The organism is Streptomyces sp. CA-251247 (assembly GCF_050952975.1).
In the GTDB taxonomy this organism is placed as follows: domain Bacteria; phylum Actinomycetota; class Actinomycetes; order Streptomycetales; family Streptomycetaceae; genus Streptomyces; species Streptomyces achmelvichensis.
Genome location: NZ_CP191861.1, coordinates 2,723,984 through 2,839,326, shown reverse-complemented (window position 1 = coordinate 2,839,326; position 115,343 = coordinate 2,723,984). Strand labels below are relative to the sequence as shown.

Genomic DNA, 115,343 nt, shown 5'->3' with positions numbered 1-115,343 from the left:
TTCCGCCGGCGGTTCCGTCGTCCCGGCCGCCCGGCAGGATGCGCGCCAACCAGTGCGACCGTCCCGCGGCCAGCGGGCCGAGGACCGCGAGGACCAGCACATAGCCCGCGATGAACGGCGAGAGCCGCTCGTCCAGGCCCGCGGCCGCCGCCATCGTCGCCAGAATCAGCGCGAACTCTCCGCGGGCCAGCAGCGTGGTGGAGATGTTGGCGGCGGGCCCCGCACCGAAGCCGTTGATACGGGCCGCGGCCACTCCGGCCAGCACGTTCATCACCAGCGTCACGGCGACGGCGGCGAGTACCGGCCACAGCACGGCCGGAAGGTCGCCCGGGTCGATCGAGAGTCCGAAGGCGAAGAAGAAGATGGCGCCGAAGGCGTCCCGCAGCGGATGCACCAGCTTGCGGATGCGCTCGCCCGATGTCGTACTGCCGAGCATCAGACCGACCATGAACGCACCGATCGCGTCGGCGACCCCGAACCACTCCGAGACGCCGGCGACGAACACCGCCGCTCCCAGGAAGGAGATGACGAGCAGTTCGTCGTCACGGGTGTTGATCAGCCGTCCGATGACACGGGTGCCGAAGCGTGCGGCGAGCGCGAGCAGCAGCAGGAAGCCGAAGGCCTTGCCGGCGTCCATCACCGCCGCGGCCGCACTGTCGGCGCCGGACAGGATCGGCTGGAGCGCGGCGAGATAGAGGGCGAGGAAGACGTCCTCGACGACGATGATGCCGAGGATGGGCCGGGTCTCGGGATTCCCGATACGGCCGAGGTCCACCAGCACCTTGGTGACGATCGCGGACGAGGAGATGCCGAGCACTCCGGCGAGCACCAGCGCTTCCGAGGTGCCCCAGCCGAGCGCGAAGCCGAAGCCGAGCCCGGCTCCGACGTTGAGCGCGAGGTAGGTGCCGCCGGCCAGCGCCATCGTGCGGCCGCCGGCCAACAGATCGTCGAGGTGGAACTCCAGCCCCAGATAGAACAGCAGCAGCACGAGGCCGAGTGCGGAGAGCATCTCCAGATCGTGCGGGTCCGAGAGGAGCACGATGCCGGGGGTGTGAGGGCCGAGCAGGATGCCGGCCAGGATGAACAGGGGGATGGTCGGCAGTCCGATACGGCCGCCGAGGCGGGCGAGCAGGGCGGCTGCCAGAAAGGCGCCTCCCATGGCGATGAGGGTGTCCGCGTGTCCGATGGGCTCGTCCTCCGTCACGGGTCAAGGGAGAGTCAAGGAAACGTCATTAATTAGTTTACCAAATGGTTGACGTTGCAACTGTCGACTCGTCGGGGACTGTCCCGACCCTCTGAACGTGACGTCGATGCGCCGACCGACAGCGGTGTCGGTCAGGGGAGTTGGCAGCGTTGCGGACGGCGAATCACCCGGGCTGCGACGCACCCGGCGTCGTCCTCGCCGACGACGTCGCCGGAGCGCTCGACACGACGACGGCCCTCATCGCACCCGCCTTCGCCGGGGTGTTTCGGCTGACGCGACCGCCGGGCGCGGGTGATCCGCGGGCCGTAGAGTCGGGGCTATGTCGCAGCAGTACCTGACGCCGGCCGAGGTCGAGGCCATCGCACGTGAGGCCCACGAGGGCCAGAGGGACAAGGCGGGCCGCCCGTACGCGGAGCACATCGCCGCCGTCGCCGAGGGCGTACGCGCCCGGGGCGGCAGCGACGAACAGGTGGCCGCCGGCTGGCTGCACGACACCGTCGAGGACGGTGTACTCAGCCGCACATGGCTGGACGAGGCCCCGCTGCCGCAGTCGGTCAAGGACATGGTGCTCGCCCTCAGCAAGGGCGAGGACGAGCCGCTGGAGGACTACACCCGGCGCATTCTCGCCACACCGGGCGCACGTCTCGTCAAAGAGGCCGATCTCGCGCACAATGCCGACCCGGCGCGACTCGCCCTGCTCGACGAGCAGACCCGCGAGCGGCTGACGGCCAAGTACGCGAAGACACGCGCCCTGTTGGGCCTGCCGGACGGCGCTCCCTGAGCCGTCCGGCCCGCCCCGCTCAGCTCTTGCGGCCGACCTGCGCAGGCTCCCGCCGGAACGCCCACGCCATGTCCGGCTCGGTCGCCCACTTCATGGCCCGCCGCACCGGCGGCGTGCACAGCAGCGTCACCACGACGAACGCGGTCACCGTGAGCAGGATCTTGCCGCCGGGGTCGGTCAGCCACGGGTACTTCTCGAAGACGTGCCCGTAGTCGGCGCCCCTGATCAGCAGCCCGTGCAGCAGATAACCGCAGATCGTGCCGCCGCCGAGCACCGTGAACCAGGTCTTGCGGCTCGGCACCCACGCCAGGAATCCGATGGTGAGCAGCACCGCGCAGCCGAAGAAGGCGAGGGTCATCACGACCCCGGACCACCACGGAACGCCCAGTTCCTGCGCGCTGTTGGAGCGGTAGAGCCAGGTGAAGTTCATCCGGGGCGAGGCCCAGTAGGCGAAGACGGCGGCGCCGGCGAACAGCGGAATCGACAGCAGGCGCACCGTCCGCCTGCGCACCAGCTCGAAGTGCTCGGGCTTCAGCGTCAGTCCGAGCACGAAGTACGGCAGGAATTGCAGCACACGCTGGAGGTTGAGGTCCGCCCCGATGCCCGGCGTCAGCGCGGCGAGCGAGGCCACCACCAGCGCCACCGGCAGCGGATGGCGGATCACCTTCCACAGCGGGGTCGTCAGTCGCCAGATGAACAGGGCGGCCAGGAACCAGGTCAGATAGAAGGGATCGAGCAGGCTGATCCCCTGGTCCGGAGCGTCCTCGGCCCAGCGCCTGAACAGGGAGTACGCCACCTCGAAGACGACGTACGGCACGACGATGCCGGTCAGCAGCCGCTTGAGCTGGTCGGGCCGGCCGGTGAAACTCCGGGAGAAGTAGCCGGAGATGATGATGAAGGCCGGCATGTGGAACGTGTAGACGAGCATGTACAGCGACCGGGTGGTCCGGCTGCCGTCCATCACCGGTTCCCAGAAGTGCCCGAGGGCGACCAGCACGATGGCCAGATATTTGGCGTTGTCGAAGTACGCGTCTCGCCTGCTGGACTTCGGGGCAGTCTGCTCGGCGGGCGCGGAGGGGGCGGAAGTGGCCGCCTTCGGTGGGTTGGGAGCGGGCTCCGTATCCCGGACCTGGGGGAGCGGGGCCCTGCGATATCCAAGCGGAGCGTGGAACATTCGAGGCACCTTAGCCGCGCGGATCGGATTTAGTAAAACCCCCTCCGCGCTTCTCCCATTCGAATCTGAAACCGCCGCCAACCGGACGCTATGCCCCGATTGATCCCGCTTAAAGGGGGCATATCGGCACGCCTGGGCGAGAGAGTGAATTACCTCACCGTTCAAATTCGAAATTACCGTGACGAGTGTGTGTACACATCGAAACGATCGGGTCGAATTACGTCCCGCATTTCACTCGCCCGGACGACCGGCCACGCGTGCGGCATCCGTGCGTGCGTGCGGATGGCGAGATCCCGCCGTCGATGATTCGTCAGGAGGCGGCATGCATCGCCCCGTTGGTGGCACGATGTTCATGGCGGGGGTGTGCTGGGTCGTGTGCCCCCGGGCCGGCAAGGCGGACCGACCGAGGGTGTGATCAGTTGTGGCCATTTCGCTGTCTGTGGTGCTTCTGTTGGCGATCATCCTGGTGGTGCTGATCCGCGGCGGCTCGATCAAGGCCGGGCCGGCGATAGTCGCCGTGCTGTTCGGCTTCTTCCTGGCATCGACGGGCATGGCGCCGTCGATCAACAGATTCCTCAACTCGATAGCGGACACCATCAACCAGATCAACTTCTGACCTGGCGGTGATGCGCCGCTCCGTCGCGCGTGATCGCGCCGGAGGTGGTGTGCTGGTTCCGGGGGGATTCGTCGTTCCCGGAGTGATCGCTATGACTATGCGCGTTGCACAGGTCGCCTCCCCCGGCGGTCCGTTGGAGATCGCCGAGCGTGAGGTGCCGCAGCCGGGCCCCGGACACGTACGGGTGGCCGTGGAGGCCTGTGGGGTCTGCCACAGCGACGTCCTGTTCGTGAACGGCATGGTGCCCGGCCTCCGCTTCCCGGTGGTCGCCGGGCACGAGATCGCCGGCCGCATCGAGCAGGTCGGCGAGGGGACGTACAGCGGCTGGAAGGTCGGCGACCGGGTCGGGGTGGGCTGGTTCGGCGGCAGTTGCGGCCACTGCACGTCCTGCCGGCAGGGCGATTTCATCGTGTGCCAGAACCTGAAGGTGCCCGGATGGGCATACGACGGCGGCTTCGCCGACCAGGTGATCGCACCGGCCGACGCCCTCGCCCGGATCCCCGACGCCCTGGCGGCGACCGACGCGGCGCCCCTGGGCTGCGCGGGAGTGACGACCTTCAACGGCCTCCGCCGCAGTTCCGCACGGCCCGGCGACCTCGTCGCCGTCCTCGGCATCGGGGGCCTGGGCCACTTGGGAGTGAAGTACGCGGCCGCCATGGGCTTCGAGACCGTCGCCATCGCGCGCGGAGCCGAGAAGGCCGACTTCGCCACGGAGCTCGGGGCGCACCACTACATCGACAGCACGGCGGGGACGAGCGTGGCGGACGCGCTGCGGGCCCTCGGCGGCGCCAAGGTGGTTCTGGCCACCGCGGCCAATTCCGGCGCCATCACAGCGACCGTGGACGGCCTCCGCCCCCTCGGCGAGCTGGTGGTGATCGGCGCGGACTCCGAGCCTCTCGGCATCAACCCGACACAGCTGCTCATGAGCGGCAAGGTCGTCCGCGGCCACCCCTCCGGTACCTCGCAGGACGTGCAGGACACCATGGCGTTCAGTGCGCTGCACGGAATCCGCCCGATGATCGAGACCGTGCCGCTGGTGGAGGCGGACGAGGCGTACCGGAAGATGCTGTCCGGCGGGGCCCGGTTCCGGATGGTCCTCACCACCGCCACCTGACGCCCCGGGGCGCGCGGAGGGCCCGGAAACGCCTCAGGGCCAGGCGGAGGAACGAACCTCCGGCCTGGCCCTGAGCCATCGAGAGCGGGCGACGGGAATCGAACCCGCGTAGCTAGTTTGGAAGACTAGGGCTCTACCATTGAGCTACGCCCGCATGCACCGCACCGCAGGTCACGTGGGCCGCGGTACGGACAGCATCGTAGCGGGTCCGAGGCCGGTGCCGCACACCCGATTACGCGCCGGAGAATGCGGCAGCCCCACTGCCTGCGGGCATGTACCCTACGTGTCGCACCGACGGGGTGTGGCGCAGCTTGGTAGCGCGTCCGCTTTGGGAGCGGAAGGTCGTCGGTTCGAATCCGGCCACCCCGACCACCATCACCGGGCCTCCGCAAGATCGCATTGTGGGGCCCATCCTGCTTGCGGCTACTATGCAAGCTGCGTGCCCGTGTGTCTGGACCGAGTGGGACAAAAAGACCCGGGTCGATCAGCTGAGCCGCCTCCCTGTGCGGCGGAGCAGCAGAATCCCAGAATCAGCCATCAAGGAGACCGAACCGTGAAGAGCGCCGTGGAGACCCTGAACCCGACTCGGGTTCGGCTCACTGTCGAGGTGCCCTTCGAGGAGCTCAAGGACAGCCTCGACGCGGCGTACAAGAAGATCAACCAGCAGGTCACGGTCAAGGGCTTCCGAAAGGGCAAGATCCCGGCCCGGGTGATCGACCAGCGGTTCGGCCGTGGTGCTGTGCTGGAGGAGGCCGTCAACGACGCCCTCCCGAAGTTCTACACCGAGGCGGTCAACGAGGCGGAGATCAACGTTCTCGGCCAGCCCGAGGTCGACATCACGGAGCTGAAGGACGGCGAGACGCTGAACTTCACCGCCGAGGTCGACATCCGTCCCTCCATCGAGATCCCGGACTACTCCGGCATCGAGGTCACCGTCGACGCCGTCGAGGTCAGCGACGAGGACGTCGAGAAGTCGGTGGAGCAGCTCCGTGAGCGCTTCGCCTCCACCTCGCCGGTCGAGCGTGCCGCCGCCGAGGGTGACGTCCTGACGATCGACCTGGAGGCCAAGGTCGACGGAGAGGTCCTCGAGGACGGCGTCGCGAGCGGTGTCTCGTACACCGTCGGCTCCGGCGAGCTGCTCGACGGCATCGACGAGGCCGTCACCGGCCTGGAGGCCGGCGGCGAGGCCACCTTCACCTCGCAGCTCAAGGGTGGCTCCGCCGAGGGCAAGGACGCCGAGGTCACCGTCAAGGTGACCGCCGTCTCCTCCCGCGAGCTCCCCGAGCTCGACGACGACTTCGCGCAGATGGCCAGCGAGTTCGACACCCTCGACGAGCTGAAGGCCGACAGCCGCAAGCGCCTCGAGAACATGAAGCAGTACGACCAGGCCACCCAGGCCCAGGAGCGCGTCCTGGACGAGCTGCTGAAGCTGGCCGAGGTGCCGATCCCCGAGAAGCTCCTCGAGGACGAGATCAACACCCGTAAGCACAACCTCGAGCACCACCAGCTCGGTCAGATGGGCATCGACATCGGCAAGTACCTGGAGATCCAGGGCAAGACCGAGGAAGAGTTCGATGCCGAGACCAAGGAGCAGGCGGTCAAGGGCATCAAGACCCAGTTCATCCTCGACGAGCTGGTCAACAAGGAGAAGCTGAACGTCAACCAGGAGGAGCTCACCGAGCACCTCATGCGGCGTGCTGCCTCCTCCGGCATGAGCCCCGACCAGTTCGCCCAGGCCGTCGTCGAAGGCGGCCAGGTGCCGATGCTCGTCGGTGAGGTCGCCCGCGGCAAGGCGCTCGCCGTCGTCGTCGAGGCCGCCAAGGTCGTCGACACCAACGGTGAGACCGTCGACCTGGACGACGAGGACGAGACCGCGGAGACGGTCGAGGCCGCCGCCGAAGGCGACGCGGCCGAGGACCAGGCCGAGGACAAGAAGACCGAGGCCTGAGCCACACTGTGAGCCCTGTGGCGGGCCCCGGACGCACTGCGCCCGGGGCCCGTCGTCGTACGCACGTACCCCAACCACCTTGCGCTCCCAGCGAACAGTTCGGGAACCGGGATGGGTCCCGCCGACCAGCGCGTTAGGGTCCATGAGTACGAGGGCAGGGGAGTACCCGCCCCCGGTTACGAAGACGCTGAGACGGCAGGCAGCCGTCAGAGACGAGCAGGTGGATAGTGACGAATCTGATGCCTAACGCCGCCGGTGAGCCGTCTATCGGTGGTGGCCTCGGCGACCATGTCTACAACCGGCTGCTCGGCGAGCGCATCATCTTCCTCGGCCAGCAGGTCGACGACGACATCGCCAACAAGATCACGGCGCAGATGCTGCTCCTTGCCGCTGACCCGGACAAGGACATCTACCTCTACATCAACAGCCCCGGCGGTTCGGTGACGGCCGGCATGGCGGTCTACGACACCATGCAGTACATCCCGAACGACGTGGTGACCATCGGTATGGGCATGGCGGCCTCGATGGGCCAGTTCCTGCTGACCGGCGGCGCGGTCGGCAAGCGCTTCGCGCTTCCCAATACCGACATCCTCATGCACCAGGGTTCGGCCGGACTCGGCGGCACCGCCTCCGACATCAAGATCCAGGCCGAGTACCTGCTCCGCACGAAGCAGCGCATGGCGGAGATCACCGCCCACCACTCCGGCCAGACCGTCGAGGCGATCATCCGCGACGGCGACCGCGACCGCTGGTTCACGGCCGAGGAGGCCAAGGACTACGGCCTCATCGACGAGATCATCTCCGCCGCATCGGGCGTTCCGGGCGGCGGCGGCACCGGCGCCTGAGCCCGCAGCCGGACGACCCGCCCCCAGCCACCCAAGCCCGCAGTACGCCACCAGGATGGTGAACACCCATATGAGCAACTACCCCGGCGCCTCCGCCAGCGGCCTCTACACCGGCCCGCAGGTGGACAACCGCTACGTCGTCCCGCGCTTCGTCGAGCGCACGTCGCAGGGTGTGCGTGAGTACGACCCGTACGCGAAGCTGTTCGAGGAGCGCGTGATCTTCCTCGGAGTCCAGATCGACGACGCATCGGCCAATGACGTCATGGCGCAGCTGCTGTGCCTGGAGTCCATGGACCCGGACCGCGACATCTCGATCTACATCAACAGCCCCGGCGGCTCGTTCACGGCCCTCACGGCCATCTACGACACGATGCAGTTCGTGAAGCCGGACATTCAGACCGTGTGCATGGGCCAGGCGGCCTCCGCCGCGGCCGTGCTGCTCGCCGCCGGTACCCCCGGCAAGCGGATGGCCCTGCCGCACGCCCGTGTGCTGATCCACCAGCCGTCCTCGCAGACCGGCCGGGAGCAGCTCTCCGACCTGGAGATCGCGGCCAACGAGATCCTGCGCATGCGTGTGCAGCTGGAGGAGATGCTGGCCAAGCACTCCACCACGCCCATCGAGAAGGTCCGCGACGACATCGAGCGCGACAAGATCCTGACCGCCGAGGACGCCCTCGCGTACGGTCTTGTCGACCAGATCGTCTCCACCCGCAAGAGCACGGCCGCAGCGGCCGCCTGACCGGTGCGGAGCCTTTGGCGCGGTGCACGACCATGTGAACCGCGCCAAGGGGGGCCCGAACGAGGGGCCCGGCAAGGTACCGTCGGATATGAGGCACCAGGAGCCGGCTGAACCAAGCTGCTCCCAGGCGAAGGGGAAGCACCTCGTGGCACGCATCGGTGATGGCGGCGACCTGCTCAAGTGCTCGTTCTGCGGAAAGAGCCAGAAGCAGGTGAAGAAGCTCATCGCAGGGCCCGGTGTGTACATCTGCGACGAGTGCATCGACCTCTGCAACGAGATCATCGAGGAGGAACTCGCCGAGACGAGCGAGGTCCGCTGGGAAGAACTTCCCAAGCCTCGTGAGATCTACGAGTTCCTCGAGGGGTACGTCGTCGGGCAGGAGCCCGCGAAGAAGGCCCTCTCGGTGGCGGTGTACAACCACTACAAGCGCGTCCAGGCCGGCGAGAACGGCGGAGGCGCGGGCCGGGACGACGCGATCGAGCTCGCGAAGTCCAACATCCTCCTGCTGGGCCCCACGGGCTCCGGCAAGACGCTGCTGGCCCAGACGCTCGCCCGCATGCTGAACGTCCCGTTCGCCATCGCCGACGCGACGGCGCTGACGGAGGCGGGATATGTCGGCGAGGACGTCGAGAACATCCTGCTGAAGCTGATCCAGGCGGCGGACTACGACGTCAAGAAGGCCGAGACCGGGATCATCTACATCGACGAGATCGACAAGGTCGCCCGTAAGAGCGAAAACCCGTCGATCACGCGCGATGTGTCCGGTGAGGGCGTCCAGCAGGCGCTGCTGAAGATCCTGGAGGGCACGACGGCCTCGGTCCCGCCCCAGGGCGGCCGCAAGCACCCGCACCAGGAGTTCATCCAGATCGACACGACGAACGTGCTCTTCATCGTGGGCGGCGCGTTCGCCGGCCTGGAGAAGATCATCGAGTCGCGTGCGGGAGCGAAGGGCATCGGCTTCGGCGCGACGATCCGCTCGAAGCGCGAGATCGAGGCGAGCGACCAGTTCCAGGAGGTCATGCCGGAGGACCTGGTGAAGTTCGGGATGATCCCGGAGTTCATCGGCCGCCTCCCCGTCCTGACCTCGGTCCACAACCTGGACCGCGAGGCGCTGCTCCAGATCCTGGTCGAGCCGCGGAACGCGCTGGTGAAGCAGTACCAGCGTCTGTTCGAACTCGACGGCGTGGAGCTGGACTTCGACCGCCCGGCGCTGGAGGCGATCGCGGACCAGGCGATCCTGCGCGGCACGGGCGCGCGTGGCCTGCGGGCCATCATGGAAGAGGTCCTGATGTCGGTGATGTACGAGGTCCCGTCCCGCAAGGACGTGGCCCGGGTCGTCATCACGGAGGACGTGGTCCACAACAACGTGAACCCGACGCTGGTGCCGCGTGTCGTGAAGAACGAGGGGCGCCACGAGAAGTCGGCGTAACGCCTGCTTGCTCGTACGCAAAGGGGCGCCCGGCCAGTAGTTCGCTGGCCGGGCGCCCCTTTGCGTTGCTACGCGCGAGCCCGGCTGGGGGGTTGCGCGCCAGGCTCTGCGTATCGCACGTGGGCCCGGCCACAACTGGCCGTGCCCACCATCGTGTGGCGCCGGTTCCCGGCCCAAGGGAGGGCCCCGGAACCGGGTGCCCACTACAGCTTGACGCGCACTTCCTTGCGGAGCTTCGCGGTGATGCTTGCCGCATCCTCCGGCGACGAGCTCTTGCCTGCCATCAGGTCGGCCATGTTCATCGGCATCGCAAAGCCGAGGGTGCTGTGGTCGCCCCAGACGCACACGTTCATCGTGAACTCCTTGGGCCCGGCGGCGGGAGCGTCGGAGTCCTTGGGCGCCGACTTGATGGCCTGGCACTTCAGCACAGCGCCGTCGGCCTCCGCAGGGGTGTATGCCTTCGGCTCACCGACCAGCTCGGCCTGGGAGTCCTTCTCCTTCTTGGACTCTGCCTCGATGCTGGCGAACACACCGTCGACGACCTTCTCCGGGTCGTCGATCTCGCCGTAGACGCCGCCGAACTGCAACAGCTTTCCAGCCAGCGGGTTGTTGGGGTCCTTGACCTGGTAGCTGGCTTCGACCTGCTTGGCGTTCTTGACGCCGTTCTTCTCCGCGTCCTTGAGGAAGTCGTCTTCGCTCGAGCCGCCGCCGCTGTCGGACTTCTTGTACTCGCCCAGGACCGTGGCCGGCGTCGTCAGCTTGTGCGGACCGTCGTCCGCGACGTCGCTGCTGCCGCCGCCGCCCAGGAAGAAGTACGCACCGCCGGCGATCACCGCGAGCGCCACCACCGACGCCGCCACGATCAGGCCCGTCTTCTTCTTCGGGGCGCCCGGCGGGGGCGGGACCTGGCCGCCGCCGTAGGGCTGCTGGCCGTACGGGCCCGGCTGCTGAGGCTGGCCCCACTGGCCCTGCTGCTGGGGGACGCCCTGCGGCGGGGTCTGCTGCGGGTAGCCGTATCCGGGCTGCGGCTGCTGCTGCGGGTACCCGTAGCCGGGCTGCGGGGCCTGCGGCGGCTGCTGGCCGTAGGGACCCGGCTGACCATACGGTCCGGGCTGCTGAGGCTGGCCGCCGTACGGGCCCGGCTGGTTGTAGCTCATTACTGGGTTCCCCTCCAGAAACTTATGTGTTCCGAACATCCTGGCCCAAGCGCCCGCATCGCGGGGCAGCGGGGCCCACACCGTTACCGAAGATTCCCGTTTCAGTACGGCCCTGTGACACCTCTAAACTGGGCGCGTGACCGAGAACTCTCAGCAGCAGAACCCAGCGCCCATCACCGAACTGCCGACCCAGTACGCGCCGGCCGAGGTAGAGGGGAAGCTGTACGAGCGCTGGGTGGAGCGCGGTTACTTCGAGGCCGACGCGAAGAGCGACAAGCCGCCGTTCACCGTCGTCATCCCGCCGCCGAACGTCACCGGAAGCCTGCACCTGGGCCATGCCTTCGAGCACACCCTGATCGACGCCCTGACCCGCCGTAAGCGGATGCAGGGCTTCGAGACCTTGTGGCAGCCCGGCATGGACCACGCCGGCATCGCGACCCAGAACGTCGTCGAGCGCGAACTCGCCAAGGAGGGCAAGTCCCGTCACGACCTGGGCCGCGAGGAGTTCGTCGAGCGCGTCTGGCAGTGGAAGGCGGAGTCCGGCGGCCAGATCTCCGGGCAGATGCGGCGCCTCGGAGACGGTGTCGCGTGGTCGCGCGAGCGCTTCACCATGGACGAGGGCCTCTCCCAGGCCGTCCAGACCATCTTCAAGCGGCTCTACGACGACGAGCTGATCTACCGCGCCGAGCGCATCATCAACTGGTGTCCGCGCTGCCTCACCGCCATCTCGGACATCGAGGTGGAGTACCAGGACGACGAGGGTGAACTCGTCTCCATCCGTTACGGCGAGGGCGAGGCGTCGATCGTCGTCGCCACCACCCGCGCCGAGACGATGCTGGGTGACACCGGTGTCGCCGTTCACCCCGACGACGAGCGCTACAAGCACCTCGTCGGCACCGAGATCGTGCTGCCCCTCACCGGCCGCCGTATCCCGGTCGTCGCCGACGAGCACGTCGACCCCGAGTTCGGCACCGGCGCCGTCAAGGTGACGCCCGCCCACGACCCGAACGACTTCGAGATCGGCCAGCGCCACGGGCTGCCGAACCTCGCCGTCATGGACGAGCACGCCATCATCACCGCCCACGGTCCCTTCCAGGGCCTGGACCGGCTGGAGGCGCGCAGCGCCATCGTCGCCGCACTGCGCGCGGACGGCCGGATCGTCGCCGAGAAGCGTCCCTACACCCACTCCGTCGGGCACTGCTCGCGCTGCAAGACCACCATCGAGCCGCGTCTGTCGATGCAGTGGTGGGTCAAGGTCGGCCCGCTCGCCAAGGCCGCCGGTGACGCGGTCCGTGACGGCCGCGTCAAGATCCACCCGCAGGAGATGGAGAAGCGCTACTTCGACTGGGTCGACAACCTCCATGACTGGTGCATCTCCCGCCAGTTGTGGTGGGGCCACCGCATCCCGGTCTGGTACGGCCCGAACGGTGAGGTCGTCTGCGTCGGGCCCGACGAGCAGCCCCCGAGCGGCGACGGCTGGACGCAGGACACCGATGTCCTGGACACCTGGTTCTCCTCGGGTCTGTGGCCCTTCTCGACGCTCGGCTGGCCCGAGCAGACCGACAGCCTGGCGAAGTTCTACCCGAACTCCGTCCTGGTCACGGGCTACGACATCCTCTTCTTCTGGGTCGCCCGGATGATGATGTTCGGCCTGTACGCGATGGACGGCACACCGCCGTTCCACACCATCGCCCTGCACGGCATGGTCCGCGACCAGTTCGGCAAGAAGATGTCGAAGTCGTTCGGCAACGCCGTCAACCCGCTGGACTGGATGGACAGTTACGGTTCCGACGCCGTCCGCTTCACCCTGGCCCGCGGCGCCAACCCGGGTGTCGATGTCCCGATCGGCGAGGACTGGGTCCAGGCGTCCCGGAACTTCGCCAACAAGATCTGGAACGCCACCCGTTTCGCGCTGATGAACGGTGCGACGATCGAGGGCGAACTGCCGTCGGCCGAGCGCCTGTCGGCCACCGACCGGTGGATCCTGTCGCGGCTGAACAAGACCGTGGCCGAGGTCGACGCGTATTACGAGGACTACCAGTTCTCCAAGCTGTCGGACGCCCTCTACCACTTCGCGTGGGACGAGGTCTTCGACTGGTACGTCGAGCTGTCCAAGACCGTCTTCTTCGGCGGTGGTGAGGCGGCCAAGGTGTCCGGCCGGGTCCTCGGTGAGGTCCTCGACGTCATGCTGCGGCTGCTGCACCCCGTGGTTCCCTTCGTCACCGAGACGCTCTGGACCACGCTGACCGGCCGGGAGTCGATCGTCATCGCCGAGTGGCCGGCCGACAGCGGCTTCCGCGACGACGCCGCCGAGCGGGAGATCGAGAACCTCCAGCGCGTCGTCACCGAAGTCCGCCGCTTCCGTTCCGACCAGGGCCTCCAGCCCGGCCAGAAGGTCCCCGCCCGGCTCACCCTCGACGGCACCGCGCTCGCGCCGCACGAGGCCGCGATCCGGCAGCTGCTGCGGCTCCAGCCGGAGGGCGAGGCCTTCAGCGCGACGGCGACCCTGCCGGTCGCGGGGGCCACGGTCGCCCTCGACCTGTCCGGCACCATCGACGTCGCCGCCGAGCGCAAGCGGCTCGCGAAGGACCTCGCGGCGGCCGAGAAGGAGAAGGCCCAGGCGCACGGCAAGCTCGGCAACGAGGCGTTCCTGGCCAAGGCCCCGGACAACGTGGTCGACAAGATCCGTACCCGGCTCGCCAAGGCCGAGGAGGACATCGAGCGGATCACCGCGCAGCTCGATCGCCTGCCGCAGGCCTGATGTACACGGCTCCGCCCCGGACCCCGAGAACACGGGGGTCCGGGGCGGCGCTCCGTGTCGGGGCAGCGGCTCCGTAGACTGGCCCTGTGAGTGAGCAGCCCGACCCTTTCGACGAGATCGTCGACGCCGAGACCGACCGTGACCCCGACCTGGCGGTGATCGAGGCCGGCAGCCGTACCCTGCGCGCGCAGGCCGGCGTGCCCCAGGGTGATGCCGCACCTGCCCGGCCCGCGGATCCGGAGGTGGACAAGGCGCTCCGCGCGGTGGAGCAGGAGCTGGCCGGCCGCTGGGGCGAGACCAAGCTGGAGCCGTCCGTCGCCCGGATCGCCGCCCTGATGGATGTGCTGGGGGAGCCCCAGCGGGCGTATCCCTCGATCCACATCACCGGAACGAACGGCAAGACCTCCACCGCCCGCATGATCGAGGCCCTGCTCTCCGCCTTCGAGCTGCGCACCGGCCGGTACACCTCGCCGCACGTGCAGTCGATCACCGAGCGGATCAGCCTCGACGGCGCCCCGATCGAGGCCGAGCGCTTCATCGAGACGTACGAGGACATCAAGCCGTACGTCGAGATGGTCGACCAGTCGCAGGAGTTCCGGCTCTCCTTCTTCGAGGTGCTCACCGGCATGGCGTACGCCGCCTTCGCCGACGCGCCCGTGGACGTGGCGGTCGTCGAGGTCGGTATGGGCGGCAGCTGGGACGCGACGAACGTGATCGATGCCTCGGTCGCCGTGATCACCCCCATCGACCTCGACCACACCGACCGGCTCGGCTCCACCCCCGGTGAGATCGCGGCCGAGAAGGCCGGTGTCATCAAGCAGGGCGCGACCGTCATCCTGGCGCAGCAGCCCGTGGACGCAGCGCAGGTGATGCTGAAGAAGGCCGTGGAGGTCGACGCCACGGTGGCCCGCGAGGGCATGGAATTCGGTCTGGTGTCCCGGGAGGTCGCGGTCGGCGGTCAGCAGTTGACGCTGCGCGGCCTCGGCGGCGAGTACGACGAGATCTTCCTTCCGCTGTACGGGGCCCACCAGGCGCGCAACGCGGCAGTGGCACTGGCGGCGGTCGAAGCGTTCTTCGGTGTCGGCGCCGAGCAGACGGGTGGGCTGGACGCGGACACCGTCCGCAAGGCGTTCGCCGCCGTGTCCTCGCCCGGTCGGCTGGAGGTCGTGCGCCGCAGCCCGACCGTCGTCCTGGACGCCGCGCACAACCCGGCGGGAGCGCGGGCGAGCGCCGAGGCGGTCACCGAGGCCTTCGGGTTCTCCCGGCTCATCGGTGTGGTGGGCGCGAGCGGCGAGAAGGATGTGCGCGGACTGCTGGAGGCGTTCGAGCCGATCTTCGCCGAGGTCGTCGTCACCCAGAACTCCAGTCATCGGGCGATGGATGTCGACACCCTGGCGGGGGTCGCCGTGGAGATCTTCGGCGACGACCGGGTGGTGGTCGAGCCACGGCTGGACGAGGCACTGGAGGCGGCGATCACGCTCGCCGAGGAAGAAGCCGAATACGCGGGCGCGGGTGTGCTGGTGACCGGCTCGGTGATCACGGTCGGCGAAGCCCGGCTGCTGCTGAAGAGGGGCTGACCGCTGATGCGAACGCTCTGTGCGTCCACCCTCATCGGTGAATTCTTCGTCATCGGTTTCGCCGGACTGGTCGCCATGAAGTCGGACGGCCTGTCGACGGCCACCGTCTGGACGGTGTGCGGTGTCGGGATGGCGCTGTCGGTGCTGCTGTGCGGGATGATCACCCGCCCCGGCGGGGTCCAGCTCGGCTGGGCGCTGCAGATCGCGCTGATCGTGAGCGGGTTCGTGGTGCCCACGATGTTCTTCCTGGGAGCGGTGTTCGCGGGCCTGTGGTGGGCCTCCGTGCACTACGGCCGCAAGATCGACGAGGCGAAGGCGAGATGGGCGGCCCAGGACCCGGTCCCGGACTGAACCCCCGAGCCTGACGCTGAGTGATCCCGGCCCCGTTCGGCCCTGTAGCCTCTGAACACTCGCACCCTCACCTGCACTGAAGGAGCTCGATCCGTGAGCCAGCGCACGCTCGTCCTGCTCAAGCCCGACGCCGTACGCCGCGGTCTGATCGGCGAGATCATCGGCCGTATCGAGGCCAAGGCCGGCTGGACCATCAGCGCGCTGGAGCTGCGCACGCTCGAGGCGGAGATCCTGGAGCAGCACTACGGCGAGCACAAGGGCAAGCCGTTCTACGAGCCGCTGGTCGAGTTCATGGCCTCCGGTCCGGTCGTCGCGCTGGTCGTCGACGGCGAGCGGGTCATCGAGGGCATGCGCGCGCTCGCCGGTCCGACCGATCCGATTGCCGCGGCTCCGGGCTCCATCCGTGGCGACTTCGGCACGATCGTCCGGGAGAACCTGATCCACGCCTCGGACTCGGAGGAGTCCGCCATTCGGGAACTGAAGATTTTTTTCCCGGGCCTTTCCTGACCGGGCGTCAGCCGAACAGCGCTCATGACCTGGGGCGACCGAAGGAATTTCGGTCGCCCTTCGGTATATGCGAGCGCAATTCGGGAACGCATCGCTGCGACACCTCGTCACCTATAGAGAGGTGGACCACCGCGCCGTGTCCGTGCAGGCGGCACTACGATGGAAGCCTCCACGCCACAGCACCCACCTCGCCGTCCTAAAAAGCCATCAACGCTCGATTTGGGAAGGCCAGACGCATCCTCATGGGGAACAACATGTCGTTCATCGGCCGTGACATGGCTGTCGACCTCGGGACCGCCAACACGCTGGTGTACGTCAGGGGCCGGGGGATCGTCCTCAACGAGCCGTCCGTCGTCGCCATCAACACCAACACGGGCGGCATTCTCGCGGTCGGCGCCGAGGCGAAGAAGATGATCGGCCGGACACCGGGCAACATCGTTGCCGTCCGGCCGTTGAAGGACGGCGTCATCGCCGACTTCGAGATCACCGAGCGAATGCTCCGCTACTTCATCCTGAAGATCCACAAGCGCCGGTACCTCGCCCGGCCGCGTGTCGTCGTCTGTGTGCCCTCCGGCATCACGGGCGTTGAGCGCCGCGCGGTCATCGAGGCATCGACGCAGGCGGGCGCCCGTCAGGTGCACATCATCGAGGAGCCCATGGCCGCGGCCATCGGCTCCGGACTCCCGGTTCATGAAGCCACCGGCAATATGGTCGTCGACATCGGCGGCGGCACCACCGAAGTCGCCGTGATCTCGCTCGGCGGAATCGTCACAGCACAGTCCATTCGCGTCGCCGGCGACGAGCTGGACAACGCGATCATTCAGCACATCAAGAAGGAGTACTCACTCCTGCTCGGCGAACGGACCGCCGAGAACATCAAGATCACCATTGGTTCCGCGTACGACATGGACAAGGACGAGCACACCGAGATCCGCGGTCGTGACCTCGTGTCCGGTCTGCCCAAGACCGTCGTCATCTCGGCCGCCGAAGTCCGCAAGGCGATCGAGGAACCGGTCAACGCGATCGTGGACGCCGTCAAGACCACGCTCGACAAGTGCCCGCCGGAGCTGTCCGGCGACGTCATGGACCGCGGCATCGTCCTCACCGGCGGTGGCGCACTGCTGCGCGGACTGGACGAACGGCTGCGCCGCGAGACCGGTATGCCGATCCACATCGCCGAGGACCCGCTGGATTCGGTGGCTCTCGGATCCGGCAAGTGCGTCGAGGAGTTCGAGGCGCTCCAGCAGGTGCTGGACGCCCAGCCCCGCCGCTAGGTCTGTTCGGGGGCGGGGCCCCGGGGTGTCGGGCCCCGGGAAGACGATCTGCCCCCTGGGCCCACGGGCCCGGGGGATCCCCTGTTCGGGTGCCTGCCAACCCGTACGGCAGATCGTTGATATACAGACATCAACATTCCTACGAGGAAGGCACGGCCGCCGCACGTGAGGGACACACGAGAGAGCCGGCTGCTCCTGGTGCTGCTGATCGCCATCGCGTTCGCTTTGATCACGGTGGACATCCGCGGGGGCGAGGACTCACCCGTCGACGGCGCCCGGCAGGCCGCCGCCTCGGCCTTCGGGCCCGTCGAGAACGGCGTGGCCACCGCGGTCAACCCGATCGGCAACGCCATCGGAGCCGTACGGGACTCCGGGGAGCGACACGACCGCATCGCCGTGCTGGAGCGCGAGAACGCCGCGCTCAAGGCCAGACTCGGAAGCGACGACCGCAACCGCAGCCGCGCGCGCGAGCTCGACAAGATGCTCAAGACCGCGGGCGCCGGCCAGTACGGCATCAAGGGCGCGGAGGTCATCGCCATAGGAGCCGCCCAGGGCTTCTCGTGGACCGTCACCATCGACGTCGGTTCCGACGACGGCATCAAGCGCGACATGACCGTGCTGAACGGCGACGGACTCGTCGGCCGCGTCACCACCGTCGGCCCGGGCACGGCGACCGTACTGCTGGCCAACGACCCGGACTTCACCGTCGGCACCCGGATGGAGAAGACCGACGAGCTCGGCTTCGCCACCGGCCAGGGCGACCGTCCGCTCTCCGTCCAGCTGCTCAACGGCAAGTCCAAGGTGAAGAAGGGCGACCGGCTGGTCACCTTCGGCTCCCAGGCCGACAAGCCGTTCGTGCCGGGCGTCCCCGTCGGTGAGGTGGTCCGCGTCGACCCCTCCGGCGGCGACCTGACCCGCAACATCTTCGTCCGGCCCTACGTCGGCTTCAGCAAGCTCGACATCGTCGGCGTGGTCGTCGTAGCCCCGCGCTCCGACCCGCGCGACACCGTCCTGCCGCCGAAACCCGCAGCGCCCCGGCCCACGCCGACGGTCACCGTGACCGTCACGCCCAGCGCCGGCAGCGGCGAGGACTCCGGCAATGCCGACGACCAGAACGACCAGCAGTAGGAGCTGATCCGTCATGCGTTTCAACCGGATGCTTCTCTCGACGACGCTCGTCGTGGTCGCTCTCGTCATCCAGGTCTCCATCCTCGCCCGCCTCCAGCTGCCCGGTGCCGTCCCCGACCTGATGCTGCTCGTCGTCCTTGGACTCGCGCTCGTCTACGGCCACATGGCGGGTGCCTTCATCGGCTTCGGCGCGGGACTCCTCGCCGACCTCGCGCCGCCCGCCGACCACGCCGCCGGACGCTACGCGCTCGTGCTCTGCGTGATCGGCTACCTCGCCGGCCTCGCCCGCCCCGACAACGGCCGGTTCAGGTCCGCCACCGGACCGATGCTCGTCGTCGTCGCTGCCGCCGTCGGCTCGACCCTGCTGTACGCCGGCGTGGGCGCCCTCGTCGGCGACACCGCCGCCCGCCATGTGGGCCTCGGCAGCCTGCTGTTCACGGCCGCCGTCTACGACCTGCTGCTCGCGCCGTTCACCGTGCCGCTGATCATGGCGCTCGCCAGACGCGCCGACAACGATCCGCTAGAGAACAGCCAGACCAACAACGCCGGGGACGTCGCCTCCGGCTGGCTCGCCTCCGGCACCGGCCTGCGGATCGGCAGCCAGCGCGGCGGCCTGCGGCTGAAGGCCGCCAGGACCAGAGCGGCCCGCGCCGGCCGCATCAAGGGAGTCAAGCGACTGTGAACGAGGGGGCACACGCAGTATGAGCAACATTCCCGAGACCGGCCGGACCCCTCGGGTCCAGATCCGGCTCGTCGTCATCCAGGTTCTGGTCTTCTCCCTCCTCCTCACGCTCGGCGGGCGCCTCTGGTACATCCAGATCCGCAACGGCCAGGAGTACACCGACGAGGCGAAGAACAACCACGTCCAGCAGGTCGTCCAGCCCGCGGTCCGCGGCGCGATCCTCGACTCCCGCGGCGTCCCCCTCGCCGACAACGAGACCCGCCTGGTCGTCTCCGCGTCCCGCACCGAGCTGATGAAGATGAAGGACGACGGCAAGGCCGTCCTCACCCGGCTCGGCGCGGTCCTCGGCATGAAGCCGAAGGACGTCATGGACAAGGTCAGGCTCTGCGACTCCAAGACCCCGCAACCCTGCTGGAACGGCTCGCCCTACCAGCCGATCCCCGTCACCGACGAGGCCACCACCCAGCAGGCCCTCCAGATCCGTGAACGCGCAGAGGACTTCCCCGGCATCACGGCCGAGCCGACCGCCGTACGCCGCTACGCCGCGCCCGGCAAGACCAACACCGCGCAGGTCCTCGGCTATCTCTCACCCGTCACCGACGAGGAGATCGAGAAGGCCAAGGACACCGACTCGCCCTTCCTGCGCTCCGACCAGGTCGGCCGCTCCGGACTCGAGCGCACCTACGATAAGGCCCTGCGCGGCAACGCCGGCGTCACCCGCTACGAGGTCGACAACCTCGGCCGCGTCATCGGCCAGGCCGACAAGGACCTCGCCCAGCCCGGCGCCAACGTCGTCACCTCCATCGACGCCCGGGTGCAGGCCGTCGCCGAGTACGAGCTCAACTTCGCGATGAAGGAAGCCCGCAAGGAGCACGACCGCAACACCAACGAGAACTACAAGGCCGACGCGGGCGCCGTCGTGGTCATGGAGAACAAGACCGGCCGGATCATCTCGATGGCCTCCCAGCCGACCTACGACCCGAACGCCTGGGTCGGCGGCATCTCCGGCAAGGACTACGCCAGGCTCACCGGCAAGTCCTCCAACTACCCCCTGCTCAACCGCGCCATCCAGGGCCAGGCCGCACCCGGCTCGATCTTCAAGGTGATCTCCTCCACCGCCGCGGTCAACGCCGGATACGACTTCAACGGCAACTACCCCTGCCCGAGCTCGTACTCCGTCGGCGGCCAGGTCTTCAAGAACTTCGAGTCCAAGGGCTACGGCAGCATCAGCCTCGGCCGCGCCCTCGAGGTCTCCTGCGACACCGTCTACTACGGCCTCGCCCACCGCGAGTGGCAGAAGGACGGCGGCACCAAGCCCAAGAAGAAGCCCAACGACTGGTTCTACAAGACCGCCCACCAGTTCGGTCTCGGCAACGAGACCGGCATCGACCTCCCCAACGAGGTCAGCGGCCGCGTCCCCGACCGCCAGTGGAAGCAGAGCTTCTGGGAGGCGAACAAGGACGGCTGGTGCAAGCAGGGCAAGAAGAACGGCGACTACGTCGAGAAGATCGCGTTCGAGAACTGCCTCGAAGGCAACCGGATGCGCGCCGGTGACTCCGTCAACTACTCGATCGGCCAGGGAGACACCCTCGTCACCCCGATCCAGATGGCCACCATCTACGCGGCCATCGCCAACGGCGGCACCCTCTTCAACCCCACCATCGGCAAGGCGATCATCAGCGCGGACGGCAAGAGCGTCGAGCAGATCAAGCCCACGTCGCACGGCAAGCTGCCGATGAACACCAAGACCAGGAAGCAGATAGACGCCGCCCTCGCGGGAGTCACCACCCGCGGCTCCGCCGCCTGGCGATTCGGCGGCTGGCCGCAGGACAAGATCCCGATGCACGCCAAGACGGGTACGGCCGAGGTCTACGGCAAGCAGACGACCTCCTGGTTCGTCTCCTACACGAACGACTACACGATCATCATGACGATCGCCCAGGGTGGTACGGGTTCCGGAGCCTCCGGACCGGCCGTCCGCAAGATCTACGAAGCCATGTACGGACTCGACGAGAAGGGCGCCCAGGACCTCAAGAAGGCCCTCATGCCCGCCCCGCAGACCGCACTGCCGAAGATCCAGCCCGACGGCTCCATCGACGCCCCGAAGATCCAGCCGTACCAGCCGAAGAAACCCAAGGCCCCGGCCGAACAGCTGCTCGCGGGACCGCCCGCGCGGAGGGACTGAGACATGGCCGGCAATGGCTTCTCCGTCTCCGGCTACGGCCCGCAGCGCGGTGGAATGTGGACCCGTCTGTCGGCACGCGACTCCGTCGTGCGCAGACTCGACTGGCCCCTGCTGCTCTCCGCGATCGCCCTCTCCTTCGTGGGATCGCTGCTCGTATGGTCCGCGACCCGCAACCGCGAGGCGCTCAACCACGGAGACCCCTACTACTTCCTGTTCCGGCACGTCCTCAACACCGGCATCGGCCTCGCCCTGATGGTCGGCACGATCTGGCTCGGACACCGCACCCTGCGCGGAGCCGTGCCCGTGCTGTACGGGATCTCCGTCGTCCTCGTGCTGCTCGTCCTCACCCCCGTCGGCGCGACCATCAACGGCGCGCACGCCTGGATCGTGCTCGGCGGCGGCTTCTCCATCCAGCCGTCCGAGTTCGTGAAGATCACGATCATCCTCGGCATGGCGATGATGCTCGCGGCCCGCGTCGACGCGGGCGACCTCGTCCATCCGGACCACCGCACCGTCGCCAAGTCCCTCGGCCTCGCGCTCGTGCCGATGGCCATCGTGATGCTGATGCCCGACCTCGGCTCGGTGATGGTGATGGCCGTCATCGTGCTCGGCGTCCTGCTCGCCTCCGGAGCCTCCAACCGCTGGATCCTCGGGATCATCGGCACCGGCGTCATCGGCGCCGTCGCCGTCGCGGCCCTCGGCGTCCTCGACGAGTACCAGATCAACCGCTTCGCGGCGTTCGCCAACCCCGAACTCGACCCCGCCGGAGTCGGCTACAACACCAACCAGGCGCGGATCGCCATCGGATCCGGCGGGCTGAGCGGAACCGGCCTGTTCAAGGGCTCCCAGACCACCGGCCAGTTCGTCCCCGAGCAGCAGACCGACTTCGTCTTCACCGTCGCCGGCGAAGAACTCGGCTTCCTCGGCGCCGGACTGATCCTGCTGCTCCTCGGCGTGGTGCTCTGGCGCGCCTGCCGGATCGCCCGAGAGACCACCGAGCTCTACGGCACCATCGTCGCCGCCGGCATCATCGCCTGGTTCGCCTTCCAGTCCTTCGAGAACGTCGGCATGACCCTCGGCATCATGCCGGTCGCCGGTCTGCCCCTGCCGTTCGTCTCCTACGGAGGCTCGTCGATGTTCGCCGTCTGGGTCGCCGTCGGGCTGCTCCAGTCCATCCGCGTGCAACGGCCGATAACTGCGTAGTGCCTGCCTGCGCGGGTCAGGCGAACCCAATGATGGGTAAGTTCGATTCATGGTGGACACCAAGCGAGAGATCGAGCGTAAGTACGAGGCCGCCCCCGACACCAAGCTGCCCGACCTCACCAAGGTCGGCTCAGTCGCCGGAACACTCGAACAGGGCGTCACCGAGCTCGACGCCGTCTACTACGACACCGCCGACCTGCGGCTCTCCGCAGCCTCCATCACCCTGCGCCGCAGGACCGGGGGCGCGGACGCGGGCTGGCACCTCAAGCTCCCCGTCGCGCCCGACGTGCGCGACGAGATCCACGCGCCGCTCTCCGACGAGGTCCCCGAGGAGATCGCGCAACTCGTCACGGCCCGCGTCCGCGGAGCCGACCTCGTACCCGTCGTCCGCCTGCGCACCGCCCGCGACGTCCACCACCTGGTCGATGAGGACGGCGACCTCCTGGCCGAGCTCAGCAAGGACACCGTCCACGCACAGCGGCTCGCCCCTGGCGAGCTGCGCACCGCCGCATGGGACGAGATCGAGGTCGAACTCGCCGACGGCAAAGATCCGGCCCTTCTCGACGCGATCGACAAGAGGCTCCGCAAGGCCGGACTCGTCCGGGCCGCGAGCCCCTCCAAACTGGCCCGCGCACTGGAGGAGACCGCCCCCGACGAGGACAGCACCGAGCAGACGAAAGAGAAGCCCGCCGGGCCCGTCGTCACACCCGGCAGCGCGGGCGACTACATCCTCGACTACGTCCGCGAGCAGATCGAGGCCGTCCTCGCCTACGACCCCGCCGTACGCCGCGACCTCCCCGACTCGGTCCACCAGATGCGCGTCGCCACCCGCAGGCTCCGCAGCGTCTTCAAGACCTACCGCAAGGTCCTCGACCGCACCGTCACCGACCCCGTCGGCGACGAGCTGAAATGGCTGGCCGCGGAGCTCGGCGTCGCCCGCGACCAGGAAGTACTCGCCGCACGGCTGGACACCCGCATCGCCGCCGTACCGCAGACACTGCTGCTCGGACCCGTCCGCGCACGGCTCCAGGTCTGGAACGCCTCACAGGGCTCCGACTCCCGCCGCAGGGCCGTCGCCACCCTGGACAGCACGCGCTACCTCGACCTCCTCGACACGCTGGACGCACTCCTCGCCGACCCGCCGCTGCGCAAGGCCGCCGCCGGCGACCCCTCCGACGTCCTCCCCAAGGCGATCACCAAGGACTACGAACGCCTGGCCGGCCGGATCGAGCCCGCCCTCGGCATGGAACCCGGCGAGGAACGGGACCTCGCACTCCACGAGGCCCGCAAGGCCGCCAAGCGCGCCCGCTACGCCGGAGAGGCCGCCAGGCCCGCCCTCGGCAAGCCCGCGAAGCGCTTCGCCAAGGCCATGAAGAGCGTGCAGACCCTGCTCGGCGACCACCAGGACAGCGTCGTCGCCCGCGGCACCCTGCGGGATCTCGGAATCCAGGCCCACGCCGCCGGAGAGTCCGCCTTCACCTGGGGACTCCTCCACGGCCGCGAGGAGAGCGAGGCGGCCGATCTGGAGCGGGAGCTCCCCGGCGTCTGGTCCAACGCCGCCAAGAAGGATCTTCGGACTGCGCTGACCGGGTGAGCATCGGGGGTACGCTGGATGGTCACCCAACCCGCTCATGAGAGACACCACGATGCCTGTCGAGTCGGTCTTCCCACGCCTGGAAGCGCTTCTCCCGCACGTCCAGAAGCCGATTCAGTACGTCGGAGGAGAACTCAACTCCACCGTCAAGGACTGGGACGCCTGCGACGTCCGCTGGGCGCTCATGTACCCCGACGCGTACGAGGTCGGACTCCCCAACCAGGGCGTCATGATCCTCTACGAGGTACTGAACGAGCGTGACGGTGTGCTGGCGGAGCGCACCTACAGCGTCTGGCCCGACCTCGAAGAGCTGATGCGCGAACACCGGGTGCCCCAGTTCACCGTCGACGCGCACCGCCCGGTGAAGGCCTTCGACGTCTTCGGCCTCAGCTTCTCCACCGAGCTGGGTTACACCAACATGCTCACGGCCCTCGACCTGGCCGGCATTCCGCTGGAGTCCCGGGACCGCACCCTCGACGACCCGATCGTGCTCGCCGGCGGCCACGCGGCCTTCAACCCCGAGCCGATCGCCGACTTCGTCGACTGCGTGATCATCGGCGACGGCGAGCAGGCCGTCCTCGACATGACCGAGATCATCCGCACCTGGAAGGCGGAAGGACGCCCCGGCGGCCGCGAGGAGGTCCTCTTCCGCCTCGCCAGGACCGGCAGCGTCTACGTCCCGGCCTTCTACGACGTCGAGTACCTGCCCGACGGCCGCATCGGCCGCGTCGTACCCAACAAGTCCGGTGTCCCGTGGCGCGTGTCCAAGCACACCGTCATGGACCTCGACGAGTGGCCCTACCCCAAGCAGCCGCTCGTCCCGCTCGCCGAGACCGTCCACGAGCGCATGTCCGTCGAGATCTTCCGCGGCTGCACCCGCGGCTGCCGCTTCTGCCAGGCGGGCATGATCACCCGTCCGGTGCGCGAGCGCAGCATCACCGGCATCGGCGACATGGTCGACAAGGGCCTCAAGGCGACCGGCTTCGAAGAGGTCGGCCTGCTCTCGCTGTCCTCCGCGGACCACAGCGAGATCGGCGACATCGCCAAGGGGCTGGCGGACCGGTACGAGGAGGACAAGATCGGTCTGTCCCTCCCGTCCACCCGCGTCGACGCGTTCAACGTCGACCTGGCCAACGAACTGACCCGCAACGGCCGCCGCTCCGGCCTCACCTTCGCCCCCGAGGGCGGCTCCGAGCGCCTGCGCAAGGTCATCAACAAGATGGTCTCGGAGGAGGACCTGATCCGCACGGTCTCCACCGCGTACGGCAACGGCTGGCGCCAGGTGAAGCTGTACTTCATGTGCGGCCTGCCCACCGAGACCGACGAGGACGTCCTGCAGATCGGCGACATGGCCGTGAAGGTCATCGCCGAGGGCCGCAAGGTCTCCGGCCAGAACGACATCCGCTGCACCGTCTCCATCGGGGGATTCGTCCCCAAGCCGCACACGCCCTTCCAGTGGGCGCCGCAGCTGAGCGCCGAGGAGACCGACGCGCGGCTGGAGAAGCTGCGCGACAAGATCCGCGGCGACAAGAAGTACGGCCGCTCGATCGGCTTCCGCTACCACGACGGCAAGCCCGGCATCGTCGAGGGCCTGCTCTCGCGCGGTGACCGCCGCATCGGCTCCGTGATCCGCGCCGTCTACGAGGACGGCGGCCGCTTCGACGGCTGGCGCGAGCACTTCTCGTACGACCGCTGGATGGCCTGCGCGGACAAGACGCTCCCCGAATTCGGCGTGGACGTCGACTGGTACACCACCCGGGAGCGTACGTACGAGGAGGTCCTGCCCTGGGACCACCTGGACTCCGGTCTCGACAAGGACTGGCTCTGGGAGGACTGGCAGGACTCGCTGGACGAGACCGAGGTCGAGGACTGCCGCTGGACGCCGTGCTTCGACTGTGGGGTGTGTCCTCAGCTCGACACCTCCATCCAGATCGGCCCGACGGGCAAGAAGCTTCTGCCGCTGACCGTCGTCAAGTAGCTCTCGGGGTGGGTCCGGTCGTGTGGGAAACCGCGTGTCCGGGCCCATCGGCGTCCGGGCACAATGGGGCGATGCCGCAGCTCACCGCTCCCGTCACCGGCGTCCGCACCTCCTTTCTCGCCGCGATGGACGAGTTCCTCGCGGAGGGGACCGACCCCGACACCCTGCTGGCGCATGAGATCGAGGAGTTCGGCCGCGTCTGGCACCGGCCGGACGGTTTCGCCGAGTACGTGGGGCGTTTGCGGGCCGAGGCGTTGGAGGAGACCCCGCGCCCCGAGGGCTGGGTGCCGCACACCAACCTCTGGTTCCTGGACGGCGATGTCTTCCTCGGACGGCTGGCGATCCGGCATCGACTCACGCCGTTCCTGCACGAGTTGGGCGGGCACATCGGCTACACGGTGCGGCCGTGCGCCCGGCGCAGCGGACACGCCACCGCGATGCTGCGCCAGGCCCTTCCCTACGCACGGGGGCTCGGGATCGACTCCGTGCTGCTCACCTGCGACCTCACCAACATCGCCTCGCGCAAGGTGATCGAGGCCAACGGCGGTGTTCTGGAGGACGAGCGGGGCGGAAAACGCAGGTACTGGATCCGGACGGACCTGTGATGCGTCCTGCCTGACATGGACGTGGAAAAGCGGTCGCCGGAACACACGCCGGTTCGCCGGAGTCAGGGGTACGGCGGGCATCAGGCGCCGGCGGGGTACGAGCCGGGCGAGGGATGTCTGACGACCCTCGTGCGGGTGCCTGTGCGGATCGTGGTGCTCGTCGTGGTCGTGCCGGTGCGCATGCTGTGGGATCTGCTCGCCCTCTGTGGCCGGGCCCTCCACCGCACGGTGCTGCGACCGGTCGGGCACGGCCTGGTGTGGGTGTACGCCGTTGTCCTCACGCCGGTCGGGCACGCTCTGGCGTGGCTCGCGGTGGTGCTGGGCAAGGCGGTGTTCGTCTGGCCGTGGGTGGGGCTGTGGCGTTATGTCGTGGTGCCGGTGGTGACGTACGGGCTGGTGGTTCCGGCGGTGTGGGTCTACCGGCAGGTGCTGACGCCGGTGGGTCGGGGTGTCGCCTGGGTGCTGACCGGCCTCGGGCGCGGCATCGGATGGACGCTCGGGACGCTGGGGCGTGGCATCGCCTGGCTCGTCGGGCATCTCGTCGTGGCTCCCGCGCGCTGGGTCCACCGTTCGCTGCTGACGCCGGTCGGGCACGCTCTGGCGTGGCTGGCGGTGGTGCTGGGCAAGGTGCTGTTCGTCTGGCCGTGGGTGGGGCTGTGGCGTTATGTCGTGGTGCCGGTGGTGACGTACGGGCTGGTGCTTCCGGTGGCCTGGGTCTACCGGCAGGTCCTGACCCCGCTGGGGCACGGCATCGTCCGGCTGGCGGCCGGCCTCTGGCACGGACTGGCCGTTCTCGGCCGCGGCCTGTGGACCGCCCTGACCTGGACCGTGCTGACCCTGCTGGTCACGCCCGTGGTGTGGCTGGTGGGCACGCTCGTCGTCGCGCCGCTCGTGTGGATCTTCCAGCGCGTGCTGGTGCCGCTCGGCCGTGAGATCGGTGCGGCCTTCGTCGTCGCCTGGCGGGTCGCCGGCTATGTGTCGAGCGCGGTCGGCAGTGCCGTGCGGTGGCTCGTCGTCCAGCTCGTGGTCCGGCCGGTGCGCTGGTTCTACGGGAGTGTGTGCACTCCGGTCGGCCACGCCGTGCGGGACTTTGTCTGGCGTCCGGCGAAGCGAGCCGCGGTCGAGGCGGGCCGGGCGGCCGCGGCGGCGGTCCGTTCGGCGAGGGAAACGATCCGGCAGGCGAGGCGTGACGCGTGGCGTGCACTGGTCGGCGGGCCGGGGTATGCGGAACCTGGGGAACCGCTCGTGCCTCAGGCGCGTACTCTGGGTAGTACAACGACTGTCCCCGGCGCGGCGGCCGAGCCCGAGATCTCCCTGCACAAGCAGGGGTGAGCCGGACGGGCCCCCACGGGACACCCCGCATCGACGAGGGCGGCGCGCCCCCCGCGCCCGTCCCGCACCGAGGAGAAGAACCACTGGGCAAGCGACAGCCCGAAGGCCCGCCGCCCGCACCTGCGGTGCAGCGCATTCGTCTGCGCTACACCAAGCGCGGCCGCCTCCGGTTCACCAGTCACCGTGACTTCCAGCGCGCTTTCGAGCGGGCGCTGCGGCGCGCCGAGGTGCCTATGGCGTACTCGGCGGGCTTCACCCCGCATCCGAAGGTGTCGTACGCCAATGCCGCACCCACCGGCACGGGCAGCGAGGCCGAGTATCTGGAGATCGCCCTCAGCGAGCACCGCGACCCCGACACGCTGCGCGAACTGCTCGACGAGTCGCTGCCGACCGGTCTGGACATCACCGAGGCCGTCGAGGCCCGTACGTCCGGGCTCGCCGACCGGCTCACCGCGTCCGTGTGGGAACTGCGGCTGGAGGGCGTGCGGGTGGAGGACGCGGAGAAGGCCGTCGAGGCCTTTCTCGCGGCCGACACCGTCGAAGTCCGGCGCAAGACCAAGAACGGCGTACGGACGTTCGATGCGCGGGGTGCGGTGGCGGATCTGCAGGCGGGTCCGTCACAGCCTGATAGGCCCGGGGTCGAGCCCTGTGCGATACTGCGGCTGGTCGTTCGGCACGTGACACCTGCCGTGCGACCCGACGACGTCCTGTCCGGTCTCCACGCTGTGGCCGACCTGGCGCCGCCGGTCCCCGCAGCGGTGACCAGGCTGGCGCAGGGGCTCTTCGACGAGGAGTCCGGCACGGTGACCGACCCGCTCGCGCTCGACCGCGAGGCAGTTCCGGCCGCTTCACCCACGGCCGTCGGAACAGCCTCCCCCTAGCTTCGCCGGGGGGACACCCCGCGACGGCGCCCGAAGGTCCCGCCGCGTTGGAGCAGTCGTTGTAGCGCGGCTCTCGCATCCGGGAGCCACCTGGGTCGGGCCGCGCAAGGACCAGAAGACTTTCGCCAGGCCGTGCGTACATCGCGTACGGAACCGGCGAGCCAGACATAACAGCTCCCGTGCGGCGCCCGCGCCCCGGACGGCGGCACCGCGCACATCACGCGGGCCGCGGCCGGACCGGAATGAGGCGCGGCGCCCGGGAGCGTGACGGGAGAACCGCCCGCATGCTCGAGCCGACTGAATCCGGCGTTGCCGGAGACAACGAACAGAACGACAACACCCCTGGCGACAAGCTGCCACCGCGCCGTCGGCGCCGCGCAGCTTCGCGCCCCGCCGGTCCGCCGGCCGGAGCGGCCTCCGCGGAGAGCGCCGACGTGGCAGCTCCGGTGCAGGAGGCGGCCGAGGCCGCCGCGCCTGCGGCTGCCGAGGAGACGCCCGCGCCGCGTGCGCGTCGTCGTGCCACGCGTAAGGCGACGGCTCCTGCCGGTGCGCCTGAGGCAGCCGAGATCGCCGCTGCCGCCGAGGTGGCGGAGACGGTTGCCCCTGAGGTGGCCGAAGAGACGCCCGCCGAGGCTCCCGCGCCGCGTGCGCGTCGTCGTGCCACGCGTAAGGCGACGGCTCCTGCCGGTGCGCCTGAGGCAGCCGAGATCGCCGCTGCCGCCGAGGTGGCGGAGACGGTCGCCCCCGAGGTGGCCGAAGAGACGCCCGCCGAGGCTCCCGCGCCGCGCAAGCGCCGCCGGGCCACGCGCCAGGTGAGTGCGCCGGAGGGCGCCGAGATCGCCGCCGCCGTCGAGGCCGCGCCCGCCGTCGCCGCGCAGGTCGCCGAAGAAGCGCCTGCCGAGGCCTCCGCCGAGACCCCTGCCGAGGCTCCTGCGCCGCGCCGGTCCCGCCGCCGCGCCTCCGCGCCCGCCGGTGCCCCCACCGCGCAGGCCGAGACCGAGGCCGCCCCGGCCGAGTCCGCCGAGCCCGAGGCCGCGCCGGCCGGTCGCAGCCGCCGCCGCGCCGCCCGCAAGGCCACCGCGCCGGCCGCCGGCCCGCAGGCCGGGACCGACGCGGACGCCGTCGACTCCGCTGCCGTCGAGTCCGGCGAGAGCCTGCCCGAGGACGCCGTCGCACAGATCACCTCCCGCGAGGACGAGGTCGCGGCAGCCGAGAAGGCCGCGACCCGCGGCCGTACGCGCCGCCGCGCCGTCTCGCCCGAGACCACCGCGCAGCCGGCCGCCGAGGAGGCGCCCGCGCCGCGCGAGGAGGCCGCGAAGAGCGAGGCCCCCGCGCGCACCCGCCGTGCCGCCCGGCCCGCCGTGGCCCTCTTCCAGGCCCCGGTCTTCGCCGAGCCCATGTTCCAGACCCCGGAGACGGCCGCAGCCGCTGCCGCTCTCGACCCGGACGAGGAGACCGACTCCGACGAGGACGACGTCACCGCCGAGCCGGTCGCAGAGGCCCCCGCGGAGCCCGCGGGCCGTCGTCGCCGCCGCCGTCGCGGTGAGCCCGCCGAGCAGCCCCAGGCCCCCGTCGCCGAGGAGCCCGAGCCCGCCGCCGAGACGGAGTCCGACCAGGACGCCGAGGCCGGTGACGAGGACTCCGACGAGTACGGCGACCGCCCCTCGCGGCGTCGCCGCCGTGGTGGCCGCCGCCGTCGCCGTGGTGAGTCCCCGGACGCCGACGAGGCGTCGGACGAGCAGTCCGACGATGCCGCCGCCGAGGACACCGAGGCCGGTGACGGTGAGGACTCCGACGAGGAGGGCGACAACGACGCCCCCTCGGCCGGCAGCTCCAGCAGCCGTCGCCGCCGTCGCCGTCGTCGTCGCAGCGGTGAGCCGACGTCCGAGGACGAGTCCGGTACGAACGACCCGGAGCGCACGGTCGTCAAGGTCCGCGAGCCGCGTCCGGCCCGTGCCAAGAGCGACGAGCCCTCCGACGAGGTGCAGTCCATCAAGGGCTCCACGCGTCTGGAGGCGAAGAAGCAGCGGCGCCGTGAGGGCCGCGAGCAGGGCCGCCGCCGCGTCCCGATCATCACCGAGGCCGAGTTCCTCGCCCGCCGCGAGGCCGTCGAGCGGGTCATGGTCGTCCGCCAGAGCGGCGAGCGCACCCAGATCGGCGTCCTCGAGGACAACGTGCTCGTCGAGCACTACGTCAACAAGGAGCAGGCGACCTCGTACGTCGGCAACGTCTACCTGGGCAAGGTGCAGAACGTACTGCCGTCCATGGAGGCCGCGTTCGTCGACATCGGCAAGGGCCGCAACGCCGTCCTGTACGCCGGTGAGGTCAACTTCGAGTCGCTGGGCATGGCCAACGGCCCCCGCCGTATCGAGGCCGCGCTCAAGTCCGGCCAGTCGGTGCTCGTCCAGGTGACGAAGGACCCGATCGGTCACAAGGGCGCCCGTCTGACGAGCCAGGTGTCCCTGCCCGGCCGTTACCTGGTCTACGTGCCCGAGGGCTCGATGACCGGCATCAGTCGCAAGCTGCCCGACACCGAGCGGGCCCGGCTGAAGACCATCCTCAAGAAGATCGTTCCCGAGGACGCGGGCGTCATCGTGCGCACCGCGGCCGAGGGCGCGAGCGAGGACGAGCTGCGCCGTGACGTCGAGCGGCTCCAGGCGCAGTGGGAGGACATCCAGAAGAAGTCGAAGGGCGGCGGCAGTTCGAACGCGCCGTCGCTGCTGTACGGCGAGCCGGACATGACCGTCCGTGTCGTCCGCGACATCTTCAACGAGGACTTCTCGAAGGTCATCGTCAGCGGTGACGAGGCGTGGGAGACGATCCACGGCTACGTCCAGCACGTGGCCCCCGACCTGGCCGACCGCCTTCAGCGGTGGACGAGCGAGGTCGACGTCTTCGCGACGTACCGGATCGACGAGCAGCTCATGAAGGCGCTGGACCGCAAGGTCTGGCTGCCGTCCGGTGGTTCGCTGGTGATCGACAAGACCGAGGCCATGGTCGTGATCGACGTCAACACCGGCAAGTTCACCGGTCAGGGCGGCAATCTCGAGGAGACCGTCACCAGGAACAACCTGGAGGCGGCCGAGGAGATCGTCCGTCAGCTGCGGCTGCGCGACCTGGGCGGCATCGTCGTCGTCGACTTCATCGACATGGTGCTCGAGTCCAACCGTGACCTGGTCATGCGCAGGCTGCTGGAGTGCCTGGGCCGTGACCGCACGAAGCACCAGGTCGCCGAGGTCACCTCGCTGGGTCTGGTCCAGATGACCCGTAAGCGGGTGGGCCAGGGCCTGCTGGAGTCCTTCTCCGAGACCTGTGTCCACTGCAACGGGCGCGGTGTGATCGTGCACATGGAGCAGCCGACGGCCGCCGGTGGCGGTGGCGGCAAGCGCTCCAAGAAGCGCGGCCGCGGCGGCTCGGAGCACGTCCACGAGCACGAGCTCGACGCCACGGCCGAGGCGCCTGCCGAGACCGGGACCGAGAGCGAGGCGGAGGTCGCCGCGGAGACCGCTGCTCCGGCCGCGCTGCCGGAGCCGGACTTCCAGCCCGACGAGGACCTGTACAGCAGCGCTGCCGAGGCCGAGGCGGCCGCCTCGCGCGGCCGTGGCCGCAGGCGGGCGACCCGCCGTGCCTCGGCGCCGAGCGGTGCCCCGAGGTCGGCCGAGGCGCAGAGCGCGGTGGCGGAGACCGTCGTCGAGCCGGCGCCGAAGGCGGAGCCCGAGCCCCAGGCCGAGCCGGAGCCGGTCGCCGCCGCGGCCGCCGTCGACGAGGCGGCCCCCGCGGGCCGTGGTCGCCGCCGGGCCACCCGTAAGGCGTCCGCGCCCGCCGGTCCTCCGCCCACCACCGACCCCACCGTCGTGGAGACGCTGGTGAAGGCGCCTGCCGAGCCCGCACAGGAGCCGGTGGCCGAGCCCGAGGCCCCCGTGGCCGAAGAGGCTCCGGCCGTGGCTCCGCCGCGGGCGCGCCGCCGGGCGACCCGCAAGGTCAGCGCCCCGGCCGGTTCGCCGTCCGGTACGGAGGAGGCCGCGGTCGTCGTGGTCGCCGCCGCCGAGGACGGCGCGGAGCCGCAGGCGCCGGCGGACGACGCGGAGCCGGCGGCCCCCGCCAAGAAGGCGGTCCGCAAGACGGCCAAGAAGGCCACCGCGAAGAAGGCCGCCACCACCACCAAGAAGGCGGCGGCCAAGAAGACGACGGCGAAGAAGACGACCACCAAGAAGGCCGGTGCGAAGAAGACCGCCGCGGCCGAGCAGTCGCTGCCGTCGGTGACGGCGACCACCGAGAGCTGAACAGTTGATGAGCCCTCAGTGAACAAGCCGTGTCCCATCCCACAGGCTCAGGGGTGGGACACGGTTTTTGTCTCCGAATTGATGCAGTGCTCCGTTAACAGCCCCGAAATTGACTAGGAAATCCCTGATAATGTGACGGCGGTCGCTGCCGGGTGAGACTCCCGTTCCGGACACTACGGTAGGTGACCGACCCGGTTCGGGACACGACCGGTCCCAGTTCCTCGGTAGGGCGTTGGCTTTGCGCCGGAGGGGTGTGCGCGGCCTCGCAAGACGTCCGCACCGCCCCAGACCTCTGCCACAAAGAGCTCTTGCGGTGTTCAAGGAGGACGTCCATGACGAGCAGCAATCGGCAGCCCATTCCCGCTGCCCGCCCGGTCATCGGTGAGGAAGAAATCGAGGCCGCGGTACGCGTACTGCGCAGCGGTCGCGTGGTGCAGGGCCCCGAAGTGGCCGCATTCGAGGAGAGCTTCGGCGACCTGGTCGACGGCCGCCATTGCGTCGCCGTCAACTCCGGTACCTCCGCGCTGCACCTCCTTCTGCTGGCTTTGGGCATCGGTCCGGGCGACGAGGTGATCGTTCCCTCGTTCTCCTTCGCCGCCTCGGCGAACGCGGTCCGCCTCGTCGGCGCCGACGTCGTCTTCGCCGACATCGAGGCCGACAGCTACTGCCTGGACCCGGCCGCGGTCGAGGCCGCCATCACCCCGCGCACGGCCGCGATCATGCCGGTGCACCTGTACGGCCACCCGGCCGCGATGGACAAGATCATGCCCATCGCCGCCAAGCACAAGCTGGCCGTCGTCGAGGACGCGTGCCAGGCGCACGCGGCCGCGCTGAACGGCACGCCCGTCGGCGCGTTCGGCTCCGGTGGAACGTTCAGCTTCTACCCGACCAAGAACATGCACTCCCTCGAGGGCGGCATGATCTCCACGGCCGACGCCGAGATCGCCCGCACCCTGCGCCTGCTGCGCAACCAGGGCATGGAGCAGCGGTACGCCAACGAGATCGTCGGCGCCAACATGCGCATGACCGATGTCGCCGCCGCCGTCGGCCGGGTGCAGCTGGCGAAGCTGAACGGCTGGACCGAGCAGCGCATCGCCAACGCCGCGTACCTCACCGAGAACATCACCGCGCCGGCCGTGACCACGCCGACCGTCGCCGAGGGTGCGCGTCACATCTACCACCAGTACACGATCCGCGTCAGCGGCGACCGCGACGCCGCGATGGCCAAGCTGACCGAGGCGGGTGTCGGCAACGCCGTCTACTACCCGACCCCGATCCACCGGCTGAAGCCGTACTGGGAGCCGGACCAGAAGGCCGGCCGCAACTGGGACCTGCCCGAGACCGAGCGGGCGGCCGCCGAGGTCGTCTCGCTGCCGGTGCACCCTTCGCTGACCGCGGAGGACCTCGAGCGCATCGCCGCCGCCGTGAACGACCTGGGAGAGAACCTGTGACCACCGCTCCGGGACTGCGGGCCGGCCTGATCGGCCTCGGCTCGATGGGCCGCCACCACGCCCGTGTGCTGGCCGGACTGGACGGCGTCCACTTCATCGGCGTCGTCGACCCGATGGGCGACAAGAACGGCTGGGCGCAGGGCGCCCCCGTGCTGTCGACCGTCGAGGAGCTCATCGCGCTCGGTATCGACTACGCCGTGGTGGCCTGCCCGACCGCCCTGCACGAGGAAGTCGGCCTGAAGCTGGCCGAGGCCGGCATCGGCGCCCTGATCGAGAAGCCCGTCGCGGACACCGTGGACGGCGCCCGCCGGCTCGTCGAGGCCTTCGAGTCGCGCGGTCTGGTGGCCGGCGTCGGGCACATCGAGCGCTGCAACCCCGCGCTGCGGTCGCTGCGCCAGCGTCTGGAGGCCGGTGAGCTGGGCGATGTCTACCAGGTCGTCACCCGCCGCCAGGGCCCCTTCCCGCACCGCATCGCCGATGTCGGCGTGGTCAAGGACCTCGCCACCCACGACATCGACCTCACCGGCTGGGTCACCGGCCAGACCTACACCTCGATCTCGGCGCGCACGGTCTCCAAGTCGGGCCGTCCCCACGAGGACATGGTGTCGGCCGTCGGCCAGCTCTCCGACGGCACGATGGTCAACCACCTGGTGAACTGGCTGAGCCCGCTCAAGGAGCGCTTCACCTCGGTCACCGGCGAGAAGGGCTGCTTCGTCGCGGACACCCTCACCGCCGACCTCACCTTCTACGCGAACGCCTCCCAGGCCACCGAGTGGGAAGCGGTCCAGGCGTTCCGCGGTGTCGCCGAGGGCGACATGATCCGTTACGCGATCGCCAAGCGCGAGCCGCTGCTGGTGGAGCACGAGCTCTTCCGGGACGCGGTGCTCGGCAAGTCCGACGACATTTGCACACTGCGGCAGGGTCTTCGTACCGTCGAGGTCGCGGCAGCCGTGCTGGAGTCCGCCGCCGGCGGAGTCACCGTCGATCTCTCCGCGTACACCGCGGCCCAGTAGGGCGAGGAGCCTTGACCAGTCCTGATGTCACCGTCGTTGTGGCCGTGTACAACACGATGCCGTATCTGACGGAATGCCTTAACTCTCTTGTCGGGCAGAGCATTGGCCTGGACAGGCTGGAGATCGTGGCCGTCGACGACGGCTCCACGGACGACAGCGGGGCGGAGCTCGACCGCTTCGCGAAGAAGTACCCGAAGACCGTCAAGGTGATTCACCAGGCGAACTCCGGTGGCCCCGCAGCGCCCAGCAACAGGGCGCTGGAGGTGGCCACCGGGCGTTTCGTCTACTTCATCGGCTCCGACGACTACCTCGGCAAAGAGGCTCTCGCGCGGATGGTGAAGTACGCCGACAAGCACGACTCCGACGTGGTGATCGGCAAGATGGTCGGCACCAACGGCCGCTACGTCCACCAGGCGCTCTACAAGAAGAGCAACCCGGACGTCAGCCTGTACGACTCGGCGCTGCCCTTCACCCTGGCGAACACCAAGCTGTTCCGCCGCGATCTGGTGGAGCGGCACAAGCTGCGGTTCCCGGAGGATCTGCCGGTCGGCAGCGACCAGCCGTTCACCATCGAGGCGTGCGTCAGGGCCCGGAAGATCTCGGTCCTCGCGGACTACACGTACTACTACGCGGTGAAGCGCGGCGACTCGAGCAACATCACCTACCGCGCCAACCATCTCTCGCGGCTGCGGTGCACCGCGCGGATCCTGGAGCACGCGGCCGGACTGATCGAGGCCGGCCCGCAGCGTGACACCGTCTTCCAGCGCCACTTCACCTGGGAGCTGGCCAAGCTCGTCCAGGGCGACTTCCCCGCGCTCGACGAGCAGACCAGGCGTGAGGTCTGCGCCGGGATCGCCGAGCTGGCCGACGACTACCTCACCGAGCGGCTGGCCGACTCGCTGCCCGTGACGCGACGGGTGCGGCTCACGCTGGCCCAGCGCGGCATGGTCGACGAGCTCGTCGCCGCGATCGAGGCCGAGGAGAACGGCGCGCCGCCCCCCTTCCACCTGGAGGGCGACCGCGCCTTCGCCGCGTACACCGGCTTCCGCGACCCCGCCGTGGGCATCCCGGACCGGGTCTACGAGGTGCTCGGGGAGTCGGTGCCCGCCGCGCTCGCGGCCGGTACGGAAATGGTCTCGGCCGAGTGGGAGCAGAGCGGTGACGAGCTGTTCCTGTCCGTCGCGGTGCGTACCGCGCTGACGGGCGACACCGAGTCGGCCGTGGTGCGCCTCGTCCAGGGCGCGATGCCCAAGAGCGCCGACAAGGCGGGCGGGCGCAGGCTGCCCGCCGGGCAGGAACTCCCGCCCCCCGCCGGGGAGTTCACCCAGGAGGTGACCGCCGACGGCGCGGGCACGGTCCTGCGGGCCCGTATCCCCGTGGCGGCCCGTACGGCCACGCTCGGTGTGCGCGTCCATGTGGACATCGCGGGCTGGACGTACGAGATCCCCGTGCGCGCCCAGGACAAGCCGATGCCGCTGGCCCGGCGCTGGCGCAGCGGCACCCCCTACCGAGTGGCCGCGCGTGTGAACGCCAAGGGCCGGATGGTGGTCGTGACCGGCCTCCTGTTCCCGCCCTCCGACAAATGGTGGTCGCGTGTGCGGCCCCTGCTGGTCCGTGTGAAGAGGAAAGTATCCCGATGAATATCTGTGTAGTTGCGCTCGGCAAGATCGGGCTTCCGCTCGCCGTGCAGTTCGCGGCCAAGGGCCACAAGGTCATCGGCGCCGACGTCAACGAGAAGGTCGTCGAGCTGGTCAACGCCGGCACCGAGCCGTTCCCCGGTGAGCACGACCTCGGCCGGCTGCTCAAGGAGACCGTCAACGCCGGGCTGCTGAGTGCCACCACCGACACCGCCGCGGCCGTCGCCCAGTCCGAGGCCGTCGTGGTCGTCGTCCCGCTGTTCGTGGACGCCGAGGGCACCCCGGACTTCGGCTGGATGGACTCCGCCACCAAGGCCATCGCCAAGGGCCTCAAGCCCGGCACCCTCGTCTCCTACGAGACCACGCTGCCGGTCGGCACCACGCGCACCCGCTGGGCGCCGATGCTCCAGGAGGGCTCCGGCCTGACCGCCGGCGAGGACTTCCACCTGGTCTTCTCGCCGGAGCGCGTCCTCACCGGCCGCGTCTTCGCCGACCTGCGCCGCTACCCCAAGCTCGTCGGCGGCATCGACGAGGCGTCTGCGAAGCACGGCGTGGAGTTCTACGAGAAGGTCCTCGACTTCGACGAGCGCGCCGACCTGGCGCAGCCGAACGGCGTGTGGGACCTGGGCACCGCCGAGGCCTCCGAGCTCGCCAAGCTCGCCGAGACGACCTACCGCGACGTCAACATCGGCCTGGCGAACCAGTTCGCCCGCTTCGCCGACAAGAACGACATCGACGTCAAGAAGGTCATCGAGGCCTGCAACTCGCAGCCGTACAGCCACATCCACCAGCCCGGCATCGCCGTCGGTGGTCACTGCATCCCGATCTACCCGCGGATGTACCTGTGGAACGACCCGGAGGCGACCGTCGTGCGCTCGGCGCGCGAGGCCAACGCCGCCATGCCGGAGTACGCCGTCGACCTGCTGGCCGCCGCCTACGGCGACCTGAAGGACGTCAATGTCCTGGTGCTCGGTGCCGCGTACCGCGGTGGCGTCAAGGAGACCGCCTTCTCCGGCGTCTTCCCGACCGTCGAGGCGCTCAAGGCCCGCGGTGCCGTCCCGTTCGTGTCGGACCCGATGTACACGGCCGAGGAGCTGACCGCGCACGGCCTCACGCCGCACGCGGGTGAGCCGGTCACCGCCGCGATCCTCCAGGCCGACCACGCGGAGTACCGCGAGCTCGCCGCCTCCGACCTGCCGGAGGTCCGCGTCCTGGTCGACGGCCGGCGCACCACCGACCCGGCCCGCTGGGAAGGCGTACGCCGGGTCGTCATCGGCGGCTGACGCCCCCTGCACACGCACAGAACAGTGGCCCTGTCCCGCGGACTTTGCGGGGCGGGGCCGTCCTGCGAGAGGCATTTGGCATGACGTGGTTGATCACCGGCGGTGCCGGTTACATCGGATCGCACGTGGTGAAGGCGATGACCGACGGCGGCGAGAGCGTCGTCGTCCTCGACGACCTCAGCACCGGCAGCAAGGACCGGATCCCCGGCACGGTCCCGCTGGAGATCGGCACGGTCCTGGACCGTGAGCTGGTCGACCGTGTCCTGCGCGAGCACGCCGTCACCGGGATCGTGCATCTCGCGGGCAAGAAGCAGGTCGGCGAGTCGGTCGAGAAGCCCCTGCACTACTACTACGAGAACGTCGAGGGCCTGCGCAGCGTGCTGGAGGCGGCCGCCGACGCCGGTGTGCGCCGGTTCCTCTTCTCCTCGTCGGCGTCCGTGTACGGCATGCCCGACGTCGACCTGGTCACCGAGCACACCCCGTGCCTGCCGATGAGCCCGTACGGGGAGACCAAGCTGGCGGGGGAGTGGCTGGTGCGCGCCGTGGGCGCGGCGCACGGCATGGCCACGGCCTCGCTGCGCTACTTCAACGTCGCGGGCGCGGCCTCGCCCGAGCTCGGCGACGACGGCATCTTCAACTTGGTGCCGATGGTCTTCGAGCGGCTCACGGCCGGCGAGGCCCCGCGGGTCTTCGGTGACGACTACCCGACGCCCGACGGCACCTGCATCCGCGACTACATCCACGTCGAGGACATCGCCTCCGCCCATGTCGCGGCCGCGCGGCGGCTCGCCGAGGACGCGTCGGCCTCGCTCGTCCTCAACATCGGCCGTGGCGAGGGTGTTTCGGTGGCCGAGATGGTCACCACCATCCAGGACGTCACCGGCCGGCGGGAGCCGGCGCCGGCCGTCGTCGAGCGCCGTCCGGGCGACCCGGCACGTGTCGTGGCGTCCGCCGACCTGATCCGCGCGGAACTGGGCTGGGAGGCCCGTCACGACATCCGCACGATGGTCGCCTCGGCCTGGGAGGGCTGGTGCCTGCGCCATCCCGGGGCCCGCGTCTGAGCCTTGTGTGTCCCGGCCCGCCCGGGACACGAGTGAGGGCCCCCGGGACATCCCGGGGGCCCTCACTCGTATGCGGTGGTGTCAGCGAGCGGACCGCTCGCCGAGGAACAGCTCGTCGAACGTGCGGCTGACCACCGGCCAGTCCCAGACCGACAGCGCGTGCTCGGAGGCGAGCTTGCCGGCGTTGCGCCAGCTCTCCTCCGTCGCCGTGGTCTCCAGGATGCGCCGGGCGGCCTCCTCCGGAGAGGCGACGACCCAGTTCTCCGGGTACAGCGTGCGGGCGCTGTGCTCGCGTCCGGCGTAGAACGGCCAGTCACGGACCACGGGGACCGCGGCGCTCGCCGCGCCCTCCATCAGACCGACGTGGCAGCCCTCACGCACCGAGGAGCTGAGGATCGTGCCGATCTCGGTGAGCTTGCCGGGCACGTCGTCGGTCGGACCGAGGCGTACGACGGCACCGGACTCCTCCAGCGGAGCCAGCACCCTCTCGAAGTCGGCGAGATAGTCCTTGGTGGCACGGCTGGTCTTGCGGTCCATGTCGCCGCCGACCAGCAGCAGCCGGTAGCGCTCGTCCTGCTTGCGCACCCGCTCCAGGACGTCGACCGCCCACAGCGGGTCCTTCGCGACCTGCGAGATGCCGATCAGACCCAGGTTGAAGCGGGCGTCGGCCGGCTTCTCGCGGTTGAAGCCGCTCAGGTCCATGGCGTTGTGCAGCATGTGCGTGCGCGGAGCCGCCTCGCCGCGCAGCTGCGGCACGAGCGAGGTGGTCAGGTCCTGCACATGGTCCGCCACGTACACGAGGTCGTCGATGCGGGAGAAGTCCACCAGGTGCGGCCACCGGGTGAACGCCTCGTAGCTGTGCAGCCGCACCACGATCCGGGTGTCGCCCGGGTCGATGGTGGTGAGCATCACGGCCGGTGCCACGCACCAGTCGAGGAACACGGTGTCGGCCCAGTCCAGATGGGGCCGCATGAGCTGCTCGACCTGCTCCGCGTAGAGGGCGTCGCCCCCGAGACGGTTCTCTATCATCCGCCGGCCGGCCCAGGAGATCCGCTTCATGGCGGGGGTCGCCGCGAGGTCCAGATAGCGGACCTCGACGCCCGGGTGGTCCTCGTAGTGCGAGAGGACCAGCTTCAGGAAGTTGTCGTTGGCGCTGGTGGTGACGAGCAGCCGCAGCGGGCGGTCCGACGGCGGGGTGGCCGCCGGGGTCTTCCTGCCGCGGGGCTCCCCGATCTTCTTCATCACCGCGGAGGCGTGCACCGGCGCGGAGAAGGCCGTGGGGTCGGCCGCGAGGGGGGAGCTGAGCTGGTCGATGTGGACGACGCGGTGGAAGCCGAGCACGAGGGCCCGGTCCAGCGCGCTGGCCGCAGCGGCCGGGTCACCGGCCTTGTACAGGCCGTCGGCCTGCGTCAGCAGCTCCTGGACCGTGCTGTCGAGGGCACGCGGTGCGATGCCCTTGTTGAGCTCGGTCCTGACCGCCTCGTCCAGCAGCGCGGTCCGGATCTCGCGGTTCTCGATGCGCCGGGCGGCGGTGGTCAGCGCGAGCGTCGCGCCGCCCGGCCGTCCGGCCCAGCGCATGCCCTCGGCGACCTGCCGGGACAGTGCGGCCCGGAAACCCGCGGGCACACCGGGCGCGCCGAGCGCCGAGCGCCACAGCCGCGCTCCGACCGCACTGCGCATGACGGGGCGCGCGGTGGCCGTACGCATCACGGTGTGCGGCAGCGCCTTGGCCTGACGGCGTACGTCGGCGGCGATCAGGGTGCGCGGAGGGATTATCACGTTCCGGCGCCGGGTGACGGGCTGCGGCGTGGACGCCTCGCCCTCCATGGCGCGCAGGGCCGGGGCGATACCGAACGAGGCACCGGCGTCCGCGTTGTACTGCGACAGGCGCCACACCGTGTAGACGGCGTTCGCGTCGAGCGCGACGAGGTGCTTGGCGGCCAGTCCGTGCCGGCGCAGCCAGGCGTTCCTGCGGATCTGGACCCACAGCCGCCGGCCGTGCGGCACCCGCTTGAGCTTGCGGCGGGTGCCGATGCTCAGATGCCCTATGCCGTAGGGCAGTTGCTGGAACCCGTCGAGCTCCAGCTTGTCCAGGTCCTCCAGGCAGGCCCGCGCGTCGAAGAGGCAGGCGAGGTGAACTCGCGCGCCCTGGGCGCGGAACTTCTTCACCGCGTCGGCGAGTACGCCGAACTGCGGCTGGGATGCGGCGACGAAAAGCACATCGGTCACGAGGTGGGCCCTCCGGCGACGATCGACTTCGATGAGAGGCTGTCCACGTCCGTGGTGGAGGTCTTGTCCCCCGGGGCCGCTGCGGGCCCGTCGTGCCCGTCGTGTCCGTTGGTGAGTCGGCCCACCAGGTTCTTCACGGCCACGGACATCAGAGCCTCGCGGGTGAACTGGTCGGCGTGCGCCATGGCTTCGGCGTGCACCTCGTCGCTCGTCTCGACGGCCATGTGCGCGGCCTTGACGAACGATTCGGCGAGACCCTCCTCGTCGATGCCGACGGCACCGGTCCACAGGGGATGCCCCTGAAGGACGTTGGAGGCGTCGTGCTCGACGACGTGCGCCGAGACGATCGGCAGTCCGGTGGCCATGTACTCGTACACCTTGCCGGAGGTCACGAAGCGACCGCCGATCAGGATGAGCACCATCGCGTCCCAGCGGGCGTAGATGGAGGAGACCTCGGCCTTGGCGGCCGGGCCGCCGAAGGAGACGCCGTCCACCTCGGCCTGCTTGAGCATCTCGGAGTGCTTGTTCGCCTCGCGGCCGGCACCGTTGCCGATGTGGCCGCGGACCTCGAAGCGCGCGTTGGCGAGCAGCGGCTCGCGTTCGCGCGCCGCGCGCCAGGCGTTGAGCACCGTCTCCAGATGCGCGGGCGTGAAGTTGACCGTGCCGAGGTAGCCGAAGACCAGGCCGGCCTCGGGGTCCGCGCGGTGGGCGCGGCCGGGTGAGCTGTCGGCGTCGTAGCCGTTGCGCACGACCTCGACGCGGGACGCGAACTCGGGGTAGCGGGCCCGGTAGTGGTCGGCGATCGGGTCGTTGACGACCCACAGGCTGACCGCGTGGTCGAGGACCTTCTGCTCCCAGCGGCCCATCTCCGAGTCCTTGGTGAAGGCCTCGATGCCGGTGATCACGTCGATCGACCAGCCGTCGCGGAAGTCGACCGCGTAGGGGACCTTCGCCTCTTCCCACAGCTTCCAGGCCGCGGCGAGGTTGACGTACGGAACGCAGCTGGCCACCAGCAGATCCGCCGGGTGCTCCCGGTGGATGTCGAGGACGGCCTGCTCCAGCGCTCCGCGCCACTCGCCGAAGTTCGGCTCCGGGAACGGCTTCTGCTGCCGCTTGCGCAGCTGCGTGACCCACTTGTTGGGGTTGAGCGCGCGCTCCTCGTCGAAGAGGCGGATGTCCGTTTCCAGGTCCTCGCGGGAGAGCGGCAGCTCCACGATGTTCACGCGCGGGTCGACCTGCTCCAGAAGGGTGAGGTCGACGCCGGAGTCCCGCTCCCAGGACTCCTGGGCGATGTTGACGACGGTGACGTCCCAGCCCGCCCTGCAGAACTGGTTCGCCGTCTCGCGCATGCGGTAGGCACTGCTCTTCGCAGCCGGCGGAAAGCCGATGGCGAGGTAGATGACATGAGGCCGCGAGCCGTCGGAGGGCAGCCCGGACCTGGGAGACGCTGACATAAGCGGTGACGCTAGCACGGTGACGTATACGGACTCGGGCCTGCTCCGAGGCCCTCCAGGTCCGTCACGCGTGCCGGCTTCCCCCCTTCCACTCTTCCATGATCCGGACAACGTTCTGCGCGGCTCGTCCGTCACCGTACGGGGTGCCGGGGTCACCCGTGGGTACGGCGCGGGTGACGGTGGCGGCCCATTCGCCGGCGGACAGCTCGTGCGGGTCGGGTACCAAGACGTTCCAACCGGTGTCGACGGTTTCCACCCATTCCGTCTCCGGACGGATCGTGGTGGTGATGCGCTCCAGCAGGAACGCTTCCTTCTGGAGGCCGCCCGAGTCGGTGACCACACCGGAGGAGGCCAGCACCGCGGCGACCAGCCCGGCGTAGGGGAGCGGACGGCCGACGTGGACCGAGCCCTGGTCGAGCTTGATGCCGTGCTCGGCGGCGCGGGCGACCAGACGCGGGTGCGCGAGCAGCGCGACCGGGACCGGCAGCGCGGCCAGCGCGCCGATGATCGCGGCGAGGCGCTCGGGGTCGTCGGTGTTGTCCGGCCGGTGCAGCGTCGCCAGCAGGAACGGCTGCGAGGGGTCGATGCCCTCGGGCAGCTGCGGCGCGGCGTGCTCGCCGGCCAGCACCGCGTCACGGATGCGCAGGCAGATGTCGACCATGACGTCGCCCGCCAGCACGGCGCGGTCTTTGAGGCCCTCGTCGGCGAGGTGGCGCATGGCCTCCTCGGTCGGGGCCAGCAGGACGTCGGCGCAGTGGTCGGTCAGGACGCGGTTGTGCTCCTCCGGCATACGCCGGTTGAAGGAGCGCAGACCGGCTTCCAGGTGTGCGACCGGAAGGTGCATCTTCACGGCGGAGAGCGCACCGGCGATGGTGGAGTTGGTGTCGCCGTAGACGAGGACCCAGTCCGGCTGCTCGCGCTCGAGGACGGGGTCGAGGGCGGTGAGCACCGAACCCGTCTGGACGCCGTGGCTGCCGGACCCCACACCGAGGTGGACATCGGGGTCGGGGATGCCGAGGCCCTCGAAGAAGACGTCGGAGAGGTCGGCGTCGTAGTGCTGCCCGGTGTGCACGATGACGTGCTCGTGCTCGGTTCCCGCGAACGCGGCCGCGATGGGCGCGAGCTTCACCAGTTGGGGACGGGCACCGACGATGCTGATGACTTTCACTGAACACTCTTCTTCTGGGTCAGGTCATTGGCGGGGGGTGTCACAGGCGCAATGGTAGGCAACCGCCGAGGTGGACAGGCCCGCGGCCGGGCGGCGCACCGTGCGCGGCGGCTCTCCCGCCCGTGGTCAGGCGGCGATACCCCGGCAGCGAGCGCCTGGATAACGATTGGGTGAACGAGGCCCGCACAGTGGGCCGATGGGGGCGGATCCGGCCACCCCACAGGGGTACCGGGGCCGGATCCGGCCACGTCCCGCTGTCGTACTATCGTCGCGCAAGTTTCGCGGGGCGGTCACGGGAAAGTCGACGGTGTGCCATGGCGGTCAGGTCCGGACGGAAATCTGTGCGTCGGTCGGAGGAAGCACCACGCCCCAAACCGAACCACACCCCCACCGTGGACACCTCTCTCGCCCCCACCACGGGCTGGCTCGTACGGGGCAAGGACGGCCGGCTCACGGCGTACGCCCCCACCACCGACGGTGTGCTGCGGTGGACCGAGACGGCTCCCGGCGGACCGGAGTGGTCCGGCCCCGACGTGATTCCCGCCACGGGTGTGCTGCCCTACCTCGCCGTCGCCCAGGGCGCCGACGGCTATGTCCATCTGGTCGGTCTGCGGCGCAGGCCGCTCCCGGACGGCCGGACCGGCACCGACGTGGTCTACGCCCTCCAGTACCAGTCGGGTCTCGCGGTGCGCGAGTGGGCGCCGCTCGGCACGCCGTACGGCAGCGACGCCGACCTGGCCGCACGGATCGGACTGCCGTCCGCGGTCGTCGATGCCGACGGCTCGCTGCACGTCTTCGTGCGCAATGTGGGCGGCGGTGTCTGCGGACGCAGCCAGGTGCCGTCCGGCAAGTGGAACAAGTGGGCCGACTACAAGGGCAGTGAGGGCCTCGGAGCGGTCTCCGTCTCCATCACGCCCGAAGGGCTGATGGAGTTCGCCCTGCCGACGGCCGAGCGTGTCATGCGCTGGAAGCAGGAGACCAAGGGCGTCAAGTTCGAGCGCGCCGACGACATCCTGTCGGGTGCCGAGCCCGATTCGTTGACGGCCGAGCGCACCGGCGGCGACCGGCTCACCCACTTCTGGCACACCAGCGAGGACCGCACGGTGCGCGCCTGGCGCCCGTCGATGGCGGAGCCCGCCACCGTCGGCACCGGCACGGGCACCGGGCCGATCGCCCTGCTGCGCACCCCGGTCGACGGCCACGACTGCACGATCCTGGCCCACCGTGACGAGGCCACCGGGCGTCCGGCGCTCGCCGCGTACCCCACGGAGGACGAGGGCAGCGGAGTCACCTGGACGCTCACGGGCGAGCCGTGCGTCGGCGCGCCCGCGCTGGCGATCGACGCCAGGGGGCGTGTGGTGATGGCGGCGTTCGGTACGGACGGAACGCTGCGGGTCACCCGGCAGAAGGACGAGTCGGGCCTGGCGCTCGCGGCCTGGTCCCGCGCCTAGGCCTTCCACAACGACAGCGGGCCCGCGTCTGGCCGGCTCCGGAAACGACAGCGGGCCCGCGCTTCCCCTCGGAAGCCCGGGCCCGCTGCCTTTGCCGGCACAGACTCAGACGGCCTGCTCCTCGAGCACGCCGTCCTTCTCCACGTACCGGGCCCCGCCCTGCGGGCACTCCCAGACGCCGGACTCGCCCTCGCGCTCCACCAGACGGACACCGTTCTTGCCGACCCAGCCGATGTGCCGGGCGGGGACACCGACGACCAGCGCGAAGTCCGGCACGTCCTTGGTGACCACGGCGCCCGCGGCGACCATGGCCCAGCGGCCGATCCGCACCGGTGCGACACACACGGACCGCGCACCGAGCGAGGCGCCCTCGGCGACCTTGACGCCCACGGCCTCCCAGTCACCGCCGCGCTTCTGGTTGCCCTCGGGGTCCACGGAACGCGGGTTGTGGTCGTTGGTCAGCACCACGGCGGGGCCGACGAACACGCCGTCGCCGAGCTCGGCGGGCTCGTACACGAGGGCGTAGTTCTGGAGCTTGACGTTGTCGCCGATCTGCACACCGGTGCCGACGTAGGCGCCGCGCCCGACGACACAGCCCTTGCCGAGCCTGGCTCCCTCGCGGATCTGGGCGAGCTCCCAGACGCTGCTTCCGTCGCCGATCTCGGCACTCTCGTCGACCTGGGCGGTGGGCTGGACCCTGTAGTTCACTTCTCTGCCTTCCGGTGCGCGGCTTCGCCCGGCGAGCATACGACCAGCCGCACGATTCAGCGTCTGCGGGCCCAGGCCTTCCTGAGCTGGACCGCGTAGAAGAGGGAGGCCGCCGTGGGGACGAGCGTGCGGTACCAGCCGATGTCCGGGGAGAGCCAGCCGTAGACCGCAGCGGGGACGAGGATCACCAGGGCCACGATGCGCAGCGTCCACCAGCGCCGGGGACGCGGGACGTGCAGCGAGGGGGTGCCGAGATCCGTCGACATGGTGTCGCGGATGCCCTTCAACACCCCACGTCTGGCGAGGAGTCGGGCCTCCGGCAGGTCCCCCAGGATCTCGTCGCGCTCGCCGAAGCCGTCCGGGACGGGCGGCAGTCCCAATACGGCCACCAGCTCCGCCTGACGCCGGGCAGGATCGTTTCCGCCGCGCAGCAGCGTGATCAGCGGGCGCAGGTCGGTGACCGGGAAGACGCCCGCGACGGCCTGGGCGGTCGCGGCGGCCTGCGCGTGGTCCACGACCGGGGCCGCGGGGTCCCACAGATGCGTGGCGCGCACCTTGCCCTTGTGGAACAGGGTGAAGCTGTAGCGGTCCGCGGTGCGGCGCAGCACCAGCGCGGGCCACTTCTCCGCGGTGGTGAAGTTGTCGGCCGCCGCCGTCAGCAGCTCCTCGCCGCCGGCGAGCGCCGCGCGCCGGCCGGGGGAGGGGTCGGGGACGAGTTCGACATAGCTCGCTCCGGCGGGCGCGGGGGCGATGCGCAGCGAGACGCCGCACATCAGCGCGGCCTCGGCGACCTGGTGCGGCGGGGCCGCGGCGATCGCCAGCGAGCGCGGCGCGGGCACCGGGAGCGCCGCCGAGGTGGTCGGCGCGCTCTGCGGGGGCTTGCTGAAGAACGGCGTCCGGGACGCGACCTGCATGCGTACGCCGAGACGGAACTCGAGGAACTCCTTGCGGCTGTCGCCGACGTACGCCCACGGGAACTCCCGTGCGTGCACCCCAATGGCTCTGAAGGTGTCCAGCGCCTCGGCCCAGCGCTCGCCGAGGATCAGCATCAGCGCCAGATGGTTGCGGAAACCGGCCGCGTCCGGGTCGCCCGGCTCGTACCAGGCGGAGAGCTCCTGGGCCCGCGCGATCGCTGCGGCCACCCGGGCCTCGGGGATCGGGCCGCCCTGGGTGGAGTCGTCGGAGACGACCTCGTACTCGACCGCGGCGAGCAGCGGCAGCGCGTTCAGCTTCGAGCCGGGTAGGGCGGTGTCGGCGGCCCGCTCGGCGAAGGCGAACATCTCCGCGTGCGAGCCGTACCACTTGGCGCACAGGTACTGCAGGGCGGTGGCATGGCAGCCGTAGTGGTGCGGGGAGCGGGCGACGGCCTCGGCCCAGTACGCGTCGAACACCTCGCGCGGCGCCTGGATGCCGCGTGCGTGGGTGAGCGCGACCTGCCACGGCACGGGGTCCGTGGGACCGAGCTCGGTGGCGGCGGCGATGACCGGCAGGGCGTCCTCGAGCAGGGTGAAGAAGGCCCGGAACTGGTCCTCGGAGACATGGCTGGCGCGGTGACCGGTCCGTATCTCCCAGGCCTGCTGGATGCAGAGATCGGCCTTCACCAGCGTCGCGTCGGGGTCCTCGGGCGCCGCCGCGAGCCAGCCCTCCAGCCAGCCCGGATTGTGCAGCGCGCACTCGGCCAGCGCGCTCACGCATCCGCTGCGCCGCTCCCACTGAGCGCCGAGCCGCGTCTCCGCCAGCAGGTCACGGGCGGGCCCGGCGTCACCGGCGGCGGCCGCGGCCAGCGCCGCCCGCAGTGCGGGGTCGGTCACGGAACCGACGGTCACGGCCTCGTCGGGCGGCAGATCGGCGCCCACGGACGAGCCGTGGCGGAGCATGCGAGGCATGGATATGAGGGAGCGCAGGGGCACGAGCGAACATTGAACAGGCAGTGGCGGACATCCACCAGATCCACCGGAGACGGGATCGGGGGACATCCGGCAGGAGGACGGGGCCGCGGGGAGGCCCGGTAAGAGGCCGGAGCGGGCGGCCCGGACCCGGTTTGACCCTCTGGAGCGCGGCCCGTAACCTTGTCCCTCGGTGTGTTTCCGTACGCACCTACCCCTGAGCAACTTCCTCCCCACGGCGTTCGCCGCCTGGGAGAGGCCGCTCGTCCTTCCGGATCGTCGCAGGCCCCGGCCTGTGTGAGCGGCTGGCATCAGGGGGCCGTTCCGAGTGAGAGAGAGATCCGCGTGTACGCCATCGTGCGCAGCGGTGGTCGCCAGCACAAGGTTGCTGTCGACGACATCGTTGAGGTTGACAAGATTCCCACTGCCAAGGTTGGCGACACGGTCGAGCTCTCGACCCTGCTCGTTGTCGACGGCGACGCTGTCACCAGCGACCCGTGGGTGCTGGCCGGTATCAAGGTCACGGCCGAGGTCGTGGACCACCACAAGGGCGCGAAGATCGACATCCTTCGCTACAAGAACAAGACCGGCTACCGCCGTCGCCAGGGTCACCGTCAGCAGTACACGGCGATCAAGGTCACCGGCATCCCCGCGGCTGCGAAGTAAGGGACTGAGGAGAGATGGCACACAAGAAGGGCGCATCGTCCACTCGGAACGGGCGCGACTCCAATGCTCAGCGGCTCGGCGTGAAGCGCTTCGGCGGTCAGGTCGTCAACGCCGGTGAGATCCTGGTCCGCCAGCGCGGCACCCACTTCCACCCGGGCACGGGCGTCGGCCGCGGCAGCGACGACACGCTGTTCGCGCTGGACGCCGGTGCGGTGCAGTTCGGCACCCACCGTGGCCGCAAGGTCGTGAACATCGTTCCGGTCGCCGTCTAATTCGGCTGCTGTAGAGCGGTTTCTGCGGAGGCGGACCTCACTTCCCCCACGGGAAGCGGGTCCGCCTCTGCTGCGTTATGCGTAAGACATTTCAGTACTCTCTGACATTTCCGTATCTGGAGGCACACCCATGACCACCTTCGTGGACCGCGTCGAACTGCATGTCGCCGCGGGTAACGGAGGCCACGGCTGCGCCTCCGTTCACCGGGAGAAGTTCAAGCCGCTCGGCGGACCCGACGGCGGCAACGGCGGCCGTGGCGGTGACGTCATCCTGGTCGTCGACCAGTCGGTGACCACGCTGCTCGACTACCACCACAGTCCGCACCGCAAGGCCACCAACGGCCAGCCCGGCGCCGGTGACAACCGTTCCGGCAAGGAGGGCCAGGACCTGGTCCTGCCCGTACCGGACGGCACCGTCATCCTCGACAAGGACGGCAACATCCTCGCCGACCTGGTCGGACAGGGCACCACCTTCGTCGCGGGCCAGGGCGGCCGCGGCGGCCTCGGCAACGCGGCGCTCGCCTCCGCCCGCCGCAAGGCCCCCGGCTTCGCGCTGCTCGGCGAGCCCGGTGAGGCCCGTGACGTTGTCATGGAGCTCAAGACCGTCGCCGACGTGGCGCTCGTCGGCTACCCGAGCGCCGGCAAGTCCTCGCTGATCTCGGTGCTCAGCGCCGCCAAGCCGAAGATCGCGGACTACCCCTTCACCACCCTCGTCCCGAACCTCGGTGTCGTCACCGCCGGATCGACCGTGTACACCATCGCGGATGTGCCCGGCCTGATCCCCGGAGCCAGCCAGGGCAAGGGCCTCGGCCTGGAGTTCCTGCGCCATGTGGAGCGCTGCTCCGTGCTGGTGCACGTGCTGGACACCGCGACGCTGGAGTCCGACCGCGACCCGGTCTCCGACCTCGATGTGATCGAGGACGAGCTGCGGCAGTACGGGGGCCTCGACGACCGTCCGCGGATCGTCGTCCTCAACAAGATCGACATCCCCGACGGCCAGGACCTCGCCGACATGATCCGCCCGGATCTGGAGGCCCGCGGCTACCGCGTCCTCGAAGCGTCGGCCGTCGCGCGGACCGGTCTGAAGGAGCTCTCCTTCGCTCTCGCCGAGATCGTCGCCGAGGCGCGCGCGGCCAAGCCGATCGAGGAGGCGACCCGCATCGTCATCCGCCCGAAGGCCGTCGACGACTCGGGATTCACGGTCGTCCGCGAGGAGGAGAGTCTGTTCCGGGTGCGCGGCGAGAAGCCGGAGCGCTGGGTCCGCCAGACCGACTTCAGCAACGACGAGGCCGTCGGCTACCTCGCCGACCGGCTCCACCGCCTCGGTGTCGAGGAGCAGTTGATGAAGGCCGGTGCCCGCGCGGGCGACGGCGTCGCCATCGGCCCCGAGGACAACGCCGTGGTCTTCGACTGGGAGCCCACCGTGATGGCGGGCGCCGAGATGCTCGGCCGCCGCGGTGAGGACCACCGGCTCGACACGCCCCGGCCCGCGGCCCAGCGCCGTAAGGACCGGGACGTCGAGCGGGACGACCCGCAGCGGGAGTACGACGAGTTCCACCCGTTCTAGGCCGACGGGCTCACCGGTCCAGGCCGACGGGTTCACCCGTTCCAGGCCTGCCGGCCGGTCGTTCTTTCTGTGCCCCGCGACGGTGTGGCGGGAGGTGGATGGCTCCGATGAACCGGATCATTTTCGGTGCATGGTGCGAAACAACCTCCCGCCCACAGTGACCGTCTTCTACGCGGGGGTGGGGTGAAGAGCCCCAGCAGACCGAACGGAGCGACGGTGAAGATTTCCTTCCTCATCCATACGATTTACGGGATCGGCGGAACCATCCGCACGACCCTGAATCTGGCAGAGGAACTCGCCGACCGGCACGAGATCGAGATCGTCTCGGTGTTCCGGCACCGCGACGCACCGCTCTTCGCCATCGATCCGCGGGTCGACGTCGTACCGCTGGTGGACACCCGCCCGGCGTCGCCCACCAGCGAGCTCAAGCATCCGCTCCACCTTCAGCCCGCCGAGCTGTATCCCGGCACCGACGCGCGCCAGAAGGAGTACAGCCGGCTCACCGACGAGCGGGTGCGGGAGCACTACGCCGCCTCCGACGCGGACGTGATCATCTCCACCCGGCCCGGACTGACCGCCTACATCGCGCAGTTCGGGCCGGAGCGCGCCGTGCTCATCGGCCAGGAGCACATGTCGCACAACCATCACAAGCCCGCGCTGCGCGCCGAGATGTACCCCTACCTCACCCGGCTCGACGCCTTTGTGACGGTCTCCGAGGGCGACGCCGCCTCCTACCGGGAACAGATGCCGCTGCCGGACACCCGGGTGCTGGCCATTCCCAACAGCGTGCCCGAACCGGTCGTCGAGCCGTCCGACACCTCGGGGACTACGGTCGTCGCGGCGGGGCGGCTGGCCTCGGAGAAGCAGTACCACGTCCTGATCGAGGCGTTCGGGAAGGTCGCGGCGGTCCGTCCGGACTGGACGCTGCGCATCTGCGGATGGGGCAAGGAGAAGGACCGGCTGCGCCGCCGCATCGACGAACTCGGCCTCTACAACAGCGTCCACCTCATGGGCCCGCGCTCACCCATCGAGCCGGAGTGGGCGAAGGGCGCGATCGCCGTTTCCACCTCCCGTCACGAGTCCTTCGGCATGACGCTCGTGGAGGCCATGCGCTGCGGACTGCCGGTGGTGAGCACCGACTGCGACTACGGCCCGCGGGAGATCATCGCCGACGGGGTCGACGGGTTGCTCGTTCCGGTCGGTGACGCCGACGCCGTTGCGGCCGCCCTTCTGCGTCTCATCGACGACGAGGACCTGCGCCGGCGGATGGGCGCGGCGGCCCGCCGCAACGCCCGGCGCTTCGATCCCGGCCCGGTCGCCAAGCAGTACGAGGAGCTGTTCGCCGAACTCGGCGCGACGACCGCCTCGCGCGGCCCCGCCCATGGCGCGGCGCAGGAGACGGCCGACGGGGGAGAGTTCGCCCCGGTCGCCGACTGTGTCGTGGCCGATGACGGCGGTCTGGTCGTCACGCTCCTTCCACGAAACGCACACGGCTACGGCGGTCCGTCCCTCGGCGGCGGCGGCGCGCTGCGGCTGGTGTGCAGCCACCCGGACGCGGCGGTGGCCGACCGTGTCCACCCCTTCGACAAGGAGGGCCGGGCGACCGTCCCCGCGCACGAGGAGTTCGCGGAAGGCGTGTGGACCTGCCATGCGGAGCGGGAGGACGGTGAGCGCGTGGCGCTCTCGGCGCGCGCCGTCGACCAGCGCGGGGCCATGCGCGCCGCTGATCGCGTGACGCCCGGAGAGGCCGTGCGCCAGCTCGTCCCCTATGTCAGGCACGGATCGCTGTCGCTGCGCTCCTGGTCCCGGCCGGTCCACGCGGAGGTCGCCGGCATCCGGGTCTCCGGGCGGACGTTCACGATCGACGGCCGCGTGCTGGGGGAGGGCGTACCGGACGGCGATCCGGCCCTGCTCATGCGCCGTCGTGGAAAGAACGCGCTCGAGCTGTCCTTCGACGCCGTCCGCGAGGGTACGGACGGCTTCCGGGTCACCGTGCCGGTCGTGGAGCCGGTGACGGGTCAGGCCGACGCGCACGATGTGTGGGATCTGTGGCTGCGGTATTCGCCCGGCGCCGAGCCGGTGCGGCTGGCCCGCATTCTCGACGATGTCGTGGAAAAGGGATCTCTCTTCCCCTATCCCGGCATCGAAGTGCCGAAGAAGAGATCTCTGACGGCATTGCGGTCGATGGCTCGCAAACTCGGTGTCGGGCCGCGGGAAAAGGTCATCGTCAAGGTCTTCTACAGCGCCGCCAACGACCTCGTCCTGAATGTTGTGGACAAACCGATCGGGTAGCGAAGCGCACATCGCGACATTTGTGGTGTCAGTCACCCCTTGTGCGGGGCAAGCGTGGGTCATTTCCCTGGCCACGCGGTGAACATCGCGTTTCGCCGAGGTGTGGGGTGCCGGTCGTCCGCCTTGCGGGACGGTCACGGAGAGTGCGACGATCGGCCCCGTCCCCCACTCACCTCAAGGTAGGTCGTCCCTGTGTCTGTGCCGCACGTAGCCAAACCCCGCACCACAGCCGTTGTGCTCGCCGGTGGCACCGGCCAGCGTGTGGGTCTGTCGATCCCGAAGCAACTGCTGAAGATCGCAGGCAAGGCTGTCATCGAGCACACACTCACGATCTTCGAGCAGGCCGACTCCATCGACGACGTGATCGTCCTGATGGCACCGGGTTTCGTGCCCGATGTCGAGAAGATCATCGCCAAGGCCGGGCTGACCAAGGTGGCCAAGGTCATCGAGGGCGGCTCGACCCGCAACGAGACGACCGAGCGCGCCATCGCCGCGCTCAGCGAGGGACTTGCCGAGGGCGAGGACCGCAACGTCCTCTTCCATGACGCTGTCCGTCCGCTTCTGTCACAGCGAGTGATCCAGGACTGTGTGGACGCGCTCGACCGCTTTCAGGCCGTCGATGTCGCCATCCCCTCCGCGGACACCATCATCGTCACCCGCACCCACGGCGAGGACGGCGAGTTCATCACGGACGTGCCGGACCGCTCACGGCTGCGCCGCGGCCAGACGCCGCAGGCCTTCAAGCTCTCGACGATCCGCAGGGCGTACGAGGTCGCGGCGGGCGACCCCAACTTCCAGGCCACCGACGACTGTTCGGTGGTCCTGCGCTATCTCCCCGACGTCCCGATCCATGTCGTCGCGGGCGACGAGTACAACATGAAGGTGACGCAGCCGGTCGACGTCTTCATCGCCGACAAGCTGTTCCAGCTGGCCTCGACGGCCGCGCCCCGCCAGGCCGACGAGGCCGCGTACCGCGAACTCCTCGCCGGCCGCACGCTGGTGGTCTTCGGTGGTTCGTACGGCATCGGCGCGGACATCGCCGAACTGGCGAAGAAGTACGGCGCCCGTGTCTATGCGCTGGGCCGCTCCACGACCGGCACCCATGTCGAGAACCCGGAGCACGTCGACGACGCATTGTCGAAGGCCTACTCCGAGAGCGGCCGTATCGACTACGTCATCAACACCGCGGGTGTGCTGCGTATCGGCAAGCTCGCGGAGACGGACAACACCACCATCCGCGAAGCGCTGAACGTCAATTACCTGGCGCCCGTGCAGATTGCCCGTGCTTCTTACAAGTACCTGGCGGAGACGAAGGGGCAGCTGCTGCTCTACACCTCCTCCAGCTATACACGCGGTCGCGCCGAGTACAGCCTTTACTCATCCACGAAGGCCGCCATGGTGAATCTCACCCAGGCGCTCTCGGACGAGTGGGCCAACGACGGAATCCGGGTGAATTGCGTCAACCCCGAGCGCACCGCGACTCCGATGCGCACCAAGGCCTTCGGCGTGGAACCCGACGGCTCTCTCCTCTCCTCCGAAGCGGTGGCGAGGACCTCCCTGGACGTTCTGCTCTCCGAGCTGACCGGCCATGTGATCGACGTGCGGCAGCAGGATCCGACCCGCGAGGCGAGCGAGGCCTCGGGCTTCGAGCAGGCGCTCGCGGCGGTCCTGGACCGCGAGGGAGATATGTAATAATCCATCGTTAAAGCATTTATCGGGCTTTCGTGATCCGCCGCGACGCGAAATGCGGAAGCTCGACTTCGTGAAGCTGTGACTTCACAATTCCCGCAAAAAGGATCAACCGGCACCCCTTGGAGCAGGTTCTTCGTGATTTCGAAAGCCATTCGTCTGGCACGCGTGGGCAGCAGGTCAGAGCTGGCCGCGGCAGCTCTGATGGGACTGGGCTATCCGTGCGTCATGCTCGCGGCCCTCGTCCCGAGCATCTGGCTCTTCGCGATTGCGGGTGCCGTGACCTACGCGGCGGACTGGTATCTGCACCAGAAGGGCAGCTACCTGGTCAACCGCCTCAGCAAGGTCCGGGTCGGTCTGCCGATCCGCTTCCTGCTGCGCCAGTTGCTGCTGGTCCTGCTGCTCGCCCGTGAGGGCCTCGCGGAGACCCCGCTCTTCTACACCGCCATCGCCGGCTTCCTCATCTTCTACGGCCTCCAGGCGCCGCACGGAGCGCTCGCGACCCTGATCCGCCTGCGCCGCACCATGCCGGTCGTCACGCGCAACGTGGACCTCGGCACCGTACGCATCCCGGACGCCCCGCCGAAGGCGCTCCTGCGCCGCTCCGGCGAGAAGATGCTCCACCTCGACATCCCCGCCATGGCCGGTGTGCTGATCGCGGCCGTGTCCGGCAAGGACGCCATCGGCTACGCGGGCGTCGCCGCGACCCTCCTCCTCGGTGTGCTCTACACCGCGGCGCTCGCGCCCTATCTGCGCCGTCACCGCCGGGTCCCGGGCGCCGCCGCCGTGCTCAAGGCGGTGAGTGCCTGGCTGCTGGAGTACCGCCCCACGGTCGTCCTGTACTTCTCCGGCTCGGACGAGTCCGCGTACCAGATCAACATGTGGCTCGACACGATGGAGCAGGTCGACGGCCGGCCGCTCATCCTCATGCGCGAGCGCAGCCTGGTCTCCAAGCTCAATGTGACCGCCGTCCCGGTCATCTGCGTCCCCGGCGGCACGCACCTGATGAACCTGGACCTCTCCACGGTCCGCGTCGCGCTCTACCCGGCCAACGTCGGCAAGAACATCCACCTGCTGCGCGTCCCCACCATGAAGCACGTCTTCATCGGACACGGCGACAGCGACAAGCTGGCCAGCGTCAACCCGTTCAGCAAGGTGTACGACGAGGTCTGGACGGCCGGCCGCGCGGGCCGCGACCGCTACGCGCTGGCCGACGTCGGTGTGCGTGACGAGGACATCGTCGAGGTCGGGCGCCCGCAGCTGGCCCCCATCCAGAGCTGGACCGGCGCGGCCAGGAACCCCATCCCGACCGTTCTGTACGCCCCGACCTGGGAGGGCTGGGACGACAACCCCGGCAACACCTCCCTGCTGCTCGCCGGCGAGAACATCGTCCGCCGCCTGCTGGAGGCCGAGAAGCCGGTACGCGTCGTCTACAAGCCGCACCCCTTCACCGGCATCCGCAACAAGAAGGCCAGGGCCGTCCACGAGCGGATCACCGCGATGGTGCGGGCCGCCGCCGTCGAGCGCGCCACCGACCCCCGCTGGACGGCACAGGGCGCCGCCGCCACGTCGGAGCATGCCGCGGCCCAGGCCGATCTGACCCGCGTCGCCGCCGAGTTGAACAGCCTCGCCAAGCCCGGCCGGGCCGGCGGGGACGAGTCGGAGGTGTCCAGGGTCTCGCTCGCCGACCCGGTACGCCTCGAAGCGATCAAGCGGCTGCGCACCGAGTGGAACGACGCCTACTGGCGCTCCTTCGGCTGGTGGGAGCACCGCGTCGTCACCGGCTCCGAGCCGAAGCTGTACGACTGCTTCAACGAGGCCGACGCGATGGTCTCCGACATCTCCAGCGTGGTCTCGGACTTCATGGCGAGCGGCAAGCCGTACGCCGTCACCGACTCCGCCGCGCTGGGCATCGACGAGTTCAAGCGGCAGAACACCGCCGCCCGGGCCGCCGTGATCCTCTCCAACAGTGCGGAGGAGCTCAACGAACTCCTGGACGCCGTGACGTCCCCCGAGTTCGACCTGCTGGCGGGTGCCCGTCAGGAGCTGAAGGAGTACCTCCTCGGCCCCGACCACCCCACCTCCATGCAGCGGTTCAACTCTGCGCTGCGCACGCTCCAGGCCGGCGCGGAGGCGCGCAACCTCGGGGTCGAGCAGCGCATCGGGGGACAGCTGCTGGGCGAACTCGACCGTGAGTCGGACTCCGACAGCGAGTCCGTCGACACCGAGGCGTCCGAGGCGTCCGTGGCGCGCTGACGCCACGCACGATCCGTCCGCGGAGCCCGTACGGCACCACGCCGTACGGGCTCCGCGCGTTCACCGGCCCTCCGGCGGCCCAGGTGCCTGTCCAGCGGGTGAAATGGACAGGCACCCGTCGCGCGGCCTGACATAGATTCGGCGTGTGACAGTGGCAAGACACCAGGTAACGCAGGCCCGCAGAATCGTCGTCAAGGTCGGTTCGTCCTCGCTGACCACCGCGTCCGGCGGACTGGACGCCGACCGCGTCGACGCACTCGTCGACGTGCTCGCCACGGTCCGCGGCGCCGGCGAGAAGGAGATCGTGCTCGTCTCCTCCGGCGCCATCGCCGCCGGCCTCGCGCCCCTGGGTCTCGCCCGCCGACCCAAGGACCTGGCGCGCCAGCAGGCGGCCGCCAGCGTCGGCCAGGGACTGCTGGTCGCCCGCTACACGGCCTCCTTCGCGCGCTACGGCGTACGTGTCGGGCAGGTGCTGCTCACCAGCGACGACACCAGCCGGCGCGCCCACTACCGCAACGCCTACCGCACCCTGGACCAGCTGCTCGCCATGGGCGCCGTCCCGGTGGTCAACGAGAACGACACCGTCGCCACCGACGAGATCCGCTTCGGCGACAACGACCGTCTCGCCGCCCTCGTCGCCCATCTCGTCCGGGCCGACCTGCTCGTGCTCCTGTCGGACGTCGACGGTCTCTACGACGGAGACCCCTCCCGGCCCGGCACCGCGCGCATCGACGAGGTGCACGGCCCCGCCGACATCGAGCACGTCCAGATCGGCTCGGCCGGCAAGGCCGGGGTGGGCACCGGCGGCATGGTCACCAAGGTCGAAGCGGCGAGGATCGCCGCCGCGGCGGGCGTCCCCGTCGTCCTCACGTCCGCCGTCCGCGCCGCGGACGCCCTCGCGGGCCGCGGGACCGGGACGTACTTCCACAGCACCGGGCGACGCTCGGCGGACCGGCTGCTCTGGCTCGCCCACGCCTCGACCCCGCAGGGCGCCCTGATCCTGGACGACGGCGCGGTCACGGCCGTCGTGCACGGCAGGAAGTCCCTCCTGCCGGCCGGAATCGCCGCGGTCGAGGGCGAGTTCAGCGCCGGGGACCCGGTCGAACTGCGGGACGGCGAGGGCCGCGCCGTGGCCCGCGGACTGGTCAACTTCGACGCCAAGGAGATCCCCCAGCTCCTCGGCCGGTCCACCCGCGAACTCGCCAAAGAGCTCGGTCCGGCGTACGAGCGAGAAGTCGTACACAGGGACGATCTGGTCGTGCTGCACCCCTGAAACGGCTGAAAGTCCAGCCATCCGGCAGAGACCTTCACCAAAAGCGCCCCACGTTCCGCCCAGGACTGGTCAACTTTGTTGCGGAGGAATGGCGGGGTACTGCAGGACGACACATGCAACAGGAGGCCGCCGGTGAGACGAGCGCGCCCAGGGGATGTGCCCCGAGGGACCGGGGGCGTCCCCCATGCCCGTAGGGCTGTGGGCGAGGAACGGACCCTGACCAGCGTCGAGGCGGGCGCCGACTTCGACGACGCCGAGGAGACGGCGGAGCGGTCCGCGGGCCCGCAGTCGGAGTCGGACTCCCGTGTCGAGGACCGCGAGCAGTCGAAGCTGTGGCACATCACCCTCAGCGTCTCCGGTGCGGAAGCCCCGCTGAAGGAGGTCAGACGCGGTCTCGAGCAGCTCGCGCACGACCATCCGTTCCTGCTGACCAGCCGCTATGCCAACGACCACGCCGAGATCCGCTACTGGGAAGAGGCGCGGGACCTGCACGACGCCGCCGCGGTGGCGCTGCGGCTGTGGGGCGAGCACCGGTCGAGTGCCAGGCTGCCGCCGTGGGAGATCGTCGGCCTGGAGGTCATCGACCGCCAGACCTACCACCAGCGGATCGCGGAGGGCTACGGCCCGCCGCCGGCGGCCCCGGTGGGGGTCCATCCCTTCTGAGACTTCGGGCCGTGCCGGTCAGGGCACGGTGCGACGGTTCGGGGGCTTCGGTGCCTGCGGGGCCGCGGTGAATGCGGGGCTTCGGTGCCTGCCGGGCCGCGGTGCAAGCCGGGATTCGGGCCCGGCATCCTGCGAGGCGGCACCCTGCGAGGCTCCGGGCCCGGCTCGCTGCTCCGGGTGCGGCAGGCTCCGGATACGCCAGGCCCCGGGTACGGCAGGCTCCGGGTACGGCAGGCTCCGGGGCCGCGGTCCGTGCCGGGCCCTACGGGGTTTCGGGCGTTCTGTCTCGCAGTGCGGAATACGTGCCGGACGGCGACGGCGGGCGCACTACCCTGCGGGTATGACGACGTCCTCGCCGCTCTCGCCGTACGACAACCTCTCCCCGGTCGCCAAGGCCGCCTACCGGGCACGCGGCGCCGCCGCCGACCTCGCCCCGCTGCCGCGTTCGGCGAAGGACGACGCGCTGCTGGCGATCGCGGACGCCCTCGAGGTGAGGACGGCCGAGATCGTCGAGGCCAATGCGGAGGACGTCGCCCGGGCCCGCGAGGCCGGCACCGCCGAGTCGGTCATCGACCGGCTCACCCTCACACCCGAGCGGGTGCGCGCGATCGCCGCCGACGTACGCGATGTCGCGGCGCTGCCCGACCCCGTCGGCGAGGTGGTCCGCGGCTCGACCCTGCCCAACGGCATCGACCTGCGTCAGGTCCGCGTCCCCCTGGGGGTCGTCGGGATCATCTACGAGGCCCGGCCCAATGTCACCGTGGATGCCGCCGCCCTCTGCCTCAAGTCCGGCAACGCCGTCCTGCTGCGGGGCTCGTCCTCGGCCATCTCCTCCAACACCGCGCTGGTGCGCGTCCTGCGGGACGCGGTCGGCGGCTCGGGGCTGCCCGCCGACGCGGTGCAGCTCGTGCCCGGCGAATCACGCGACTCCGTCACGGAGTTGATGCGGGCCCGCGGTCTGGTGGACGTGCTGATCCCGCGCGGGGGCGCCGGTCTGATCCGTACCGTCGTCGAGGAGTCCACCGTCCCCGTCATCGAGACCGGAACCGGCAACTGCCATGTGTACGTGGACGCCGAGACCGATCTCGACATGGCCGTCGACATCCTCATCAACTCCAAGGCGCAGCGGCCGAGCGTCTGCAACTCCGCCGAGACCCTCCTGGTCCACCAGGACATCGCGGACGCCTTCCTGCCCCGCGCGCTGGACGCGCTGGCCGAGGCGGGGGTGACCGTGCACGGAGACGACCGGGTGCTGGAGTACGCCGACGTCACCAAGGCCAAGGTCGTGCCCGCGACGACCGAGGACTGGGAGACCGAGTACCTCTCGTACGACATCGCGGCTGCGGTCGTCGACTCCCTGGACGCGGCCGTGGGGCACATCCGGCTGTGGTCCTCCGGGCACACCGAGGCGATCGTGACCACCTCGCAGGCGGCCGCGCGCCGGTTCACCCAGTTGGTCGACTCGACCACGGTCGCCGTGAACGCGTCCACCCGGTTCACGGACGGTGGCCAGTTCGGCTTCGGCGCCGAGATCGGCATCTCCACCCAGAAGCTGCACGCCCGCGGCCCGATGGGGCTTCCGGAGCTGACCTCGACCAAGTACATCGTCACGGGAGACGGTCACACGCGGTAGTCAGGGCGCGGCCCGTCGCGGGCCGTGCGCTGCCTCACCGCCGCGGGGAACCTTCCCTTTCCGCCTGCCCAAACCGACCGGCCAGGTCTACTCTGATTCCGTGCCGGACGACGTGGGGGGCAGGCCGTTCCCGGACGGCTGGGAGCCCGACGACGACCGCGGAGGCGCGGACGAGGACTTCGCCTCCGTGGTGTTCGACGAGGACTTCGTCAGGGCAGCCGAGATCCATGAGCCGACCGCCGTCGAGCGGTTGCTCGCCGCCGCCCAGGCCCGTGCCGAGGCAGAGGCGGCCCATGCCGGATCGGGGATGGGCCATCCCGACGAAGAGTTCTACGACGACGGGTACAGCCCCTACAGCCGTGAGTACGGCTACGACGACGGCGACGGCCGAGACTTCGACGAGGAAGCCGGCCCCTACGGCAGACACGGAGGGGCTCTGCGCCCCTACCGCGGAAGCGCCCGCTGGCACCGTCCGGTCGCCTGGCTCCTCGCGCTGCTGATGGGCATAGGGATGGTCGCCCTCGCCTTCACGGCCGTCTACCGGGGCGCTTCCGGCAACCGCCAGGACCAGGTACCCCCGCCCGCCACGACCGGCGTCGACGCGACCCCGTCGAACGGCTCCGTCGGGGACCGCGTCGGCAGCCCGTCCGCCTCCGCCGAGTATTCGGCGCCCGCGGTGTCCGCCGATCCCCGCACCCCCTGACCAGCCGCTGATCACCCGGGGTGGTCACCTGAACGGCTGAGTGAGAACTCGTCAGAGTTTGTCGAGCGGCAGCGCGTTTACTGACGGCCCGGCAGACCTACCCTGAAAGTATGGCTGGTCGCGGAGACCCGCCCGAGGGGACACCCGAGGGGCTCCCCGGCGGTGGAGAGGACGAGTACCGGTCCGTCGTCTTCGACGAATCGTTCGTACGTGCTGCGCGGCTTCAGGAGTACTCCGCGCAGGAGCGGATGGCCGATCACGCACGCGCTGTGCGCAGCCTCCCCGGCTGGTCGCGCAGGAACGGCTCCAAGCAGTTCCTGGTGCTCCTCCTTCTGGTCGCCATCGCCTTCGGCACCGCCGTCTACCTGGGTGTGCGGCACCCGTACCAAACGCCTGCGACGAAGCAGGCCGAGCCCTTGCGCATCACCGTCATCCCGCTCGCGCCCCAGGGGCCCGTCCCCGGGGGCGACGCGGCGCAGCTCTTCGCCCGCAGCCCCGCCGCGCACTTCCGCGTCGGCGCCTCCGGCATCAGCTTCCCGGGAGCAAGGCCCACCAGAAACTTCTCGGAGAGCCAGGTGATGACCGCGCTGACCATCGCCAAGGACTACCTGGTGCAGTCCTCACTGGATCCCGATGTCCTGACGGGCGGCGCGGTGCGGCCGGTGCGGCTGCTGCTCGACCCCGACCAGCAGATGCAGTTCGACCGGAGCATGTCCACGCCGGTCGCCGACGGCCACCACGCGGCCACCGGCTGGCTGGTGCGCTTCGATCCGGCGAAGGTGGCCCTGGCCGACCCCGAGGTGCGGGTCCGGGGCACCCTGCGGATAGCCGAGGTGGGACCCGACGCCCTGGAGGTGACGTCGGACCACACCTTCGCCTACGCGCTGCGCCCGACGGTGACGAACGGCGCGAAGGCCGGTGAGGCCTCGCTGTTCACCGTCCGCCGCGAGCTGCGCTTGCGCTTCGACCGAGACGACCTGCGTCAGCACCGCGCGGAGCTGATGGTCAGCTCCGTCCAGGCGGGACCGCAGGCCTGCTCGGACGACGCCTCCGGCACGCTGCGGCCGCTGCTCGCCGGACAGCGGGCCGGCGCGGGCGCCCCGGCGGGCACGGACCCGTACGCGACGGGACAGACCACGGGGGCCCTGTGCGGCTCCCTGTCGCCGAGCGCCCAGCCGACCCCCTGAGGGGCTGGCAGCCCTCACGGGTAGTGAGGGAGCCGGCGGCCGCACGAGGGGCGCCCGGCTCCGGGTACCAGCTCCAGGCACCCGCTCCGGGCACCCGCTCTCCGGCTCCGAGCACCCGCACCGGGCACGCGCTCTCCGGCTCCGGGCACCCGCTCTCCATGCACCCGCTCCGGGCACCCGCTCTCCGGGCCGGCTCGACTCCGGGCACCCGCTCTCCGGGCCGGCTCGACTCCGGGCACGCGCTCTCCCGGCGTCGGCGTCGGCAGGCCTCCAGGCGCCGGCTCCGAGGGCCCACTCGACTCAGGTACCGACTCCGAGGGCGGTCCGGGCGCGGGCCCCGTTGCGGCGCCAGGTCCGGACCCCCGGCCACCATCCGGTCCGTCTCCTGCCCGTCCCCGTCCCCGTCCCGTCGCCCCCGCTCGGTCGACCGGCGTCAGGCCTCGGCGCCGCCGGCGCCGGTTCCCTTGGTGTCGCTCGAACCCGAGCCGCCGCCCGAGCCGTTCGCCCCGGTGAACTTGTCGCGGAGCTTCCCGCCCAGGTCGCCCGCACCGCCGGCTATGTCGCCGACCAGCTTCATCAGCGGATCCTTGCTCGTCCGCACCGTGTCCGCGTAGTGCGAAGCGGACTCGCGGAACGAGTCGGCGACCGAGGCGTCCTTGTCCTCGTCGCGCCGCGGGTAGTGGCCGTCCATGATCCGCTGGTAGTCGCGGCTCTCGGCCCACTTTTTCAGCTCGGCCGCGCGGACCGTGGTGAAGGGGTGCGACCGGGGCAGCACATTCAGGATCTTCAGCACGGAGTCGCGCAGGTCGCCGCCGGCCTCGTACTCCTCGGCCTGCTGGAGGAAGGCGTCGACGTTCATCTCGTGCAGATGGTTGCCACCGGCGATCTTCATCAGGCCGCGCATCGACGCCTGAAGGTCCTGACCGACGAGCAGTCCGGCCCGGTCGGCGGAGAGCTCCGACTTGCGGAACCACTCGCGCAGCGCAGTCACGATCGCCATGATCGCCACATTGCCGAGCGGGATCCACGCGACCTTCAGTGCCAGGCCCGTGAGGAACAGCAGGATGGTGCGGTACACGGAGTGGCCGGAGAGGGCATGGCCCACCTCGTGGCCCACGACCGCCCGCATCTCCTCCTCGTCCAGCAGCTCCACCAGACCGGTGGTCACCACGATGATCGGCTCGTCCAGGCCGATGCACATGGCATTGGGCTTCGGGTCCTGCGCCACATACATCGACGGGACCTTCTCCAGGTCCAGGATGTAGCAGGCGTCCCGCAGCATGGTGTTGAGGTGCGCGAACTGGGCGTCGCTCACCCGCACCGAGTCGGAGAGGAACAGCAGCCGCAGGCTGCGCTCCGGCAGAAGCCCGCTCAGCGCCTTGAAGACGGTGTCGAAGCCGCTCAGCTTGCGCAGGGCGACCAGCGCGGAGCGGTCCGCGGGATGTTCGTACGCCCGAGAAGAGATGCCCGCGAAGCGCTTGCGCTGCCTGCTCGGCACGTTCTCGTGATTGCTTTCGCTCATTCAAGCCCCCTGTTGACCTGATGGTCCGCGTTACGAATCGTTCGCTCGTCCCCCTGACGGACCCCAGCGTAGGTGCTGGGATTACCGTGTGCCGGGGGCTGTGGACAACTTCGGAGTCAGGAGTGCACCCGACATGCCGGACACCGCCGCACTGCTCGCCGCAGCGGCCGGGCAGCAGGGACCGGGCAACACCCTGCGCGTGGCCCTGATCGCGTCGATCGTCGGAGCCGCACTGCTCGCCTGGTTCCTGTTGCGCGGCTACCGCGGAAACGGCGCCGACGACACCGAGAACGACTGAGTCGGCGTGAGCGTGCCCGGGTGGCCCGCATACGATGTGCCCGAAGTCTCTTCGCTCTGTTTCCGATGTCCCCGCTGTTCCCCTGTTTGTTCCGAATCCCGAGCTCCGACTCCCGATCGATAAGGGTCCTGCTGAAGATGAGCCTCGCCAGCACCGCCGCCAACCTGGTCACTCTCGCCGAGGGCGCCGAGCACGGCGGCAACCACGAGAGCCTCAGTCCGTATCTCACCGGTGGCGGCGCCTTCCTCGCGCTGCTTCTGCTGCTGTGGATCACCACCCGCTTCAACCGCGACCGCTGAGGCCTGGCCGGCCGGAGGTGCCAGTAGGCTCTGCACGCATGGGAGAGCAGGAAGTGGCTACGGGTTCCGGTTCCGGCAGGCGTCGACTCGGCGTCATGGGCGGAACCTTCGACCCGATCCACCACGGACACCTGGTGGCCGCCAGTGAGGTGGCCTCCCTGTTCCACCTGGACGAAGTCGTCTTCGTGCCGACCGGACAGCCGTGGCAGAAGGGTCACAAGGTGGTGTCCCCGCCCGAGGACCGCTACCTCATGACGGTCATCGCCACGGCGTCCAACCCGCAGTTCTCCGTGAGCCGGATCGACATCGACCGGCCGGGGCCGACGTACACGATCGACACCCTGCGGGATCTGAGCAATCTCAACGCCGACGCGGATCTGTTCTTCATCACCGGCGCCGACGCCCTCTCCCAGATCCTCGGGTGGCGCGACGCCTCCGAGCTGTTCTCGCTCGCCCATTTCATCGGAGTGACCCGGCCGGGACACGATCTGACGGACGACGGGCTGCCCGAGGGCGGAGTCTCCCTGGTGGAGATTCCGGCGCTGGCGATTTCCTCGACCGACTGCCGGGCGAGAGTCGTGAAGGGCGATCCGGTCTGGTACCTGGTGCCGGACGGTGTGGTGCGCTATATCGACAAGCGCCAGTTGTACCGCGGCGAATGAGCCACGGAGAGGGGCACCGGTGAACGACCAGCAGAATCCTTACGACCCGTACTACCAGCAGCCGCAGATCATCGGCTACGACGAGTACGGGCAGCCGGTCTACCAGCAGCCCCAGCAGTACGACCCTTACGCGCAGCAGCAAACGCAGCACACTCAGCAACAGCCCTCCCAGCAGCAGCACCCTCAGCAGCAGGGCGGCGAGCAGGGATACGGGTACGACCCGTACGCGGAGTACCAGCAGCAGGGCACGGCACAGCCCCCGTCGTACGACCCCTACGCCCAGGCCCCCCAGCAGCAACAGAACCGGGCCGGGCAGGGGTACGGCTACGACGGATACGGCTACGGATACGACACGGGGCAGCAGCCCGCGGCCGTCGACACCACGCAGCAGTGGACCGTTCCGCAGCAGCAGCCGTCCCCCGAGCCGCCCACCAGGACCGCGCCGGAGCCCGAGGCGGCGCCCGAGCCGGGTGTGCCCGGTCAGCGCAGGCCCGACGACGACCGGGACTACCGCACCGAACAGTTCTCCTTCATCGAGGAGCCCGACGAGGACTCCGAAGATGTCATCGACTGGCTGAAGTTCACCGAGAGCCGCTCCGAGCGGCGCGAGGAGGCCAAGCGCCGCGGCCGCAACCGCGTCGTGGGCCTCGTCGTCGCCCTGGCGCTCGTCGTCGTGGGCGGAGTCGGCTACCTCTGGTACGCGGGCAAGATCCCCGGACTCTCGGACGGCGAGAAGGGGAACACCGCCGCCGCCGGCCCGCAGAAGCGCGACGTCATCGTGGTGCATCTGCACAACACCAAGAAGCAGGGCACCTCGACGGCTCTCCTCGTCGACAACGTCACGACCAAGCAGGGAACCACCGTCCTCCTCCCCAACTCCCTCTCGGTCGGCAACGACGACGGGACCACCACCACGCTCGGCAAGTCCGTGGAGGACGACGGCTCGACGGGCACCCGCGACGCCGTCGGCTCCCTCCTCGGCGCGAAGATCACCGGCACCTGGCGCCTCGACACCCCGTATCTCGAGAATCTGGTGGAGCTGGTCGGCACGATCGACCTGACCACCGACGCGCAGGTGCCCGGCGCCAAGAAGGGCGAGGCGCCGCTCGTGAAGAAGGGTGAGAACCAGACCCTGAACGGGCGGGCGGCCGTTGCCTACGCCACCTACCTGGCACCCGGCGAGGCCGAGGCCAAGCAGTTGCAGCGCTTCGGCCAGGTGATGCAGGCCGTACTGAAGAAGTTCCCCGACGAGCCGGGCTCCGCGACCGTCACGGTGGAGACGCTGGCGCAGATCCTCGATCCGTCGCTGACCGAGAAGGACCTCGGCGCATCGCTCGCCAAGCTCGCCGAGCGCGCCAAGGGCGGCGACTACAAGACCGCCCTGTTGCCGGTCCAGGAGGACGGCACACTCACGCAGCAGGCGTCCAGCAGCGTCGTCAAGGACATCCTGGGCGGCTCGGTGACCGCGCCCGACAAGGACGCGGCCGTACGGGTCGGCATCAAGAACGGCACAGGGGACACCTCGGCCACCGAGACCGCCCGGATCTCCCTGGTCAACGGCGGCTACTCGGTCCTCGACAGCGGCAAGGCGGACACCGAGTCCACCTCGGCGGTCACCTACGCGGACGCGGCGCAGAAGGCCAAGGCCGTCGAGGTCGCCAAGACGCTCGGACTGCCGGAGAGCTCGGTGAAGAAGGGCGCAGCCACGGCGAACGCCGACGTCACCGTCGTCCTCGGCCAGGACTTCGAGAAGGACTGACGCGCGCACGGCCCGACGGGGCCGTGCCCGACCGGGGGACGCCCGGGGTGACGCGATGATCACGACGTGATGATCACGGCGTGGGCTGTCGGTGGTCCGTGAGACCCTTGTCAGGTATCAGACCGCCGACGAAAGCCTGCTTGTGACCGCCACGGACCGCTCCATCGAGCTCGTCAGCCTCGCCGCCCAGGCGGCGGCCGACCGGCTCGCGCACGACATCATCGCCTACGACGTCAGCGACGTGCTGTCGATCACCGACGCCTTCCTGCTCGCGTCCGCCCCCAACGACCGCCAGGTCAAGTCGATCGTCGACGAGATCGAGGAGCGGCTGAACAAGGAGCTCGGAGCGAAGCCGGTCCGTCGTGAGGGGGACCGCGACGCCCGCTGGATCCTTCTCGACTACGTCGACATCGTGGTGCACGTCCAGCACAGCGAGGAGCGTGTCTTCTACGCCCTGGAGCGGCTGTGGAAGGACTGCCCCGAGCTGCCGCTGCCCGATGACGCGCTGAAGACCCGCGGCAAGGCCGACGAGCACGCCCGGCTCACCGGCGACCCGGAAGGTGAGCTGAGCTGAACGGCACGGATCCCCGCAAGCGCGCCACAGGTCGCCGTGTCGTCCTGTGGCGACACGGTCAGACCGCGTGGAACCTGGAGCGACGCTTCCAGGGCACCACGGACATCGAGCTGACCGAGGACGGTGTCGCCCAGGCGCGCCGGGCCGCCCGGCTGCTGGCCTCGCTGAAGCCCGACGCGATCATCTCCTCGGACCTCCAGCGCGCCGCCGCGACGGCTGCCGAGCTGGCCGAGATCACCGTTCTCGACATCTCGTACGACGCCGCTCTGCGGGAGACCTACGCCGGTGTCTGGCAGGGGCTCACCCACGAGGAGATCGTCGCGCAGTACGGCGAGCAGTACGCGGCCTGGAAGCGTGGCGAGCCCGTGCGCCGCGGTGGCGGCGAGCTGGAGTCCGAGGTGGCCGACCGGGCCGCTCCCGTGGTGCTTCACCACGCGGAGAAGCTCCCGGAGAACGGCACCCTGGTCGTCGTCAGCCACGGCGGCACGATCCGCACGACGATCGGCCGGCTGCTGGGCCTGGAGTCGCACCACTGGGAGAGCCTCGGCGGCCTCTCCAACTGCTGCTGGTCGGTGGTCGGCGAGGGCGCGCGCGGCTGGCGGCTGCTGGAGCACAACGCCGGCACCCTCCCCGAGCCGGTCCTCGGCGACGACGACTGACCCACCGCGAATGGGGCCCGGGCGACGACGTGCGGCCCCTGTGGACGGGTCCGTCGTGGCCATGACCGGCCGGCCGGTCCGGCCTCCGGGCCCCCGGCCCCCGGATTTCACTTTCCGGCAGGTCGCAGGCTAAAGTTCTTCTTGTTCGCAGCGCGGAGCGCGAAGAACACGCGGGGCTATAGCTCAGTTGGTAGAGCGCCTGCATGGCATGCAGGAGGTCAGGAGTTCAATTCTCCTTAGCTCCACAATCCGGATCCCGTCCTCGTCCGAGGGCGGGATTTCGCGTTTCCCCGAGACCCCGGTCTGCCCGCGGGCGTCCGACGGGCACACATCTCTGCACGGCATGATCACCACTCCGTGGACTCCCCGCGCACACCGGGCAGTTGGCCGGCTCCGGCTGCCGGCGGGTGCGAACGAGACGCTGCTTCGTGCCGACACTTGTGCAAAGCGCCCTTGTGCGGGGCGGGTTCGCGCTCCCCGCGCGGGCGTCCGTGGCCGGCCGCGCCACGGCGAAACGGAAGCGACGGCGGCCCTCTTCCGTACGCCACCGCCCTGGGCGCCGGAGCGGGCCTCGCGCCCGCCCACGGCCCCGCACTCGCCCGCGCACTCGCCGCCGTGCGGCAGGAAGAAGCGGCGTACGCGGTGATCTTGCGCTCTGTGGCCGGTCTCGTACGCAAACGCCGCTGACCCCCTTGCCATGCCGTGGCAGAATCGGACGGCCGGAGGGGACACCGGCCAGGATGGGAAGGAGAGCACAATGTCCGCCAGCAGGAGCAAGGAGGCCGATGACCTGCTTGCCGCGGCGGAGATACGCGCTCTCCTCAGCTGCCCTTCCTGCGGATCGGCGCATGTTGCCCAGGTCCTCGGCGACAACGGCGGAGTTTCTTACGTGTGCACGTCCTGCGGCCACAGCTGGAGCTGAGTGATGGGTGCACACAGGCGTAAATGCGACTGGTGCGGCAGTGGTACGCCCATCGTCCGGGACATGGATCCGGTCAATCCTGATTACCAGTACTGGTGCGAGGAGTGCGCGCGGGCGCTGATCATAAAGGGCGACCCGATCGAGACGTACCGGGAACTGGAAGGCGAGCCGATCTACGGCCGACTTCTCGACGAGCACTGCACACTGAAGCGGTTCTACTCGTTCGCCACAGCGTGACCGCGGCTGCCGCGGCCGCCAGCGCATAGAGCGCCGAGAGGGCCATCTGGCCACTGTTCTGGCCGAGTTCGGGCCGGTGCTCGCCGTGCGGCACCCACCACAGCGCGTACGAGCAGAACACCAGCCCCACCGTCGCCGCCCATCCCGTCCTGCCGCACGCCGCGAGCGCGAGCACCAGAGGCACGCACCAGACCCAGTGGTGCGACCAGGAGACAGGACTGATCAGCAGCGCGGTCACCCCGACGATGACGACCGCGCAGGCGTGGTTCTCCCGCCGTGCGGCGCTCACGGCCATGGCGAGGCCCGCCGCGGCGACGAGAGCGGCTGTCAGAGGCCACCACGGCCCCGGATCGGGTGTGTGCAGCAGTCGCGAGAGCACCCCGCGCAGCGACTGGTTGGCCGTGTCCTCGGCGTGGCCCACCCGGCCGGCCGCGAACACCGCCGACGTCCAGTAGCGCCGCGAGTCGTGGGGGAGGAGCAGCGCGGTCGCGAGCGTGGCACCGAAGAAGGCCGCCGCCGCGGTCGCCGCCTGCCGCAGCCACATGCTCCGTCCCGTCCGGCGGGCCAGAGCCACCGCCGTGATCAGTGCGAACACGGCGAAGAGCGCGGGTGTGAGCTTCACCGCGGCGGCGAGGCCGATACCGACGCCCGCCCACCGGGACCCCGCTCGGCGGGTGACGTCCCACAGCACTGCGACCGCCAGCAGCAGATTGACCTGGCCGTATCGCAGCGTCGTCCACACCGGCTCGCACCACACGGCGGCCGCGGCCACCCACAGCGTGCCCGTGCGCCGGTCGGCGTGCGGGTGGGTGAGGCGCAGCGACAGTGCGGCGAGTGCGACGAGCAGCAGCAGATTCCCCGCCGTGACCAGAGCGCGCATCTCCGGGACGCCGACCAGCGTGAGCGGGGTGAACAGCAGGGCGGCGAACGGCGGATACGTCATGGGCAGGCCAGCCTCGGTGACGCGCAGCGCGTAGAGGTCGGCCCCCTGCCGTACGGCCGTCCCCTCGGCCCGGTAGACGAGCAGGTCGATCATCGAGACGCCGGCCGCACGCTGGGCCGCCCAGAAGGCCGCGAACGAGAGCAGACAGACCGACGCGGCCGTGAGGGTGTGGCGGCGGGCACGGAGCAGCGCGATCACGGTCACGAAGGGGGACGTTACCGCCCTCATCCGTGCAGACCGGAAAGGATTTGGTGAAGCGCTGTGGAGGGCGTTAATGTTGTCGACGTCGCCGCGGGGGAAACCCTCGATCAAGGCGGCACATCGCACGGGGCTATAGCTCAGTTGGTAGAGCGCCTGCATGGCATGCAGGAGGTCAGGAGTTCAATTCTCCTTAGCTCCACAGAACGATCATTCGGAAGATCCCGCCAGGCCGTCACGGCCGGCGGGATCTTCTGTTGTGCGGGACTTCTCGTCCGCTTGTCCGGGTGAGTGACGAGAAGGGAGCGGGCGACCCGATCGGGTCGCCCGCTCCCTTTCTCCCGTCCGTCAACCGCGGCCGCTGCCGAGGGCCTTGCGGTTCGGAGCGGGCAGCTCGGCCCGGGCCTTCGGAGCCGGAGCCGCCGTCTGCTCGATGCGCATCGCCAGCGCCGGGCACCGTCGTACGGCCCGCTCCGCGCGCCCGCGCATGTGCATCGGAACGACCGCGTCGGCCACCGACGGATAGCCGTCGGGGTTGAGCCGGATCAGCTCCGGGATGATGTCCGCGCAGAGCCCGTGGCCCTGGCACAGCGTCCAGTCGATGAAGACCTTCTCGCCGCTCGGGATCGACTCTTCGGCCTCCTCGTACCCGGGCAGCGGAAGCGGCAGCACACCGGTCGTCTCGCGGCCGCAGCCGCCGTGGAGCACGTGGGCCGCCAGATCGTCCGTGAAGGCCGACAGGGTCGAGGCGAAGAACCGCGCCGAACCGTCGGGGTGCTTGCACGCACCGCGGCCCTTCACGGCCTGCGTCACCTCGCGCAGCGCCTCCAGGGCGGCCGGGCCGCCGCCGTTCATGACGTCCGCCAGACCGCCGGCCGCGGCGGGCAGTCCCAGCTTGCAGGGGCCGCACTGGCCGGCCGTCTCGGCGGCGAGCCAGTTGGCCACCCGCAGCGCCTCGCCCAGCGGACAGGTCTCCGGCCCGATGGGCAGGATGGCTCCCGCGCCCAGCGAGCCGCCCACGGCCGCCAGCGACTCACGCGAGACGACCGATTCGTGGACGGCCACCGAGTCGATCCAGTTGCCGTGGTAGCCGCCGGTCAGGACGCCCTGGGGCAGCGGCGGGGCGCCCGCGAGCTGGAGGACGTACCGCAGGGGGACACCCGTGGGGACCTCGACGACCATGGGGCGCGCCACCGCGCCGGAGATGGTGAGCATGACCGTGCCGGGCTCCGAGCCCACGCCGGTGTTGCTGTAGCGGCGGGATCCGATACGGGCGCCGATGGCGAGCTGCGCGAACGTCTCCGCGTTGGACAGCAGGGTCGGGGCGCCGCCGACGCCGGTGTCGGACGCGCGCTCACGGCGGCCGGGCGGCAGGGCGGGGCCGCCGTTGACCGCGCGGATGACCGAGGAGGCCTCACCGGAGACCATGCGCTCGGGCGTGCGGACGATGCGTGCGCGCAGCTGCTGTCCACGCCGGTCGGACAGACCGCGCTCGGCGAGAGCCGCGCGCATCGACATCTCCGTGGAGTTGCGGGTCACCGCGACGACCAGGGTGCGTGCCCCGAGCGCCTCGGCCGCCAGCAGCGCCCCGTCCAGGATCAGATGGGGAGCGCGGTTGAGCAGAACGGTGTCCTTGCGGCAGGCCGGCTCGCCCTCACTGCCGTTCACCACGACGACGGGCCGCACCCCGCGCCGGATGGCGGACTTGGCCACGGCACGCAGCTTCTGGCCGAAGGGGAATCCCGCGCCGCCTCGGCCGCGCAGGGTTATCTCCTCGGCGAGCTGGGCGAGCCGCTCGCCGGTCATCGGTTCCAGCGGACCGTGCACCTTGAGGTGCATCTGGAGATCGAGGCGCTCGACCAGGTCGAACCCCTGGGTCAGCTGGGGAAGGCCGACGACGCGGACCTCGGGGACATCGGGGAGGGGGGCGTTCAAGGTCGGTCTCCTGCGGGCGCGTTCCAGGGCTCTCCGGCCGGAGGCGGAAAGAGCGGTCCGGGCATCGCTTGGGTTTCGTCGTACGTGGTGGGATTACCGGTGTCGTACGGGGAGGGAGTTGCTTCGTACGGGGACGTGGCGGGCGGGTCGTAGAGAGGGCTCTCGTAGGTCGGGGTGGTGAACGACCCGGAGCCGTAGGACGGGGTGGGGAAGGTCCCCGTGTCGTACGCCGGCGCGGTGAACGAGCCGGTGTCGTACGTCGGGGTGGGGACGGAGCCGGTGTCGTAGGACGGGGTCGGGAAGGACCCGGTGTCGTAGGCCGGCCCGGGCGGGGGTGCGGCGGCGGCCGGGGTGCCGAAGGCCGTGGGGTCGTACGCGGGGGTGTCGTACGACGGGGTGGCGGGCGGCGGAACCGGCTCGGCCGGATAGGCCTGGGCGGGCCGAGGGGGCGAGGGGGTCGGCCACATGCCCGGGGCGGGGCCGTCCTCCGACACCACCGGTATCTCCTCGGTCATGGGGATGCGCTCGGCGAGCGGGGCGTTCGGATCGCCCCCGAGGGACACCGCGCGGTAGGCGGCCGAGATCCCGGTGCCCGCGCCGACACCACCGGCGCCGACGACGGGCTCGGCCTCGGGCGGCGGAGGTGCCTCGTACAGCTGGGGCGAGGGTGCTTCGAGCCGCGGCTGCCTGCGCGGCTGTCCGAACGCGGACTGGCGCTGGAACTCGGCCTCGACCGGGCGCTGCGTGGGAATGCCGTTCATCCGGTTGAGGCCGACCGGCGCGGTCACCCCTGTCGAACCGGGCAGGGGCGAGGTCGCCATGTCCCGCAGCCCCGGCTCCTCGGCGCGGCCGGCGCCCGCACGACGGCCGGTCAGCGCGAGGATCTTGTCGGCGATACGGCGCTGCACCTGACGCGGGAGCAGCCGTACGGACACGGCGCCGGTGACGCTCGCGAGGGCCAGGCAGTACATCGTCGTCACCCAGGTCGCCGCCGGACGGCCGGCGTACAGGCCGTGCATCAGAGCGAAGCACCAGGCCGGATAGGCCAGCATGTGCAGGGCGCGCCAGCGGCCCGCGGCCTTGATGTTGCCTGCCAGGGCGCTGCGCATCGCGCCCGTCGCGCCCGCGATCACCATGAACAGACCGGCCAGTGAGCCCATGCCGATCAGGCCGTCCGTGCCCGTGACGCCCAGCCCGAACGGGATGAGAGCGCCGATCAGTGCCACATGGCCGAGGGACACCTTCACCGTTGCGTGCAGCAGCAGGAAGCCGAGCGAGGCCGTCGCCGTGCCGCGGTGGATCGCCTGGGCGAGCAGCCGGTGGCGCGGGGACAGCAGCAGCCGGTCCGTCGCGATCAGGCCCCACGCGATGGACGCGGTGAGCGAGACCAGCGACAGCACCCCGGTGGTGAAGTCGAGCGCTGCGCGAAAACTGTCACTCCCAAGGATGGCTATCAGCGGTATGAGCACGAACGCAGCGACCGTCAGGCCACCCTGAGTACGTCGGCTGAGGCCGGCACTCGGTGAGGGTGACGATCGGTTGTTGCGACGAGGGTTCATGGGGCGACTCCGAAGGTGCGGGGAATGCGGTCCCGTTGACGCATGCTAAGGCGACCCATACCGAGCGGTACGACGTTTTGGCGTTTAGAGAGCGGAACCACAGGCAACTGACTCTGGGGTTGCCCTGGATAGGGTCGATACGCGGGGTAACCCCAGTGCCTCCCGGGTGGATCGGCGGCTGTCCAGGCGTATGCCGGCATCTCTCGTGACATCTCCCCGCCCTTGTTCGGACCGCCTGTCAGCGGCCAGTCCTGATCCCCGTACGGATAGATACGGAAGGGAACGCCGATTGTCTCTGGTCGGCGACGAGGTCTGCGCCACACAACGGGATCGCTCTCTGCGGTACCCTGACGTCTATGCGTGCCGTACGCCTTCTGCTTAGCCGGCCGCGCTGATCAGTCCCGACGGATGAAAGATCCGGTCGGAATCGGCGCGGCGTCCCCTCCTGTGCGAGGGGATTTTTCATTTCACCCGGGTGATGACAGGGCTCGAGCAGAGACGACCGATGGAGCTTTAAGGATCATGAGCGAGACGAATTCTGCTGCCGAGGTGGCCGCACCGCACCGCTACACCGCTGCGATGGCCGCCGACATCGAGGCACGCTGGCAGGACTTCTGGGACGCCGAGGGTACGTACGAGGCGCCGAACCCCCGCGGCGACCTGGCCGGGGATCCCGCCGTGGCCGCCCGCCCCAAGAAGTTCATCATGGACATGTTCCCCTACCCCTCGGGCGCGGGCCTGCACGTCGGGCACCCCCTGGGCTACATCGCCACGGACGTCTACGCCCGCCATCAGCGGATGACCGGCCACAACGTCCTGCACACCCTGGGCTTCGACGCCTTCGGCCTGCCCGCCGAGCAGTACGCCGTGCAGACCGGCACCCACCCCCGGGTGTCGACCGAGGCCAACATGGAGAACATGAAGGCCCAGCTGCGCCGGCTGGGTCTGGGCCACGACCAGCGCCGGTCCTTCGCGACGATCGACCCGGACTACTACAAGTGGACCCAGTGGATCTTCGTCCAGATCTTCAACTCCTGGTACGACGAGGACGCGAAGAAGGCCCGTCCGATCACCGAGCTGGTGGCGCAGTTCGAGAGCGGTGAGCGGGCCGTTCCGGGCTCCACGCGCGCGTGGAGCGAACTGAGCGCCCTGGAGCGGGCGGACGTGCTGGGTGAGTACCGCCTGGCGTACGCCTCCGACGCGCCCGTCAACTGGTGCCCCGGGCTGGGCACGGTCCTGGCGAACGAGGAAGTCACCTCCGACGGCCGGTCCGAGCGCGGCAACTTCCCCGTTTTCAAGGCCAAGCTGCGCCAGTGGAACATGCGCATCACCGCCTACGCCGACCGGCTGCTGGACGATCTGGACGCGCTGGACTGGCCCGAGGCGATCAAGCTGCAGCAGCGCAACTGGATCGGCCGGTCCGAGGGCGCCCGCGTCGACTTCACGGTCGAGGGCCACAGTGACAAGCCGGTCACGGTCTTCACCACCCGCCCCGACACCCTGTTCGGCGCGACCTACATGGTGCTGGCGCCCGAGCACGGCCTGATCGACTCGATCCTGCCCGCCGAGTGGCCCGAGGGCACCAAGGAGGCCTGGACCGGCGGCGCCGCGACCCCGGCCGACGCCGTGGCCGTGTACCGCAAGCAGGCGCAGACGAAGAGCGACGTCGAGCGGCAGACCGAACACAAGGACAAGACAGGCGTCTTCACCGGCGCGTACGCGCAGAACCCGGTGACCGGCGCCCGCATCCCGGTGTTCGTCGCCGACTACGTGCTGATGGGTTACGGCACCGGCGCGATCATGGCCGTCCCCGGGCAGGACGAGCGGGACTGGGAGTTCGCGGAGGCCTTCGAGCTGCCGATCATCCGTACCGTGCAGCCGCCCGAGGGCTGGGAGGGCGAGGCGTTCACCGGCCAGGGGCCGGCGATCAACTCCTCGAACGACGAGATCTCGCTGAACGGCCTGGACGTCGCCGAGGCCAAGGCCAGGATCACCGGATGGCTGGTCGAGCGCGGCGTCGGTGAGGCCACCGTCAACTTCCGGCTGCGTGACTGGCTGTTCAGCCGCCAGCGGTACTGGGGCGAGCCCTTCCCGATCGTCTACGACGAGGACGGCGTCGCGCACTCGCTGCCGGAGTCGATGCTGCCGCTGGAGCTGCCCGAGGTCGAGGACTACTCGCCGCGGACGTTCGCACCCGACGACGCCGACACCCAGCCCGAGACGCCGCTGTCGCGCAACGAGGACTGGGTCGACGTCACCCTGGACCTGGGCGACGGCCCCCAGCGGTACCGCCGCGAGACCAACACCATGCCCAACTGGGCGGGTTCGTGCTGGTACGAGCTGCGCTACCTGGACCCGCACAACAGCGAGAAGCTGGTCGACCCCGCCATCGAGCAGTACTGGATGGGGCCGCGCGAGGGCATGCCGCACGGCGGCGTCGACCTGTACGTGGGCGGCGCCGAGCACGCCGTACTGCACCTGCTGTACGCGCGGTTCTGGTCGAAGGTGCTGTTCGACCTGGGCCACGTCTCGTCCGCGGAGCCGTTCCACAAGCTGTACAACCAGGGCATGATCCAGGCGTACGTCTACCGGGACAGCCGCGGCTTCCCGGTGCCGGCCACCGAGGTCGAGGAGCGGGACGGCGCGTTCTTCTTCGAGGGTGAGCCGGTAAAGCGCGAGCTGGGCAAGATGGGCAAGTCCCTGAAGAACGCAGTCACTCCGGACGAGATCTCCGCCGAGTACGGTGCCGACACGCTGCGTCTGTACGAGATGGCGATGGGACCGCTGGACGTCTCCCGGCCCTGGGACACCCGGGCCGTCGTCGGTCAGTACCGGCTGCTGCAGCGGCTGTGGCGCAATGTCGTCGACGAGTCCACCGGTGAGGTCACGGTCGTCGACACCGAGGCCGACGAGCCCATGCTGCGTGCGCTGCACAAGGCGATCGACGGAGCCGGTCAGGATCTGGCGGCGCTGCGGTTCAACACCGCGATCGCCAAGATCACCGAGCTGAACAATCACCTGACCAAGGTCGGCGGGCCGCTGCCGCGCAGCGTCGCCGAGGCGCTGGTGCTGCTGATCGCCCCGCTGGCCCCGCACATCGCGGAGGAGCTGTGGCGCCGGCTGGGACACACCGACTCGGTCGTGCACCAGGCGTTCCCGGTCGCGGACCCGGCGTACGTCGTCGACGAGTCGGTGACCTGCGTCGTGCAGATCAAGGGCAAGGTGAAGGCGAGGCTGGAGGTCTCCCCGTCGATCTCGGACGAGGAACTGGAGGCGCTGGCACTGGGTGACGCGGCGGTGGTCGCGGCGCTGGACGGCGCCGGAATCCGCAAGGTGATCGTGCGGGCGCCGAAGCTGGTCAACATCGTTCCTGCCTAGTCCTCCTTTCGAGGGGTTTCGCGGGGGCTGCGGGGCATCCCCTACGGGCAGGTTGGGGGTTCCGATGGAACCCTCGGCCTGCCCGTTCCGTTTACCGTGGAGGAACTACATCCGACGCCGAAGGGGCGCTCATGGAAGCCGCGATTCTCATTTTGGCGCTGCTTTTCGTCGCCTTCGTCGCGTTGGGGGTGTTTGTGACGGTGAAGGTCGTCGGCGCGGCCAAGCGTGGCGTGGAGCGCACGGTCACCCAGGCGCGTCGCACCGTCGAGGAGACCTCACTGCGCGCGAGGAGCTACGGACAGGGCGGAGTCGTCGGTGAGCTGGCACAGCTGCGGCTGTCGCTGCGGACGTCGATGCGGGCCACCCAGGACGCCCTTCAGGCGGGAGCGGGCGAGGACGCGTCGCTGTCCGAGTCGATCTCCCTCTTCCAGCGGCTGAGTGTGCACGGCCATGAGCTGGACGACGAGCTGAAGCGCCTGGAGCGCGAGCCCGACCGGGCGACGGTCGCCTCGCTGCTGCCCGGACTCCGCGAGCGCACGGAGCGGATCGTGCACTCGGCCGAGTCGCTGCGATGGGCGGCGCGGGACCGGGCGAGGAAGTTCGCCGAGGACGATCTGGACGCGCTGAGCACGCAGATCGACATGGAGGCGGGGGCGCTGCGGCACTGGTCGATCGAGGACCCGCCCACCGGCGAACCGGTTACGGGGCAGTCCGGGAGCCGGGACGACGCCTGGCCGGACGCGGGCGGGCAGGCCGGCCCCGGGCAGACCTGGCCCGAGGTGGACACCACCGGGCAGGCCGGATCAGCGGCCGCCGCCGACTCCGCGCAGGCTCCTTCACCGTCCGCGGCTCAGTCGCGGCAGCAAGGGCAGCAGGATCAGCCGCAGGCAATCACGGCGCGTGATCCGCGGCAGCAGAACACGTACCCCTGGCAGAAGACCGCTCGGCCGGAGACGACCAACTGACCTGTGAGGTCCGGGGGTTGGGGCGGCGCGGGACGGCGCGGTGCGGTCCATGAGGCCGATGAGCTGTCGGCGGGGGCAGCAGAGGTGCGGGTGCCGACGAGGGGCCGGGCTGCCGTCCTGTCCCGCCGCCGGGTAACCTCCCGCTCATGTCCCGCCATGTCGCGATCGTCACCGATTCAACGGCCTACCTGCCGCCACCGGCGATGGAGCGCCACGGCATCGTCGCGGTGCCTCTGACCGTCGTACTTGGCGATCAAGCACTCGAAGAGGGCACCGAGATCTCGGCGCGTTCGCTCGCACTGGCGTTGCAGAAGCGACGTCCGGTGACCACCTCGCGGCCGAGCCCCGCGGTGTTCGCGGAGACCTACCGGGCCCGGGCCGAAGCGGGTGCGACCGGGATCGTCTCCCTGCACCTGTCGTCGGAGTTCTCCGGCACCTACGACGCCGCCGTACTGGCCGCCAAGGACGCTCCGGTGCCGGTGCGGGTGGTGGACACCGGGATGGTCGCCATGGCCCTCGGATTCTGCGCTCTGGCCGCCGCGGAGACGGCGGAGGGCGGCGGCATGCTGGACGAGGCCGTGGCCGCCGCGGAGAAGCGGGCCGCCGGTACGTCCGCCTACTTCTACGTCGACACCCTGGACTTCCTGCGCCGCGGCGGCCGGATCGGGGCCGCGCAGGCGCTGCTCGGCTCGGCGCTGGCGATGAAGCCGCTGCTTCAGCTGGACGGCGGCCGGATCGTGCCGATGGAGAAGGTGCGCACGGCGTCGAAGGCAATCGCCCGGCTGGAGGAGATCGTCGTCGGACGGGCGGGCGCGAGCACCGTGGACATCGCGGTGCACCACCTGGCCGCACCGGAAAGAGCCGCGGTGCTCGCGGACAAGCTCCGGGAGCGAGTGCCGGGACTGGCGGACCTGCATGTGAGCGAGGTGGGTGCGGTGATCGGGGCGCACACCGGGCCGGGACTCCTCGCGGCGGTCGTCTCGCCGCGCTGAGGTCGGTGGAACGGCCCCTTCGGGTGACGGAGATATCCACAACAGGATGGTTTTCCACGGGAATTGGACCTGCTCAGCGGGTTCGGGTGGATGTGCCTACCGTCTCGTGACATGGCTCTTCGATCACGTTCACGTTCCGCAACGAGTGGGCCGGGGCGCGCCCCGGCGTCGGACGGCCGCGCCCGTGTGAGGCGTGGGCCGGGTCTGAGTACGGGTGCGAGTCCTGGCCCCGGGCCCGGTTCGGCCCCCGGGCCGGGTACGGGTGCTGCCCGGCGCCCGGTCTCCACGGTGGGTACGGCCGGGGCATGGGGGAGACGCGTGCCGGGCGGCGAGGCGACGGCGGTACGGCGGCGGGCGGACGCCTTGTTCGCGGGTGCGGGTGCGGGTGCCGGAGCAGGTGCGCGTGCCGCCGGGACGGGTGTCTCGGGAGCCGACGTGGCGCTCGGCGGGGCAGGCGGGGGTGCTGACTCGTCGGGTGCGGGTGCGGGTGCGGGTGCGGCCGCCGGTGCCGGTGCTGGTGGCGGGCCGGGCCTTGGTGCGGGCGCGGGCGTGGGTCCGAGTCAGGCTGCGCGGCGGTGGGCCGGGCTCGCCGTGCGCGAGAGGCTGCCGCTGTGGGTGCAGCTCAGATGCGGGCTGGAGCCGCGGGCTCTGGCGGCGCTGGCCGTCGTCCTGCTGGCGGCCGCCGTCTTCGCCGCACAGCACTTCTGGGTGGGGCGGCCGGAGACCGTGCGGGCTCCCGAGCTGGTCGAGCAGGGCGCGGCTGCTCCCGCCACCGATTCCGAACCGGAGCCCTCGCCCGGCCCGCCGGTCCCGTCCGCCGCAGTCCCCAGCGGGCGGATCATCATCGATGTCAGCGGCAAGGTGCGGCGGCCCGGCGTTCTCCAACTGCCCGCCGGATCAAGGGTTGCGGACGCACTGCACGCGGCCGGAGGCGTCAAGCCCGGCACGGATCTCACCGCACTCAACCGGGCGCGGGTGCTCGTCGACGGCGAACAGGTCGTGGTGGGGCTGCCTGTCCCGCCGGGGGTGACCGGTGCCGGTGCGGGCCCGGCCGGTGGGAGCATCGGTGGGGCGGGCGGCGCCGGTGGCCCGGGCGCTCAGCCCGCGGGTCCGGTGAGCCTCAACTCGGCCACGGCGGAACAGCTCGACACCCTGCCGGGCGTCGGCCCCGTGCTGGCCCAGCACATCATCGACTACCGCACGCAGCACGGCGGCTTCCGGTCGGTCGACGAACTCCGCGAGGTCAATGGGATCGGTGACCGCCGTTTCGCGGACCTCCAGAACCTGGTGCGGCCATGACGCGCCAAGCAGTGCACACAGCGTCGGGACACCGGCTGGGAGCGGCGGACCCGCGCCAGGAGGGGCCGGCCGATCTACGGCTGGTTCCGCCGGCTCTGGCCGCCTGGGCCGCGTCGGCGCTGGCGCTGGGCGTGGCCGGGTGGTGGACGGTGACGGGAGTGATCGTCTGCCTCGTTCTCGCGGCTGTGCTGCCGTTGGCGATGTGGGCGATCAGGGGCTCGGCCGACCGCCTTGCACCCGCCGCCCTATGTGCGTCGGCAGGGAATCGTCCATCGGCGGGTACGGGGGCGGCTCCCGGCGGCGACTCCGCAGCACCGGAGGGACGGTGGCGTCTCAACACCACCGCTCTTGCCGGGATCCTGTTGTGTGCGGCGGCCGGCGCGGCCTCGGCCGGGCTGCACGGCGCGGATCTGAGACGGGGGCCGCTGCCCGCTCTGGCGGATCAATACGCACACGCCACCGTCGAGTTGACGGTCACGTCCGATCCCCGCCTCACCCGTCCACAGTCCCCGGCCCGCGGCGACGGAACGGCAGGACGCCTCTTGCTGCTCGACGCGGAAGCCACCCTGGTCACCACATCGGGCGGCGCGGTCACCAGAGCCCGGACGCCGGTCCTCGTGATGGTGCGGACGGACATGCCCGCACGGAGGCTCGCGTCATGGCAGGGGCTGCTGCCCTCGACCAGGCTGCGGCTGGCGGGGCGCTTGATGCCGCCGTCGCACCCGGGCGACCGGTTCGCGGCCGTGCTGCGAGCGGACGAGACGGACGGGCCGGAAGTCGTCCGGCCTCCGACAGCGCTTCAACGCACGGCCGGTGATCTCCGGGCCGGGCTTCGCGAGGCGACCGACGGCCTGGCCCCTGATGCCCGCGCGCTGCTCCCCGGGCTCGTCGTCGGAGACACCTCCCGGGTCACGCCGGAGCTTCAGGACGCCTTCGAGGCGACGGACCTCACTCACTTGACAGCCGTTTCTGGCAGCAACCTGACCATTGTGCTCGTCCTGCTGATCGGGCCGCCGCGTCGGGCGTTGCTGGCCGAACGCGGCGGTCTGGCACCTCGGTTGGGCATCACGCTCCGCGGGACCGCGGTCCTCGGAGGGGCCCTGACGCTCGCCTTCGTGGTGGTGTGCAGACCGGAGCCGAGCGTGCTGCGTGCGGCGGCCTGTGGGGCCGTCACTCTGCTCGCCATCGGCACCGGGCGCCGCCGGTCGCTCCTCCCCGCGCTCGCCGCCGCGGTTCTGCTGCTGGTGCTGTACGACCCCTGGCTCGCGCGGAGTTACGGCTTCCTCCTCTCCGTCCTGGCGACCGGATCGCTGCTCGTCATCGCTCCCGGCTGGAGCGAGGCCCTTCAGCGCAGGAGCGTGCCTCCGAGGCTCGCCGAAGCCCTTGCTGCGGCCGCCGCGGCCCAGGCCGTGTGCGCGCCCGTGGTCGCCGTCTTCGCGGCCGGGGTGAGTCTGGTGGCGATTCCCTGCAATCTGATCGCCGAGCTCGCGGTCGCCCCGGCCACCGTCCTCGGGTTCGCCGCCCTGGCCGCCGCGACGGTCGCGATGCCCGTCGCCGAGGTACTGGCCCAGGTCGCCGGCTGGCCGGCCGGATGGATCGCCTCCGTGGCCCGCATCGGGGCCGGCCTGCCCGGGGCACGCACGGACTGGCAGGGCGGCTGGCGTGGCGGTCTCCTGCTCGCGGCCCTCACCGGGTTGGTCATTCTTCTGGCGCGCAGGCTGACACGTCATCCGTGGGCGATCGTCGTGTGCATCCTGCTGTTCCTGCTCGCAGTTGTGCGCCCGGCACCGCTCACCAGGGTTCTCACCGGCTGGCCGCCGCCCGCGTGGGATGTCGCGATGTGCGACGTGGGGCAGGGCGACGCGGCCGTGCTGGCCACGGGTGACGGCGGAGCCGTGGTGGTGGACGCCGGGCCCGATCCCGTTCCGGTGGACCGCTGTCTGCGGGATCTCGCGGTCACCAGGATCCCGCTCGTTCTGCTGACCCACTTCCATGCGGACCATGTCCGCGGGCTGCCGGGGGTGCTGCGCGGCAGATCCGTGGGAGTGGTGCAGACGACGACGTTCGACGAACCACAGGAGCAGAGCGCTTTCGTGCGCAGAGCCGCGGCGGCCGCCCGTGTGCCCATGGTGCGCACGGCGGTGGGGGAGCGGCGCCGGGTCGGTCGGCTGACCTGGCAGGTGCTCTGGCCCGCGGCCCGGCCCGGCTCCGCGCCCGGCGCAGGCCCCGGATTCCTGCCCGACGGTCCCAACGACGCGAGCGTCACGCTGTTCGTCCGTGTCGAGGGAGGGCCGACCGTGCTGCTGCTCGGTGATCTCGAACCACCGGCCCAGCGGAGGCTCCTGCGGGCCTATCCGGCGTTGCCGCCGGTCGATGTGCTCAAGGTGGCGCACCACGGCTCGGCTCATCAGCATCCCAGTCTGATCCATGCCGTACGTCCGCGTCTGGCGCTCATCTCGGTCGGCCGTGACAACACCTATGGTCACCCGTCGCCCCGGACCGTCGACGCGCTGCGGGCCGGAGGAGCGGTGGTGCTGCGTACCGACACCGACGGGCCGGTCGCGGTGACGGGCGCGGGCCGGAACCTGCGGGCCGGGCTGCGCCGCCGTCACCGATATGCGGGGCGGCCGCACGGCAGCGGCAGGCGCCGCACGGCGGGCAGGCTGAACCCCGCTCGGAAGGTGAGCGCGCGCGGGGAGCCGATCCGGCCCCGGAACCGGATGGCCTCGGCCGACCGGTCTAGGACCAGCGGTCCATGGTGCGCGGCGGGCCCTCGCGTCACACTTGCCCCATGGACGCCTACCTCCGCCGCATCGGCGCAGACCGCCCGCAGCACGCCGACGCCGCAGCGCTGCGCGATCTGCAGTTGCGGCACCTGCGCACCGTTCCGTTCGAGAACCTCTCCGTGCACTTCGGCGAGGACATCGTGCTGGAGGACAAGGCGCTGCTCGCCAAGGTGGTGGAGGGGCGCAGGGGCGGGTTCTGCTACGAACTCAACGGCGCCTTCGCCGCGTTGCTCCGCGACCTCGGTTACACGGTCACCCTGCTGGAGGGCCGCGTCTTCGGTGACGGGGGCAGGCTGGGCATTCCGTACGACCACCTCGGCCTGCTCGTGGAGCCGGCCGACGGCAGCGGCAGATGGCTGGCGGACGTCGGATTCGGGGACCACGCCCACCATCCGCTGGCGTTCGACGAGCGCGGAGACCAGACCGATCCCGCCGGTACGTTCCGGATCGTCGAGACGGAGTTCGGCGACATCGATCTCCACCGCGACGGCAAGCCGCAGTTCCGCCTGGCGACGCGGCCGCGTTCGCTGGAGGACTTCCGGGCCGGAGCCTGGTGGCACCGGACATCGCCCGCGTCGCACTTCACCCAGTCCGTCGTGTGCTCGCGGCTCACTGAAGAGGGCCGCATCACGCTCAGCGGCCGCAAGCTCGTCGTCACCGAACACGGTGAGCGCCGTGAGCAGCCTCTGGCCGACGACGCGGCGGTCCTGGCGGCCTACCGCGAGCACTTCGGGCTGGAGCTCGACCGACTGCCGCCCGACCCGCGGGGCGCCCGCGGCTGAACGGCCGGGCCGCTACGGCGCTTCCAGCCAGCCTTCGTACTCGGCGACGAAATCGTCGAGCACCATCGGGTCGAGCCGGGCCGCCGGGTCGTCCACCACCACCAGCCACTGGGCGTCCTCGGCGTCGTCCTCGCCCGCCAGCGCGTCCCGTACGAGCTGCGGCTCATCGGTCACCCCGAAACGGCCCGCCAGCTCCTGTGCCACCTCCTCGGCTGCGTCGCGGTCGGGCAGCACCAGTACATGTCGTCCTTCGCTCACCGGGCCATTCTCCGGTACGGGACGGAGTGTCAGTGGCCCATGGGATGCTGGACCGCGATGGCCACCAGGAAGAATTCGACCGACGACCCGCTCGCCCCCGTCACGCTCGCCGTGGGCCAGGAGGACCTTCTCCTCGACCGCGCCGTGCAGCAGGTGGTCGCGGCGGCGCGCGCCGCCGACGCCGACACGGACGTGCGGGACCTCACCGCCGACCAGCTCCAGCCCGGCACCCTCGCCGAGCTGACAAGTCCGTCGCTCTTCGCCGAGCGCAAGGTCGTCATCGTGCGGAATGCGCAGGATCTGTCCGCCGACACGATCAAGGACGTCAAGGCGTACCTGGACGCGCCGGCCGAGGAGATCACCCTGGTCCTGCTGCACCCCGGCGGCGCGAAGGGCAAGGGCCTGCTGGACGCCGCCCGCAAGTCCGGGGCGCGGGAGGTGGCCTGCCCGAAGACCACGAAGCCCGCCGAGCGGCTCACGTTCGTCCGGTCGGAGTTCCGGGCGCTCGGCAGGTCGGCGACACCCGAGGCGTGCCAGTCCCTCGTCGACTCCGTCGGCAGCGACCTGCGGGAGCTGGCGTCCGCGGTGTCCCAGCTCACCGCCGACGTCGAGGGCACGATCGACGAGGCCGTGGTCGGGCGGTACTACACGGGCCGCGCCGAGGCGTCCAGCTTCACGGTCGCCGACCGGGCGGTGGAGGGACGCGCGGCCGAGGCGCTGGAAGCCCTGCGGTGGTCGCTGTCGACGGGTGTGGCTCCCGTGCTGATCACCAGCGCGCTGGCACAGGGCGTGCGGGCGATCGGCAAGCTGTCGTCGGCCCGCGGCGGCAGGCCCGCGGACCTCGCCCGTGAGCTGGGCATGCCGCCCTGGAAGATCGACCGGGTCCGGCAGCAGATGCGGGGCTGGACCCCCGACGGGGTGGCGGTGGCCCTACGTGCCGTCGCCGAGGCGGACGCGGGCGTCAAGGGCGGTGGCGACGACCCGGAGTACGCGCTGGAGAAGGCGGTCGTGACGATCGCCCGAGCAGCTCGCTCCCGCCGCTAGGCCTCTACCGGCCGGCGCGCTAGGGCCGGCCCCCGGCCCGTACCCGGCTCGGCCGTACCCGGCGCGTACCGGCTCGGCCCCACGCGCCCCCGCCTCGCGCCGCCGACCCGCCTCGCCCCGTACAGGCCTACCGCCCCCGCCTCGCGCCGCCGACCCGCCTCGCCCCGTACAGGCCTACCGCCCCCGCCTCGCGCCGCCGACCCGCCTCGCCCCGTACAGGCCTACCGCCCCCGCCTCGCGCCGCCGACCCGCCCTGCCCGCCCGCCGGGCGACGTCCGCACCCCTGCCGCCGGGCAAGCCGAAGGCCCCGGTCGCTCGTCCTGGGGAAGGAAGAGCGGGCCGGGGCCTTCGAAGGTTCTGCTGGAGACTCGCACCCGCGTGGCGAACGCAGGCCGCGTGCGAGTCGGGTTTGCCGGTCGGGAGCGGAGAGAGAGGGCCCGCTCGAGTCCTTCCGGCAGTCAAATCAAGAGCACTCAGCCCTGGAGGGAAGCAACCTTGGAGGCCAGCGCCGACTTCTTGTTGGCGGCGGCGTTCTTGTGGATGACACCCTTCGAGACAGCCTTGTCGAGCTGACGGGAAGCGTCACGAGCGGCCACGGAGGCCTTCTCGAGGTCACCCGCGGCAGCAGCCTCACGGGCCTTGCGGATCGCGGTCTTGAGCGAGGACTTGACGGCCTTGTTGCGCAGGCGCGCCTTCTCGTTCGTCTTGTTCCGCTTGATCTGGGACTTGATGTTCGCCACGAAAGAGCCTTCTCAGGTTCGGTTGATCTTCGGTGAGCGTCCCGGGCCGAGAGGGGCACGAGACACAGCTGCCCAGGCTACCAGTCGTCCTCCGAGCGGCCCAAACCGAGCGCAGTCCCCTTCCCATGGGACCATGGAGGCTACGTATCGATCCGACATCGCCCGAGACGAGACGCCCCGCGTCTCAAGAATCAGGACCCTGCGTGCCCGCGACTCCCACCAACGTGCCCGAGCCGAGTCGTACCGACCCGGCGCTGATCCGCAATTTCTGCATCATCGCGCACATCGACCACGGCAAGTCGACCCTTGCCGACCGGATGCTCCAGCTGACCGGAGTGGTCGACCAGCGGCAGATGCGTGCTCAGTATCTCGACCGTATGGACATCGAGCGCGAGCGCGGCATCACGATCAAGTCCCAGGCGGTCCGGCTGCCCTGGGCGCCCAGCGAGGGCGACTCCCAGGGCACCACCCACATCCTGAACATGATCGACACTCCGGGCCACGTGGACTTCACGTACGAGGTGTCCCGCTCGCTCGCCGCCTGCGAGGGCACCGTCCTGCTTGTGGACGCCGCCCAGGGCATCGAGGCGCAGACCCTCGCCAATCTCTATCTGGCGATGGAGAACGACCTCGCGATCGTTCCGGTGCTCAACAAGATCGACCTGCCGGCCGCGCAGCCGGAGAAGTTCGCCGAGGAGCTGGCGAACCTGGTCGGCTGTGACCCCGACGACGTGCTCCGGGTCTCGGCCAAGACCGGGCTCGGCGTCGAGGCGCTGCTGGACCGGGTGGTCCGTGAGGTGCCCGCCCCGGTCGGTGTGGCCGACGCCCCCGCGCGCGCGATGATCTTCGACTCGGTCTACGACTCGTACCGCGGTGTCGTGACCTATGTGCGCGTCATCGACGGCCAGCTCAACAAGCGCGAGCGCATCCGCATGATGTCCACGGGCGCCACCCACGAGCTGCTGGAGATCGGCACCAACTCGCCGGAGATGCTGCCGGCCGACGGTCTCGGCGTCGGCGAGGTCGGCTATCTGATCACCGGTGTGAAGGACGTCCGCCAGTCCAAGGTCGGTGACACCATCACCACCCTGCACAAGGGCGCCACCGAGGCTCTCGGCGGGTACAAGGACCCGAAGCCGATGGTCTTCTCCGGTCTGTATCCGCTGGACGGCTCGGACTACCCCGAGCTGCGTGAGGCCCTGGACAAGCTCCAGCTCAACGACGCGGCTCTGGTCTACGAGCCGGAGACCTCCGCGGCCCTCGGCTTCGGCTTCCGCGTCGGCTTCCTCGGCCTGCTGCACCTGGACGTGATCCGCGAGCGGCTGGAGCGGGAGTTCGGGCTCGACCTGATTGCCACCGCGCCCAACGTGGTCTACCGCGTGGTCATGGAGGACGGCACCGAGCACACCGTCACCAACCCGAGCGAGTTCCCCGAGGGCAAGATCGACGAGGTGCACGAGCCCGTCGTCCGGGCCACGATCCTCGCCCCCAGCGAGTTCATCGGTTCGATCATGGAGCTGTGCCAGACCCGCCGCGGCACGCTGCTGGGCATGGACTACCTCTCCGAGGACCGGGTCGAGATCCGCTACACCCTGCCCCTCGCCGAGATCGTCTTCGACTTCTTCGACCAGCTGAAGTCCAAGACCCGCGGCTACGCCTCGCTCGACTACGAGCCCACCGGCGAGCAGTCGTCCAGCCTGGTCAAGGTCGACATCCTGCTGCACGGCGACAAGGTGGACGCGTTCTCGGCCATCACGCACAAGGACGCGGCGTACGCGTACGGCGTGCGGCTCGTCGCCAAGCTCCGGGAGCTCATCCCGCGGCAGGCCTTCGAGGTGCCCATCCAGGCGGCCATCGGCTCGCGGGTCATCGCCCGCGAGACCATCCGCGCCATCCGCAAGGACGTCCTCGCCAAGTGCTACGGCGGTGACATCTCCCGTAAGCGGAAGCTGCTGGAGAAGCAGAAGGAAGGCAAGAAGCGGATGAAGATGGTCGGCAGCGTGGAGGTCCCGCAGGAGGCCTTCATCGCCGTGCTGTCCAGCGACGACGGCGCCAAGAGCAAGAAGTAGGACCCGCGAGTCCCGAGCGCAGGAGCGAGAGCCCGGCGCACAGGACCCGCGAGTCCCGCGCACGGAACCCGACAGCCCCCAGCATGGGACCCAGGAGTTCGGGGCGGAGGCGCCCGGCCGGATCACGGCCGGGCGCCTGCGTCGTCTCCGGGGCGCGGCCGTGCCGCAGGGGGACCCTCGCAGGGGACGGGCCGGCGGAACGAATACCGTAATAGCTGCCCGTTACACCGATCATCGGATGGGCGCCGCCATCCGCCGTTCGGTTCGTTATCAAGCGGCAGCCCGCTGCCTCTTACGCGCTGGCAGTGTGCCCTTTACTCTGATCACGGCTCGATGGTTACTCGCCAGTTAGAAACCAGCCAGTCGTGCAGTGCTGCCGCAGGCCCGGAGGACGTCGTGAGCGACACACAGACCCTGATCGAGAACCGACCGCCCTCGGTGGCGAACCTGTTCACCGAGCGAGTGGAGGCCACGCCGGACGCCGAGGCCTACCGCTACCCGGTGCCTTCCGCCACCGGTGAGGGGCCCGACGACTGGAAGTCGCTGAGCTGGGGCGAGGCCGCCGGCAGGGTGTACGCCATCGCCGCCGGCCTGATCGACCTGGGGGTGCAGCCCGAGGACAGGGTCGCGCTCGCATCCTCGACCCGGGTCGAATGGATCCTGTCCGACCTCGGCGTGATGTGCGCGGGCGGTGCGACCACCACCGTCTATCCGTCCACGAACGCCGAGGAGTCGGCGTACATCCTCTCCGACTCCGACAGCAGGGTGCTCATCGCGGAAGACGCATCCCAGCTCGCCAAGGCGCGTGAGCGCCGGGCTGAGCTGCCCGGCCTCAAGCATGTCGTCGTGCTCGACAGCACGGGCGTCGAGCCGGACACCGCGGACCCCGAGGGCTGGGTGCTCTCGCTCGCCGACCTCGAGGCGCGCGGCGCGCGGTACCTCGAGACGCACCCGCAGGCGGTCAAGGAGCGGGTCGGGGCGATCACCGCCGACCAGCTGGCGACGCTCATCTACACCTCCGGCACCACGGGACGGCCCAAGGGTGTCCGGCTGCCGCACGACAACTGGTCGTACATGGCGAAGGCCATGGCGGCGACCGGCCTGATCGGCCCGGAGGACGTGCAGTACCTCTGGCTGCCGCTCGCGCACGTCTTCGGCAAGGTGCTCACCTCCGGCCAGATCGAGGTCGGCCACGTCACCGCGGTGGACGGCCGGGTCGACAAGATCATCGAGAATCTGCCGGTGGTGCAGCCCACCTACATGGCGGCCGTCCCGCGCATCTTCGAGAAGGTCTACAACGGCGTCGCGTCCAAGGCGCGGGCCGGCGGCGGTGCGAAGTACAAGATCTTCCAGTGGGCCGCGGGTGTCTCACGCGAGTACGCCAAGACCTCGCAGGACAACTTCCGTCGCACCGGCTCCGCCTCCGTGCCCTTCGGTCTGGGCGCCAAGCACAAGGTCGCCGACGCGCTCGTCTACTCCAAGCTGCGGGAAGCCTTCGGCGGGAAGCTGCGCGCCGCCGTCTCCGGTTCCGCCGCCCTCGCCCCCGACATCGGTTACTTCTTCGCGGGTGCCGGCATCCACATCCTCGAGGGTTACGGGCTCACCGAGTCGAGCGCCGCGTCCTTCGTCAACCCGGGCGAGGCCTACCGCACCGGCACCGTCGGCAAGCCGATGCCCGGCACCGAGGTGCGGATCGCCGACGACGGCGAGATCCTGCTCCGCGGCCCCGGCATCATGGAGGGCTACCACGGTCTGCCCGAGAAGACCGAGGAAGTCCTGGAGTCCGACGGCTGGTTCCACACCGGTGACATCGGAGAGCTGTCCGCCGACGGCTATCTGCGGATCACGGACCGCAAGAAGGACCTGATCAAGACCTCCGGCGGCAAGTACATCGCGCCGGCCGAGGTGGAGGGCCAGTTCAAGGCCGTCTGCCCGTTCGTCTCCAACATCCTGGTGCACGGTGCGGACCGTAACTTCTGCACGGCCCTGATCGCGCTCGACGAGCCCACGATCCTCGGCTGGGCCGAGGAGAACGGCCTCGGCGGCAAGCCGTACGCCGAGGTCGTGGCCACCACGGAGGTCCAGCAGCTGATCGAGGGCTATGTGCAGCGCCTCAACGAGGGGCTCCAGCGCTGGCAGACGGTCAAGAAGTTCCGGCTGCTCCCGCGCGACCTGGACATCGAGCACGGCGAGCTCACGCCCAGCCTCAAGCTCAAGAGGCCGGTCGTCGAGCGGGAGTACCAGCACCTGATCGACGAGATGTACGACGGGTCGCGCGAGAAGTAGCAGCCCCGGCGCGGGAAGCAGCACCCGCGCAGCGGACACTCCGCGGCGAGCACCCACGCCGCGGACACTCCGCGGCGCGGAGCGGCACCCGCGCGGCAGACGCCGTCGCGGGCGGGGCCTATCGGCTCCGCCCGCGACGCAGTTCCCTGACGCCGTCCTCGATACGCGTCAGCTGGATCCGCAGCTCCGGGACATCGCTCGGCCCGCTCCGGCCGAGCTCCGACTCGATGGCGCTCAGCCGGCCGGCGATCGTGGCCAGCTGCTCCTGTTCCTTGGCCAGCATCCGCTCCAACTGGCGCGTCTTGCGGTGCAGTTCGAGGAACACGCTCACCTTCGCCCGCAGCACCCACGGGTCGAACGGCTTCGTCATGAAGTCCGCGGCCCCCGTGGCGTATCCGCGGAAGGCATAGCTGCTGTCGGCCTCCACCCCGGTCAGAAAGATGATCGGGACGTCTTTCGTCTGGTCCAGCCGCTTGATGTTCGAGGCGGTCTCGAAGCCGTCCATGCCCGGCATCCGGACATCGAGCAGGATCACGGCGAACTGCTGCCGCAACAGCGCCTTCATCGCCTCCTCCCCGGAACGGGCCCTCACCATCGGCTCGTTCAGGGCTCCGAGCACTGCTTCGAGAGCGACAAGGTTGTCGTCCATGTCGTCCACGAGCAGGATGCTCGCGCGATCCGCGGGTGCCTGTGCGCTCATGGTGTCTGCCTCACGTGATGGTCGGCGAAGTGGCCGGCTCTCCTTCGCCGTCCTGCTGCGCCGGTACAGCGGAATCCCCCTCCGACGGCCCCACGGACACCGGCAGCCCGGCCGGCGGCTCGCTCTCGGGGTCCAGGAGGGCACAGACGACCGTCAGGAGCCGGTCGACGTCCACGGGCTTCGGTACGTACTCGTTGGCGCCCTGCGCGATGGACTTCTCGCGGTCCCCGGGCATCGCCTTCGCGGTCAGCGCCACGATCGGCAGATCGGTCCACAGCGGGCTGCGCCGGATCGCCTCGATCGTCTCGTAGCCGTCCATCTCGGGCATCATGATGTCCATCAGGACCAGCTGGACGTCGGGATTGCGCTCCAGCGTCTCGATGCCCTCGCGGCCGTTCTCCGCGTACAGCACGGGCATGCCCACGCGGCCCAGCACATGGGTGAGGGCGAAGACGTTGCGGATGTCGTCGTCGACGATCAGCACCCGGCGGCCCGCCAGGATCGCGCCCGCGCTGCCCGACTTCCACTCCTCCAGTTTCGTCGTCGTCGGCCAGCCGTCGTCCAGCTCCGGACGCGGCAGATGGTCGGTGTGGTGTCGCTCGGGCGCGGACAGCGGCAGCGTCCGCAGATCCTGGACCGTGTGGCCGTGCCGCAGGTCGTCGTTCTCCGCGGCCACGTGCCCCGGGTAGAGCACGGGTGCGTACAGCGTGAAGGTGGAGCCCGCGCCCGGTTCGCTCTCGGCGATGATCCGCCCGCCGAGGAGGCCCGCGATCTCGCGGCTGATGGACAGACCGAGGCCGGTGCCGCCGTACTTGCGGTTGGTGGTGCCGTCGGCCTGCTGGAACGCCTCGAAGATCACCGGGAGTTTCTCCGCCGCGATCCCGATGCCGGTGTCCGTGACGGCGAAGGCGATCAGGTCCTCCGCGCCCTTGACCAGGGTGTGGTCCGGGTCCTTGATGCGGTTGACCCGCAGTTCCACGCGGCCGGACGAGGTGAACTTGATGGCGTTGGACAGGAGGTTCCGCAGGATCTGCTGGAGCCGCTGCTCGTCGGAGTACATCTCGCGCGGCACGTCCTCGCCGACCGCGACCTCGAAGGCCAGCCCGCGGTCCAGCGTGATCGGCCGGAAGGTGGCGTGCACATAGTCGAGCAGCTTGATCAGCGGGAGCTTCTTCGGTCGTACGTCCATACGGCCGGCCTCGATCTTGGACAGGTCGAGGATGTCGTTGATCAGCTGGAGCAGGTCGGAGCCCGATCGGTGGATCGTCGTCGCGAACTGCACCTCCTGGTCGGAGAGACGGCCGTCCGGGTTGTCGGACAGCAGCCGGGCGAGGATGAGCAGGGAGTTCAGCGGGGTGCGCAGTTCGTGCGACATGTTCGCCAGGAACTCCGACTTGTACTGCGACGAGGTCGCCAGCAGGGCGGCCTTCTCCTCCAGCTCCGCGTTGGAGCGCTGCAGTTCGGCCTGCTGGCGCTGGAGTTCGTCGGAGCGCTCCTGGAGCTGCACCGCCAGGCGCTGGGACTCGCCGAGGAGCGACTCCGTACGGGAGTTGGCGATGATGGTGTTGATCGCGACCCCGATGGTGTTCACGAACTGGTCGAAGAACGCCAGGTGGACGTCCGAGAAGCGGGAGAACGACGCGAGCTCGATCACTCCGAGCAGCTTGTCCTCGAAGAGGATCGGGATGATGACGACGCTGGCCGGCGACGCCTCGCCCAGCCCTGAGTTGATCTTGATGTAGTCCGGCGGCGCTTCCTCCAGCAGGATCCGCTTCTTCTCCAGGGCCGCCTGCCGCACCAGGCCGTGGCCCGGCATGCCGGTGGTGTCGATGGTGGCGGACTGGGCGGAGCCGTAGCCCGCGATGAAGGCCAGGCCCTTGGTGGTGGAGGTGGTACGGGCCGGGGTGCCGTCGGCGTCCGGGTCGGCCAGGAAGAAGGCGCCGTACTGGGCGTTCACCAGCGGGGTCAGTTCGCGCAGGATCAGGTCGGCGACCTCCATCAGGTCGCGGTGCCCCTGCATCAGACCGGCCAGACGGGCGAGGTTCGACTCCAGCCAGTCCTTGGCCCGGGTGGTCTCGCGGAGGTTGGACACCATCAGGTTGATGTTGTCCTTGAGTTCGGAGACCTCGCCGCGGGTCTCCACCGTGATGGAGCGGGACATGTCGCCCTGGGCCACCGCGGACGCCACCTCGGCGATCGCGCGGACCTGGGTGGTGAGATTGAGCGCCAGCTCGTTCACATTGGTCGTCAGGCGCTTCCAGGTGCCGTACACGCCCTCGACCCGTGCCTGGCCGCCCAACTGGCCCTCGGAGCCCACCTCGCGGGCCACCCGGGTCACCTCGGAGGAGAACGAGGAGAGCGTGTCGACCATGGTGTTGATGGTGGTCTTGAGCTCCAGGATCTCGCCGCGGGCGTCGACGTCGATCTTCTTCGACAGGTCGCCCTGCGCCACGGCCGTCGCCACCTGGGCGATGTTCCGCACCTGCGACGTGAGGTTGTCGGCCATGTAGTTGACGTTGTCCGTGAGGTCCTTCCACAGGCCGGTGACGCCGAGCACCTGGGCGCGGCCGCCGAGTCTGCCGTCCGTGCCGACCTCGCGGGCCACCCGCGTGACCTCGTCGGCGAACGCCCGCAGCTGGTCCACCATCGTGTTGACGGTGTCCTTGAGCTCCAGGATCTCCCCGCGGGCGTCCACGGTGATCTTCTTGGACAGGTCGCCGTTGGCGACGGCGGTGGTGACCTGGGCGATGTTGCGGACCTGGCTGGTGAGGTTGGACGCCATGAAGTTGACGTTGTCCGTGAGGTCCTTCCAGACCCCGGACACGCCGCGGACCTGCGCCTGACCGCCGAGATTGCCCTCCGTGCCGACCTCGCGGGCGACGCGGGTGACCTCGTCGGCGAAGGCGGAGAGCTGGTCGACCATGGTGTTGATGGTCGACTTGAGTTCGAGGATCTCGCCCTTCGCCTCGACAGTGATCTTCTTGCCCAGATCGCCCTGGGCGACGGCCGTGGAGACCAGGGCGATGTTCCGCACCTGGCTGGTCAGGTTGTCGGCCATGAAGTTGACGTTCTCGGTGAGGTCCTTCCAGACCCCGGACACCCCGCGGACCTGGGCGCGGCCGCCGAGGTTGCCCTCGGTGCCGACCTCGCGGGCGACGCGGGTGACCTCGTCGGCGAAGGCGGAGAGCTGGTCGACCATGGTGTTGATGGTCGACTTGAGTTCGAGGATCTCGCCCTGGGCGTCGACGGTGATCTTCTGGGAGAGATCGCCGTTGGCGACGGCGGTGGTGACCTGGGCGATGTTGCGGACCTGGCTGGTGAGGTTGGACGCCATGAAGTTGACGTTGTCCGTGAGGTCCTTCCAGACCCCGGACACGCCGCGGACCTGGGCACGCCCGCCCAACTGGCCCTCGGTGCCGACCTCGCGCGCCACGCGGGTCACCTCGTCCGCGAACGCGGAGAGCTGGTCGACCATCGTGTTCACGGTGAGCTTCAGTTCCAGCAGCTCGCCCGTCGCCTCGACGGTCACCGTACGGGTCAGGTCGCCGCGTGCCACCGCCGTGGTGACCGCGGCGATGTCGCGCACCTGTGCGGTGAGCCGGGAGGCCATCGCGTTGACGGCCTCCGTGACGTCCCGCCAACTCCCGGACAGCCCCTGGACCTTGGCGCGGCCGCCGAGCCTGCCCTCGGTGCCGACCTCGCGCGCGACCCGCGTGACCTCGCCGGTGAACAGCGACAGCTGGTCGACCATCTTGTTCACCGCGCGGCCCAGCCGGCGCAGATCGCCCCGCAACTGGCGGTTCCCGTCGTGCAGATCGACCCGTTGGGTGAGATCACCGCCGGCCACCGCGTCCAGGACGCGCGTGGCGTTCGCGGCCGGTACGACCAGGGCGTCCAGCAGGGAGTTCGTCCAGGTCACCCCCGAGGTCCAGGCGCCCTGGCCGGGGCTCGCCGCCAGCCGGTCGTCGAGCCGCCCGTGGCGGACGACCTCCCTGCGCACCCGCGTCAGCTCGTCGGCGAAGTGCTGATTGCGCACGGCGATCTGGTTGAACACCGCGGCCAGTTCCGCCGACATGCCTTCATGCGTCTCGGCCACCCGGACGCGGAAGTCGCCGTCGCGCAGCGACGTCATCGCGGCCAGCAGCGGGCGCAGTTCGGACGCCCGGATCCAGCCGCTGTCGTCCGGCGTCCTGGCATGCGGCAAGGTGGCCGGGGATGCGGGCGGCGGCACGAGGTCTCTGTTCATATCCGCCCACTTCGGTGACTCGGCGCTTATGGGCAGGCTCAGTCTGTCACTCTGTCGGTGTCAGAAGCGGCGCATTGTGAGAACCGACCGGGAGCCGGACTGTGGGGTCCATTCCGATGCAGCGCGAAACCGTCCACCGCTCAACTCCGTTCTACCCGTTCAGGGATGACGGGCGGTCGGTCACGCGCACCAGCCTGCCGGGGAACCCCCATGCCCCCTCGGCCGCCCGCAGATTCGTCCGGGCGGCTCTCGCCGACTGGACCACCCTCGGGCTCCTCGCCACCTGCGCCTACTGCCGGGGTACGGTGGGCGGCTGCCCGCCCGGCGGGCACAGCACCGACCGGCTCGCGGACGACGCCGTCGTGATCGTCAGTGAACTCGTCACCAACGCCGTCGTGCACGCGGGCACCGCCGTCGAACTCCTGTGCCGCCTCGACCCGTCGGCCGACGGAGAGGCCGCCGCCCTGGTGATCGAGGTCTCCGACCACCACCCGGCCAGGGCCGTGAGCAGTGAGCCCCACGCCGTCACGGACCGCTCGGGCACCCCCGAGTACGGACGCGGTCTGCACCTCGTCGCCGCACTCGCCGAGCGCTGGGGCATCACCTACCTCTCCGCCCTGAAGACCGTCTGGGCGCGGCTGCCCGTCGACGGCTGGGACACCTTCGCGCTCAGCGGTACCGAACCGGCCATCGACCGCGGTCTGCGGGCCGCCGAGATCCTGGCGCCCTCGCCGCGCGCGTCCGTCGCCCGCGACGACCGCGCGGACCAGAGCCTGGCCGGACGCGGCGCTCTCTCCTTCCTCGCCGAGGCCTCCGACCTGCTGGCCGGACAGCTCGACGAGGACATGGTGGCCGCGCTCGCCGCCCAGCTGCTGGTGCCCCGGCTCGCCGACTGGTGCGCGATCTGGCTGGACGGCGAACCCGGCCGGCCCGCCGTCGGCGGCGAGGGGCCCTCGGCTCCCGTGCAGCGGCTCGCCCGCGTCTGGCACGCCGACGAGTCACGGATCGAGCAGCTGCGCACGGCGCTCGTCGACGAGCCGCCCATGCTGCCGGAGGGCACGATCGGCGGACCGGTGCCGATCCCGTGGCCCAGCGGGCGTGAGCCCGGCGCGGCCGGGGGTGCCGCACTCGCCTACCGTCTCGTCGCGGGCGGACGCGGCCTCGGCACCCTGCTGCTCGCCCGGCAGGGCCTCGCGCGCGTCCCCGACGACGTGACGGCCCTCACCGAGGACTTCGCCCGCCGCGTGGCCCTCGCGATCGGTGCCGCCCGCCAGTACACCCGGCAGGCCACCATCAGCAAGGTCCTCCAGCGCGGCCTCCAGCCCCGCAAGGTGGGCCAGATCCCCGGCGTGGACCGTTTCCTGGTCTACGAGCCCGGCGACGACGGCGTCGCCGGGGGCGACTTCTACGACATCTTCCCGGCCGGCAGCGGCGACCGCTGGTCCTTCATGCTCGGCGACGTCCAGGGCAGCGGCCCCGAGGCGGCCGTCGTCACCGGGCTGGCCCGCCCCTGGCTGCGGCTGCTCGCCCGCGAGGGCTACCAGGTCGGAGAGGTGCTCGACCGGCTGAACGGGCTCCTTCTCGACGACGCCATGGAAGCGGCGGAGGCGACCGCGCTGCTCGTCGCCGCGGCCGGCGGCCAGACGGTGCCGGAAGGGCCGCAGGCCCGCTTCCTGTCCCTGCTGTACGGCGAGCTCGTGCCGCTGCCCTCCGGCAGGGGCGTGCGGTGCACGCTGGCGAGCGCGGGGCATCCGCTGCCGCTGGTGCTGCGGCCCGACGGGCGGGTGCACACCGTCGCCGAGCCGCAGGTCCTGCTCGGGGTCGTGGAGGACGTCGCGTACCAGAGCCAGACCTTCGACCTGGAGCCCGGTGACACGCTGCTCTGTGTCACGGACGGGGTGACCGAGCGGCGCTCGGGGGCGCGGATGTTCGACGACGGCGACGGGCTGGCCACGGCCCTCGCCGGGTGCGTGGGACTGACGGCGCAAGGGGTCGGGGAGCGGATCAGGCAGGCGGTGCACGACTTCTCGGACACCCCGCTGGACGACGATCTGGCGCTGCTGGTGCTCCAGGTGCAGTGACGTACCCCTCCGGTGCGGTGACCTGCCGGGGACGGCACGGCCACTGCCCCCGGACCCCCGCCCGGCGCGCGGTCCGGGCTTTCGCACGGGTGACGGACAATGGGGGGCATGCCTTCCGTACTGCCCGATGGTGAGCCCATGCCCGAGGACGGGGCGCTCCCGGCGTCCGCCCTCGACGGCGCCGGTGACCGGCCGCTCGCCTTCTATCTGCATGTGCCGTACTGCGCGACGCGCTGCGGCTACTGCGACTTCAACACCTACACCGCCACCGAGCTGCGCGGCTCGGGCGGTGTGCTGGCCTCCCGCGACAACTACGCCGCCACCCTCGCCGACGAGGTGCGCCTCGCCCGCAAGGTGCTCGGCGACGATCCGCGGCCCCTCAGCACGGTGTTCGTCGGGGGCGGTACGCCGACGCTGCTGGACGCCGCCGACCTGGTGTCCATGCTGGGCGCCGTACGGGAGGAGTTCGGGCTCGCGGACGACGCGGAGATCACCACCGAGGCGAACCCCGAGTCCGTCGGTCCGGAGTATCTGGAGAAGCTGCGGGCCGGAGGATTCAACCGGATCTCGTTCGGGATGCAGAGCGCCCGGCAGCACGTCCTGAAGGTGCTGGACCGTACGCACACACCCGGACGCCCCGAGGCCTGCGTCGCGGAGGCCCGCGCCGCCGGCTTCGACCATGTGAACCTCGACCTGATCTACGGCACCCCCGGCGAGAGCGACGACGACTGGCGCGCGTCGCTCGCGGCCGCGGTGGGTGCGGGTCCGGACCACGTCTCGGCGTACGCGCTGATCGTGGAGGAGGGCACCCAGCTGGCCCGGCGGATCCGGCGGGGCGAGGTGCCCATGACCGACGACGACGTGCACGCGGACCGTTATCTGATCGCGGACTCCGTGCTGTCCGAGGCGGGCTTCTCCTGGTACGAGGTCTCCAACTGGGCCACCTCCGACGCAGGCCGCTGTCTGCACAACGAGCTGTACTGGCGCGGCGCCGACTGGTGGGGCGCGGGCCCCGGAGCGCACAGCCATGTGGGCGGGGTGCGCTGGTGGAACGTGAAGCACCCGGGCGCTTACGCGGCGGCGCTGGCCGAGGGGCGCTCGCCCGGCGCGGGCCGGGAGCTCCTGTCGGCGGAGGACCGGCGCGTCGAGCGGATCCTGCTGGAGCTGCGGCTGAAGGACGGCGTGCCGCTGTCGCTGCTGAAGCCGGCGGGGCTGGCGGCGTCGGGCAGGGCCCTGGCGGACGGGCTGCTGGAGCCCGCGGCCTACGAGGCGGGCTCGGCCGTCCTGACGCTGCGGGGAAGGCTGCTCGCTGACGGGGTCGTCCGGGACCTGGTGGACTGACCCGCCCCGCTGCCCTCACACGGCCTCGCCGCTCACTCCGGCGGCAGTGTCACGAAGTCGATCAGCTCCTCGACCCGGCCCAGCAGCTCCGGCTGAAGATCGCGGTAGGACCGCACCCGGGACAGGATGTGCTGCCAGGCGGCGCCGGTGTTCGGCGGCCAGCCCAGTGCACGGCACACGCCCGTCTTCCAGTCCTGGCCCCGCGGGACGACGGGCCATGCCGTGATCCCCACCGACGACGGCTTCACCGCCTCCCAGATGTCGATGTACGGATGGCCCACCACCAGCACGTGCGGGTCCGTGACCGACGCGGCGATACGGGACTCCTTGGACCCCGGGACCAGATGGTCGACCAGGACACCGAGGCAGGCATCGGGCCCGGGCGCGAAGTCGTCGACGATCGCCGGGAGATCGTCGACACCCTCCAGGTACTCCACCACCACCCCCTCGATGCGCAGATCGTCGCCCCAGACCCGCTCCACCAGCTCGGCGTCGTGGCGGCCCTCGACGTAGATGCGGCCCGCCCGCGCCACCCTGGCCCGCGCGCCGGGCACGGCGACGGAGCCCGAGGCAGTGCGGGCCGGCGCGGCCGGCGCGCCCGCGCCGGGCCGGACCAGCGTCACCACCCGGCCCTCCAGCAGAAAGCCCCGTGCGGTCAGCGGGAAGACCCGGTGCTTGCCGAAGCGGTCCTCCAGGGTCACCGTCCCGGCCTCGCAGCCGATCACCGCGCCGCAGAAGCCGGTGGTGACCTCCTCCACGACCAGATCCCGGTCGGCGGGGACCTCCGGCACGGCGGAGGGCTTCTTCCAAGGGGGCGTCAGATCGGGGCTGTAGCTGCGCATTCGGCGACGCTACGACACCCCGAAGCGCTCCGCCAGCACGTCACGCTGTGCGCGGACGAACGCCGCGTCCACCACCGCGCCGTGCCCGGGGACGTACAACGCGTCCTCTCCGCCGAGCGCGAGCAGCCGGTCCAGGGCCGCCGGCCAGCGCGACGGCATCGCGTCCGGACCCGCCTGCGGCTCCCCGGACTCCTCCACCAGGTCGCCGCAGAACACGACCTCCCGGTCGCCCGGCACGAGGAGCACCAGATCGTGGCCCGTGTGCCCGGGGCCCACATTGGCCAGCAGCACCTGGCGTCCGCCGAGGTCCAGCGTCCGTTCACCGGTGACCACGTGCTGCGGCGCGACCAGCAGGTCGGTCGCCTCGGCGGCATCGTCCGGCGCCACACCGTGCCGTACGGCGTCGGCCCGGAGTTCGTCGCGGTCCCGGCGCAGTACGACGTCGACGGCGACCGCGCCGAAGACCTCCACCGCGGAGAAGGCCGCCGTCCCCAGAACATGGTCGAAGTGGGGATGACTCAGTGCGACATGCGTCACTCGGCGGCCGCCCAGCAGCGCCTCCGCCTGTGTACGCAGCTCCACGCCCTCACGCAGCGTGGACCCCGTGTCGAACAGCAGGACGCCCTCGTCACCGGCGACCAGTCCCACGGTCGCGTCCCAGACGGGCAGCCTGCGCCGCCCGACGCCGTCGGCCAGTTGCTCCCAGCCGTAGTCTTCCCAACGGACGTCCATAACGCGACGCTACTGGCAACGACCAGCAAAGGCGCGCGGTAGCCTGGTCGGCCGCCTTGCTAGAGCCGTACCCCACGGCCGTACACTGGCACGGGGATTGCTGGCACTCGGACCCGGGGAGTGCCAAGCAGCCACCGAGGAACCAGAGCTGGAGGTGTGCGCGGTGCTCAGTGAACGCAGACTCGAGGTGCTGCGCGCGATCGTCCAGGACTATGTCGGCACCGAGGAACCTGTGGGTTCCAAGGCGCTCACGGAGCGTCACAATCTCGGCGTCTCGCCGGCCACGGTCCGGAACGACATGGCGGTGCTGGAGGACGAGGGCTTCATCGCCCAGCCGCACACCAGCGCCGGCCGTATCCCGACGGACAAGGGGTACCGGCTCTTCGTCGACAAGCTGGCAGGGGTCAAGCCCCTGTCGTCGCCGGAGCGCCGCGCCATCCAGAACTTCCTGGACGGGGCCGTCGACCTCGACGACGTCGTGGGCCGTACGGTGCGGCTGCTCGCGCAGCTGACCCGGCAGGTCGCCGTCGTCCAGTACCCGTCGCTGACCCGGTCCACCGTCCGGCACGTCGAACTCCTCTCCCTGGCACCCGCCCGGCTGATGCTCGTGCTGATCACGGACACCGGCCGGGTCGAGCAACGGATGATCGACTGTCCCGCGCCCTTCGGCGACACCTCGCTCGCGGACCTGCGGGCCCGGCTCAACAGCCGGGTCGTCGGGCGCCGTTTCGCGGATGTGCCGCAGCTGGTGCAGGACCTGCCGGATTCCTTCGAGCCGGAGGACCGCGGCACCGTCACGACGGTGCTGTCCACCCTGCTCGAGACCCTGGTCGAGGAGACCGAGGAGCGGCTGGTGATCGGCGGCACCGCCAATCTGACCCGCTTCGGACACGACTTCCCGCTCACGATCCGGCCGGTGCTGGAGGCGCTGGAGGAGCACGTCGTGCTGCTCAAGCTGCTCGGCGAGGCCAAGGAGTCGGGCGGGATGGGCATGACCGTACGGATCGGTCACGAGAACGCCCATGAGGGCCTCAACTCCACGTCCGTCGTCTCGGTCGGCTACGGTTCGGGCGACGAGGCAGTTGCCAAACTCGGCGTGGTCGGACCGACCCGCATGGACTACCCCGGAACGATGGGAGCGGTACGCGCAGTGGCACGTTACGTCGGACAGATCCTGGCGGAGTCGTAAGTGGCCACGGACTACTACGCCGTACTCGGCGTGCGCCGAGACGCATCCCAGGACGAGATCAAGAAGGCCTTCCGCCGTCTTGCGCGTGAACTCCACCCGGATGTGAATCCGGACCCGAAGACGCAGGAGCGCTTCAAGGAGATCAACGCGGCCTACGAGGTCCTCTCGGATCCGCAGAAGAAGCAGGTCTACGACCTCGGCGGCGACCCGCTGTCCCAGGCGGGCGGCGGTGGCGCCGGAGGCTTCGGCGCCGGTGGCTTCGGAAACTTCTCGGACATCATGGACGCCTTCTTCGGGACGGCGTCGCAGCGGGGGCCGAGGTCGCGCACGCGACGCGGCCAGGACGCGATGATCCGGCTGGAGATCGACCTCAACGAGGCGGCCTTCGGCACGACGAAGGACATCCAGGTCGACACGGCCGTCGTCTGTACGACGTGTTCGGGCGAGGGCGCGGCGCCGGGAACCTCGGCGCAGACATGTGACATGTGCCGCGGCCGCGGTGAGGTCTCGCAGGTCACGCGGTCCTTCCTGGGCCAGGTCATGACGTCCAGGCCGTGCCCCCAGTGCCAGGGCTTCGGGACCGTCGTCCCGACCCCGTGCCCGGAGTGCGCCGGTGACGGCCGGGTCCGCTCGCGCCGCACGCTGACCGTGAAGATCCCCGCCGGTGTCGACAACGGCACCCGGATCCAGCTCGCGGGCGAGGGCGAGGTAGGCCCCGGCGGCGGCCCCGCCGGCGACCTGTACGTGGAGATCCACGAGCTGGCCCACGGCGTGTTCCAGCGGCGCGGCGACGACCTGCACTGCACGGTCACCATTCCGATGACGGCGGCGGCCCTCGGCACCCAGGTGCCGCTGGAGACGCTCGACGGCATGGAGGAGGTCGACATCCGCCCGGGCACCCAGTCCGGCCAGTCGATCCCGCTGCACGGCCGCGGCATCACACACCTGCGCGGTGGCGGTCGGGGCGACCTGATCGTGCACGTCGAGGTGATGACGCCCTCGAAGCTGGACCCGGAGCAGGAGCGGGTGCTGCGGGAGCTGGCGAAGCTGCGTGGCGAGGAGCGGCCGACCGGTCAGTTCCAGCCGGGGCAGCAAGGGCTGTTCTCGCGTCTGAAGGACGCGTTCAACGGACGGTAGAACCAGCCGCGGCCCCGGTCTCCGGGGCCGCGGCCGGTCCGATTCGGCCGGGCGGGGCCGACGTGGCACCATGCGTGCATGTCCTCCGCACTGACCGATCTCTGCCGGTATCCGATCGTGCAGGCCCCCATGGCGGGCGGCGCGTCGTCCCCGCAGTTGGCCGCAGCCGTGTCCGAGGCCGGCGGCCTCGGATTCCTGGCCGCCGGATACAAGACCGCGGACGGCATGTACCAGCAGATCAAACAGATCCGCGGGCTCACGAGCCGGCCCTTCGGCGTGAATCTGTTCATGCCGCAGCCGGGTGCGACCGACCCCGCCGCCGTGGAGGTCTACCGGCACCAGCTCGCCGGTGAGGCGGCCTGGTACGAGACACCGCTCGGCGATCCCGACTCCGGCCTGGACGACGGGTACGAGGCCAAGCTCGCGATCCTGCTCGACGACCCCGTCCCGGTCGTCTCCTTCACCTTCGGCTGCCCCAAGCGGGAGGTGCTCCAGTCCTTCGCCAAGGCCGGCACCTTCACCGTCGTCACGGTCACCTCGGCCGAGGAGGCGCAGGCCGCGCAGCGGGCGGGCGCGGACGCCGTGTGCGTCCAGGGCGTCGAGGCCGGCGGCCACCAGGGGACGCACCGCGACGACCCGGCGGCCGACGGCAGCGGGGTGGGACTGCTCACCCTCGTCGCCCTGGTCCGCGAGGCCGTTCCGCTGCCGGTGATCGCGGCCGGCGGACTGATGCGCGGCGGCCAGATCGCCGGCGTGCTCGCGGCCGGAGCGGCGGCGGCGCAGCTCGGCACCGCGTTCCTGGTCTGCCCCGAGTCCGGCGCGAACACCCTGCACAAGCAGGCGATGACCAATCCCCTCTTCGTACGCACCGAACTGACCCGTGCCTTCTCGGGCCGGCCCGCCCGCGGGCTCGTCAACCGCTTCATGCGCGAGCACGGGCCGTACGCCCCCGCCGCGTATCCGCAGGTGCACCACCTGACGAGCGGGCTGCGCAAGGCGGCGGCCAAGGCCGGCGACGCCCAGGGCATGGCGCTGTGGGCCGGTCAGGGGCACCGGCTGGCCCGGGAGCTGCCGGCCGGACAGCTGGTGGAGGTGCTGGCCGCCGAGCTGGACTCCGCGCGCGCCGCGCTGGCGCTGGACGCCTCCTGATGACCGCACCCGTCTTCCTGGTGGACTCCCTGGAGGGGGTCACCGCTGGTTCCGCCGTCACGCTGGACGGGCCCGAAGGGCGGCACGCCGTGTCCGTACGCCGGCTCCAGCCGGGTGAGGAGATCGTGCTCACCGACGGGCTCGGGCGCGGGGCGGCCGGTGTCGTACTGCGGACCGAGGGCAAGGACCGGCTGGAGGTGGAGGTCCGGGACCTCCCGGTGGAGACCGAGCCGGCGCCGCGTATCACCGTCGTCCAGGCGCTGCCCAAGGGCGACCGCGGCGAACTCGCCGTCGAGACCATGACGGAGACCGGCGTGGACGAGGTCGTGCCCTGGCAGGCCGCCCGCTGCGTCACGCAGTGGAAGGGCGAGCGGGGCGCGAAGTCGCAGGCGAAGTGGCGGGCCACCGCGCGTGAGGCGGGCAAGCAGTCGCGCCGGCTCCGCTTCCCGGAGGTCGCGGACGCAGCAACGACCAAGCAGGTTGCGGCAATTCTGGCCACAGCGGACTTCGCGGCCGTGCTGCACGAGGAGGGGGCCGAACCGCTGGCCACCGCCGAGCTGCCGGCCGAGGGGTCGATCGTGCTGGTCGTGGGCCCCGAGGGTGGGGTGTCCCCGGAGGAACTCGCGGCGTTCGCGGAGGCGGGAGCCAAGCCGTACCGGCTGGGACGCAGTGTGCTGCGCACCTCGACGGCGGGCACGGCGGCGACGGCGCTGCTGCTGGGCCGCACGGGGCGCTGGGGCTGACCGACCTGGTGCGCGGGCCGTCGGGGCGGGGGAGAGCCCGACGCCGTCCCCGGTGGCGGTGATTGACCGCAACCGCCCTGTTGCTTCCCGCCCACCGGTGCCAGTCTCGCTTCATGCGGGGAATGACACTGCGGGGAACAGCGCTGCGGCGAACGGGACCGCGCGGAACGACACGGCGAAGAACGGCAGTTGGCCGGGCGGGAGAAGCCGAGCCCGGCCGGGCGCGCCCGAGACGCACGCTCGCCGCGATCGCCGTCGCGGGCACGGCGGTCGGGGTCCTGGCGGCCTGCGAGCCGGCGGCAGGGGGACTCAGTTCCGTCGCCGTGTCCGTCACCACGGACCGCACGGGCACCAGCACCCTGGAGCGCATCGGCTTCGACGTGCGCTGGCTCAGCTGCACCGCCACCCTCGACGACGCGGGCAACTCCTCGCCGTCGCCCAGCAGGACGGGGACCGCCACCGTCGACTGCCAGGGTGAGACCGAGGCGGGGCAGAAGATCACGCTCAAGGGCAAGGTGACCGAGGAGCGTTCGGGCCGGTGCGTCCGCGGTGACCTCATGGCCCGGGTGGACGGCAAGGTCGTCTTCGAGGCGACTGTCCTCGGCAACTGCTCGGCCACGCCCAGCAATTCGCCCCGGCCCACACCTCCCGGCTCCGGCCCACGGCCCGCCGTCACCGTCACGGTGACCGTCACCGAGACGGCCGACCCGCCGGGTAAGTGACCCGGCCTGATCCGCACGACAGGCCCTCGCAAAGCCGTGACCCGGCGGTCGTGGCCTGCCTAGGGTGACGGTGTGACGCAGCCTGCCTACCTTCGGTATCCGCATGTCCACGGCGAGTTGATCGCCTTCACCGCAGAGGACGACGTCTGGGTCGCCCCGCTCGACGGCGGACGCGCCTGGCGCGTGAGCGCCGACAACGTGCCCGTCGACCATCCCCGTATCTCACCCGACGGCACCCGCATAGCCTGGACCTCACGCCGGGACGGCGCGCCCGAGGTGCATGTCGCCCCCGTCGACGGCGGGCCGGCCGACCGGCTGACGTACTGGGGCAGTGCCAGGACGTCCGTACGCGGCTGGACCCCGCAGGGCGAGGTCCTCGCCATCAGCACCCAGGGTCAGGCCTCGCTGCGCCGCACCTGGGCGCGGTCGGTGCCGCTCGACGGCGGACCCGCGACGCAGCTGCCCTACGGGCCGGTCGGCGGCCTGGCGTACGGCTCCGGCGTACTGCTGCTCTCCGCCACGATGGGCCGCGAGGCCGCGGCCTGGAAGCGCTACCGGGGCGGCACCGCGGGCAAGTTGTGGATCGACCGGGACGGCTCGGGGGAGTTCGTACGCCTCCACGAGGACCTCGACGGGAACATCGAGTACCCGCTGTGGGTGGGGGGTCCCCACGGCGAAGCGGGGGAGAGGATCGCGTTCCTCTCGGACCACGAGGGCGTCGGAGCCGTCTACTCGTCCCGGCCGGACGGGTCGGACCTGAAGCGTCACACCTCTCTCGGCACCGGAGACGCCGCCGACGGCTTCTATGCCCGGCACGCGGCCACCGACGGCACCCGTGTCGTGTACGCCTCCGCCGGTGAGCTGTGGATCCTCGACGACCTCGACGGCACCGCGCCCCGCCGTCTCGACATCCGGCTCGGCGGGCAGCGCACCGATCAGCGCCCGCGTCCCGTGAAGGCCGAACGCCATCTCGGTGCCGCGGCCCCCGACCACACCGGACGCGGCAGCGCCGTGGAGATCCGCGGCGGCGTCCACTGGGTCACCCACCGGGACGGGCCCGCGCGGGCGCTGGCGGTGGAACCGGGCGTCCGGGCCCGGCTGCCCCGCGTCTTCCGGGCGGACGGGGAGGAGCAGGTCGTCTGGGTCACCGACGCGGAGGGCGAGGACGCACTGGAATTCGCCCCGGCGACCGGCCTCGCGCCCGGCGCCGCACCGCGCAGGCGGGCGGCCGGACAGCTCGGCCGCGTCCTCGGCCTGGCCGTCGCACCGGACGGCAGCCGGGCGGCCGTCGCGGCCCATGACGGGCGGGTCCTGCTCGTGGACCGTGAGACGGGAGAGGTCCGCCAGGTCGACCGCGGCGAGCACGGGGAAGCCACCGGGCTCGTCTTCTCGCCCGACTCCCACTGGCTCGCCTGGTCGCACGCCGGACCGTCCCCGCTGCGGCAGCTCAAGCTCGCCGATGTGCGGGACCTGTCCGTCGTCGAGGCGACACCGCTGCGATTCCGCGACTACCAGCCCGCGTTCACGCTCGACGGCAGGCATCTGGCATTCCTGTCCGAGCGCGACTTCGACCCGGTCTACGACACCCATGTCTTCGACCTCGCGTTCGTCGGCGGCTGCCGGCCGCATCTGATCACGCTCGCGGCCACCACCCCGTCGCCGTTCGGACCACAGCGGCACGGCCGGCCGTTCGAGGAGGACAAGGACCGCGGCCGGGACGGCGACGGCGAGGTGCCCGCCACCCGGATCGACCTCGAAGGGCTGGCCGACCGGATCGTGCCGTTCCCGGTCGAGGCGGGCAGCTACTCCACCCTGCGCGCGGCGAAGGACGGGCTGCTGTGGCTGCGCCACCCGTTGCGCGGCGCGCTGGGAGCCACCCGCGCCACCCCCGACGACGAGGGACCCACGACCGCTCTGGAGCGCTACGACCTCACCCAGCAGCGCACCGAGGAACTCGCCGCGGACGCCGACGGGTTCTCGGTCAGCGGTGACGGCAAGCGGGTGCTGCTGCGAACCGACGACAAGCTGAAGGTCGTCCCCGCCGACCGGCGGGCATCGCGCGAGGACGACAGCGACACCAACGTCTCCGTCGATCTCTCCCGCGTCCGCCGCACCGTCGACCCGGCGGCCGAGTGGCGGCAGATGTACGACGAGGCCGGACGGCTGATGCGCGACAACTTCTGGCGCGCGGACCTCGGCGGCGTCGACTGGGACGGCGTACTGGACCGGTACCGGCCGGTGCTGTCCCGGGTGGCCACCCACGACGATCTGATGGATCTGCTGTGGGAGGTGCAGGGCGAACTCGGCACCTCGCACGCGTACATCGTCCCGCGCGGCGGTCAGGGGCAGAGCGCCCGTCGCCAGGGCCTCCTCGGCGCGGACATCTCCCGTTCGGCGGACGGCGTGTGGCGCGTCGACCGCGTCCTGCCGTCCGAGACGTCCGACCCGCGCGCCCACTCCCCGCTCGCCGCCCCCGGAGCCGCGGTGCACGCCGGTGACGCGATCCTCGCGGTGGACGGCCGGCCCGTCGACCGGATCGCCGGACCGGGCCCGCTGCTGGTCGGCACGGCGGGCAAGCCGGTCGAACTCACCGTCGCGCCCGCGGACGGCGGCGAGCCGCGCCACGCGGTCGTCGTCCCGCTCGCCGACGAGGAGCCGCTGCGCTACCACGCATGGGTCGCCGACCGGCGCGCCTACGTCCACGAGCACTCCGCGGGACGGCTGGGCTATCTGCACGTCCCCGACATGCAGGCGCCGGGCTGGGCCCAGATCCACCGGGATCTGCGGGTCGAGGTGGCACGCGAGGGCCTGGTCGTGGACGTGCGGGAGAACCGCGGCGGGCACACCTCCCAGCTGGTCGTGGAGAAGCTGGCACGCCGGGTCGTGGGCTGGGCCGTGCCGCGCGGGATGCAGCCGTACAGCTATCCGGCGAACGCGCCGCGCGGCCCGGTCGTGGCGGTGGCGAACGAGTTCTCCGGCTCGGACGGCGACATCGTCAACGCGGCGATCAAGGCGCTGGGGATCGGCCCCGTCGTGGGCACCCGGACCTGGGGCGGGGTCATCGGTATCGACAACCGCTACTCCCTGGTGGACGGCACGGGGGTCACCCAGCCCAAGTACGCCTTCTGGGTGGAGGGTTACGGGTGGGGTGTGGAGAACTACGGCGTCGACCCGGACGTGGAAGTGGTGATGACCCCGCAGGACCATGTGGCGGGTCGCGATCCGCAGCTGGACGAGGCGATCCGGATGGCGCTCGCCGTCCTGGCGGAGAACCCGGCCAGGACGCCCCCGGTGCTGGACTGACCTGGGCGGCGGGTCCCCGGGAGCCTCCCGGGCACCCGCACCTGGGTACGAAAAGCTGTTTGACGACCGGCAGCCGCAGGCGGTCGGATGGCGCCCCATGAGCACACGGCAGATGCATCCGGGCCTGCACCCCGTCGACGAAGGCCTCGTACGGCGCCTGGTCGCCGGGCAGTTCCCGCAGTGGGCGGGCCTCCCGATCGAGCGGTTCGCCTCCGGTGGCACCGTCAACGCCATGTACCGGCTGGGCGATCGCATGGCCGTGCGGCTGCCACTGATCGAGGGCGGCGCCGGGGACGTGTCGATGGAGCAGCAGTGGCTGCCGCGCCTCGCGCCGTTGCTGCCCACGCCGATCCCCGAGGTGCTCGGGGCCGGAAAGCCCGCCGAGGGGTATCCGTGGCCGTGGTCCGTGCACCGGTGGCTGGCCGGGCGGCACCCCGAGGAGGGAGCGCTGAGCGAGCCCGTGCTGCTGGCCGCGGATCTGGCGCGCTTCGTGGCGGCGATGCGGAGCATCACCCTGCCGGGCGCTCCGGTGGCCCACCGCGGCGGGCCGCTCGCCTCGCTCGACGCCGAGACCCGGGCGGCGATCGACGAACTGCGGGCCATTCCGCAGGAGAACGTCGACTGCGACGCCGCGCTCGCCGTCTGGGAGGACGCGCTGCGGGCCCCGGATCATGAGGGGCCGCCGGTGTGGCTGCACGCCGACCTGATGCCGGGCAATCTGCTGGTGGACGGGGGCAGGCTGACCGCGGTGATCGACTTCGGGTGCTTGGGCGCGGGCGATCCCGCCTGCGATCTGTTCCCCGCATGGAATCTGCTGCCCGCCGGCGCCAGGGACGCCTTCCGTGAGGCACTCGGTGTGGACGACGCGGCCTGGCGCCGCGGCCGTGCTCGGACGCTCTCGCAGGCGGTGATCGCGCTGCCGCACTACCGCACGACGAACCCGGCGATGGCGCGCAACGCCCGGCACGTGATCCGGGCGGTCCTGGGGGAGGACTGAGCGGACCGGTGCTGCCGGAAGCTGTCCCGCAATCGCACGGACCGCTTCCGTGGCGCGCCGTCCCGGGTGTCGTGCCCGCGCCCGGCTCCGTGGACGACCGCCCCCGCATCGCGCGGGTGGGGCCCGCGGGGAGTCCGGGGCGGTCGATACGATGTGGCGGGTAACCACCCCACGCGAGGAGGACCCGGCATGGCGGGAGAACCGCAGGCTGACTGCCTGTTCTGCAAGATCGTCGCGGGGGAGGTGCCGGCCACGGTCGTACGGGACACCGAGACCGTCCTGGCCTTCCGGGACATCAATCCCCAGGCCCCGACGCACGTTCTGGTCATTCCCAAGGCCCACTACCCTGACGCCGTCGCGCTCGCCGCGGGCGCTCCCGACCTGGCCGCAGACGTGCTGCGGGAGGCCGGCGAGATCGCCGCGCAGGAGAAGACGGTCGAGCCGGGGTACCGCATCGTCTTCAACACGGGCGCCGGAGCGGGCCAGACCGTCTTCCACGCACATGCCCACCTGCTCGGTGGCCGCGGCCTCGAATGGCCTCCCGGATAACGGGCCGTCCATCGTGTCCGTCAGAGAACTGGTGGTCCTCGGCACCGCCAGCCAGGTACCCACCCGGCACCGCAACCACAACGGCTACCTGCTGCGGTGGGACGCCGACGGCATCCTCTTCGACCCCGGCGAGGGCACCCAGCGCCAGATGCTGCGCGCCGGGGTGGCCGCCCACGACATCAACCGGATCTGCGTCACGCACTTCCACGGCGACCACTCCCTGGGCCTCGCCGGGGTGATCCAGCGGATCAACCTCGACCGGGTCCCGCACGAGGTGTCCGCGCACTACCCGGCCAGTGGACAGCGGTTCTTCGAGAGGCTGCGGTACGCGACCGCGTACCGCGAGACGGTGTCGCTGACCGAGGCGCCGGTGGCCGCCGACGGGGTCCTGGCCACGACGCCCTCGTACACGCTGGAGGCGCGCAGACTGTCCCACCCCGTCGAGTCGTTCGGCTACCGGCTCATCGAGCCGGACGGCCGGCGGATGCTGCCCGAGGCGCTCGCCGAGCGCAGCATCGCGGGGCCCGACATCGGCCGGCTGCAACGCGAGGGCGAGGTCGGCGGTGTGCGGCTGGAGGAGGTCAGCGAGGCGAGGCCGGGCCAGCGGTTCGCGTTCGTCATGGACACCCGTCTCTGCGACGGGGTGTACGCGCTCGCGGACGGCTGCGACATGCTCGTCATCGAGTCGACCTTCCTCGACGAGGACGAGCAACTCGCGTCCGACCACGGCCATCTGACCGCAGGTCAGGCTGCCCGGGTGGCCCGTGACGCGGGAGTGCGGCACCTCGTGCTGACGCACTTCTCGCAGCGCTACACCGACGCGGAGGAGTTCGAGCGGCAGGCCCGCGCCGCCGGATTCGAGGCGGAACTGACCGTCGCCACCGACCTGTTGCGGGTCCCCGTCCCCAAACGACGTCCATGAACGAGGCTCGACCCGTGCCACTCCCCAAGGCCGAACTGCACCTGCACATCGAAGGCACCCTGGAACCCGGACTCGCCTTCGCGCTCGCCGCGCGCAACGGCGTGGAACTGCCCTTCAAGGACACCGAAGAGCTGCGCCACGCCTATCGCTTCGAGGATCTCCAGTCCTTCCTCGATCTCTACTACCGGCTGATGGCCGTCCTGCACACCGAGGACGACTTCGCCGAGCTCGCCGACGCCTATCTGGCGCGCGCCGCCGCCCAGGGGGTGCGCCACGCCGAGATCTTCTTCGACCCGCAGGCGCACACCTCCCGCGGGGTACCGCTGGCCACCGTCGTCGAGGGACTCGCCCGCGCGCTGGACGCGAGCGAGGAGCGCCACGGCGTCTCGACCCGCCTGATCATGTGCTTCCTGCGGGACGAGTCCGCCGCGTCGGCGATGGAGACACTGCTGGCCGCGAAGCCGTATCTGCACCGCATCGCGGGAGTCGGCCTCGACTCGGCGGAGGCGGGTCATCCGCCCTCGAAGTTCCGCGAGGTGTACGAGGTGGCCGCCGGACTCGGGCTGCGCCGGGTGGCGCACGCGGGCGAGGAGGGCCCGCCCGCGTACATCCGCGAGGCGCTGGACGTGCTGGGCGTGGAGCGCGTCGACCACGGGCTGCGCTGCATGGAGGATCCGGAACTGGTCGAACGGCTGGTGCGGGACCGGGTCCCGCTGACGCTCTGCCCGCTGTCGAACGTGCGCCTGCGGGCTGTGCGCATCCTTGAGGAGCACCCCCTGCCGGCCATGATGGACGCCGGTCTGATGTGCACGGTCAACTCCGACGACCCGTCCTACTTCGGCGGTTACGCGGGTGACAACTTCGACGCGGTGCAGCGCGCCCTGGGAGTGGGCGAGGAGCGGCTGCGGGAACTGGCCCGCAACTCCTTCCTGGCGTCGTTCCTGGAGGACGACGAGGAGCGCCGGGCCCGGCTGATCGCCGAGGTCGACGCCTACGACTTCGGAGCCGACCCGGCCGCGTAGCGGTCAGCGCCAGTCGGGCGCGCCCTTCGTGCGGGGCGCGAGCGACTCGATCTTCGCCCTGATCTCCCGCATCACCGCGACGATCTGCCGCTCGTGCTCCTCGGTTAGGCGGGCCACCGGCACCGAGCAGCTGATCGCGTCCCGGGCGGGGGAGTCGTACCGCAGGGCGAAACCGAAGCCGCTGATGCCGAGCACGCCCTCCTCGCGGTCGACGGCGTAGCCGCGCACCCGGACGGCGGCCAGATCGGCGGCCAGCGCTGCGCGGTCGGTACGGGTGTTGGGCGTGAGGCGCGCCAGTTCGCCTGCGGGAAGCGGCAGTTCGGCGTCCGGGCGTTCGGCGAGCAGCGCCTTGCCCAGGGCGCCCGCGTGGGCGGGCAGCCGCCGGCCGACCCGGCTGAAGGTGCGCAGGTACTCGTGCGATTCGCGGGTGGCGAGGTAGACGACGTCCGGGCCGTCGAGCCGGGCCAGATGAATGGTCTCGCCGAGCGCGTCCGAGGCTTCGTCCAGATAGGGGCGCACGGCGCCGACCCGTGTGTCGCTGTCCAGATAGCTGGTGCCGGTGAGCAGGGCACGGATGCCGATGCCGTACAGCGAGCCGGTGGCGTCGGTGCGGACCCAGCCGCGGTCGATGAGCGTCTTCAGCAGGGCGTACATGCTGCTGCGCGGTACGCCCAGCTCCTCGGCGAGCTCGCGCAGCCGCGCCGGGCAGTCGCCGCGGGCCGCCAGCACCTCCAGCAGGTCGACCGTGCGGGCCGCCGACTTCACCTCGCGCACCCCGCCGGTCTGCGGTCCCGTTCCCGGCCCGGCGGCCGGTCCCGCCCCGGATTCCGTCTCCGACATGCGCCGATCGTAAGCGGCGGCGCCCGCCCCATTGACGGTCCCCGTCCGTCTATCTAATCTCCATTCTCATCCGTGTATGTCATCTACATAGGGAGACAGCAATATGGGGCAGAGCACGGACGTGGACGAACGAGCGGCGGCGGACGCCGACGTCGCCGCCCGGCTGCGGGACGGCATGGCGCGCGGGGTGCTCTCCTTCCCGCTCACCAGCTTCCGCGCGGACGGCAGCCTGGACCCCGACGGCTGCCGTGAACACCTCGCCGCACAGGCCGCGACGGGCCCCGGCGCGCTCTTCCCCGCCTGTGGCACCGGCGAGTTCTTCTCCCTCGACGAGGACGAGTACCGGCAGGTCGTCACCGCCGCCGTCGAGGCCGCGGCCGGACGCCTGCCCGTCGTCGCGGGCATCGGCTACGGCTGGGCACAGGCCGTGCGCTTCGCCCGCATCGCCGAGGAGGCCGGCGCGGACGCCGTGCTCGCCCTGCCCCACTACCTGGTGAGCGCCCCGCAGGAAGGGCTCGTCGAGCACCTGCGCCGGATCACCCGCGCCACCCGGCTGCCACTGATCGCCTACCAGCGCGGTCAGGTCGCCTACACCGCCGGCTCCGTACGCCGTATCGCCGCGCTCCCCGGCGTCATCGGGCTCAAGGACGGCCACGGCGACCTCGACCTCGTGCAGCGCCAACGCCTCGCCTCGCCGGCCGGCTTCCTGTTCTTCAACGGCGCCGCCACCGCCGAGATCCAGGCCCGGCAGTACGCCTCCATCGGCGTCGGCGCCTACTCCTCCGCGGTCCATGCCTTCGCGCCCGAGATCGCCGACGCGTTCTTCGCCGCGCACCGCGACGGCGACGACCACACCGTCGAACGGCTGCTGCGCGGCTTCTACGTACCGCTCGTCGAACTGCGCGACCGGGTACCCGGATACGCCGTGTCCCTGGTCAAGGCGGCGGCCCGGTTGCGCGGAAAGCCCGTCGGGCCGGTACGCGCACCCCTGACCGAGCCGGGGCCCGACGACCTCGCCGCCCTCGAAGCACTGCTCGCAGACGGACTCGACCTGGCAGGAGCCACGGCATGACCCACGACCTGACGATCACCGAGGTGCGCCTCACCCCGATCCTCGTCGCCGACCCTCCGCTGCTCAACACCCAGGGCGTGCACCAGCCCTACACGCCCCGGCTGATCATCGAGGTCGTCACCGCCGACGGGGTGACCGGCGTCGGCGAGACGTACGGCGACACCAAGTACATCGACCTGGCCGACCCGCTGGCCGACGCCCTGCCCGGCTGCCGGATCGACGACGTGAACGGGCTGCACCGGCTCGCCGACCTGGTCTGCGCGGACTCGCCCGAGGCCACCGGCGCCGACGCGGTGGACGCCGGAGGCCTGCGCGGCGTGCAGACCGCCGGCAAACTGCGGCTCTCGGTCGTCTCCGGCTTCGAGGTCGCCCTGCTCGACGCGCTCGGCAAGACGCTCGGACTGCCCGTGCACGCGCTGCTGGGCGGCAAGGTCCGCGACGCCGTCGACTACAGCGCCTATCTCTTCTACCGCTGGGCCGAACACCCGGGCGGCGCGGGGGAGTCCGACGACTGGGGCGCGGCGCTCGACCCGGCAGGCATCGTGACCCAGGCCCGCCGCTTCGCCCGTGAGTACGGCTTCGGCTCCTTCAAGCTCAAGGGCGGTGTCTTCGACCCGGACGAGGAGATCGCCGCCGTACGGGCCCTCGCCGAGGCGTTCCCCGGGCAGCCGCTGCGACTGGACCCCAACGGCGCCTGGTC

Annotated in this window: 87 protein-coding genes, 4 tRNA genes and 2 pseudogenes (2 of these 93 running past the window's edge); 73 read left to right on the top strand and 20 right to left on the bottom strand. The window is 70.6% G+C overall.

Translation table 11 applies throughout. From position 1 onward, the window contains the following. Window positions 1-1,159 carry the 5' portion of a cation:proton antiporter gene (locus tag ACQPWZ_RS12445; protein ID WP_433573808.1) on the bottom strand. It extends 98 nt beyond the left edge of the window, so the window shows 1,159 of its 1,257 coding nt (coding positions 1-1,159); it begins with the start codon at window positions 1,157-1,159; its stop codon lies beyond the left edge, outside the window. 364 nt (window positions 1,160-1,523) lie between these two features. Here ACQPWZ_RS12445 and ACQPWZ_RS12440 point away from each other — a divergent pair, with 364 nt between their 5' ends. Beyond that, window positions 1,524-1,985 (top strand): HD domain-containing protein, encoded by a 462-nt coding sequence (locus ACQPWZ_RS12440; RefSeq protein WP_356701791.1) that lies wholly within the window; start codon window positions 1,524-1,526, stop codon window positions 1,983-1,985. Between the two features lie 19 nt (window positions 1,986-2,004). On the opposite strand, the gene ACQPWZ_RS12435 is transcribed toward ACQPWZ_RS12440, so the two are convergent. After that, entirely contained in the window at window positions 2,005-3,159 is a 1,155-nt protein-coding gene (locus ACQPWZ_RS12435; protein ID WP_433571340.1) for an acyltransferase family protein, read from the bottom strand. 421 nt (window positions 3,160-3,580) lie between these two features. Between ACQPWZ_RS12435 and ACQPWZ_RS12430 the strand changes: the two genes are divergently transcribed. After that, on the top strand, window positions 3,581-3,775 hold the full coding sequence (locus tag ACQPWZ_RS12430; RefSeq protein WP_313946321.1) for a hypothetical protein: 195 nt from the start codon (window positions 3,581-3,583) through the stop codon (window positions 3,773-3,775). 91 nt (window positions 3,776-3,866) lie between these two features. Then, the gene (locus ACQPWZ_RS12425; protein WP_433571339.1) at window positions 3,867-4,889 is read left to right on the top strand and encodes an alcohol dehydrogenase; all 1,023 of its coding nucleotides are present in this window, start codon (window positions 3,867-3,869) and stop codon (window positions 4,887-4,889) included. Window positions 4,890-4,972: 83 nt separating this feature from the next. Here the strand turns inward: ACQPWZ_RS12425 and ACQPWZ_RS12420 are convergent. Then, window positions 4,973-5,043: transfer RNA gene (locus ACQPWZ_RS12420), tRNA-Gly, on the bottom strand. A gap of 141 nt (window positions 5,044-5,184) precedes the next feature. On the opposite strand from ACQPWZ_RS12420, the gene ACQPWZ_RS12415 reads away from it, so the two are divergent. From ACQPWZ_RS12415 to clpX, 5 genes are all read left to right on the top strand, one after another. Further along, window positions 5,185-5,261, top strand: a tRNA-Pro gene (locus ACQPWZ_RS12415). A 181-nt stretch (window positions 5,262-5,442) separates the two neighbouring features. Next, window positions 5,443-6,837: a trigger factor gene (gene tig, locus ACQPWZ_RS12410; protein ID WP_340473102.1), complete on the top strand. Its 1,395-nt coding sequence runs from the start codon at window positions 5,443-5,445 to the stop codon at window positions 6,835-6,837. A 239-nt stretch (window positions 6,838-7,076) separates the two neighbouring features. After that, window positions 7,077-7,682, top strand: a complete 606-nt coding sequence (locus ACQPWZ_RS12405; RefSeq protein WP_327686879.1) for an ATP-dependent Clp protease proteolytic subunit — start codon at window positions 7,077-7,079, stop codon at window positions 7,680-7,682. A gap of 55 nt (window positions 7,683-7,737) precedes the next feature. Continuing rightward, window positions 7,738-8,421 carry an ATP-dependent Clp protease proteolytic subunit gene (locus tag ACQPWZ_RS12400; protein ID WP_313946324.1) on the top strand — a complete coding sequence of 228 codons (684 nt, stop codon included), beginning with the start codon at window positions 7,738-7,740 and terminating at the stop codon, window positions 8,419-8,421. Window positions 8,422-8,566: 145 nt separating this feature from the next. Beyond that, entirely contained in the window at window positions 8,567-9,850 is a 1,284-nt protein-coding gene (clpX, locus tag ACQPWZ_RS12395) for an ATP-dependent Clp protease ATP-binding subunit ClpX (protein ID WP_313946325.1), read from the top strand. A gap of 203 nt (window positions 9,851-10,053) precedes the next feature. Here the strand turns inward: clpX and ACQPWZ_RS12390 are convergent, their stop codons facing one another. Next, window positions 10,054-11,007 (bottom strand): hypothetical protein, encoded by a 954-nt coding sequence (locus ACQPWZ_RS12390; protein WP_433571338.1) that lies wholly within the window; start codon window positions 11,005-11,007, stop codon window positions 10,054-10,056. A gap of 136 nt (window positions 11,008-11,143) precedes the next feature. On the opposite strand from ACQPWZ_RS12390, the gene ACQPWZ_RS12385 reads away from it, so the two are divergent. The 20 genes from ACQPWZ_RS12385 (at window position 11,144) to galE (ending at window position 39,793) form a co-directional block, all read left to right on the top strand. Then, window positions 11,144-13,768 carry a valine--tRNA ligase gene (locus tag ACQPWZ_RS12385; RefSeq protein ID WP_383246024.1) on the top strand — a complete coding sequence of 875 codons (2,625 nt, stop codon included), beginning with the start codon at window positions 11,144-11,146 and terminating at the stop codon, window positions 13,766-13,768. A gap of 86 nt (window positions 13,769-13,854) precedes the next feature. Then, on the top strand, window positions 13,855-15,345 hold the full coding sequence (folC, locus tag ACQPWZ_RS12380) for a bifunctional tetrahydrofolate synthase/dihydrofolate synthase (protein ID WP_433571337.1): 1,491 nt from the start codon (window positions 13,855-13,857) through the stop codon (window positions 15,343-15,345). Between the two features lie 6 nt (window positions 15,346-15,351). Beyond that, window positions 15,352-15,696: a DUF4233 domain-containing protein gene (locus ACQPWZ_RS12375; RefSeq protein WP_340473098.1), complete on the top strand. Its 345-nt coding sequence runs from the start codon at window positions 15,352-15,354 to the stop codon at window positions 15,694-15,696. 93 nt (window positions 15,697-15,789) lie between these two features. Continuing rightward, window positions 15,790-16,203: a nucleoside-diphosphate kinase gene (gene ndk / locus ACQPWZ_RS12370; RefSeq protein WP_313946330.1), complete on the top strand. Its 414-nt coding sequence runs from the start codon at window positions 15,790-15,792 to the stop codon at window positions 16,201-16,203. Window positions 16,204-16,457: 254 nt separating this feature from the next. Then, on the top strand, window positions 16,458-17,477 hold the full coding sequence (locus tag ACQPWZ_RS12365) for a rod shape-determining protein (protein WP_142218247.1): 1,020 nt from the start codon (window positions 16,458-16,460) through the stop codon (window positions 17,475-17,477). Window positions 17,478-17,642: 165 nt separating this feature from the next. Next, the gene (gene mreC, locus ACQPWZ_RS12360; RefSeq protein WP_340473097.1) at window positions 17,643-18,605 is read left to right on the top strand and encodes a rod shape-determining protein MreC; all 963 of its coding nucleotides are present in this window, start codon (window positions 17,643-17,645) and stop codon (window positions 18,603-18,605) included. A 13-nt stretch (window positions 18,606-18,618) separates the two neighbouring features. Continuing rightward, the gene (mreD, locus tag ACQPWZ_RS12355) at window positions 18,619-19,287 is read left to right on the top strand and encodes a rod shape-determining protein MreD (protein ID WP_356701776.1); all 669 of its coding nucleotides are present in this window, start codon (window positions 18,619-18,621) and stop codon (window positions 19,285-19,287) included. 19 nt (window positions 19,288-19,306) lie between these two features. Beyond that, window positions 19,307-21,472, top strand: a complete 2,166-nt coding sequence (mrdA, locus tag ACQPWZ_RS12350) for a penicillin-binding protein 2 (RefSeq protein WP_433571336.1) — start codon at window positions 19,307-19,309, stop codon at window positions 21,470-21,472. Between the two features lie 3 nt (window positions 21,473-21,475). After that, a complete protein-coding gene (rodA, locus tag ACQPWZ_RS12345; protein ID WP_327684228.1) occupies window positions 21,476-22,675 on the top strand; it encodes a rod shape-determining protein RodA in 1,200 nt (399 codons plus the stop codon). Between the two features lie 49 nt (window positions 22,676-22,724). Next, window positions 22,725-24,269: a CHAD domain-containing protein gene (locus ACQPWZ_RS12340; RefSeq protein ID WP_433571335.1), complete on the top strand. Its 1,545-nt coding sequence runs from the start codon at window positions 22,725-22,727 to the stop codon at window positions 24,267-24,269. Window positions 24,270-24,321: 52 nt separating this feature from the next. Continuing rightward, complete coding sequence (locus tag ACQPWZ_RS12335; RefSeq protein ID WP_313949013.1) at window positions 24,322-26,247, top strand: TIGR03960 family B12-binding radical SAM protein; 1,926 nt, start codon at window positions 24,322-24,324, stop codon at window positions 26,245-26,247. Between the two features lie 71 nt (window positions 26,248-26,318). Next, window positions 26,319-26,852: a GNAT family N-acetyltransferase gene (locus ACQPWZ_RS12330; RefSeq protein WP_433571334.1), complete on the top strand. Its 534-nt coding sequence runs from the start codon at window positions 26,319-26,321 to the stop codon at window positions 26,850-26,852. A gap of 135 nt (window positions 26,853-26,987) precedes the next feature. Further along, window positions 26,988-28,184 carry a hypothetical protein gene (locus ACQPWZ_RS12325; protein WP_433571333.1) on the top strand — a complete coding sequence of 399 codons (1,197 nt, stop codon included), beginning with the start codon at window positions 26,988-26,990 and terminating at the stop codon, window positions 28,182-28,184. 125 nt (window positions 28,185-28,309) lie between these two features. After that, window positions 28,310-29,065 carry a TIGR03936 family radical SAM-associated protein gene (locus ACQPWZ_RS12320; RefSeq protein ID WP_340473091.1) on the top strand — a complete coding sequence of 252 codons (756 nt, stop codon included), beginning with the start codon at window positions 28,310-28,312 and terminating at the stop codon, window positions 29,063-29,065. Window positions 29,066-29,349: 284 nt separating this feature from the next. Further along, complete coding sequence (locus tag ACQPWZ_RS12315) at window positions 29,350-33,348, top strand: Rne/Rng family ribonuclease (protein ID WP_433571332.1); 3,999 nt, start codon at window positions 29,350-29,352, stop codon at window positions 33,346-33,348. A gap of 332 nt (window positions 33,349-33,680) precedes the next feature. Next, window positions 33,681-34,799, top strand: coding sequence for a DegT/DnrJ/EryC1/StrS family aminotransferase (locus ACQPWZ_RS12310; protein WP_340473089.1), 1,119 nt, complete (start codon window positions 33,681-33,683; stop codon window positions 34,797-34,799). Beyond that, on the top strand, window positions 34,796-35,812 hold the full coding sequence (locus tag ACQPWZ_RS12305) for a Gfo/Idh/MocA family protein (protein WP_340473088.1): 1,017 nt from the start codon (window positions 34,796-34,798) through the stop codon (window positions 35,810-35,812). The genes ACQPWZ_RS12310 and ACQPWZ_RS12305 overlap by 4 nt, the downstream gene beginning before the upstream one ends. A gap of 11 nt (window positions 35,813-35,823) precedes the next feature. After that, window positions 35,824-37,452, top strand: a complete 1,629-nt coding sequence (locus tag ACQPWZ_RS12300; RefSeq protein WP_340473087.1) for a glycosyltransferase family 2 protein — start codon at window positions 35,824-35,826, stop codon at window positions 37,450-37,452. Next, a complete protein-coding gene (locus ACQPWZ_RS12295; RefSeq protein ID WP_340473086.1) occupies window positions 37,449-38,732 on the top strand; it encodes a nucleotide sugar dehydrogenase in 1,284 nt (427 codons plus the stop codon). Before ACQPWZ_RS12300 ends, ACQPWZ_RS12295 begins: the two co-directional genes overlap by 4 nt. An 80-nt stretch (window positions 38,733-38,812) precedes the next feature. Then, window positions 38,813-39,793, top strand: a complete 981-nt coding sequence (gene galE, locus ACQPWZ_RS12290; RefSeq protein ID WP_433571331.1) for a UDP-glucose 4-epimerase GalE — start codon at window positions 38,813-38,815, stop codon at window positions 39,791-39,793. 81 nt (window positions 39,794-39,874) lie between these two features. Here the strand turns inward: galE and ACQPWZ_RS12285 are convergent, their stop codons facing one another. The 3 genes from ACQPWZ_RS12285 to wecB form a co-directional block, all read right to left on the bottom strand. Beyond that, entirely contained in the window at window positions 39,875-42,022 is a 2,148-nt protein-coding gene (locus tag ACQPWZ_RS12285; protein ID WP_356701761.1) for a glycosyltransferase family 1 protein, read from the bottom strand. Further along, the gene (locus ACQPWZ_RS12280) at window positions 42,019-43,371 is read right to left on the bottom strand and encodes a glycosyltransferase (RefSeq protein ID WP_340477837.1); all 1,353 of its coding nucleotides are present in this window, start codon (window positions 43,369-43,371) and stop codon (window positions 42,019-42,021) included. Before ACQPWZ_RS12280 ends, ACQPWZ_RS12285 begins: the two co-directional genes overlap by 4 nt. Before the next feature lie 169 nt (window positions 43,372-43,540). After that, window positions 43,541-44,644 (bottom strand): non-hydrolyzing UDP-N-acetylglucosamine 2-epimerase, encoded by a 1,104-nt coding sequence (gene wecB, locus ACQPWZ_RS12275; RefSeq protein ID WP_340473083.1) that lies wholly within the window; start codon window positions 44,642-44,644, stop codon window positions 43,541-43,543. Window positions 44,645-45,036: 392 nt separating this feature from the next. On the opposite strand from wecB, the gene ACQPWZ_RS12270 reads away from it, so the two are divergent. Next, window positions 45,037-46,095, top strand: coding sequence for a hypothetical protein (locus ACQPWZ_RS12270; RefSeq protein ID WP_356701759.1), 1,059 nt, complete (start codon window positions 45,037-45,039; stop codon window positions 46,093-46,095). A gap of 105 nt (window positions 46,096-46,200) precedes the next feature. On the opposite strand, the gene ACQPWZ_RS12265 is transcribed toward ACQPWZ_RS12270, so the two are convergent. Continuing rightward, complete coding sequence (locus tag ACQPWZ_RS12265) at window positions 46,201-46,803, bottom strand: acyltransferase (protein WP_340473080.1); 603 nt, start codon at window positions 46,801-46,803, stop codon at window positions 46,201-46,203. A gap of 56 nt (window positions 46,804-46,859) precedes the next feature. Beyond that, window positions 46,860-48,689 carry a hypothetical protein gene (locus ACQPWZ_RS12260; RefSeq protein WP_433571330.1) on the bottom strand — a complete coding sequence of 610 codons (1,830 nt, stop codon included), beginning with the start codon at window positions 48,687-48,689 and terminating at the stop codon, window positions 46,860-46,862. A 345-nt stretch (window positions 48,690-49,034) separates the two neighbouring features. Between ACQPWZ_RS12260 and rplU the strand changes: the two genes are divergently transcribed. From rplU to ACQPWZ_RS12205, 11 genes are all read left to right on the top strand, one after another. Further along, on the top strand, window positions 49,035-49,355 hold the full coding sequence (rplU, locus tag ACQPWZ_RS12255) for a 50S ribosomal protein L21 (protein WP_108148675.1): 321 nt from the start codon (window positions 49,035-49,037) through the stop codon (window positions 49,353-49,355). 14 nt (window positions 49,356-49,369) lie between these two features. Beyond that, window positions 49,370-49,627: a 50S ribosomal protein L27 gene (rpmA, locus tag ACQPWZ_RS12250; protein ID WP_313946349.1), complete on the top strand. Its 258-nt coding sequence runs from the start codon at window positions 49,370-49,372 to the stop codon at window positions 49,625-49,627. Between the two features lie 130 nt (window positions 49,628-49,757). Continuing rightward, window positions 49,758-51,194 (top strand): GTPase ObgE, encoded by a 1,437-nt coding sequence (obgE, locus tag ACQPWZ_RS12245; protein WP_340473078.1) that lies wholly within the window; start codon window positions 49,758-49,760, stop codon window positions 51,192-51,194. Between the two features lie 216 nt (window positions 51,195-51,410). Continuing rightward, window positions 51,411-53,486 carry a glycosyltransferase family 4 protein gene (locus ACQPWZ_RS12240; protein WP_433571329.1) on the top strand — a complete coding sequence of 692 codons (2,076 nt, stop codon included), beginning with the start codon at window positions 51,411-51,413 and terminating at the stop codon, window positions 53,484-53,486. A 192-nt stretch (window positions 53,487-53,678) separates the two neighbouring features. Then, window positions 53,679-55,178 (top strand): bifunctional cytidylyltransferase/SDR family oxidoreductase, encoded by a 1,500-nt coding sequence (locus ACQPWZ_RS12235; protein ID WP_340473076.1) that lies wholly within the window; start codon window positions 53,679-53,681, stop codon window positions 55,176-55,178. A 135-nt stretch (window positions 55,179-55,313) separates the two neighbouring features. Next, the gene (locus ACQPWZ_RS12230; RefSeq protein WP_340473075.1) at window positions 55,314-57,431 is read left to right on the top strand and encodes a hypothetical protein; all 2,118 of its coding nucleotides are present in this window, start codon (window positions 55,314-55,316) and stop codon (window positions 57,429-57,431) included. A gap of 145 nt (window positions 57,432-57,576) precedes the next feature. After that, window positions 57,577-58,704, top strand: coding sequence for a glutamate 5-kinase (gene proB, locus ACQPWZ_RS12225; RefSeq protein WP_433571328.1), 1,128 nt, complete (start codon window positions 57,577-57,579; stop codon window positions 58,702-58,704). A gap of 132 nt (window positions 58,705-58,836) precedes the next feature. Next, complete coding sequence (locus ACQPWZ_RS12220) at window positions 58,837-59,367, top strand: hypothetical protein (protein WP_340473073.1); 531 nt, start codon at window positions 58,837-58,839, stop codon at window positions 59,365-59,367. A 340-nt stretch (window positions 59,368-59,707) separates the two neighbouring features. Then, entirely contained in the window at window positions 59,708-61,000 is a 1,293-nt protein-coding gene (locus ACQPWZ_RS12215) for a glutamate-5-semialdehyde dehydrogenase (protein ID WP_383238469.1), read from the top strand. 100 nt (window positions 61,001-61,100) lie between these two features. Beyond that, the gene (locus ACQPWZ_RS12210; protein WP_356701747.1) at window positions 61,101-61,703 is read left to right on the top strand and encodes a hypothetical protein; all 603 of its coding nucleotides are present in this window, start codon (window positions 61,101-61,103) and stop codon (window positions 61,701-61,703) included. A 110-nt stretch (window positions 61,704-61,813) separates the two neighbouring features. Beyond that, a complete protein-coding gene (locus tag ACQPWZ_RS12205; protein WP_340473070.1) occupies window positions 61,814-62,890 on the top strand; it encodes a hypothetical protein in 1,077 nt (358 codons plus the stop codon). Between the two features lie 433 nt (window positions 62,891-63,323). Here ACQPWZ_RS12205 and ACQPWZ_RS12200 read toward each other — a convergent pair whose 3' ends face one another. After that, the gene (locus ACQPWZ_RS12200) at window positions 63,324-64,412 is read right to left on the bottom strand and encodes a M48 family metallopeptidase (protein ID WP_433571327.1); all 1,089 of its coding nucleotides are present in this window, start codon (window positions 64,410-64,412) and stop codon (window positions 63,324-63,326) included. A gap of 133 nt (window positions 64,413-64,545) precedes the next feature. On the opposite strand from ACQPWZ_RS12200, the gene ACQPWZ_RS12195 reads away from it, so the two are divergent. The 9 genes from ACQPWZ_RS12195 (at window position 64,546) to ACQPWZ_RS12155 (ending at window position 69,822) form a co-directional block, all read left to right on the top strand. After that, window positions 64,546-64,710, top strand: a complete 165-nt coding sequence (locus tag ACQPWZ_RS12195) for a hypothetical protein (protein ID WP_340473068.1) — start codon at window positions 64,546-64,548, stop codon at window positions 64,708-64,710. Window positions 64,711-64,847: 137 nt separating this feature from the next. Beyond that, window positions 64,848-65,009 (top strand): hypothetical protein, encoded by a 162-nt coding sequence (locus tag ACQPWZ_RS12190; protein WP_340473067.1) that lies wholly within the window; start codon window positions 64,848-64,850, stop codon window positions 65,007-65,009. A gap of 38 nt (window positions 65,010-65,047) precedes the next feature. Continuing rightward, entirely contained in the window at window positions 65,048-65,671 is a 624-nt protein-coding gene (gene nadD, locus ACQPWZ_RS12185; RefSeq protein ID WP_313946362.1) for a nicotinate-nucleotide adenylyltransferase, read from the top strand. A gap of 19 nt (window positions 65,672-65,690) precedes the next feature. Then, window positions 65,691-67,430: an LCP family protein gene (locus ACQPWZ_RS12180; protein WP_433571326.1), complete on the top strand. Its 1,740-nt coding sequence runs from the start codon at window positions 65,691-65,693 to the stop codon at window positions 67,428-67,430. 142 nt (window positions 67,431-67,572) lie between these two features. After that, window positions 67,573-68,004, top strand: a complete 432-nt coding sequence (gene rsfS / locus ACQPWZ_RS12175) for a ribosome silencing factor (RefSeq protein ID WP_327686882.1) — start codon at window positions 67,573-67,575, stop codon at window positions 68,002-68,004. Further along, the gene (locus ACQPWZ_RS12170) at window positions 68,001-68,663 is read left to right on the top strand and encodes a histidine phosphatase family protein (protein WP_340477836.1); all 663 of its coding nucleotides are present in this window, start codon (window positions 68,001-68,003) and stop codon (window positions 68,661-68,663) included. Before rsfS ends, ACQPWZ_RS12170 begins: the two co-directional genes overlap by 4 nt. Before the next feature lie 172 nt (window positions 68,664-68,835). Further along, window positions 68,836-68,908: transfer RNA gene (locus ACQPWZ_RS12165), tRNA-Ala, on the top strand. Window positions 68,909-69,420: 512 nt separating this feature from the next. Beyond that, window positions 69,421-69,585, top strand: a complete 165-nt coding sequence (locus ACQPWZ_RS12160; RefSeq protein ID WP_340473065.1) for a hypothetical protein — start codon at window positions 69,421-69,423, stop codon at window positions 69,583-69,585. Window positions 69,586-69,588: 3 nt separating this feature from the next. Beyond that, window positions 69,589-69,822, top strand: a complete 234-nt coding sequence (locus ACQPWZ_RS12155; protein WP_030494108.1) for a hypothetical protein — start codon at window positions 69,589-69,591, stop codon at window positions 69,820-69,822. Here ACQPWZ_RS12155 and ACQPWZ_RS12150 read toward each other — a convergent pair. Next, window positions 69,803-70,993, bottom strand: a pseudogene (locus ACQPWZ_RS12150) (glycosyltransferase 87 family protein); the annotation flags it as partial. The gene ACQPWZ_RS12155 and the pseudogene ACQPWZ_RS12150 overlap by 20 nt on opposite strands. Before the next feature lie 99 nt (window positions 70,994-71,092). On the opposite strand from ACQPWZ_RS12150, the gene ACQPWZ_RS12145 reads away from it, so the two are divergent. Then, window positions 71,093-71,165, top strand: a tRNA-Ala gene (locus ACQPWZ_RS12145). A gap of 146 nt (window positions 71,166-71,311) precedes the next feature. On the opposite strand, the gene ACQPWZ_RS12140 is transcribed toward ACQPWZ_RS12145, so the two are convergent. Together ACQPWZ_RS12140 and ACQPWZ_RS12135 are read right to left on the bottom strand one after the other, a co-directional pair. Then, complete coding sequence (locus ACQPWZ_RS12140) at window positions 71,312-72,898, bottom strand: ferredoxin (RefSeq protein ID WP_340473064.1); 1,587 nt, start codon at window positions 72,896-72,898, stop codon at window positions 71,312-71,314. After that, window positions 72,895-74,367 carry a hypothetical protein gene (locus ACQPWZ_RS12135; RefSeq protein WP_405569627.1) on the bottom strand — a complete coding sequence of 491 codons (1,473 nt, stop codon included), beginning with the start codon at window positions 74,365-74,367 and terminating at the stop codon, window positions 72,895-72,897. Before ACQPWZ_RS12135 ends, ACQPWZ_RS12140 begins: the two co-directional genes overlap by 4 nt. A 612-nt stretch (window positions 74,368-74,979) precedes the next feature. Here ACQPWZ_RS12135 and leuS point away from each other — a divergent pair. The 6 genes and pseudogenes from leuS (at window position 74,980) to ACQPWZ_RS12105 (ending at window position 84,659) form a co-directional block, all read left to right on the top strand. Then, window positions 74,980-77,835, top strand: coding sequence for a leucine--tRNA ligase (gene leuS, locus ACQPWZ_RS12130; protein WP_383236546.1), 2,856 nt, complete (start codon window positions 74,980-74,982; stop codon window positions 77,833-77,835). A 131-nt stretch (window positions 77,836-77,966) separates the two neighbouring features. Beyond that, complete coding sequence (locus ACQPWZ_RS12125; protein WP_433571325.1) at window positions 77,967-78,800, top strand: hypothetical protein; 834 nt, start codon at window positions 77,967-77,969, stop codon at window positions 78,798-78,800. Window positions 78,801-78,946: 146 nt separating this feature from the next. Beyond that, window positions 78,947-79,792 (top strand): DegV family protein, encoded by an 846-nt coding sequence (locus ACQPWZ_RS12120; protein ID WP_433571324.1) that lies wholly within the window; start codon window positions 78,947-78,949, stop codon window positions 79,790-79,792. A 549-nt stretch (window positions 79,793-80,341) separates the two neighbouring features. Next, window positions 80,342-81,091: a helix-hairpin-helix domain-containing protein gene (locus ACQPWZ_RS12115; RefSeq protein WP_433571323.1), complete on the top strand. Its 750-nt coding sequence runs from the start codon at window positions 80,342-80,344 to the stop codon at window positions 81,089-81,091. Continuing rightward, window positions 81,088-83,697 (top strand): annotated as a pseudogene (locus tag ACQPWZ_RS12110) (ComEC/Rec2 family competence protein); the annotation flags it as partial. The gene ACQPWZ_RS12115 and the pseudogene ACQPWZ_RS12110, both read left to right, overlap by 4 nt. 185 nt (window positions 83,698-83,882) lie before the next feature. Beyond that, window positions 83,883-84,659, top strand: coding sequence for an arylamine N-acetyltransferase family protein (locus tag ACQPWZ_RS12105; protein ID WP_433571322.1), 777 nt, complete (start codon window positions 83,883-83,885; stop codon window positions 84,657-84,659). Window positions 84,660-84,671: 12 nt separating this feature from the next. Here the strand turns inward: ACQPWZ_RS12105 and ACQPWZ_RS12100 are convergent, their stop codons facing one another. Further along, the gene (locus ACQPWZ_RS12100) at window positions 84,672-84,917 is read right to left on the bottom strand and encodes a hypothetical protein (protein ID WP_313946372.1); all 246 of its coding nucleotides are present in this window, start codon (window positions 84,915-84,917) and stop codon (window positions 84,672-84,674) included. A gap of 57 nt (window positions 84,918-84,974) precedes the next feature. Between ACQPWZ_RS12100 and holA the strand changes: the two genes are divergently transcribed. Further along, window positions 84,975-85,961 carry a DNA polymerase III subunit delta gene (gene holA / locus ACQPWZ_RS12095; RefSeq protein ID WP_340473057.1) on the top strand — a complete coding sequence of 329 codons (987 nt, stop codon included), beginning with the start codon at window positions 84,975-84,977 and terminating at the stop codon, window positions 85,959-85,961. Window positions 85,962-86,434: 473 nt separating this feature from the next. On the opposite strand, the gene rpsT is transcribed toward holA, so the two are convergent. Continuing rightward, window positions 86,435-86,701 carry a 30S ribosomal protein S20 gene (gene rpsT, locus ACQPWZ_RS12090; protein WP_313946374.1) on the bottom strand — a complete coding sequence of 89 codons (267 nt, stop codon included), beginning with the start codon at window positions 86,699-86,701 and terminating at the stop codon, window positions 86,435-86,437. Between the two features lie 203 nt (window positions 86,702-86,904). On the opposite strand from rpsT, the gene lepA reads away from it, so the two are divergent. Both lepA and ACQPWZ_RS12080 read left to right on the top strand, forming a co-directional pair. Then, entirely contained in the window at window positions 86,905-88,770 is a 1,866-nt protein-coding gene (gene lepA / locus ACQPWZ_RS12085; RefSeq protein ID WP_356701723.1) for a translation elongation factor 4, read from the top strand. A gap of 396 nt (window positions 88,771-89,166) precedes the next feature. Next, complete coding sequence (locus ACQPWZ_RS12080; RefSeq protein ID WP_433571321.1) at window positions 89,167-91,056, top strand: AMP-dependent synthetase/ligase; 1,890 nt, start codon at window positions 89,167-89,169, stop codon at window positions 91,054-91,056. A gap of 118 nt (window positions 91,057-91,174) precedes the next feature. On the opposite strand, the gene ACQPWZ_RS12075 is transcribed toward ACQPWZ_RS12080, so the two are convergent. Then, window positions 91,175-91,756: a response regulator gene (locus tag ACQPWZ_RS12075; protein WP_340473054.1), complete on the bottom strand. Its 582-nt coding sequence runs from the start codon at window positions 91,754-91,756 to the stop codon at window positions 91,175-91,177. A 10-nt stretch (window positions 91,757-91,766) separates the two neighbouring features. Next, window positions 91,767-95,888: a HAMP domain-containing protein gene (locus ACQPWZ_RS12070; protein WP_433573807.1), complete on the bottom strand. Its 4,122-nt coding sequence runs from the start codon at window positions 95,886-95,888 to the stop codon at window positions 91,767-91,769. Between the two features lie 230 nt (window positions 95,889-96,118). Here ACQPWZ_RS12070 and ACQPWZ_RS12065 point away from each other — a divergent pair, with 230 nt between their 5' ends. Both ACQPWZ_RS12065 and hemW read left to right on the top strand, forming a co-directional pair. Beyond that, window positions 96,119-98,083 (top strand): SpoIIE family protein phosphatase, encoded by a 1,965-nt coding sequence (locus ACQPWZ_RS12065; protein WP_405569613.1) that lies wholly within the window; start codon window positions 96,119-96,121, stop codon window positions 98,081-98,083. Between the two features lie 99 nt (window positions 98,084-98,182). After that, entirely contained in the window at window positions 98,183-99,424 is a 1,242-nt protein-coding gene (hemW, locus tag ACQPWZ_RS12060) for a radical SAM family heme chaperone HemW (protein ID WP_340473052.1), read from the top strand. A gap of 32 nt (window positions 99,425-99,456) precedes the next feature. On the opposite strand, the gene ACQPWZ_RS12055 is transcribed toward hemW, so the two are convergent. Together ACQPWZ_RS12055 and ACQPWZ_RS12050 are read right to left on the bottom strand one after the other, a co-directional pair. Continuing rightward, entirely contained in the window at window positions 99,457-100,266 is an 810-nt protein-coding gene (locus ACQPWZ_RS12055; RefSeq protein WP_405569610.1) for a DUF3097 domain-containing protein, read from the bottom strand. A 9-nt stretch (window positions 100,267-100,275) separates the two neighbouring features. Further along, entirely contained in the window at window positions 100,276-100,998 is a 723-nt protein-coding gene (locus ACQPWZ_RS12050; RefSeq protein WP_405569607.1) for an MBL fold metallo-hydrolase, read from the bottom strand. A gap of 163 nt (window positions 100,999-101,161) precedes the next feature. Here ACQPWZ_RS12050 and hrcA point away from each other — a divergent pair, with 163 nt between their 5' ends. The 10 genes from hrcA (at window position 101,162) to ACQPWZ_RS12000 (ending at window position 112,731) form a co-directional block, all read left to right on the top strand. Beyond that, window positions 101,162-102,187 (top strand): heat-inducible transcriptional repressor HrcA, encoded by a 1,026-nt coding sequence (hrcA, locus tag ACQPWZ_RS12045; RefSeq protein WP_340473049.1) that lies wholly within the window; start codon window positions 101,162-101,164, stop codon window positions 102,185-102,187. After that, window positions 102,188-103,324, top strand: coding sequence for a molecular chaperone DnaJ (dnaJ, locus tag ACQPWZ_RS12040; RefSeq protein ID WP_340473048.1), 1,137 nt, complete (start codon window positions 102,188-102,190; stop codon window positions 103,322-103,324). Window positions 103,325-103,402: 78 nt separating this feature from the next. After that, complete coding sequence (locus tag ACQPWZ_RS12035) at window positions 103,403-104,473, top strand: nitronate monooxygenase (RefSeq protein ID WP_340473047.1); 1,071 nt, start codon at window positions 103,403-103,405, stop codon at window positions 104,471-104,473. Next, a complete protein-coding gene (locus ACQPWZ_RS12030) occupies window positions 104,473-105,216 on the top strand; it encodes a 16S rRNA (uracil(1498)-N(3))-methyltransferase (protein WP_433571320.1) in 744 nt (247 codons plus the stop codon). Before ACQPWZ_RS12035 ends, ACQPWZ_RS12030 begins: the two co-directional genes overlap by 1 nt. Window positions 105,217-105,539: 323 nt before the next feature. Then, on the top strand, window positions 105,540-105,938 hold the full coding sequence (locus ACQPWZ_RS12025; protein ID WP_433571319.1) for a hypothetical protein: 399 nt from the start codon (window positions 105,540-105,542) through the stop codon (window positions 105,936-105,938). Window positions 105,939-106,010: 72 nt separating this feature from the next. Next, window positions 106,011-109,241 carry a S41 family peptidase gene (locus ACQPWZ_RS12020; protein ID WP_433571318.1) on the top strand — a complete coding sequence of 1,077 codons (3,231 nt, stop codon included), beginning with the start codon at window positions 106,011-106,013 and terminating at the stop codon, window positions 109,239-109,241. A 97-nt stretch (window positions 109,242-109,338) separates the two neighbouring features. Further along, window positions 109,339-110,238 (top strand): aminoglycoside phosphotransferase family protein, encoded by a 900-nt coding sequence (locus ACQPWZ_RS12015; RefSeq protein WP_433571317.1) that lies wholly within the window; start codon window positions 109,339-109,341, stop codon window positions 110,236-110,238. A 189-nt stretch (window positions 110,239-110,427) separates the two neighbouring features. Further along, window positions 110,428-110,787 carry a histidine triad nucleotide-binding protein gene (locus tag ACQPWZ_RS12010; RefSeq protein WP_356701706.1) on the top strand — a complete coding sequence of 120 codons (360 nt, stop codon included), beginning with the start codon at window positions 110,428-110,430 and terminating at the stop codon, window positions 110,785-110,787. A 13-nt stretch (window positions 110,788-110,800) separates the two neighbouring features. Continuing rightward, on the top strand, window positions 110,801-111,709 hold the full coding sequence (locus ACQPWZ_RS12005; RefSeq protein ID WP_433571316.1) for a ribonuclease Z: 909 nt from the start codon (window positions 110,801-110,803) through the stop codon (window positions 111,707-111,709). Window positions 111,710-111,723: 14 nt separating this feature from the next. After that, entirely contained in the window at window positions 111,724-112,731 is a 1,008-nt protein-coding gene (locus ACQPWZ_RS12000) for an adenosine deaminase (RefSeq protein ID WP_433571315.1), read from the top strand. A gap of 3 nt (window positions 112,732-112,734) precedes the next feature. On the opposite strand, the gene ACQPWZ_RS11995 is transcribed toward ACQPWZ_RS12000, so the two are convergent. Then, a complete protein-coding gene (locus tag ACQPWZ_RS11995; RefSeq protein WP_433571314.1) occupies window positions 112,735-113,571 on the bottom strand; it encodes an IclR family transcriptional regulator in 837 nt (278 codons plus the stop codon). A gap of 103 nt (window positions 113,572-113,674) precedes the next feature. On the opposite strand from ACQPWZ_RS11995, the gene ACQPWZ_RS11990 reads away from it, so the two are divergent. Beyond that, on the top strand, window positions 113,675-114,643 hold the full coding sequence (locus tag ACQPWZ_RS11990) for a 5-dehydro-4-deoxyglucarate dehydratase (protein WP_433571313.1): 969 nt from the start codon (window positions 113,675-113,677) through the stop codon (window positions 114,641-114,643). Then, on the top strand, window positions 114,640-115,343 hold the 5' portion of the coding sequence (locus ACQPWZ_RS11985; RefSeq protein WP_433571312.1) for a glucarate dehydratase family protein. The gene runs 595 nt beyond the window's last position; the window shows 704 of its 1,299 coding nt (coding positions 1-704); its start codon is at window positions 114,640-114,642; its stop codon lies beyond the right edge, outside the window. Before ACQPWZ_RS11990 ends, ACQPWZ_RS11985 begins: the two co-directional genes overlap by 4 nt.

Coding starts and splice junctions, on each gene's coding strand:
- ACQPWZ_RS12075 (WP_340473054.1), bottom strand. CDS start 91,756: ATGAGCGCACAGGCACCCGCGGATCGCGCGAGCATCCTGCTCGTGGAC.
- ACQPWZ_RS12120 (WP_433571324.1), top strand. CDS start 78,947: ATGTCCCGCCATGTCGCGATCGTCACCGATTCAACGGCCTACCTGCCG.
- ACQPWZ_RS12340 (WP_433571335.1), top strand. CDS start 22,725: ATGGTGGACACCAAGCGAGAGATCGAGCGTAAGTACGAGGCCGCCCCC.
- mreD (WP_356701776.1), top strand. CDS start 18,619: ATGCGTTTCAACCGGATGCTTCTCTCGACGACGCTCGTCGTGGTCGCT.
- ACQPWZ_RS12105 (WP_433571322.1), top strand. CDS start 83,883: ATGGACGCCTACCTCCGCCGCATCGGCGCAGACCGCCCGCAGCACGCC.
- ACQPWZ_RS12365 (WP_142218247.1), top strand. CDS start 16,458: ATGTCGTTCATCGGCCGTGACATGGCTGTCGACCTCGGGACCGCCAAC.
- galE (WP_433571331.1), top strand. CDS start 38,813: ATGACGTGGTTGATCACCGGCGGTGCCGGTTACATCGGATCGCACGTG.
- holA (WP_340473057.1), top strand. CDS start 84,975: ATGGCCACCAGGAAGAATTCGACCGACGACCCGCTCGCCCCCGTCACG.
- ACQPWZ_RS12030 (WP_433571320.1), top strand. CDS start 104,473: ATGACCGCACCCGTCTTCCTGGTGGACTCCCTGGAGGGGGTCACCGCT.
- ACQPWZ_RS12200 (WP_433571327.1), bottom strand. CDS start 64,412: ATGAGCGAAAGCAATCACGAGAACGTGCCGAGCAGGCAGCGCAAGCGC.
- ACQPWZ_RS12010 (WP_356701706.1), top strand. CDS start 110,428: ATGGCGGGAGAACCGCAGGCTGACTGCCTGTTCTGCAAGATCGTCGCG.
- ACQPWZ_RS12375 (WP_340473098.1), top strand. CDS start 15,352: ATGCGAACGCTCTGTGCGTCCACCCTCATCGGTGAATTCTTCGTCATC.
- rpmA (WP_313946349.1), top strand. CDS start 49,370: ATGGCACACAAGAAGGGCGCATCGTCCACTCGGAACGGGCGCGACTCC.
- ACQPWZ_RS12435 (WP_433571340.1), bottom strand. CDS start 3,159: ATGTTCCACGCTCCGCTTGGATATCGCAGGGCCCCGCTCCCCCAGGTC.
- ACQPWZ_RS12295 (WP_340473086.1), top strand. CDS start 37,449: ATGAATATCTGTGTAGTTGCGCTCGGCAAGATCGGGCTTCCGCTCGCC.
- ACQPWZ_RS12440 (WP_356701791.1), top strand. CDS start 1,524: ATGTCGCAGCAGTACCTGACGCCGGCCGAGGTCGAGGCCATCGCACGT.
- ACQPWZ_RS12055 (WP_405569610.1), bottom strand. CDS start 100,266: ATGCGCAGCTACAGCCCCGATCTGACGCCCCCTTGGAAGAAGCCCTCC.
- ACQPWZ_RS12160 (WP_340473065.1), top strand. CDS start 69,421: ATGTCCGCCAGCAGGAGCAAGGAGGCCGATGACCTGCTTGCCGCGGCG.
- ACQPWZ_RS12215 (WP_383238469.1), top strand. CDS start 59,708: ATGACGACGTCCTCGCCGCTCTCGCCGTACGACAACCTCTCCCCGGTC.
- ACQPWZ_RS12070 (WP_433573807.1), bottom strand. CDS start 95,888: ATGACGTCGCTGCGCGACGGCGACTTCCGCGTCCGGGTGGCCGAGACG.
- ACQPWZ_RS12195 (WP_340473068.1), top strand. CDS start 64,546: ATGCCGGACACCGCCGCACTGCTCGCCGCAGCGGCCGGGCAGCAGGGA.
- rodA (WP_327684228.1), top strand. CDS start 21,476: ATGGCCGGCAATGGCTTCTCCGTCTCCGGCTACGGCCCGCAGCGCGGT.
- ACQPWZ_RS12315 (WP_433571332.1), top strand. CDS start 29,350: ATGCTCGAGCCGACTGAATCCGGCGTTGCCGGAGACAACGAACAGAAC.
- ACQPWZ_RS12050 (WP_405569607.1), bottom strand. CDS start 100,998: ATGGACGTCCGTTGGGAAGACTACGGCTGGGAGCAACTGGCCGACGGC.
- mrdA (WP_433571336.1), top strand. CDS start 19,307: ATGAGCAACATTCCCGAGACCGGCCGGACCCCTCGGGTCCAGATCCGG.
- leuS (WP_383236546.1), top strand. CDS start 74,980: ATGAGCGAGACGAATTCTGCTGCCGAGGTGGCCGCACCGCACCGCTAC.
- ACQPWZ_RS12400 (WP_313946324.1), top strand. CDS start 7,738: ATGGTGAACACCCATATGAGCAACTACCCCGGCGCCTCCGCCAGCGGC.
- ACQPWZ_RS12190 (WP_340473067.1), top strand. CDS start 64,848: ATGAGCCTCGCCAGCACCGCCGCCAACCTGGTCACTCTCGCCGAGGGC.
- ACQPWZ_RS12260 (WP_433571330.1), bottom strand. CDS start 48,689: ATGCCTCGCATGCTCCGCCACGGCTCGTCCGTGGGCGCCGATCTGCCG.
- ACQPWZ_RS12425 (WP_433571339.1), top strand. CDS start 3,867: ATGACTATGCGCGTTGCACAGGTCGCCTCCCCCGGCGGTCCGTTGGAG.
- ACQPWZ_RS11990 (WP_433571313.1), top strand. CDS start 113,675: ATGGGGCAGAGCACGGACGTGGACGAACGAGCGGCGGCGGACGCCGAC.
- ACQPWZ_RS12335 (WP_313949013.1), top strand. CDS start 24,322: ATGCCTGTCGAGTCGGTCTTCCCACGCCTGGAAGCGCTTCTCCCGCAC.
- ACQPWZ_RS12125 (WP_433571325.1), top strand. CDS start 77,967: ATGGAAGCCGCGATTCTCATTTTGGCGCTGCTTTTCGTCGCCTTCGTC.
- hemW (WP_340473052.1), top strand. CDS start 98,183: ATGGGGGGCATGCCTTCCGTACTGCCCGATGGTGAGCCCATGCCCGAG.
- ACQPWZ_RS12280 (WP_340477837.1), bottom strand. CDS start 43,371: ATGCGCGAGACGGCGAACCAGTTCTGCAGGGCGGGCTGGGACGTCACC.
- ACQPWZ_RS12405 (WP_327686879.1), top strand. CDS start 7,077: ATGCCTAACGCCGCCGGTGAGCCGTCTATCGGTGGTGGCCTCGGCGAC.
- ACQPWZ_RS12205 (WP_340473070.1), top strand. CDS start 61,814: ATGGCTGGTCGCGGAGACCCGCCCGAGGGGACACCCGAGGGGCTCCCC.
- ACQPWZ_RS12155 (WP_030494108.1), top strand. CDS start 69,589: ATGGGTGCACACAGGCGTAAATGCGACTGGTGCGGCAGTGGTACGCCC.
- ACQPWZ_RS12330 (WP_433571334.1), top strand. CDS start 26,319: ATGCCGCAGCTCACCGCTCCCGTCACCGGCGTCCGCACCTCCTTTCTC.
- nadD (WP_313946362.1), top strand. CDS start 65,048: ATGGGAGAGCAGGAAGTGGCTACGGGTTCCGGTTCCGGCAGGCGTCGA.
- ACQPWZ_RS11995 (WP_433571314.1), bottom strand. CDS start 113,571: ATGTCGGAGACGGAATCCGGGGCGGGACCGGCCGCCGGGCCGGGAACG.
- ACQPWZ_RS12310 (WP_340473089.1), top strand. CDS start 33,681: ATGACGAGCAGCAATCGGCAGCCCATTCCCGCTGCCCGCCCGGTCATC.
- obgE (WP_340473078.1), top strand. CDS start 49,758: ATGACCACCTTCGTGGACCGCGTCGAACTGCATGTCGCCGCGGGTAAC.
- ACQPWZ_RS12035 (WP_340473047.1), top strand. CDS start 103,403: ATGTCCTCCGCACTGACCGATCTCTGCCGGTATCCGATCGTGCAGGCC.
- ACQPWZ_RS12065 (WP_405569613.1), top strand. CDS start 96,119: ATGCAGCGCGAAACCGTCCACCGCTCAACTCCGTTCTACCCGTTCAGG.
- ACQPWZ_RS12390 (WP_433571338.1), bottom strand. CDS start 11,007: ATGAGCTACAACCAGCCGGGCCCGTACGGCGGCCAGCCTCAGCAGCCC.
- ACQPWZ_RS12015 (WP_433571317.1), top strand. CDS start 109,339: ATGAGCACACGGCAGATGCATCCGGGCCTGCACCCCGTCGACGAAGGC.